We start from the raw sequence: 112,722 nt of genomic DNA on the forward strand, positions 1-112,722 counted from the left end.
TAAGTTTTACCATCAATTAATAGTGTTGCGGACGGAATTATATTTCCTCCTGTAAGTGCATCGTACCAGATAACACCGGTTCCGGAAATTGCTAAGTCTGCTACCGTAGCGTTTGTTGCTGTACAGAATTGTTGTGTAGCAGCACCCGTTGGTGTTTTAGGATCACTGATGCTAACGGTTACAGCTAAACGATTTGTACTTTCACATGTACTTGTCTTTGCTGCTGCATAATAGGTTTTACCATCAATTAATAGTGTTGTGGATGAAATTATATTTCCAGCTATAGCTGCATCATACCAGACAACATCAGTTTCAGAGGTGATTAAATCAGCTACTGTAGCTTTAGCAGCAGTACAGAATTGCTGGGCAGCGTTTCCCGTTGGGGTTGACAAACCTCCAAGTGTAATGTTGACAGATTCTGTAAAATAACATCCTCCGAAAGAATTAATTTCTACTTTGTAAGTGCCAATTTGGGCAGCCGTTATATTATTGATATTTAATTCAGGGGCACTAATTTGCGTACCATCTGGCAAGGTCCATTTTATCGAATTTACCGGTCCCATTTGTATTATAGACAATTTGATATCACTTCCGATACAAACAGCTCTGTCTCCACCATTTATTAATTGTGAAAAGGAACTTCTTAAAATCAGAGGCTGTAAAACTTCATAGCAGACTGTTTTTGCTTTTACGATATAATTTCCTGCTGTCAGTCCTTTAAATACAGGACTTGATTGTCCTGTTGTTGGGAAATCGGAATCTGTTTCTTTTTTTATAAAGTAAGTAATACTTTCTGAAACATTGTTTACTTTGGTATGAAGATCCCCTGTTGTATCTCCTGAACAGACAATTCCGCCGGATTCTGATAAATCAAACGTGGGGAAATTAGGTTGAACATCTACAAAAGCAGTTTGAGTGTTTTCAATTAACTCGCTTTGCAAGAGAGGTCTTCCACCAATAAATTTTCTGGCTATCCCTATTTCATATTTTCCTGCTATATCCTGAAAAAAAGAAAAATTACTGATTCCTTCTTTTAAAGAATTAGAACCTAAAATGGCATTAAAAGTTCCCATGCCTGCAGGTCCACTGACAATCCCGGGGAAAATTTGGTTATTTCCATAAAAACTGGCCAATGTACTGTTTATTGCGCCTGTACCGACAGCTGATACTTTTATAGTTACATTTTTGTTATAACGATCACATCTTGAGGCGTCCGGATTAAAACTAACGTTGGTGATTTCAATTTTTGTAAAATAACTGTCTAAAACCACTTGAAATTCTTCATCAAAACAAGCCGAATCTTTTATTCTTATGGTATAAGTTCCTGGAAGTAATTCATTTCCTAATCCGAAAATAGGTTCTTTGTAGGTTACTGCCAATGGTGACGGACCGTTTACAAGGCTTACGGTAACTTTACCTTGCAAGCCTACATAACCGGGAGTGGCCATAGGAGGATATACCGCCAGTGCACATTTACCAAAAAACGTAGCACTTGGTCCTGTGAAAAATTGTATTTTGCCTTTGATGTCTTTATCGGGAGCAAAATAATTGGGATCAATAAAAACATTTTTAGGATCAGTAATAACAGGTTTTTTAGAAAAAGTGTTTGAGGTATTGTTCGTAAAAGAGTAAGTTGTTATTTCGATTCCTGTATTATCTGTTACTTTTATAGTGTAGCTTTTACCAATATTTAGTTTACAAATTTCTAAATTGTTTATGCCTGTAATAGTATAAGTGTTTTTGATACCTGTACTGTTGTCTGTTACTTCTACGGTGTAAGGCAGACAGCCACCCTGATCTTTAGGTACGTTTTTTAGCAGAACTTGTCCCGTGTCATTGCAATTGGTATTCAAAGGGTCATCTTCGATACTGAATTCAAAATCAGTAAATGGTCTCACAATCCCTATAGCTGATGCTCCATAATCCAGTTCAACAGTTTTTGTTATGTTGCAATAGGTTGCGCTCAAACGGACAATACCCCATTTGGAACGATCTGAAGGCATCGCATATTTCTTCTTTACATCAGTAAGAGTCAGATTGTCATAAACATCCCAACCTGATCCGTTCTGAATCTCTAATTTGTAAATAAAATTCGGAACCCCATAAAGAGCAGGAAGAGTATTAAAATAAGCGCCGCCAGTACTTACCGCTAATAATCCGTTTGGAAGGGTAGCACTGCTAATACCGGAACAGACATCATTTGGAGTATTATAAATTAAATCAACAGCATTAATGGTTCCTTTATCAAGGTTAAAATTCTTAAGAACTTCATTTGGCGGAAGATTCAATACGGTTACAGGTGAAATTAAAGTACCGCAATGATCTATAGCCGAAACTTTATATTGACCACTTGGCATACCATTAAGTTTGACGATACCGGTTGCTGTTTGTACACTTCTTACAACGGTACCATCTGAAGCATTTAGCAAGTTAACAGTATAGGGAGGGTTTCCTTTTTCGACGTTAATAGCAATATCCCCCAGAGGATTAGGATCTGATGCACAGTAAGTATAATTTTTTGCGGTAAAAAGTCCAATAGTTGGAGAAATAGACGAGTAGGTACTGCCTACCTTTATGGTAGTTGCAGCTTTTATAAAAGTATTGTTTTCGTAATACCCATAGAAATAATCTCCCGCCTCTAAGTGCGTAATTAGAGAAGTTGAAGACGCAATAATATTTGCCGGATCATAAGGAGATTTTGCAACAGCATAGACTATAGGTTCAGAAACATTTTTAACTGTGATCGTAATTGTACCATCAGCTCTACCATCACCAGTACAGGAAGCATCTGTTGCAACGGCAGAAATTTCCTTTTGGGCAACTGCAGCTAAAGGCAGTAAATAGAAAAGTACATTTAGTAATTTTAAAAATTTCATAGTAAGTCCGTTAAATTGTGTTTTTGGAATTTGGGTGTAGTTAAGTTTAGAAGGATGACAATTCAGAAGAAAGCACTAAAAATTTCTTTTAACTCAATAATGAAATAGGTAGTGCCTTCAAAGCTGAATTGATGGGTGTCATCTTCTATCTTCATCTTAACTTAATGCAAAGGTATTTTGGACAATTGAGATAAATAATTCAGATTTAATAATCGGATTATTAATGATATAACTGGTTGTTTCAAGTAACACTTGATTGGCTAAAAGTGCCCGTGTTTTAGATTTTGGCAGGAACAAAAAACCAGATATAAGTTAAAGATTACAAATATTTGATCTACAGATAGTAAGTGTGAAATTTTTGGATGAAGATTGAAATCGTATACAGAGCATAAGTCCTAAAAGAGCATTAAAATCCAAAATAAAAGACGATTCGCTTTTGAGAAATTAGCTTTAAGAAGTGGCACATCAATGAATCTGAAGAAAAAACCTTACCCAAATAGGGGGCATTTTTGAAAAAAAGAAGTAATTTGGTTTAATAAATGGATAGAATGCAAAATTTAGTAAAGAGAATAATAGTTTTAGGTGTAGCTGTACTTGTCATAGTGCTGGCTTTCAAATATTGTGAATTCAAAAAAGACGACGATTCAACTATTGATTATAATACCAATCTTATTCAGCAGCAAATTTTAAATGTTGGTAAACTGGTAGTTACCGAAGGTCATTTTTCGGAAGTTATTACTTATAAAAACCAGCAGAAGTATTTAATGGACATGGTTTCTTTTGAGAAAAAAGCACTTGTAGTGGTAAACGCAAATGTTACTGTAGCCTACGATTTGCACAAAGTGAAATATGATATCGATGAAAAAAACAAAACGATTACCATTTTAAATATTCCAAAAGAAGAAATCACCATTAACCCTGATATACAGTTTTATGATGTTGAACAAAGTAAACTGAATCCATTTACGGGTGACGATTACAACAAGATCAACAAATCGGTAAAAGCAAATCTGGCCAAAAAGATAGAGGGCTCTACTTTGAAAACAAACGCTCAAAACCGATTGATCAGCGAATTATCAAAGATTTTAATTCTTACCAACTCCATGGGTTGGAAACTGCAATACAACGGAAAAACAATCCAGTCTGAAAAAGAGTTTAGCGAGGACTTGAAGCTTTGATTTTTTTTAGAGGTACTAAAGGGCTAAGACGTTAAGGTTCTGAGGTTTTTTCAATATTGTCATTTCGGACGGAAGGAGAAATCTTCGTAAGAAGCTTGACAAAGGTTGGATTTCTCCCTTCGCTCTAAATATTATAAAAGCACAAAATCCGACAGGTTTTTAAAACCTGTCGGATTTAATATAATTGTTTTAAAAACTTAGCACCTTAGTATCTCAGAACCTTAGCAACTTAGAATAACTTCTAAACTAAACCGCTTCTTTATCAAAAATCAGATCTAGGCCTCCAGAAATCAAATGTGCCACTTCAGGGCGTTTTTCTTTTAATTGATCCAGATGAACCAGAACTTCCTGTAAAAGTTGTTTCTCATTTGAACGCTCCAAAAGCTCGACGATTTCCACAGCCAATAACCAATCATTAGGATGAGATTCTTTCAGTTTATGAAATACAGTGATTAACTCAGTTGTAGCACTTTTATTTTCTCTGGTCAGGCGAACGGTTTGATAAAGGATTTCCAGATCGTCACGTTCGGCAGTATGTTGTGCTTTTATAGTAGTTGTTTTGGGTACAGTATCGATCAGGTCAAAGCTATTCACATCAGCCGGACCGGAAAAAGCCGAAACGACTTTTTTACCAATTGCCATATCATAATTTCCCCATTCAGGCTGAAACAAAATGGTTTCGCCATGAGTTACAGTACAATTTCTGAAACTAATTAAAATGATTTCGCCGTGTAAATTTCTTGAACCGGTAATGATTTCACCTTCTACAATAATATCACCTTCAAATTCTAATCTTACAGTTTCATTTTCTACGATAGAGTAAGCCTGTAAATCTTTAGGGCTCATGTCTTCGATTGCTAAATTGAAGCCTTTTAGTTTTCCAATCGGACTTCCAAATCCATGAGGATGCGTTAGCGTTCCGTGACCAACTAATTCTTTTTCACGGTAGGATAAAGCTATTTTTCCAGTAGTCTGAATGTAGATAGGTTTTCCTTCATCTTCCAGAACATTGGTAAAAACACCTGAAATCTGTAAACCGGTACTCAACTCAATTGTTCCTAAAGCATTGGAATGAATTAGTTTTTGTATACCGGAAAGGCCTCCTGTTCTCAAAGCCATTTTATTGGCAAATTCTTCTAAAACCAAACTCAAATAGGAAAAATTTGGTGTTACAAAAAGTTGAGGTTGTAATTGAGTAATATCAAAGTTTTGATTGGCCGCAGAGATGTTATAAGGGATTTTCTTTACATTATCCGTCATGCACCAAGCGCTCTCCCCAATAGAGGATAGTAAGCCCGCGCCATATATTTTCGGATTTTCAACGGTTCCGATTAAACCATACTCTACTGTCCACCAATGCAGGTTTCGAATTTGTGCCATTTCAGACAATTCGCCCATATTGTTTTGTAAATCGGCAACTGCTTTCTCCGCTTCGTCTATTTTTTCCTGAGGCGTATCTTCCGCTTCTTTCAAAATAGAAAGTAGTCGAATCGCTTCATACATCTGGTAATCTTTATGAGATGAAATAGCTTTACAGCCAATTTCTCCAAAACGTCTTAAGTACTCCGCATATTCAGGATTAGCGATAATAGGGGCGTGTCCTGCACCTTCATGAATAATATCCGGTGCCGGAGTATATTCGATATGTTCCAGTTGACGAATATCTGAAGCAATAACCAAAACGTTATAAGCCTGAAATTCCATAAAAGCGTTTGGAGGAATAAAACCGTCCACCGCAACAGCTGCCCAACCAATTTCAGTCAGAATTCGATTCATTCCGTACATACTTGGAATAGAGTCAATTTCGATTCCGGTTTTTTTCAAACCATCCAGATAAGAATGATGCGCAACTTTTGAAAGATAATCTACATTTTTACGCATTACATAGCGCCAAACAGCTTGATTAATTGGTGTATAATCACCATAATCCTGAGGTTTAATAAATTGCTTTAAATGTTTAGGCAATCGCTCTAGTAACGGGTTTGTTTCAATACTTGCATTCATTTCGAAAACGTTGTAGATTAGAATGTAAAATTACGGATTTACAGTGCTAATTTTTGCTATTTATATCAATTTTTTTATCCGAAATGTTTTTTAATTGCATTTTTCGTGACTTTTCCCAATAAGAAAAGAAAGCTTATCTTTTAGCAATCATTGTTTTCGTAATTAACTTTCTCCAGTTTTTTTTCGTACGATTCAATATCTTTTTTAGACATACTGGCTTCTTTTAGTACCACTTTTAATTGTTTTTTAGTGTCAGGACTTATCCATAAGCCACTAAAATTGGTGCCTTCTTTCGTTAAAATCATCATACCTGAGAATCCATGCTCTACAAGGGCGAACTGATTTTCGTTTTTTGTGTTTTGCGTAATATTCAGCTGAATCCAACCTCCTGATTTGTCATAACGATAGATTGAAGTGTACATGAGGTCGGCTGTACAGGGATTTTCTTCCGCTTTTATATAAAAAGTGACATTTATTTTTCCGTCAATTGTTCCTTTGTATAAAGTGTTTTTTGAGGATTGTGCCTTAGTAAAATTTAAAAATAAAAGAGAGAACAAAAAAGAAAGTAATATTTTTTTCATGTGTAAACGCAATAGTAGGTTGGTTAGGATGATTTTATTTGGATTTAAAAGTACGGTATATTTTAGTTAAGGCAAACCGTAAAATCAGCTTATTATCAATTAAAAAATTAATGATTTTCAGGATTTCTGAAATAGTCAATTTTATAATTGAACATATATGCCATGTTGGCTGCTCTCATTTTTGCTTCTTCGGTAATAGTTCCTGAGAAAAGTCCATCGATAGAAGTGTTAAAAAGTAGTACCCAACGATCGAAATGGGTTTTATCTACCGGTAGTTGTTTGTGTGGAGGAAAAGGGCTTCCTGAATAGGCGCGTACATCAAATAAAATAGTTTGCCAGAAACCGTACATTTTTTCTAAATGCTCCGGCCAGCGATCCTGGAGTTTCTCATTGAAAATCGGTCCCAGTAAATCGTCTTTTCGCACTTTACCATAAAAGGTGTCCACCATTAATTTTATATCTTCTATGTTTGAAATGTCTTTAAGCGTTGCCATGTTTTTTACTATAAATGAAAGACAAAAGTACGATTAACTAATTTGTGATCGCTGATATTTATCATTTCAGATTGTTTGTGAGTTCGATTGAAAAGGTTTTATTGTAAAAATAGACAGTTTTAAATCACACCCTTTTTTACATTATCCGATCATTTGTGTAAATAGATCCTGACGGTCATTTAAATATTGAAACTCAAATCCGTTTTTGGTCATATTCATTTTAATCGCCAGTATGTCTTTCTTGTTTTTTAGTTCTAAACCTACGACTACTGAACCTACCTCACGGCTGTTTTTCTTGGCAAATTGGAAATAAGTAATATCATCATCAGGGCCTAAGATGTTGTTTACAAATTCTTTTAAAGCACCCGGACGCTGTGGAAACTGAATCATAAAATAATGCATCAGACCTTCGTATAATAAAGAACGTTCTTTTATTTCGGCTGTTCTTTCAATGTCATTGTTGCTGCCACTCACCACGCACACTACTTTTTTGCCTTTTATTTTATCCTTATAAAAATCTAAAGCGGCAATAGTCAGAGCTCCTGCAGGCTCTACGACCATGGCTTCTTCGTTATACAAACGCAAAATCGTTGTACAGACTTTTCCTTCCGGTACCAGAATAATATCGTCTAAATTTGTTCGGCAGATCTCGAAGGTTTTGTCGCCCACTTGTTTAACAGCAGCACCATCCACAAATTTGTCAATTGTTTTTAAAGCCGTATTTTTATTTGCTTCGATAGAGTTTTTCATTGAAGGGGCTCCTTTGGGTTCTACTCCAATGATTTTTGTATTCGGACTTAGTTGCTTAAAAACTTCAGACAAACCTGAAGCCAGCCCACCGCCGCCAATGGGAACAAAAACATAATCAATAGGTTCATTGTAACTGTCCAGAATTTCTAATGCTACAGTTCCCTGACCCGCAATAACTTTGTCATCGTCAAAAGGATGGATGAACGTTTTTTGATTTTCGGTTGCATCTGCTGTAGCGGAAGCATAGGCATCATCGAAAGTATCTCCGGTAAGTACAATTTCAACAAATGATTTTCCGAACAATTGTACCTGTTTGACTTTTTGTTTTGGAGTGGTTTTAGGCATGTAGATTTTACCTTTTATTTGCAAAAGATGACAGGAGTAAGCTACGCCCTGTGCATGATTTCCCGCGCTGGCACACACAATTCCGCTTGCTTTTTCGGTTTCGGTTAACGAAGAAATCTTGTTGTAAGCTCCTCTGATTTTATACGATCGAACAATTTGTAAATCTTCTCTTTTTAATAAAATAGTTGATTTAAACTCGTCAGAAAGATTTAAATTTTGGGTGAGTGGAGTAGCGGCAACCACATTTTCAAGTTGCTTTTGAGCAGCAAGTACTTCGTTAAATAAATTCATAAAGATTAAATTGTTTTTTGCCAAAGATTAAAGGATTTAAAAAGATTTTTAATCTGTGAGAATCTGTGAAATCTGTGGCAAAATGTTTTGTACTATATTTTTTTAAATAAAAAAAACCTCCCGTTTTGGGAGGTTTTATAAATTGTATTTTGTTTACTTATTTATACATTACCTCGCCATTATTGCTGAATTGCAATAATAGTAATAGCGATAATAATGTTATTTAAGTTTTTCATTTCAGATAATTGAATCGCAAATGTATTAATTATTTTGAGAAGATTTCAATAACTTTTTTTAGTTTTTGTAAAAAACTGAAAACAGAGACTGAAAACTACTTTTTAACCGGAGGGTATTGTGCCAGAATTTTAGATACAAACTCGGCAACCTTTTCGTCTTTTTTAGCAACGTTTTTGGTTAGCGTTCCAACACCTTCTCCTTGCCAGATCATTTCTTTTTTCTTAGCATCAATCAAATCAATGAATAAAGTTCCTTCGGTAGAAGTAGAAACGGTAGTTTGATTTCCTCCGTACATCATGTAAGGATTCCATCCCCATCCCCAACCGTAACCCCAGCCGGCACTAAATTGATTTACATTGACTTGTTCTCTTGCTTTAGTGAAAATATTAACTAATAAATCGGGGTTTTCGCTTTTGGTAAAACCTTTGGCCTGCATTTGATCATCGATGGCACGTAAAATACGTCTTTTATCCAAATCAGATATTTCAACCTTGTCAATTCCGGGCTTGAAGAAAGCATACGTTTTGTAAGAGGCAAAATTTACGTTTTTGTCGTAATCAGAGTAGACGCTGACTGTGCTGCATGACGCTAGTATTAAAAGCAAAAAAACGGGTACTAATTTGAATGTTTTCATATGTTAAAAATTTAATGTTCTCTTTGATCTGCCTGACTGAGCGCAGTCCATCAGATGGAGCATAGCTCTGTCAGACTGAGCGGAGTCGAAGTCTCTTTTTTTCAACTCCGCTCAGCTTGACATTACTATCTAAAATAGATTTTCATCTACTATATTAGGTAAAGTCACTTTTAATAGAGGCTGAACTTCCATTGCTCTTTTTATTGCAAAAATAGCTTCGTCATTTCTGGCCCAGCTTCTTCTTGAAATTCCGTTGTTAACATCCCAAAAAAGCATTGAGGCTAAACGTTTTGAAGCCTCTTTAGATCCATCAAGAACCATACCAAAGCCACCATTTATAACCTCTCCCCAGCCAACTCCGCCGCCATTATGTATAGAAACCCAGGTTGCCCCTCTAAAGCTGTCTCCAATCACGTTTTGGATGGCCATATCGGCTGTAAAGCGTGATCCGTCGTAGATGTTAGAGGTTTCTCTGTACGGAGAATCTGTTCCCGAAACGTCATGATGATCGCGTCCTAAAACAACGGCTCCAATTTCACCTTTGGCAATCGCCTGATTGAAAGCCTCGGCAATTTTAATTCGGCCTTCAGCATCGGCATATAAAATTCTGGCTTGTGAACCCACAACCAGTTTGTTCTCCTGCGCGCCTTTGATCCATTTAATGTTGTCCTGCATTTGCTGCTGGATCTCATTTGGAGCTGTTTGAGCCATTTCTTCTAAAACCTGGCTGGCAATAGCATCTGTTTTCTGCAAATCTTCCGGTTTTCCCGAAGTACACACCCATCTAAATGGACCAAAACCGTAATCAAAACACATTGGTCCCATGATGTCCTGAACATAACTTGGGTATTTAAAATCAATATTATTTTCGGCCATTACATCGGCACCTGCGCGTGAAGCTTCTAATAAAAAGGCATTTCCGTAATCAAAAAAGTAAGTCCCTTTTGCAGTGTGTTGGTTAATCGCTTTCGCCTGACGACGTAATGATTCCTGTACTTTTTCTTTGAACAATTCAGGATTATTAGCCATCATTTCGTTAGCTTCTTCAAAAGAAATTCCAACTGGATAATAACCTCCTGCCCAAGGATTGTGAAGAGAAGTCTGGTCTGAACCCAAATCAATTTTGATGTTTTCTTTGTCGAAGCATTCCCAAACGTCTACTACATTTCCTAAGTAAGCGATGGATACCACTTCTTTATTCGCTTTTGCTGTAAGGACTCTTTTTACCAGTTCTTCTGTCGAAGTTACGATTTCATTGATCCAGCCCTGCTCGTGGCGAATCTTGGTGATTTTTGGATTTACTTCTGCACAAACCGTGATACAGCCAGCAATATTTCCGGCTTTTGGCTGTGCGCCCGACATTCCGCCAAGTCCTGAAGTTACAAAAAGATTTCCTTCCGGATTTTGTTTGATTTTTCTAAAACCGTTCAAAACCGTAATCGTTGTTCCGTGAACAATTCCTTGTGGTCCTATGTACATATAACTTCCCGCAGTCATTTGTCCGTATTGCGAAACACCTAAGGCATTCATTTTCTCCCAATCATCCGGTTTCGAATAATTTGGGATCACCATTCCGTTTGTTACAACAACTCTTGGAGCTTCCGCATGCGACGGGAACAATCCCATCGGGTGGCCTGAGTACATGGTCAAAGTTTGCTCGTCTGTCATTTCAGACAGGTATTGCATCGTTAGTAAATATTGTGCCCAGTTTTGAAAAACAGCTCCATTTCCACCATAAGTAATCAGTTCATGAGGATGTTGTGCTACAGCATAATCCAAATTGTTCTGAATCATGTGCATGATGGCTTTTGCCTGCAATGATTTTCCCGGATATTCATCAATTGGTCGGGCATACATTCTGTACTCCGGACGAAAACGGTACATGTAAATACGTCCGTAAGTTTCTAATTCTTCTGAAAACTCCTGAATTAATTCCGCATGGTGCTTGGCATCAAAATAACGCAGGGCATTTTTTAAAGCCAGCTTTTTTTCTTCTGCTGATAAGATTTCTTTTCGCTTTGGCGCATGGTTAATCGCTAAATCGTATGTTGCCTTTGGGGGTAATATGGTAGGTATTCCTTGTTGTATTTGTTCTTTGAAAGTCATTTTTTTTATAAGGTACTTAGTTGCTAAGATTTAAAGTTGCTAAGATAATTTAGCAAGATTAGCAACAGATTAATTTTTTTGTTTTTTTTAGATTATATCGCCCCGCTGGGGCTGAATTTCTGATCGCTAATTTTATTTTTATAAATATAGCACTCCTTTGGAGTTGCTCTAAGCCTTGGAAAGGCACTATGTTTATAGAAAACAATACGATCATTTGGTAAAAGCTCCGGAGGAGCGAAATATTGCCAAAGAATATTCGATTCAAAAAATAATGATCTCATTTTCAAATTGGCACATTTTCGAACTAAAAAAAACTAAGGATAACGGATATCCGACCTGTGATAGGATTTGTGGATGGTAATCCTAAATTTTCGAAACAGAATATCCATTTATAGATTTTTAGATTGTTAGACTTGCTTAGATTGTTAGATTTTTTTAAAGTGAATCTAAGTCTTGTAATTTTTACAATTGTTATTTATTTTATTGGCTTCTTGTCATTCTTAGATGAAGATGATTAGGATAATCTAAGTAGTCTAAAAATCTAACGATCTAAGAAGTCTAAAAGAATTATTTTCTTATTTCCCCTGTTCGTTTGTCAAACCCATACGGACAATGACGACAGCCGCTTTTACAGCAATAACCACGTTTTAGGTGGTGTTTTTCAGTAAAGCATTTATAACCTTCGGGGGTATAGTAAAAATCTTCCCCTTCGATTAATTTATTTTCATTACTTTGCTCCTTCATAAATCTGCATTGCGTTGGTGTTCTCCATTTTTTAAAATCAAAAATAATTAATAGATTGTGACTTTAATGAAATTGAACAATTTTCATCTACAAATTTATAAATTTTACAGCTAATGTTTCTGATTGTTGCTAAATATTTAATTCCAAAAGGGTATCGGGGAATGGCTGTGTTTCCGTTTGTGATTTTAAAATATGATGCAGATAAAGCAAATGCTGTTTTTGTCAATCATGAAAAAATTCATCTTCGGCAGCAATTGGAATTATTGATTCTTCCGTTTTATATTTTGTATGTTTTTGAATATGCAATTCGGCTGCTACAATACAAAGACAAAGAGCTGGCCTATCGGAATATAAGCTTTGAGAGAGAAGCTTACGCCAATGAAACTCATCTTAATTATTTGAAAAGCCGATCTTTTTTTTGGCTTTTTGAATTACTTAACTTTAAAACATCATTAGATTTTGAATCAGGAAATCCAAATCGCTTTTCCAAAGGGTATTAGGCTGACTATAAAACGGGAAGATTTAATTCATCCCTTTGTTTCAGGAAATAAATTCAGGAAATTGAAATACAATTTGCTTCAGGCGAAAACCGAACATCAAGAGACTCTGTTGACTTTTGGTGGAGCTTTTTCCAATCACATTGCTGCAGTTGCTTATGCCGGAAAAGAGCAGGGATTCAGAACGATAGGGATTATTAGGGGAGAGGAACTTTTTGATAAAATTGAAGAAAATCCGACATTAAAATTTGCTCAGGAAAACGGAATGCAGTTTGAGTTTGTGACGCGAGAGGAGTACCGGGATAAAAATGAAGATTCCTTTATAGAAAAACTTAAAGATAAATTTGGTGATTTCTATTTAGTACCCGAAGGCGGGACAAATGAACTGGCTGTAAAAGGATGCGAAGAGATTTTAACTGAAGAAGACGCCATTTTTGATTTCGTTTGTTGCGCGGTAGGAACGGGCGGAACGATATCGGGATTGATTAATAGTGCGTTGCCGCATCAGAAAATTTTAGGATTTCCGGCATTAAAAGGTGACTTTTTAACCGATGAAATTCGTATTTTTGCAAAGAAAGATAACTGGGATTTAATTTCTGACTATCATTTTGGAGGTTATGGGAAGGTAAATTTGGAATTAATTGAATTTATCAATACTTTTTTTGAAGAAACTAAAGTGCCTTTAGATCCAATTTATACGGGAAAGATGGTTTTTGGCGTTATAGACTTAATACATAAAAATTACTTTCCTGAACATTCAAGAATTTTACTCATTCACACCGGCGGATTGCAGGGAATTGAAGGGATGAATATTAAATTGAAGCGGAAAAAATTACCAATACTTAAAAGCAATGGTTAAAAAAATATTAGCACTTTTAATTCTGGCAACTGTAGTGGGCTGCTCCTCAAGTAAACCTACTATCGCGACGACCAAAAAAGCGGCGGCGGTCCAGAGGCCCAGAGTGGCAACAACCAAAAAGCCAACTTACACCAAACCAATTGGCAAAAAATACCCTTCTACAAATAATACAACTGAGGTTATTCAGTCTACTTCAAAAACAGTTGTAACCAGCGATTTAATCAATAATTATATTTTACAGTACAAAGATATTGCAATAGGCAATATGCAGAAGTATGGCATTCCTGCAAGTATCATTCTGGCACAGGGGATTTTAGAATCCGGTGCAGGAAAAGGAGATTTAGCCCTGGAAGCCAACAATCATTTTGGAATTAAGTGCCATAAAGACTGGCTGGGAGCAAGTGTTCGTCATGATGATGATTCTGCTCAGGAATGTTTCCGAAAATATACAGAAGCTGCAGAATCTTATAGAGATCATGCTTTATTTTTGGTTGGTAAAAATAGATATGCGACTCTGTTTACTTACGAAAAAGACGATTATAAAGCATGGGCAAAAGGATTAAGGGCTGCAGGTTATGCTACAGATCCCAACTATCCGGATAAATTAATTAGCTATATCGAACGATACAATTTGCATCAATACGATTGTCAGGTTACCGGAAAAAGCTATAAACCTTTTGAAAAATCAACTCCGGTAAGAAGTTCTTCTGTTTCTCCTAACACTCCTTCCTCTTCTAATTCAAATGATCCGAATCTATATGAAGTGCAGAAAGGAGATACCTTGTATTCGATTTCAAAAAAATTCAATGTATTGGTTGATGATTTAAAACAAAAAAACAATCTTTCGGATAACGCGATTTCGATCGGACAGAAGCTGAGAGTGAAATAATTATCAATTGTCAATTGTTAATTATTAATTTTCTATAAAGTTGTTTATGAAAAAGAAAGTCAAAATTGGAATTTTTACTTTTGCTATAATTTTAAGCACGAGACTTTTTTGTGGGGTTTATGATCATGATGAATTTACAGAAAGTCATTTTTTTATAAAACACCGCCCAATTTGGAAATGGAACTTTTATTCGCCAATTGGAATGTCTGATAAAAAAAATGAAGAACTTGCCCAAGAGGAACAAATCGAACAAAAATATTTTAATACGTTTATTAAAGAACAGGGCTTAAGCCGATAAATAAATCTAAAATCTAAAATCATAATGATTTATAAAAGAAGTAGTCAGCTTTTTGCTGAAGCAGAAAAAGTAATTCCGGGAGGAGTAAATTCACCGGTAAGAGCATTTAAAGCGGTTGGTGGAACGCCAATTTTTGTAAAGAGTGCCAAGGGTGCTTATTTGTATGACGAAGACGGAAATAAATTAATCGATTATATCAATTCATGGGGGCCAATGGTCTTAGGGCATGCTTTTCAGCCAGTTGTGGATGCGGTAATCGAAAAAGCAAAACTGGGAACTTCATTTGGAATGCCAACGGAATTAGAAACGGAGATTGCTGCTTTAGCGGTTTCTATGGTTCCGAATATTGATAAAATAAGATTTGTAAATTCAGGTACAGAGGCTTGTATGAGTGCCATTCGTCTGGCTCGCGGATTTACAAAAAGAGATAAAATCATAAAATTTGCAGGCTGTTACCACGGACATTCTGATTCATTTTTGATTCAGGCGGGAAGTGGTGCCGTGACATTCGGATCACCAAACAGCCCCGGAGTTACGGAAGGAACTGCAAAAGATACTTTATTGGCAAAATACAATGATTTAGAGAATGTAAAAACTTTAATCGAAGCTAATAAAGGCGAAATCGCTGCTATTATTATCGAAGCTGTTGCCGGAAATATGGGTTGTATCCCACCTCAAAAAGGTTTTCTGGAAGGCTTAAGAGAATTGTGTACGGCAAACGGAATTTTACTGATTTTTGATGAGGTAATGACAGGCTTCCGTCTGGCTCGCGGAGGAGTTCAGGAATTGTACAACATCAATGCAGATATCGTGACTTTCGGAAAAGTAATTGGTGGAGGTTTACCTGTAGGTGCTTTTGCAGCCCGTGAAGAAATCATGAATTATCTGGCACCGCTTGGTCCGGTATATCAGGCAGGAACATTATCAGGTAATCCGCTGGCAATGGCTGCAGGTTTGGCAATGTTACAGGCACTAAATAATGATCCGGCAATCTTTACTCGTTTAGAAGAAAAAACAGCTTATTTAGAAGCTGGAATCGACAGGGTTTTAAAAGCCAATAATGTTGTTTTTACCATCAATAGAGTAGGATCGATGATTTCTGTTCACTTTGATGCAGATCCGGTTGTTGATTTTCAAACTGCTGCGAAAGGCGATAATGAAACGTTTAAGAAATTCTTCCATGGCTTGTTGCAAGAAGGTGTTTATATTGCCCCATCGGCTTATGAAACCTGGTTTATCACCGATGCGCTAACTTATGAAGACCTGGATTTTACAATCAATGCGATCGATAAAGTTTCGAAGACTTTTTAAATCTTAGAAATTTAAAGTATATATTTTTTTTCAATCGAAGGCTCAGTTTTTTAGTAAAGCTGGGTCTTTTTTTTATTGTAGTATTCAGTCACGGTTTTCAGTCGCATTTCACATTTTACATTTCACAATATTCGGTCTCGTTTTGCAGCTTAAATTTTAAAATCACAAAGTAGTTAATGAAAAGTTAATAAAAAGGTTTTCCGTCGTATATTCAGGATAAAAATTATTTTTGTTTATTAAATAACCATTAAACCTGCAGTAAATGAAGAAATTTCTCATTTTAACTACAATAGCGGCATTTGTGCTATTTCCCACTTCTCAATTTGCACAATCAAATAAGAAAAAATCTAAAAAAGACGAGTCGGCAGCTGCCCCGCCGGAGAAAAAACCGGAGTCAGCAATTAAAGACTACAGCAAGGTAATCACCAAAGACGCTATTTCTGATGACGGACTTTTTAAAGTACATAAAGTCGATAAAAAATACTATTTCGAGATTCCGAATAAATACCTGAACAAAGACATGCTTTTAGTGAGCAGGTTATCCAAACTGCCTTCTAATTTGGGTGGTGGTTATGTAAATGCAGGATCAGAAACTAATGAGCAACTAATTGTTTGGCAGCGTTTTCAGGATAAAATTCTCATCAAGTCAAAATCATACAACGCCGTTGCCAATGATACCTTACCAATCAGTATTTCGGTAAAAGCAAATAACTACGAACCTACTTTATTTGCTTTTGATATTGTAGCTTTTAGTAAAGATTCGGCCAACACTGTTGTGGATGTTACCAAATTTTACAGTACTGATGTTAAAGCTATCAGCGGAATATCGGCAGAAATGCGTGAAATGTATAAAGTAAAAGGACTTGATGATTCGAGAAGTTTTATTAACACCATCAAGAGTTTTCCGATGAATATCGAGGTAATTCAGGATATGACCTATAATGCTTCAAAACCATCGATGCTGGAAGATACGGAATCGATTAGTATTCAGATGAACCAGTCGATGATTTTATTGCCTGAAGTGCCAATGAAGCCGAGGCTGGCAGATCCAAGAGTAGGTTGGTTTACCGTAAGTCAGTACGATTATGGAAGTAATGAATTAAAATCTGATCTTAAAACCTACATTCGTCGTTGGAGATTGGAACCAAAAGATCCGGAAGCCTATGCAAGAGGAGAACTGGTTGAACCGGTAAAACCTATCGTTTACTATTTGGATCCTGCGACTCCTGAAAAATTACGAAAGTATATCAAACAAGGAATAGAAGAATGGCAGAAACCTTTTGAAGCAGCAGGATTTAAGAATGCAATTATCGCAAAAGATGCTCCGACAAAAGAAGAAGATCCTGATTTTAGTCCGGAAGATGTTCGATATTCTGTTGTTCGTTATGTTGCAAGTACCACGCGAAATGCAGTTGGTCCGAGTGTTTCAGATCCTAGAAGCGGTGAAATAATCGAAAGTGATGTGATTTGGTACCACAATCATTTACGTTCGTACAGAAACCGATATTTACTAGAAACCGGAGCAGCAAACCCAGCAGCCAGAACTTTACAAACCGGCGACGAAGAAATGGGAGAGATGATGCGTATGGTAATCGCTCACGAAGTGGGTCATGCTTTAGGTTTTCCGCATAATATGGGTGCAAGCTGCGCCTATGACGTAGAAAGTTACCGAAATGGTGATTTTACTCAGCAAAACGGAATTTCTGCCAGTATAATGGACTATGCGAGATACAATTATATCGCACAGCCGGGAGATAAAAATATTCGTTTTATTCGTAAAATGGGGGCTTACGATCACTATGCTTTAAACTGGGGATACAGAGTAATTCCAAATGCAAAATCTCCTCAGGACGAAAAAGCAACTTTGGACAAATGGATTTTGGACAAAGCTGGAAATCCTTTGTATAAATTTGGAAAACAAAGTAGTGCTTTTGACCCTACTTCGCAAACCGAAGATATTGGAAATAATTCAATGAAAGCGAGTACATATGGACTTAAAAATCTGGAATATGTGGCAGCCCATTTAAACGAATGGACGAGTAACGTGACCAATAATTATGAAGATCTGGACGAACTGTATAAAGAAATGCTGGACGTTTGGAGCCGATATGTAGGTCATGTGGTGACGAATGTTGGCGGAGTTTATGAAAATACTAAAAATCCAAATCAGGCAGGAAGTGTTTATGAAGTAGTACCAAAAGCGAAACAAATTGAAGCAATGAACTGGCTTCAGACCAATGCTTTTGCATCTCCAACATGGATTGTAAATGTGACAACTTTAAAGAATACGGATTTTGCAGGTTATGCAGAGAAATTCAGAAGCTTACAGGTGAGACAGTTAAATAGTTTGCTTAGTATTGGACGTATCGGCAGATTGGTTGATAATGAAATTCTTGGAGGGGATACATACAAGGCACTGGATTTATTAAGAGATACGCGAAAAGGAATCTGGAAAGAAGCCGCAACACCAGGAAATGTTACGATTTATAGAAGAAACCTGCAACGCGGCTATATTGATCGAATGGGAGCCTTAATGACAGAAGAAATAAAGCCATCTGACAGATCAACGGTGTATTATAATGTGGGACAATCTGATGTTAGAGCGCTGGTTCGCGGAGAATTGAATGCATTAAGAAGCACACTTTTAGCAGCAAAAGCAAGACCTGTAAATGTAGAAACCAAATACCATTACGAGGATTGCATTAAGAGAATTGACTTAATTCTTAATCCAAAATAAGAACTAAAAAAAGAGGCTTTTAAGCCTCTTTTTTTGTGAATAAGATTAGTTATTATCTTTTCTGTCTTTCATTTTTTCTTTTGCTTTCTCTCTTTTTTCGTCTTGTATAGAGGTCCATTTTTTGTACTGGTCAGCATTCAGTATTGATTTCATTTTGGCATCATTAGCCGTTTTTTCATCCGCCATTTGTTGTTTAAAAGCTGCTTTCTGCTCTGTAGTTAGTTTTGTACCATTATCTTTTCTGTTTTTACGGTCTTCTCTAAACTTTTCAGCGTTAGCACTTCTGTCAGCCAGAAGCTGTTTTATCTGAGTCTGCTGATTGGCATCTAAATTTAGTTCAGAAGTAAGTTTTTTTAACTGTCTGTCGTTGCGTTGTTCCGGAGTTAGTCGCTCTCTTTGTGGTTGAACAGACTGATCCGCTTCTTGTGCAAAACTCGCTATTCCAACGAATAAGAAAGCTGCGATAATTAATTTTTTCATGAGGTACGTTTTTTAATTGTTTATAGCATTTAGACTTTATAGGATAAAAGAGGTTTAACGAGATTGTTGTAATTATAGTTTATTTAACAAAACTAGCCGTGAAAAAGGTTTACGGTTTGGTCTTTAGTGTTTTAATAAAGGTTTTGTCAGTCTATGTTTTTTATCATGTTTTTGTAAGAAAAGGTTAATTAAATTTGTTTTCATAATAGAAAGAAGAGACACTTATCATCAGAATCAAAAAATGGAAGAATTATTTAGCAAAAAAAATAAAAACCGGGTTTTAAAAGCGGTAAACGGAGAGATGTCCTATCAGAAGTTAACTGCAGCAGAATGGCATCAGTTTGTTCAAAACTGGAATTATGATGATGGGATCGAACCTTTTGAGTGGATTGTCAAACAAAAAACACTTGATAAGGGAACAGTTCTTTGTTTGTATTGGCTGTTGCAGCCCGATTATTTTAGCAGGTTTAAAAGTGAAGATGAGGCAAGAGAAGATTTGTATTTCGAGCAATATAAATTGTTGAAGGAAATTGAAAGAAGGTATACAACAGGTTTTTATCAGGATGAGAATTTTTCCTTTGATCCCAAAGAAAGTTTTGTGGATGAAAATTCCAATCTCGAAGGTATTCCGTCTGAAATGTTGACTAAGACAAAAGGAGTAGCTTTCGAACGATTAGATATTGAGTTTGCTTTTTTAAGAAATCCAAACGAAAAAGAGCTGAAAACGATTACCAACCGTATAGCAGATGCCATAAAGATTATTCAGCTTTCAAAAACCGATTTTGTTTACGATAATACAGATGTAGCAGTAAGCGTCATTGTTGAAAGTGTCGAATACTGGAAAAACAATGAACTAGGGAAGATCAAAATTAAAAATTTGTCTTATTTATGGATGGATTGTATGCATAAAAAACACAATTGGGAGTGGATTGTCTGGGATTGGGAAACCGGAAATAATCTGGGCGTCACAAATAGTACAAAAGAGTTGACCTGTTTGGCAGATACGATTATCAATCATACCATAGACGGATTTCAACCTGCTTCGATCATTTCTGATTTGTACAAAGAGATGAAGGGAGTAAATAATTTTTATGATTTAAAGAGAGATCCTTACAGCGGAATTGGATTATTGTTTAGCACCGATCATTTGAAGTTTAGAGGATGACAAGCAGGAAGGATTTTTTTGCTAAAAAAGAGAGACGAATAGATCGTTTGGTTTTTCAAAGAGTAACATTTTACACGTATGGGATTAAGAAAAATTACAGTTGAAGAGAATGTTTATTGGTACAAAAGCGTTACTAAATATGCACTTGATACAGAAGCGGCAACATTTGAAATAACGATATTCTTGGAAGGACATAAACAAACTCCATTGAAAATCAGTTTTGTTACATGGGAAGATTTGTATGCTGGAAACCCTTTAAATACCGGAGTAGTGTTAACCAGAGTATTTGATAAAGAAACCGAAAGCGTCAATTTAAACAGGCCAAAATATATCAGAGAATGCATTTTATACGGATTGAAAAAGGGATGGAATGGTGGCAATAAAGTAGCAGTTATAGATGGTTTAGAGATTCTTAAAAGTTTAGGTTATGATGTTTTGGGTCTTTGCCCAAAAGACGGATTGGTTGTTGCACATGGAAAAGAATATTTAAAGTAAGTTGATTTTTCAGGATCAGAAGTTACTTCAGAAGAATTGTTTAATTTAGTAGAACAGGAGGTTAAAAATCTCAAAAATAGTAATCAAGATGAGTTTAAAGGATATAGTAAATACGAATAAAATAGCTTTTTTTTCCACACAGCCCTACGATAAAACGTTCTTCAATAAATATAATGAGTCGTTTGGTTTTGAATTGGATTTCTTTGAAACACAATTGAATCCTCAAACGGCTGCATTGATTGAAAAAGCATTGATTGTTTGTGTTTTTGTGAATGATATTGTCAACGAGGCTGTATTGAAGCAATTGGCAGAAAAAGGAGTGAAAATTATTGCTTTGCGTTGTGCGGGGTTTAATAATGTTGATTTGAATGCCGCTAAAAAGTACAATTTAAAAGTTTGCCGCGTTCCGGCTTATTCGCCTCAGGCTGTTGCGGAACATGCAATGGCGATGATTTTAACGCTGAACAGAAAAACACATAAAGCTTACAATAGAGTTCGGGAACAAAATTTTTCACTAAATGGTTTATTAGGATTTGATTTGTTTGGGAAGACAGTCGGAATCATTGGAACAGGGAATATCGGGAAAGCTTTTGCAAAGATTGCGATAGGATTTGGTTGTAAAGTTCTGGCGTATGATATCGTAACAAGCGCAGAAATGGAAAAAGACGGTGTTCGGTTTGTTTCGTTGGAAGAAATTTTCAAATCCAGTGATATTATCTCCTTACATTGTCCTTTAAACGATCAGACGAAACATATTGTTAACAAGGAGTCTATTATTTTAATGAAAGACAGCGTGATGATCATCAATACCAGCCGTGGAGCTTTGATTGAAACAGCGGCTGTTATCGAAGGTTTGAAAGAAGGTAAAATAGGCTATTTAGGAATTGATGTTTACGAACAGGAGGAGAAATTATTCTTTAGGGATCTTTCGGATGATATTATTCAGGACGATGCGATTCAGCGTTTGATGAGTTTTCCAAATGTATTGGTGACGGCACATCAGGCGTTTTTTACCAATGAAGCCCTAACACAGATCGCTTTGGTTACCTTTAACAATATAAAGTCTTTATTGACAGAGAATGATATTGAAAATAAAACTGCCTTGTTAGTTTAAATTGACAGACCCGACAGGTTTTCAAACCGAATCGTAAAAATTAAAAAAAGAGAAAACATGAAAAGAAAAATTTTAATGGCATTTGTAATTTTAGGAATGATTTCGTGCCAGAATAAAGAAAAAACAGAAAAAGAGAATGTTGTGGAGGCTATTGCAACTGACACCATAACAAAAACAGTAACCGGAACAGCAGCTGTGAGTGAGGCTCCTGTAAAAGACGATAAAACGGTAGAGTTAATCAGAAAGCAGCTTCTGGTGTTGCTGAAGAAAGATTTGCCAGCACTGACAAAAGAGGATAGGTTTTTTTATTATGATGCATTTGATTTGAATAATGATCAGAAAGAGGAGTATTTTGTAGGCTTCTCTAATTCCTATTTTTGTGGAAGTGGTGGCTGCTCAGGATACATTTTAAATAATGACGGAAGTCTGATTAATTCTTTTACAGTAACTGATTTTCCAATTTATGTAACCTCTTCAGTATCTGAAAAATTTTATAATCTAATAGCTGTAAGTGGAGGGAAATTTCATCTTCTAAAACTGAAAAACGGAAAATATCCGTCAAATCCATCTGTTCAGGAAGTTGTCAAAGAGGAGGCTACAAGAGAAAATGCAAAGGTTTTGGATATTGATGGAAAGAAATTGGAAAAGTATTCTTTTTAAAATCTTGTTAAACTAATTACTAATTTGTTAGTTGAAGTCCAAATAAAGCATATATTTGAATAATATTTACAAATAAACCCCTTAAGTGATGTTGTTAAACTTTAGAGTGTCAAATTTTCGTTCCATTAATGAAATGGTTGAATTGTCAATGATTCCTAGTGATTTAAAAAATCCAGTAAACGTAATCAAGAAGTCAAATCCAAATGCCATTAAAAATAAAAATTACTATGCTTTAACGTCTGCCGCTATTTATGGGCCAAATGCTAGTGGTAAGAGTAACATTATTAAAGCTTTATTCGATTTTAAATCTTTTGTAAAAAATTCAACAGACAAGAAACCAAATGAGTTCATAGAGTTATTTAATCCGTTTAAGTTAAATGACGTAAGTTTAAAAAAAGCATCTTTTTTTTCAATTGATTTACTAATCGAAAATACTTTATATGTTTATTCAGTTGAAGTCTTTAGAAATGAAGTTTTTAAAGAATCACTTTTTAGTTATCCAAAAGGATTGAAAGTTAAGGTGTTTGAAAGAAATCGCCAAGAATTTATAAAAGGAAATGGATATGAAGGAATTTTTGAAAATATAAAACAACGTACAAATGAGAATCAATTATTTTTAGGGAAGGCGGCATTAGAGAATGTTGATGTAGCAAAAGATTTTTATCAAAATTTCAGCAATATAATTGTTCTGACAACAGATAAATTACATTCCGATCAATTTAATGAAGTTTTTAGTAAAATTATGTTTGAAGATTTAGATGTTTGGGGCGGGATATTAAATTTATCCAAGTCATTGATTCAGAAAATTGACACACAAGTTGTAGATTTTGAAGAAAAAGAAGGTCGTATTAAAACATTTCATTTAAATAATCTAAGGGAAAAAATTGAATTTAATTTAGAAGATGAGTCTTCTGGAACACAGAGATTTATGGCGTTTGTGCCACTTATATTAAATGCTTTGATTGATGGTCATGTTTTAATTCTTGATGAATTTGAAAGAAGCTTGCATCCAGAAATTGCACAATATATATTAAGTTTATTTAATGATCCAGATGTTAATAAAAATGGAGCACAATTTATTTTTGCTACACATGATACTACTTTATTGAGTCCGGAAAATAATTTACGAAGAGATCAAATTAATTTAGTAGAGAAAAATTCAAAAGGAGAAACAGAATTATACAGTGTTTCAGATATTAAAGGAATCAGAGGAGAAGGGAATTTTGAAAAATGGTATATTGAAGGTCGATTTGGTGCAGTTCCCAATATTTCGAAGGAAACTTTTAGAGATGAATTGATTGATTCTATAAATTCAAACAATGGCTAAAAGATCTACTAATAGTTTTAAATTAAGAACGTTTAAATCTAAAATGTTAATTCTTTGCGAAGGATTGACGGAGAAAAATTATTTCAATGCTTTAAAAGAAGATTTGGGATTACCTAAAACTATTGCGGTTAATGTCTTTCAAAGTAATAAAGTTGATTGTAAAGGAGTTGTTGAAGAAGCAATAAAAAAAGCTAAAAGAGAAGGTTTTGAGGAGATTTTTGTGGTGTTTGATCATGATAATCAAGCAAAAAGAGATGAAGCTTTTAAATTAGCAACTGATAAAAATATAACAGTAATTTTCTCAAGTATTTGTTTTGAATTATGGTTCATATTTCATTATAAAAATTCAACAAAAGCTTTTAGTTCTGAAGCTGAGCTAGAAAAAGAACTAAAGAAATGTATAGGCATGGAAAATTATGAAAAAAATAATTTTAAACATTATTCGATTCTAAAAGATAAATTAGTTACTGCGAAGTCAAATGCAGAAAAAATTAGATCATCTGTAATTGATAATAATGAAGGTGTTGAGGTTTTTAATTTAAATCCTTTTACCAATGTTGATGAATTGGTTATCTATTTAGAAAATCAAATATAATAAAAAAAGAGCTTCAAATTGAGGCTCTTTTTTTATGCGCGTGAGAAGGGATTCGAACCCCTAACTTTGAAGCCACCCATTCGACATTTTGTAATAAAAATTGTGCTCACGCGGTCAAAGTTTTAAACACGCCGTTTTTTATTTTTTCCATAAGCTTTGATTTATTAAAGTAACAAGTTATACAATCATACAAAATGCCTAAACCCAATTTTACGTACAAAGTAATGTCATAACCTGTTATCAATGTAATTATCCAACAGATTAAATGAATATCTTAATATTTTTATCCTACCAATTCCACAAATTTAAATTCACCTTCAACAGCGACTTTAGTCAAACCGTGTTTTGATAAGTTTTTCATGGAAGCGTCCCATTTTTTACCGCTTAAATTAGCAGTAATTTTTAGTTGTTGAAGATCCATTTTATTTTCATTTCCTTTCAATAAATCAACGATAAATTTCTCTTCGTCTGATAATTCCACAGTCTGTTTTTTCTCTGGACGCATTTGCGGGAATAATAAAACTTCCTGGATTGACGCGTTATTGGTTAAATACATAATCAAACGGTCCATTCCAATACCCATTCCTGAAGTTGGAGGCATACCATATTCTAAAGCTCTTAAGAAATCCTCGTCGATGATACCGTTTGCTTCATCATCACCTTTTGCAGCCAGACGCATTTGGTCTTCAAAACGCTCGCGCTGATCAATTGGGTCGTTTAATTCAGAATAAGCATTCGCAATTTCTTTACCACAAACCATTAGTTCAAAACGTTCGGTTAAGTCTGGATTGTCGCGGTGTTCTTTACATAACGGAGACATTTCTTTTGGGTAATCCGTAATGAAAGTAGGCTGAATGTAATTTCCTTCACATTTTGCACCAAAGATTTCATCGATCAATTTTCCTTTCCCCATTGTTTTGTCAACTTCGATTCCCATTCCTTTTGCAGCTTCAAACAGTTCTTCTTCTGTTTTTCCTGAGATATCAAAACCGGTAAAATGTTTGATCGAATCCGTCATCGTAACACGGGCGTAAGGCGCTTTAAAGTTAATTTGGTGCTCACCAAAAGTAACTTCGCTTGTTCCGTTTACGGCAATCGCACAATGTTCCAGCAGGCCTTCTGCAAATTCCATCATCCAGTTGTAGTCTTTGTAGGCTACATATATTTCCATTGCGGTAAACTCAGGGTTATGTGTTCTGTCCATTCCTTCATTACGGAAGTTTCGGGAAAACTCATAAACACCTTCAAATCCACCAACAATTAATCTTTTTAAATACAATTCGTTTGCAATACGCATGTAAAGCGGAATATCAAGCGAATTATGGTGCGTGATAAAAGGTCTTGCCGAAGCACCACCGGGAATTGATTGTAAAACCGGTGTGTCAACCTCAAGATATCCAGCATCGTTAAAATAACCACGCATAGCGGTAAACAACTTGGTACGTTTGATAAACGTTTCTTTAACATGCTGGTTCACCGTTAGATCTACATAACGCATTCTGTAACGCAATTCAGCATCATTAAAAGCATCGTGTACATTTCCGTCCTCATCAACTTTTGGTAAAGGAAGCGGACGTAATGTTTTACTCAAAAAAGTAAACCCGCTCACACGAATACATTTTGCTCCAACTTGAGTCGTGAACAATTCGCCTTCGATACCAATAAAGTCTCCTAAATCGGTTAATTTTTTAAAAACCTGATTGTATAACGTTTTATCGTCACCTTCGCACAAAACATCGCGATTCACGTACAATTGAATACGCCCTTCGCTATCCTGCAATTCAGCAAAACAAGCTTTTCCCTGATCTCTCACACTCATCAAACGTCCCGCAACGATCACCTTCTTACCTTCTTCAAATGACTCCTTTATCTGCTTTGAAGTATGATTTACAGGAAAAAGATTAGCCGGATAAGGATTGATTCCTAAGTTGCGTAAGTTTTGAAGTTTTTCTCTTCGGATGATTTCTTGTTCTGATAATGCCATTTTGTGCTCTTTTTTAAGTGTGCAAAGATAAAGAAAAGAATGTAGATTTCAGAATGCTGATTTTAGATTTTTTGAAGCAGTAATTTTCAGGTTTTGAAGGTAGTTTTGTCCCGCTATCCACTTGTATCTTTTCTAAGGTTCTAAGATTCCAAGGTTCTAAGGTTCTAACAATCTAACAATCCAAGAATCCGATTAAACAATTCACGAAACTTCGTATCTTTGAGAAAAAATTAACCACAATGAAATTATATAAGTTACTCAGTTTTTCTTTTTTATTCGCTACTCTGGCAAGCTGTACTTTTACCGAAAATATTTATGTAAGTGATAACGGAACCGGAAAATTTTCTTTAGATATGGACGGCTCTGCTTTAATGGCAATGGCAGGAGATCAGATTGGAGATCAATTGGGAGCGAATAACAAAAAAAATATGGATTCTACTTTTACCTTCAAACAGCTGTTGGCGGATAAAGGGGAAAGTATTTCAAAATTATCTCCGGAAGTTCAAAGTGAAATAAAAAAAATAGAAGACCTTGTGGTTAATATTAAAGTGAATGAGGAGAAGAAAGAATTTCTGATGACATTTTCGGAAGACTTTAAAAAAGTAAATGACTTACATGACATATTACAATCGGTGAATACACTTCAAAAGCTGGTTGGAGGAGCAGATGCTTCAACACCCTTTGTAGGAGGTTTGGGAAACAACAACAGTAAAGTAAGTTTTAATTACGACGGAAAGAAGTTTACCCGTAAAGCGACAGTCGACAAACAAAAACAAGCCGAGAAAGTGAAAGATACGACAGCCGAAATGTCAAAAATGGTTTTTGCATCTTCTACTTATGTTTTAAAATACCATTTTCCAAAACGCATTAAAAAAGTATCAAATCCGACCGCTTTGTTTAGTGAAGACCGAAAAACAATTACAATTCAATACCCTTTCACGGATTATATGGAGAATCCTGACAAACTTAACTTTGATGTTGAGTTTGAAAAATAATTAAGATGAATAAAAAAATCCAACTTCAGGATTTAGGAAGCAGAGACTATAAATCGACCTGGGAATATCAGGAAGAACTGTTCAAAGATATAGTCGACCTAAAAATCAGAAACAGAAGAGAAGAGCTCGATCTGGAAACTCCCAATTATTTGTTGTTTGTAGAGCATCCGCACGTCTACACATTAGGCAAAAGCGGGGATTTTGAAAATTTACTCTTGAACGAAAAGCAGCTTGAGGCCAAAGGAGCTACCTTCTATAAAATCAATCGTGGTGGTGATATTACCTATCACGGACCGGGACAAATTGTAGGGTATCCAATTTTGGATTTGGAGAATTTCTTTACCGATATTCATAAGTACTTACGTTTTCTGGAAGAATCTATTATCCTCACTTTAGAAGAATATGGTCTAAAGTCCGGACGAAGTGACGGCGAAACAGGAGTCTGGCTAGACGTTGGAACTCCGTTTGCCAGAAAAATTTGTGCGCTTGGTGTTCGTGCGTCACGCTGGGTAACCATGCATGGATTTGCTTTAAATGTAAATGTCGATTTGGGTTACTTTGATAACATTATCCCATGCGGAATCCGTGGTAAAGGAGTTACTTCCTTACAGGTAGAGCTTGGTGTCGAAAAAGTTGATGAAGAAGAAGTAAAAGCGAAAATTATCAAACATTTAACCCATTTGTTTGAAGCGGAGTTTGTTTAAAAAAAGAGCTTTTGAAATATAAAATAGTATGATACATGCTGAAGAAAATAACAATTATAGAATTGCTGTTCCTTCAGCATTCGATACTGTTTTTTCACATTTTTATTTTGCAGAGAATAAAGGCAATATTCCTGTAACGAAAACATTATTGCCTACTTTTCAGACCATTCTGGTTTTTGTTTTTGGAGAAGGTGCTTCTTTAAAATCACAGCAAAATACAACTCTTGAAGTGCAGAAATCTGTTGTTTTAGGACCAATAAAACAAGCTTTTGAATACACTTTAAATCCTGATTCGGAGATTTTAGTTGCCAATTTTAAAGAAGATGCATTTTATAGATTTTTTGGAAATGCACTTCTTACTCATTCTTTACCTGTTGATCCCGACACTTTGATTGCCGAAAATTGTTTTGCCCTTTTATGGGAAGAACTTAACGAACGCTCTGATCCAAACGAACGTGTTGACCATATTTTAGAATTTTGCAAACCTTATTTGCGAGAACAACATGCCATGACTTCTCTTTTAACCGATTTTAGAGAAAAAAACATAGACCCTATAAAAGCAGTCGCATCAGAAACAAATCAATCAGAGCGAAATGTTCAGTTGAATCAAAAGAAGTTTTTTGGCTATACAATTAAAGAAATTAGTCGGTACGAGCGTTTTTTAAAAGCCGTTGAAGTAATTCAGAAAGATATTTTACGGGATTCTAAAACAGACTGGCTTGCTGTTGTAGAGCAATGCGGTTATTACGATCAGAGTCAGTTGATACATGATTTTAAACATTACATGAATATCTCTCCAACCAAATTTCTGAAATTTCAAAGCGATATCTGTAGTTCAAAGAAGCTTTAGAAGTCTGCTTTTCGTTTTCTTACAATTGTGATGAGGCCCTTGGATTTACATTTGTCATGTTCAATCTTAAAAAACAGAAAACATGAAAAATTTAATCGTTTACGCACATCCAAACACAGGAAGTTTAAATCACTTTTTCAAACAAATTATCACGGAAAATCTTGAAAAATCAGGGCAGGAAGTTATCGTGAGAGATTTAAACGCAATCAACTTTAATCCGGTTTTATCTTTGGCAGATATGAAGGGTCAGAGGGTAGGGGAAATTGCCGGGGAGGTTAAAATCGAACAGGATTTTATCGCATGGGCTGATCGCATTGTTTTTATATACCCAATTTGGTGGACAGGAATGCCCGCGATTATGAAAGGTTATATTGACCGCGTTTTTAGTTATGGATTTGCTTATCGATACGATCAGGGAATTCAGAAAGGTTTATTGACAGGGAAAAAGGCAATCATAATCAATTCGCACGGGAAATCAAATGCAGAATACGAATCAATAGGAATGGATAAAGCTTTAGCACTAACATCAGATATCGGAATTTTTAATTATTGCGGACTGGAGGTTCAGAAGCATTTTTATTTTGATAAAGCAGACAGAGTTTCTGACGAGAATGTTTCTGGATGGAGCAATCAGATTAAAGAAGTGTTTCAGGAAAAGATTTTATGCGTCTAATTTGTTATATTTCTGTTTTATAGCTGTTTAAGGCAATTTTTTGGAATTGTTGAAGTTATTTATAAAACCACTTTTTTCTAAAAACTAACCAATCATGCAAAATGTAATAACAGACCTGTCGCGATTTATGCAATTTAATGAAGCGGAAAGTATGGCCTTTAAAAACATACTAAAGCTAAAGAAAATCAAAAAAAATGAGCACCTTTTAGTCGAAGGAGAGGTGTGTAATTTCGGAGTTTTTATTGCGGAAGGTTGTATTCGTTACTATTACTCGCTTGATGGAGTAGAGTCTACCGGAAACTTCTTCTTTGAAAATGACTGGTATTCTGATTTTGAGAGTTTTCTTTACGGAAAGCCTTCATTGCTCAATATAGAAGCTCTGGAAGATTGTGTGTTGTATCTGGCGTACAAACATGATTTTGAAAAACTGGTTGCTGAATATCCTGTATTCAATTCCTTTTTGCGAATTATGATGGAAAGAACCATAAAAGGTCTAACCGGCAGAAATATGGCAATGTCTTTATTGTCACATGAAGAACGCTATTTACGATTTTTAAAGTACTGTCCCAAAGTGGTGGAGAGGGTTTCGTTAAAATACATTGCTAGTTATCTGGGAATTCAACCCGAAAGTTTAAGCCGAATCCGAACCAGAATTACATTGAACAGTAAATCTTAACTCAAGTCAATTTTTAAGAAAATTCCGCTCTTTATTTTTGCTTCTATAACTGTAAAGCAAAATAAAAATGAAAAGAATATTCTTGATTATTATAAGTCTTTTTGGGTGGATTACCTATGCTCAAACGGGGACCGTAAAAGGAAAAATAATTGACAAACAATCTGAAAAACCACTTATCGGAGTTGCTATAGTATTAATTGGCGATGAGAAAAAAAATGCCATTTCAGATGCTGAGGGTAATTTTAAATTAGCAAATATTCCGGTTGGCCGACAGAGTTTGAGTTTTAGCTTTGAGGGTTATGAAAATACTTCTGTTTCTGACCTGGATGTTACGACAGGAAAAGACAATCTGCTGACGGTTTCGATGATGGAGAAGTTTAATACACTGGATGAAATTGTAGTGACTTCGGGTTTAAGTAAAGCCAAACCCATTAATAAAATGGCGTTGGTATCGACTAAACAATTTACGACAGAAGAAGTCAATCGATATGCAGGAGGAAGGAGCGATGTGGCACGTTTGGTTTCTAATTTTGCGGGAGTTTCTACCGGAGATGACAGTCGGAACGATATTGTGGTACGTGGAAATTCACCATCAGGAATGTTGTGGAGAATAGAAGGAATGCCGGTTCCGAGTCCCAATCATTTTTCGACATTGGGAACGACAGGAGGCCCAATTTCGGCTCTGAATCCTAATCTTCTGGCTAATTCTGACTTTTTAACATCTGCTTTTCCAGCGGAATATGGAAATGCAATTGGAGGTGTTTTTGATCTGAGTTTCCGAAAAGGAAATCCCGATGATTATGAGTATATGATTAGTGCCGGAGCTTATCCGGGTGTCGAATTTATGGCCGAAGGTCCGCTTGGCAAAAAAGGAGGTTCCTTTGTAGCATCGGCAAGATACGGTTTTGTCGGGGTTTTAGGTTTAGCGGGTACAGATGCACAGCCTAATTACAGAGACATTAGTTTTAATGTAGATTTAGGAAAAAGTAAAATGGGTAATTTCTCGCTTTTTGGGATCTACGGAACATCGGATATCGATTTTTTAGGAGATAAAATAGATAAGGAAGATCCTTTTGCCGCGCAGGATGAAGATGCCTATGTTAAATCGGGGTTTGCTTCTTTTGGATTAAAACACAATTTGGAAATTGGAACAAAATCATATTTGAAAACAATTGTCGGTTTTTCAAATTCGAGCAACTCCTATGAGAATTTCCGCTATTATAATTTCAATACGCCCGCAGTAAATCGTTTGCCTTTTACGGATATTAGTAACAATGAAAATAGAGTTACTTTCTCGACTTTGTTCAATTCTAAAATTAATAAGAAGACAACTTTCAGAGCAGGTTTGCTTTTTGAGAATTATACGCTCGATGCTAAAATGGCTACCCGTGACAGACAACAGGACAATAACGGAGATGGTTATCCGGACTTTGTACAGCTCATAAACAATAATGGGAATTACAATATTATTCAGCCCTTTGCCCAGGGACAATTTCGTCTGACCGAAAAACTAACATTTAATGCAGGGATACACGGACAGTATTTTTCGATAAACAAACAGTTTGCTTTCGAACCCAGAGCCGCTTTGGCTTATGCAGTAAATCAAAGGAATACCATTAGTTTTGGTTATGGATTGCATCATCAAAGCGTTGCGGCTCCAATATTATTTCTGAATGAATGGGTAAATGGAAATCAGGTTCAGACTAACAAGAATCTCGATTTAGTTCAAAGTCAGCATTATGTTTTGGGTTATGATGTACGATTGGCCAGAAAGTGGAGAGGAAAAGTAGAAATTTATTATCAGGATATTAGTAAGGCAGGAGTTCAGTCCTTTCCAAGCAGTTATTCTACCTTAACAGAAGGTGCTGATTTTGGTTATTCAATTGATAAAACGTCTTTAGTAAGTAAGGGAAGCGGATACAATCAGGGGATTGAATTTACAGTTGAGAAATTCTTTAGTGAAGGATATTATGCTTTGTTTACTACTTCGCTTTTTGAAAGTAAGTATAAAGGGAGCGACGGTGTAGAACGTAATTCACCTTTTAATAATGGATATGTCATCAATCTGTTAGGAGGTAAAGAATTTAGAATAGGAAAAGCAAAGAAAAATGTCTTTTCTATTGATACCAAATTTACAACTGCGGGAGGGCGTTATTACACACCGGTTGATCTGGCTGCTTCCAACAATGCGGGTTATGAAATTAGGGATGATGCGAATGCCTTTAGCAAACAGTATGATCCTTATTTAAGGTTGGATGTGAAGTTTGGAATTAAATTTAACAGTAAAACAAAAAAGAGGTTTCATCAGTTTTATATCGATTTCCAGAATGTAACCAACCATACCAATATCTTTACGAAGGAGTATAATCGTTTAACGAATAGTGTAAATCAGAAGGATCAGATTGGATTCTCTCCTGATTTTGGATATAAATTTCAGTTTTAAAATTATTAAGAGTTTAGTTTACAGAACAAATGCAGACAAAAGATCACCTATTGTCTGCATTTTTCGTAGTTTAATATTCATTCCGGGTCTAATCGGGGATCAGTATTATAATTTTACAATTTCTACCCTGCGATTTTTTGCTTTATTTTCCTCGCTTGTATTCTCAACAATTGGTTTGTCAGAACCCCAGCCTTTTGTTTGTAGTCTTGAGGAATCTATTCCTTTAGAAGTTAGTGCCGCTTTTACAGTATTTGCTCTTTGTTCTGAAAGTTTTTTATTGTGGACTGCGTCGCCACTATTGTCGGTATGACCTTCAATAGCGATTTTAAGATTGGGGTTAGCCGTTAGCAATTTCTGAATCTCATCAATTATAGGTGCAGATTCTGTTTTTATAGTAGCCTTATCGGTATCGAAATTAATATACAAGGCGATGTGTCCTTTAGTATCAAGTTCTTTTTTTATGGCATCCGCTTTGATAAGAGAGGCGGTCATCTTAAAAGGTTTTGTTTCCAAAACCATCCATCCTGCCGAAACTGCATCGTCATACGGAGTAAGCTGAATCCAGATATTTCTGTCTGCACGTCGAATCAAATAGGTGGTGGTAATGGCATTTGCCATGAATCCGTAACCATTCATATATTTTACCCGATTGTTGTCTGGAATTGTATGTGAAGAATCTGCAGGAACTTTCATTTCAGAGATTTTTACTCCGTCCACACTTTTAATCAATTCATCTAAATTTCGTGCTACTTCGAGATCGCTATAAGATTTTCCTTCTTTTGCTTTAATTCTGGAATAGAAAATTTTTCCTTCCGGTTTTTCGAAATGATCTTTTACCCAAAAATAAGCAACGTCGTAATCAGCAATAGTGTTCTTTGAAGTGTCTTCGTAATTGTCAGGCAGATTAAAATATGGGAATGCACCGAGGCTTTTGTCTGAAATCGGAATCGAATTGATGTCAAATTTTTTAGCCGACGACGGTCCGGAAGTGGTTTCGGTAGCTGGGGGCGTTACAAGAGAATCTGTGGTATCCGTCACATCATTCTGCTTTTTGTTGGAATTACAGGCTACAATCATGCATGTAATTAGAAGTAATGTTAAAGCTTTGATTTTCATTTGGTTAGTTTTTAGAGAATCAAAGATAACAAAGCAAAGAGATTTTAACAAAGAAAAAGACTCCGTTTAATCGATTTTTTTTGAATGTAATGTTTTGAAAAAGTGATGGTTAATGTTGTTTCGGTTCTGTGTTTTGTGACAGATTGTTTGCCTTACATTTTATATGAAAGCAATTGGTCAGTCGCTATTTTATTTTTTAGAAAAGCTCTAATTGAGTAGGAAGTAGCTTAAAAGACATTCGATGGTATTTTGTTGTGCCGTATTTTTTAATGGCTTCGCGGTGTTCCGTTGTTGGATAACCTTTGTTTTTTTCCAATTATACATTGGGAACTCTTCATGAATTTTATCCATGTATTCATCGCGATACGTTTTAGCAAGAACCGAAGCTGCTGCAATACTTAAAAATTTTGCATCTCCTTTTATGATACTTTGATTAGGGATTGATTTTAGTAATTCGATTTCAGCTGTAGAAAATTGTTTTCCCACAGTATTCCTTAATCCCAGTTTTGCATTCAGGGATCGGTTTCCGTCAACAATAATAAATTCAGGTAGGGTGGTTAACTTTAAAACGCATTCCTGCATACCCTTCATCGAAGCATTCAGGATGTTTATTTCGTCAATTTCATCAGGCAGTAAATGTGTAACGGCAAAACTGATGGCCTGCTCTTCTATAATAGGTTTTAATAAGAATCGTGCTTTTTCAGACAATTGTTTACTGTCGTTTAAAATTTGGTTTTCAAAATTGGCAGGGAGAATTACGGCTGCTGCAGTTACCGGACCAGCCAGACATCCTCGGCCTGCTTCATCAGTTCCGGTTTCTAAAAGGTATCCTGAGAAGTTTTTTTGAAGCATTTTCTGAGTTTTTATATTCAAGGTCACAAATATTGTGATTTTTTTTAAGAGTGCTGAAAAACTTTTTTAAATAATAGCTTGGATTTGCGAAAAAGAAAATAAAAGATTCAATTTTTAAAGGGTTCATAAAAGGGTCCGTTGTTTTTTAAGAGGCTTGCTTTTTCGTGGGTTCAAGTGTTAAAACTCTGTTAAGTGTTAAATTTACATAAATTGATGTTTTTAGCATAAATTAAGGAATATTGCTACTAAAAAGTATATAATCTAAATAAATTGTGATAGATCTTAGTAGATGTTTAGGAATTTAGGCTAAAAATAAGTTAAAAAATTTTGGTGTTTTAAGAAATAATTAAGATGTTTGCGCCATACTAATTCAAAATAAATTAAAATGAAATTAAAATTTAAATGGATTTTTACGCTTGTTGTGGCGTTGTCTATGCAGTTTTCTTTTGCTCAGGAGAGAACTGTTACTGGAAAAGTCTCTGATAAAACAGGGGTGATTCCGGGAGTAAATGTTCTTGTGAAAGGATCTAAAGTAAGTACTCAAACTGATTTTGACGGAAGTTATTCCATAAAGGCAAAGACAGGTGATGTTTTAGTTTATTCATATGTTGGTATGAATAACAAACAAGTAACTGTTGGTTCTTCAAATTCAGTAAATGTAGTGCTGGAGTCAGAAGCTCAATTAATGAATGAAGTTGTAGTCGTAGGTTACGGTGTACAAAAGAGAAAGGAAGTAACTGGTTCGATCTCTAAAATTGCCGGAAGTGAGATTTCTAATCTTGTAACTCCGAGTTTCGAGGGAGTATTAGCAGGTAGAGCAACTGGAGTTCAGGTTGTAACTAACTCTGGTATTATTGGGGTAGCTCCAAAAATCAGAATTAGAGGTATTGCTTCTATTTCAAGTGGAACTGATCCATTAATTGTTGTAGATGGTATGCCTATTCTTTCTGGAGATATTGGGGGTTCAGCTAATACAAATGGATTAGCGGATATTAATCCGGATGATATTGAATCTTTCGATATCTTAAAAGATGGTGCTGCAACTGCAATTTATGGTTCCAGAGCTGCAAATGGAGTTATTTTGATTACTACAAAAAGTGGTAAAAAAGGAAGTTTAAAAGTAACGTACTCAACTACTTTTGGTGTAGCTAGTGCTGCTAAAAAATACGATGTACTACAAACTCCTGATTTCTTAGTTATTGCTAACGAAAAAAGAACGAATAGAGGACAAGCTCCTTGGGCTGTTGGAAGTACTTATAATACAGACTGGCAAAGTGCAGTTTTAAGAAACGCACCTCAAATGACTCACAATCTTTCTTTTAGTGGAGGTTCTGATAAAACTAAATACTACTTATCTCTTGGATATACAGATCAGGAAGGTATCAACTTGGCGAATGGTATGAAGAGATATTCTGTTAGAGCAAATATCGATCAGGATGTTAATAGATGGTTAAGTGTAGGTACAAATTTAAGTGTAACCAGAACAGAGTACAATGGTTTGAATACTAGTGCAAGTGGACTTTCTGGAAACATTTTCAACACGATCAGACAGTTACCTAACGTTCCAATTTATGATGCAGCTAATCCAACTGGATATAACATAACTTTACCATTATCTACTAACACAGTTGGAAAATGGGATAATACGGATCCGGTAGGAGATAACATTACTAATATCGTGTATGCTTTAGATCACAATAAATATTACTCTAAAGTAAACAGAACATTATTGAATGTTTTTGCAAATGCTAAAATTACTTCAGACTTAAGTTATAAACTTCAGGTAAGTGCCGATAATTCAATCACTGGTGGATTCCAATACTGGAACCCGGTTCATGGTGATGGTCGTTCAAGAAATGGTTATTTAATCAATGATAATACAGAGTATTTAAGATGGAACTGGCAAAATATCTTAAACTATAAAAAGACTTTTGCAGAAAATCATAATATTGGTATTACTGCTGTAGCGGAGTATCAAAAACAAAGATATCAATACTTCTTTGGACAGGGAAGTGATATCATCAGTGATTTTTATGACAAAAACCTTGTTACTAACTCATATATAACTAAAGATTCTGGAGGGTCTATTACTGAGAATGGTATTATGTCTTACTTAGGACGTTTCACTTATAACTATAAAGAAAAATACTTCCTTCAGGGATCGATCAGAAGAGACGGTATTTCTAAATTAGGTAAAGATAAAAGATGGACTAATTTCCCTGGAGTTTCTGCAGGTTGGACAGTTTCTAAAGAAGATTTCATGCAGCCTATAAGCAATACACTTTCTGATTTTAAACTTAGAGCTTCTTATTCTAAAGTTGGAAATACTGAAATTGGAAATTACCCGTACATGGATTTAACAGCTCCGTCACCTTACGGTCCTACAAATGGTATTGGTTACTTTCAGTTTGGAAACCCAACACTTCAGTGGGAATCTAGTGAGAAAATCGATTTTGGTGCTGATTTAGGTTTGTTTAATAACAGATTGACAATTGGATTTGATTACTACAGAAATAATATTGACAAGTTAATTTTAGCCGTACCGGTTTCTCCTTCTTTGGGTATTCCTTTTAATACAACAAATAAGAATATTGGTAAATTGTACAATGAAGGATATGAGTTTGCTGTAAGCTTTAAAGCGATCAATAATGAGAATTTTAAATGGGATGTATCTTCTAATTTAACATTGTCTAAAAACGTTGTAACTAATTTAGTAGACGGTCAGGATATTATTGGAGGTACTTCTGGAGACACTAATATTGCTCCTAACTTAATTCTTAGAGAAGGAGAGTCTATGAACTCATTGTACGGATTTAGATATTGGGGAGTTAACAAAGCAAATGGTAACCCAGTGTACTACAAAGCTGATGGAAGTTTAGTACAAGGAAATTTACCAGGTTCTACTTACTCAGTTTTTGATCCAAGTAATCCTGCAGCAGCTGGTGCAGCGGCAACATTAGTAACGGCTGATAAAACTATTTTAGGAAACACGCTTCCTAAATATTACGGATCAGTTAGTTCAAGCATGAAATATAAAAATATTGATTTTGGTTTCATGTTCAGATTTAGTGGAGGAAATAAAATCTTTAACTCTACCAGAAGAGAATTAATGAATACAAACTTTAATAATAACGGAACAGAAATTTTAGGAAGATGGCAAAGTGTTGATAATCCTGGAGACGGATGGACGCCAAGATTATATGCTAGTTCTAATACTTCATCAAATCTTTCGGGAAGTGCTACTACTCGTTTCGTTGAAAAAGGTGATTTTATTTCCCTTGATAACATTAGTTTTGGATATACATTGCCAAAATTATTGTTAGACAAAATCAAAGTGGACAACTTTAGAATCTTTGTTCAGGCACAAAACATTTGGTTGATCTCTGATTATAAAGGTATTAACCCGGAGATGGAAACGTCAGGAGTTGATGTTAATGGTACTCCTCGTTCAAAAGTGATATCAGTGGGTCTTAATGTAAGTTTATAAAATAAAAAATATGAAAAATATAATAAAATCAATTTTACTAACTGTAGCGGTCTTAGGACTGAACTCATGCTCAGAAGATAAGATATTAGATCTTGTTCCTGTAAATAACGTTCCTACAGATGTTGCTTTTTCAACGCCTACTTATATTGAAACATATATGAATGGTGTTTACAATGCAGCTGCAATCGGTACTTATAACAGTGGAACTTCAAACGGTGGTAGAGGTTATGTTTGGGGTGCTGCTTTTGTGGAGCAAGGAGAATGTATGGGAGAAGATGTTGTAAACAATGCAACTTTTTATCAACTTACATATACTCAGACTTATGATCCTACATCAGCTAACAATGTGTATTACTGGGTTGATGGTTACAGACTAATCAATAGATGTAATTTAATGATTGAAGGTACAACTGAAGCTGTTGCGAAAGGTATCATTACGAAAGCAGTTGGTGATGATTATATCGGACAAGCTAAGTTTTTAAGAGCAATCACACATTTCGAGTTGTTGAACTACTTTGCTAGACCTTATTACTTTACTGCTGGTGGTACTCATCCAGGTATTCCTTACAGAGAAGTTGGTGTTAATACTCAGGCAGAAATTGATTCAGAAAATGCAAAGCCTAGAAATACAGTTGCTCAATGTTACGACAAAGTAATTGCAGATTTAAATGATGCTGAAAGCTTAATTGTATCAAATGGATTTAATAATGGTCTTAGAGTTGTAGCGAAAGCAACTAAATCTGCTGCTATTGCTTTCAAAACGAGAGTATATCTTCAAAAAAGAGACTGGGCGAATGTAATTACTGAAGGTGTTAAGCTTAATGGTTTGTATACTTTGACTGCTAAACCTAATGATGTATTTGTTCCAGCGAGTAACCTTTCTAATACAGAATCTATTTTCTCTATTCAGCATTCAGCTACTGCTAACCCAGGAGTTAATGCAGGATTAGCTAGTATTCTTAATGCTAGAGCTTTAGTAAATATTAGCCCGATTATTTGGAGAAATACTAAATGGTTAGCTGATGATAAAAGAAGAGAAGAGGGAGTTATGATTAAAACCGTAGCCGGAAGAAAATATACCAATAAATATTCAGATGTTACAAACTTAACTGATGCCGCTCCGGTTATTAGATATGCTGAGGTAGTATTGAATATGGCTGAGGCTCAGGCTCGTTTGTCAAACACTACAGTAGCTCTTAATTTATTGAATTCTGTAAGAAACAGAGCGTTGGCTAATCCGGTAGCAACTCCGGCCAATCCAGTTGGACAGGCTTATACTGCTGCTTCTTTTGCTACACCTGCTGATTTGGTTGCTGGTATTCTTGTTGAAAGAAGAATCGAATTTTTAGTAGAAGGACGCAGATGGTCTGATATTCACAGATTACAAGGAGATCCAATAGCAAGTGTTGCAATTAATGGTATCCCTGCGAAATTGGCTAATGCTGCACCTGCTGCTGCTTTATATACTTTAGGAACACCTTATACAGGTCCTTATGGAGTTCCGGCTCTTCCTTATGCAGATTATAAATTTATCTGGCCAATACCACAAATTGAAATGAATACAAACCCAGGTTTAGGACAAAATCCAGACTGGTAGGATTACGATAAATATTTTGATTTTTTTTGAAAGCCCCCAATCATTTTTTTGATTGGGGGTTTTTGTTTTAATAATTTGGTTTGAAAAAGAATCCAGATAACAATGATTTGTTTTTTTATACGTTTTTATCTTTTACCTTTGCTTGATAAATTTTATCCAAATAATTACCTATAAAACAATCAAATGAGAATATTCATTTTTCTATATCTTTTAGTTGTACCAACTTTATTATTTTCTCAGGAAAAAACGACTTCTAAAAATAGTTTAGACATGAATACTAAATATTCGAGTATAACGGATACGGTAAAAAAGAAAAAAGCTAAGATCGCTACCATAGATCAATATCAAATTATCACATTGGAACACGATACGACATATGTAGATACTTCGTTAACCTTAAAAAGTGCTTATAAACAAAATCATCTTAGAAAAGACGATTTCGGACTTTTGGCTTTCTCGAACATCGGACAAACATTTAATACATTACAATACAGTCTGACCAGTTTTTCTCCTTATCCTGAAATTGGTTTTAGTGGTAAACATTTTAACTATATGCAGGCCGATCAGATTAATTATTATTCGGCAGCTACTCCTTTAACAGAATTGTTCTTTAATACTACCATTAATAAAGGGCAAAATGTTGACTCCTTTATTACCTTAAACACCTCAAAAAACCTTAATTTTTCTATAGCTTATAAAGGGCTGCGTTCAGAAGGAGATTATATCAATCAGCTGGTAAGTGCCGGAAATTTTAGGTTTACAACGAGTTATGCTACAACGGATAAAAGATATGCTATAAACGCACATTATACGTATCAGGATATTTCTAATCAAGAGAATGGCGGGATTACGACACCCACAGATTTTGAAAGTGACAATAAGGATTATAAAAACCGTCAGAGATTACAAGTGTATCTTACAGATGCAAAATCCTTTTTAAAAGGAAGACGCCTGTTTTTTGATCATGCTTTCAGAGTAAATCCAAAAAACGGAAACAATAATTTATATGTAACACATCAGTTTAATTACGAAAATAAACTTTTTGAATACACTCAGGCAACACTAGCTTCAAATATTGGTAATGGGACGGCATTTCAACGCTTTGGAGATTCGTATGTTACAAGTGGTATTAACGATAAAACGAAATACGAAAGACTCTACAATAAGGCAGGACTTACTTACGAAAACTCCCTTTTAGGAAAATTTAATTTTTTTGTAGACGATTACCGATCCAATTACGAGTACGGAAGAATTATTATTAGAAAAGACAAAACAGTTGTACCGGATAATTTATTTGTACAAATTAATAATTTCGGAGGTCAGTACGAATACCAAAAAAATAAATGGAACGGTCGTTTTCTGTATTCCAGATCGATTACAAACCAGTCACTTTCTAACTTAGATGCGAAACTAAGATACGATATGAATGATAAAATTCAGTTTGATTTCAGATATCGTAACATCAATAAATTACCAAACAACAACTTCAATTTATACCAAAGCAGTTACACAGAGTACAACTGGTCGCATAATTTTAAAAATGAAAAAATTAACTCGCTTACTGCTAATGTGTCAACACCTTGGTTAAATGCAGAAGTTCAATATACCGTTTTAAACGATCATCTTTATTTTAGAGATAAATCTACTGATGCTCAGGCAGCTGCACATATTCAGATTATTGAGCCGGCTCAATATGGGAATGCGATTAATTATCTGGAAATTAAAGCAAGCCGTGAGTTTAAATTTGGCCGATTTGCCTTAGACAACACACTTTTATACCAAAAGGTAGGTCAGTCAGATTTGATTCTTAATGTACCTGATTTTGTGACCAGAAATACCTTCTATTATTCAGGTTACTTTTTTAAGAAAGCATTGTACATGCAATCCGGAGTTGTATTCAATTATTTTACAAAATATTACGGAAATGACTATAATCCGGTTGTAGGAGAGTTTTTTGTTCAGAATGATAAAAAGATTGGCGGTTATCCGTTATTCGATCTTTTTTTAAATGCCAGAATTCGTCAGACCCGCTTTTATTTTAAAGCAGAACACATAAACGCATTATTCTCAAAAAGCGATTATTATTCAGCACCTAATAATCCCTATCGTGATTTTGTAATCCGATTTGGTTTGGTTTGGAATTTCTTCCAATAAGATTAGGCGCTTCATAGATTAAAAACCAAATATTAAAATTCAAATAGAAATGGACTTTTCAAAAAACATTTTAGAAACAATAGGTAATACACCATTGGTAAAACTCAACAAAATTGTTGCTGAAATAGATGCACTGGTATTGGCAAAAGTCGAAACATTTAATCCCGGAAATTCTGTTAAAGACAGAATGGCTGTGAAAATGATTGAAGATGCAGAGGCAGATGGCCGATTAAAACCGGGAGGAACTATTATTGAAGGGACTTCAGGAAATACAGGAATGGGATTAGCACTTGTAGCGATCATTAAAGGCTACAAATTGATCTGTGTAATGTCTGACAAACAGTCGAAAGAAAAAATGGATATCTTACGTGCAGTAGGAGCTAAGGTCGTAGTTTGTCCTACTGATGTTGAGCCTACCGATCCACGTTCTTACTACTCGGTTTCAAAACGTCTGGCTAGTGAAACGCCAAATTCATGGTACGTAAATCAATACGATAACATGTCTAATGCATTGGCGCATTATGAGCAAACCGGACCGGAAATCTGGAAACAAACTGATGGAAAGATTACTCATTTTGTAGTGGGAGTAGGAACAGGAGGAACTATTTCGGGAGTTGGGAAATATTTAAAAGAACAAAATCCAAATATTAAAATCTGGGGAATTGATACCTATGGCTCTGTTTTTAAAAAATACCATGAAACCGGAATTTTCGACGAGAATGAAATCTATTCTTATATCACAGAAGGAATCGGGGAAGATATTTTACCTAAAAATGTCGACTTCTCTTTAATTGACGGATTCACCAAAGTAACAGACAAAGATGCGGCAGTTTACACCAGAAAAATTGCTTTGGAAGAAGCTATTTTTGTTGGGAATTCAGCAGGAGCCTGTATAAAAGGGTTGTTACAGTTAAAAGAGCATTTCAAACCGGACGATGTTGTAGTAGTGTTATTTCATGACTCAGGAAGCCGTTATGTAGGTAAAATGTTTAATGACGACTGGATGCGCGAACGTGGTTTTCTGGAAGAAAATGTAACAAAAGCAGAAGACGTTATTAAGGATCATATCGATAAACAATTAATTGTTGTTCGTACCGAAGAATTAGTTTCTCATGCCATCGAACGTATGCGTAAGTATAAAATTTCACAAATTCCGGTGGTAGATATCAATGGATTTGTTGGATCTGTCGACGAAACGGATTTATTCAGAAGTTACGTTGCCGATAAAAACGTTGCCGAAAAACCGATTAAAGAAGTAATGGGGAAACCTTTTCCAATCGTAAAATTAGGAACACCAATTGAAGAAGTTTCTAAGCTGTTTACAAAAGAAAATGATGCCGTTTTAGTAGATCTTGGAAACGGAAGCCATCATATTATTACAAAATATGATATCATTGGATCAATAAAATAAGACAATTTTTAATAAATTTATAAATCCATAAATCTAATTTGAAACATTAGATTTATGGATTTTTTGAATAAATAGATTTGAATATGAACTTTACCGCCATAGATTTTGAAACCGCAACCAGTTATCATCCGTGTTCTGTTGGGATAGTAACTGTAGAAAACGGAATAATTGTAGACGAATTTGTTACTTTGATAAAACCACCAAACAATCAATACAATCCATTTACAATTCAGGTTCATGGGATATATCCACGAGATACTGTTAATGCAAAATCATTTAAACAAATCTATCCGGAAATAGAAAAGAGATTAAAAAATAGGGTTATTGTGGCACATAATGAAAGTTTTGATCGCAATGTACTAATGAAATCAATGGCGCTTTACGACCTAAATTATGACGATTTAAATATTGCTGCTAAATGGGAGTGCACGGTCAAAATTTATAAGGCAAAAGGCCTCAAACCTACTAAACTTAGCGACTGTTGCCGCGAGATGAAAATTCAGTTGAATCATCATGAGGCATTATCGGATGCACGTGCTTGCGCCAGATTGTATCTGCTAAAATAAAAAAAACACATAATTTGTAAGATTATTACTTCTTTTTTAATTAATTTAGGGCTTTGCAAATCATTACTATAAGCCTAAATATGAAAGAAGATTTTCTTCATTATCTCTGGAGATTCAAAAAGTTTGAAACTCTGGATCTTAGAACTACTCAGAATGAACCGCTCATCATTATTAAAACGGGTGATTATCTGGAGCTTTCCGGGCCGGATTTCTTCAATGCTCAAATTAAAATAGGAAATCAAAAATGGGCAGGTAATATCGAAATACATCTCAAGTCTTCAGATTGGTACGTACACGCTCACGAAAAAGATAGCGCCTATGACAATGTAATTCTACATGTGGTCTGGGAACACGATACAGAGATTTTTAGAAAGGATAATACAGAGATTCCTGTTCTGGTTTTAAAAGAGTATACTTCTAAAGAAATACTCACTAATTATAACGCTCTTATAGCACCCAAATCATGGATATTCTGCGAAAAAAACATCACTGAAATTGAGGAGTTTGTTTTTAAAAACTGGCAGGAAAGACTATTCTTCGAGCGTTTAGAGCGTAAAGCAATATTTATTTATGATTTACTGGAGGAATATCAGCAGGACTGGGAAGCGGTTTTGTTCTCATTATTTGCAAGGAATTTTGGATTGAATACCAATGGGAATTCTTTTCTGCAAATGGCAAAATCCCTTCCGTTTTCAATGGTTAGAAAGGAAAGCTTTGAAGTCGAAAATCTCGAGGCGTTGTTTTTCGGCACCATTGGGTTGTTAGACGCTGATAAAGAAGATGTGTATTTTACCGACTTAAAAATTAGGTATTATTATCTGTTGAACAAGTACCAGCTAAAAAAGTACCATATAGATCCAATTCAGTTTTATAAGCATCGTCCGGATAATTTTCCAACCATTCGGCTTTCACAACTTGCTAATTTATATCAAAAACAAAACCTGTTTTCAAAAATAATTGCTGCAAAATCAGTTGACGAAGTACGTAAACTGTTAATAGTATCGGCAAATCCATATTGGCAGAACCACTATCAGTTTGATAAAGAAAGTTCCAGGAAACCAAAGGTTTTATCACGCGCATTTATAGATTTACTCATTATAAATACGATTATTCCGCTGCAGTTTGCCTATGCGGCTACAAGAGATGAATCAATTGCTGAAGAGTTAATTTCTTTTATGAATCAGGTAGCACCAGAGAGCAATGCGATTATTAGTAAATTTGAGTTCTTTGGAGTAAAGGCTGAAAATGCTTTTGAAACTCAAGCGCTTTTAGAACTTAAAAAAGAATATTGCAATCAGAAAGCCTGTTTAAGATGCGCATTGGGCATTGAGCTGCTTAAGAATAATTAGAAAATTAGATAATGAGGTAATGTGATAATTTTTTATTTTAGGGAAATGTTCATTTCAAAAATATACAATCTGTAATTAGAAAACGAGACAATGTGATAATTTTGTATTTTTGTAGAAATTGACAAATCAAAAATCTACAATCAAAAATCAATAAAATGTCGGCTATTTTAAAACTTAAATTCTTTTTTGAAAAATATGGTTTTCACGTATCTTCAAGATTAGCTGATAAACTTGGAATGCGCGTGACAAGTGTGAGATTGTTTTTTATTTACATTTCATTTGTTACCGTCGGGCTTGGATTCGGAATTTACCTTACTCTGGCTTTTTGGATTCGTTTAAAAGATCTGATTCGCGCCAAACGAACTTCGGTATTTGATTTATAAAAAAAGCTCCAAATTTTATTTGGAGCTTTTTTAGTTTTTTATTCTTCGATTTCGTTATTGTTAAGTCTTGATCTCTTCTTACTGTATCCAAAATAAACCAGAATACCAACTGCCAGCCAACCAAGTGAAAGTAATTGAGCATCATGGCTTAAATTAATCATTAAATACGTGTTGATTGCAATACCTAGAACGGCAATAACTGGTAGCGCAGGAACCTTGAAAGTTCTCGTTAATCCAGGTTGTTTTACCCTTAAAATCCAAACTGCAATACAAACCATTGTAAAGGCAAACAAAGTTCCAAAACTGGTCATATCGGCTAATTTGTTGATTGGTGTAAAAGCAGCAACCGTTGCAATAATGCCACCTAAGATGATTAGATTCGTTTTCGGAGTTCCTGAAAGTGGATTTACTTTAGAGAATACAGCAGGAATTAATCCATCTTTCGACATACCAAGGAAAATTCTGGATTGCCCCATGATCATTACCATTAATACAGAAACAAGACCTATTGTTGCAGCAATTGTAATAATAAAACCAGCCCATCCTTGTCCGGCAATATCAAATGCATACGCAACAGGAGCTTTAATAGCATCAGGATATTTTCCTAGTGGATTAAAATCTTTATAGTTCATCATACCAGTTAGTACTAAAGAAACAAGTATGTATAAGGTAGTACAAATTAATAAGGAAGCAATGATCGCAAACGGAACATCTTTTTTAGGGTTTACCGCTTCTCCAGCCTGAGTCGAAACAGCATCGAAACCAACATAAGCAAAGAAAATAGCAGCAGCACCGGAAACAATTCCTCCAATACCGTAAGCATTGTGAGTAGTCTCTTTTTCAATAATTTGAGTAGCTGCCGGAATAAACGGACTCCAGTTTGCAGTATTGATAAAGAAAAGACCAGCGATAATTACAAATATTACAGCTGAAACTTTAAGGATAACAATGAAATTGTTTGCTTTTGCAGCACTTTTAGTTCCTTTAATAAGTAAAGAAATAACCAAAACAACAATTAAAAAAGCCGGAAGATTCATAGAAAAACCCTCTCCCGAGTAACTGGCAGGGTCTGTTGTGAGCCATTCGGGCAAATGGATGTGAAACATTTTAAGCAATTTGTTAAAATATCCGGACCAGGAAACGGCGACGGTCATCGATCCCATTGCATATTCGAGGATAAGTCCCCAACCGATAATCCAGGCAAAAATTTCTCCAATTGTTCCATATGCGTAGGCATAAGCAGAACCTTCAACAGGCAAAATAGAGGCAAACTCAGAATAACAAAGAGCTGCGAAAACACAGGCAATCCCTGCAATGATGAAGGAAACAGCTAAGGCCGGACCAGCGTGGTAATAGGCTCCGGTACCTGTAAGTACAAAAATTCCTCCTCCAATAATGGCACCAACACCAATGGCTGTAAGGCTCCATTTTCCTAAAACTCTTTTTAAATCACTTTTTTTCATATCGGCCTCAAAGGCTGATATAGGTTTAACTCTCCAAATTGACATATATTATATTGGTTTATTTGTTACTAAGCTCCAAATGTATCGTTTTTTGTAAAAAATAAAAACAATTATCTCATTTTTAGTTGTAAAATATTAAATATTTTGACAAAACCTCCGTTTATCAATCTTTCCGGGCTGAGATTCATTAAATTAATTAGTCATAAATAATGAAAAATGTAATTTTTTAAAACGCAATATTTTTGCTAATTTTCTTAATAAAGCTTTAAGATTTTCTTATTTTAGCAATTTACAGAATGAAAGAAAATTTTTAATAAAATGAAATTAAAGCGTTTTGAAGTTCTTTTGAAGTTTACACAAGAACAACGTAAAGGAGTTATTTTGCTCTTTATTATTATAGTTGTACTACAGGCGGTTTACTTTCTTGTTGATTTCGATATTTCGGAGAAGATTGTTCCTCAAGAAAAGCAGTGGTTGACTTTGCAATCCGAAATAGATTCTTTAAAACTTTTAAAATTTGGAGAGAAAAGAAAGGTCTATGCTTTTAATCCAAATTTCATCACCGATTACAAAGGGTACAAATTAGGAATGTCTGTTCAGGAGATCGATCGTCTGCTGGCTTTCCGAAAAGAGAACAAATATGTAAATTCAGCAAAAGAATTTCAGGAGGTCACAAAAATCTCAGATTCTTTACTCAGAGTGATTTCTCCGCTTTTTAAATTTCCGGACTGGGTTAAGAATAAATCAAGTCATAAGATGGAAAGAAATGAGTTCGTAAAAGAACCTGTTTATAAAAAAGAGAAAATTATAGTGCTGGATATTAATAATGCTACACAGGAAGATTTAGTTAAGATATATGGTATAGGGGAAGCTTTATCGTTAAGGATATTGAAGCAAAGAGAAGTTTTGGGAGGTTTTGTTTCGATGGAACAAATGAATGAGGTTTGGGGGCTTTCACCAGAGGTTGTAAAAGAATTGACGGCGCATTTTAAGGTGATAATTCCTTCCTCTTTAAAAAAAATCTCCATAAACGAAGCCTCTTTAAAAGAGTTGACAAAGTTTCCTTACTTCCGATATGCATTGGCCAAAGAAATTGTAACGTATCGAAGTATGAATGGAAATATTAATAATATTGAGGATTTGTCAAAAATTAAAGGTTTTCCTATTGAAAAAGCAAAAATAATTAGTTTATATTTGGAGTTCTAAAAAAAAACAGAATTACAATGGATTTTCAATATAATGAAACGCAGTTGATGATTGCGCAATCAATAAAAGATTTTGCTGAGAAAAATATCCGACCAAATATCATGGAATGGGATGAATCTCAAATTTTTCCAGTTTCCCTGTTCAAGCAATTGGGAGAAATGGGGTTTATGGGAGTTTTGGTTCCTGAAGAGTATGGTGGTTCCGGTTTAGGGTATCACGAATATATCACTGTTGTAGAAGAGATTGCAAAAGTAGATCCTTCAATTGGTTTATCTGTTGCGGCTCATAATTCATTATGCACCAATCATATTTTGACTTTCGGTAACGAAGAACAAAAGAAAAAATGGCTGCCAAAACTGGCAACGGCCGAACATATTGGAGCCTGGGGATTAACCGAGCACAATACCGGTTCAGATGCGGGAGGAATGAATACGACCGCAGTTAAAGAGGGAGATGAATGGATTATAAACGGAGCGAAGAACTTCATTACACATGCTATTTCCGGAGATATTGCGGTAGTAATTGTTCGTACCGGTGAAAAAGGAGATTCGAAAGGAATGACGGCTTTTGTTTTGGAGAAAGGAATGAAAGGATTTAGCTCAGGAAAGAAAGAAAATAAATTGGGAATGCGTGCCAGTGAAACTGCCGAGTTGGTTTTTGATGGCTGTCGTGTTCCGGATGCAAACAGATTGGGAGAAGTAGGACAAGGATTTGTTCAGGCGATGAAAATATTAGACGGGGGACGAATTTCAATCGGAGCTTTATCTTTGGGAATTTCAAAAGGAGCTTATGAAGCAGCTTTGAAATATTCAAAAGAGAGATACCAATTTGGTCAGCCTATCAGTAATTTTCAGGGTATATCTTTCAAATTAGCAGATATGGCTACCGAAATAGAAGCTTCGGAGTTGTTATTGCATAAGGCGGCCTATTTAAAACAACAACATAAGCCGGTGACAACATTAGGAGCTATGGCTAAAATGTATGCTTCCGAAGCTTGCGTGAAAATTGCCAACGAGGCGGTTCAGATTCATGGAGGTTACGGTTATACAAAAGATTTTCCGGTAGAGAAATTCTACAGAGATTCTAAATTGTGTACCATTGGAGAAGGAACAACCGAAATTCAAAAAGTAGTTATTTCCAGGAATTTGTTGAAAGAGTAAAGAAAATAGAGCAAAGAAAATAGAGCAAAGAATAAAGAGTAAAGAGTAAAGAGTAAAGAGTAAAGAGTAAAGAATGCAGGGTACATAGTATTGAAGTCTTTATTCTTTGCTCTATATTCTATTTTCTAAAAAAAAATAACAGGATGAAGAATGCAGGATATGCAGTATTGAAGTCTTTATTCTTTGCTCTTTATTCTATTCTCTAAAAAAAAATAACAGGATGAAGAATGCAGGATACTTAGTATTGAAGTCTTTATTCTTTGCTCTTTATTCTATTCTCTAAAAAAAATAACAGGATGAAGAATGCAGGATACTTAGTATTGAAGTCTTTATTCTTTGCTCTATATTCTATTTTCTGAAAAAAAAGCATAATTTATAACTCATAATTCATAATTAATACATACTTTTGCAGCCTTAACGAGAGGAGGTGTCAATATTATGTTAATTATACCAATTAAAGACGGAGAAAATATCGATAGAGCATTAAAGCGCTATAAAAGAAAATTTGATAAAACAGGAACTGTTCGTCAATTAAGAGCACGTACTGCTTTTATTAAGCCTTCTGTTATCAAAAGAGCTCAAATTCAAAAAGCGGCTTACATCCAAACATTGAGAGATAGTTTAGAGAGTTAGTAGTAGCTTTTTTTAAAATAATTACCGTTAGTTATCAAAAAGAATTAATTTTGATACTAACGGTTTTTTTTGTGTTTAATTTTAAGCTGAGTTGGTTTTCTTTTATTGGGTCAACAGATGTTGTAAGAATTGTGTTTTTATGAAATCAAATGTAGAGGCGTTTCGTGATTATCTGGAGTTGGAGAAGAAGTATTCGGTTCATACGGTTACGGCTTATTTGAATGATGTCTTTTCTTTTAAAGAATTTAATAGGGTTAATTTTGAGCAAGAGGGAATTGAGGGGGTGAATTATGGTCAAATTAGAAGTTGGATTGTTTCTTTAGTGGATGAGGGTGTTTCGAATGTTTCTGTTAATCGAAAAATGTCATCTTTGAAAGCATTTTATCGGTTTCTTTTGAAAACAAAGCAAATTGAAGTGAGTCCGATGTTAAAGCATAAAGCGTTGAAAACACCTAAGATTATTCAGATTCCTTTTTCTGAAAAAGAGCTGACTGATTTGTTGTTGGAGGTTGGTGATCCTTGTGGGTTCGAGGAGGTTCGTGACAGGCTTATTGTGGATTTGTTTTATGCGACGGGGATAAGAAGGGCTGAGTTGATTCATTTAATGAAACGTGATGTTGATTTGTCTTCTGGTTTGTTGAAGGTTTTAGGGAAGAGGAATAAAGAGCGTATTGTTCCGATATTGCCAATAATTGCGGGTCAGATGAAATTGTATTTGCAGGAAAGGGCTTTGGTTGAAAAGGTAGTGGATGAAGAATATTTTTTTATTTCAGGCAAAGGGTTAAAATTGAGTGAATCTTTTGTGTATCGATTAATAAATTCTTACTTTAGTAAAGTCTCTGAAAAGGTAAAAAAGAGTCCGCATGTGCTTCGGCATACTTTTGCGACTCATTTATTAAATAACGGAGCAGATTTAAATTCAGTTAAGGAATTATTGGGGCATTCGAGTTTAGCGTCTACACAGGTTTATACTCACAATAGTTTAGCGGAGCTTAAAAAAGTGTATGCAAATGCGCATCCTAGGAATAAACAATAGTTCTGAAATGTTTAACCCTAAAATTTGTATTATGAAGGTAGATGTTCATGCAGTTAACTTTACTGTTGACAGAAAATTGGTAGATTTTATTCAGGAGAGAATGGATAAATTGGAGAAATATTATGATCGTGTTGTTTCGGCGGATGTTTTTTTAAAGGTTGAAAGAACAAGTGATAAAGAGAATAAAGCAGTAGAGATTAAGATTAATGTACCGGGGGATGATTTTTTGGTTAAAAAGCAATGCAAGACATTCGAAGAGGCGGTTGAGCTTTCAGCAGAATCTTTGGAAAGATTACTTGTCAAAAGGAAAGAAAAAATAAGAGCACATATATAATTGAAATTTTTTTTAAAAAATGTTTTGATTCAAAGATAAAATAGCTACATTTGCAGTCCGTTAGAAATAGCGGACTTTTTTAATGCAATTGCCGATGTAGCTCAGCTGGCTAGAGCAGCTGATTTGTAATCAGCAGGTCGTGGGTTCGAGTCCCTCTATCGGCTCAAAAATATTTCAAATGCGATTTGAAATTAGTTCTTAAAAAATATTGAAAAAGGTTTGTGGTTAGCAGGGTGAAGTTTTTGGATTAAATCTAAAATCAGAATTCTGAAATCATAAATTATTAAGGGGAGATACTCAAGCGGCCAACGAGGGCAGACTGTAAATCTGCTGTGTGAACTTCGCAGGTTCGAATCCTGCTCTCCCCACAAATAAAGAAGTAGTTAAGGTTTTGGGCTATCGGTTTCGGATTTTTAAAATCTGAGATCTAAATCTAAAAGTCAGAACTCTCTGCCGACTTAGCTCAGGGGTAGAGTGCTTCCTTGGTAAGGAAGAGGTCACGGGTTCAATTCCCGTAGTTGGCTCAAGTAAGTAGGAAATTGAAAATTAATATATAACTAAGATTAAAAATTAAGTAAAATGGCAAAGGAGAATTTTAATCGTTCCAAACCGCACTTAAACATAGGTACAATTGGACACGTGGATCACGGAAAAACTACATTAACTGCAGCAATTACAAAAGTATTGTCTGATGCTGGTTACTGTCAAGCAAAATCGTTTGATCAAATCGATAACGCTCCAGAGGAGAAAGAAAGAGGTATTACTATTAATACATCACACGTAGAGTATGAAACAGCTAACCGTCACTACGCTCACGTTGACTGTCCAGGTCACGCGGATTACGTAAAGAACATGGTTACTGGAGCAGCTCAAATGGACGGAGCTATCTTAGTAGTTGCTGCTACAGATGGTCCAATGCCACAAACTCGTGAGCACATCCTTTTAGGTCGTCAGGTTGGTATTCCAAGAATCGTTGTTTTCATGAACAAAGTGGATATGGTTGATGATGCTGAGTTGTTAGAGCTTGTTGAGATGGAAATTAGAGATTTATTATCTTTCTACGAATATGATGGAGATAATGGTCCTGTAGTTCAAGGTTCTGCTTTAGGAGGATTGAATAATGATCCTGCTTGGGTACCAAAAATCATTGAATTAATGGATGCTGTTGATGCTTGGATCGAAGAGCCAGTGCGTGACGTAGCAAAACCATTCTTGATGCCGGTTGAAGACGTATTTACAATTACTGGTCGTGGAACTGTTGCTACAGGTCGTATCGAAACAGGTATTGCTAATACAGGAGATCCAGTTGAAATCATTGGTATGGGAGCTGATAAATTAACTTCTACTATTACAGGAGTTGAGATGTTCCGTAAAATCCTTGATAGAGGTGAAGCTGGAGATAACGTAGGTTTATTGTTAAGAGGTATTGATAAAGAATCTATCAAAAGAGGAATGGTTATCATTAAGCCAGGATCAGTAAAACCACACGCTACTTTCAAAGCAGAGGTTTATATCTTGAAAAAAGAAGAAGGTGGACGTCATACTCCATTCCACAATAACTACCGTCCACAGTTCTACGTACGTACAACTGACGTAACAGGAGTTATTACTTTACCAGAAGGAGTAGAGATGGTAATGCCAGGAGATAACTTGACTATCAATGTTGCTTTATTAAGCCCAATCGCTATGAGTGTTGGTTTACGTTTCGCTATCCGTGAAGGTGGTAGAACTGTAGGAGCAGGTCAGGTAACTGAAATCGTAGGATAATCCTATAAAAAATAAAAAAAAAGCCAGCTGATTTTCTTAATTGAAATCACTGGCTTTTAATTACGGGCGTAGTTCAAGGGTAGAATAGCGGTCTCCAAAACCGTTGATGGGGGTTCGAATCCCTCCGCCCGTGCAATAAAAAAATATATCAAATGACAAAAGTTACTAATTATTTATCAGAGGCTTTCGAAGAGTTAAAGTCAAATGTTACTTGGCCAGCTTGGGCTGAGGTTCAAAAATTGACAATTGTTGTAGCTGTATTTTCGATTCTGTTCGCTTTGGCAACATGGGGAGTAGACGAATTTTTTGCAAAAGCTTTGGCTGGATTTTTTAACTGGTTAAAAGGATAATTTTTTTGTGATGGCAGATAATAATGTGAAAAAATGGTATGTGGTTAGAGCTGTAAGCGGACAAGAAAACAAAGTCAAAGCTTACATCGAAACTGAGATTGCCAGATTAGGTATGGGCGATTATGTTTCCCAAGTTTTAGTACCTACAGAAAAAGTAGTTACTGTAAAAGAAGGAAAGAAAATGTCTAAGGATAAAGTTTATTTCCCTGGATATGTTATGATCGAAGCCAATTTAGTTGGTGAGATACCTCATATTATTAAGTCAATTACTAGTGTAATTGGGTTTTTAGGTGAGATCAAAGGCGGGGAGCCGGTTCCTTTGAGACTTTCTGAAGTAAATAGAATGTTAGGTAAAGTGGATGAGTTGGCTGTTAATACAGATACTCGTGCTATTCCTTTCAGCCTGGGTGAAACGGTAAAAGTGATCGATGGTCCTTTTAACGGCTTTAACGGTTCGGTTGAAAAAATCAATGAAGAAAAGCGTAAACTTGAAGTTATGGTTAAGATTTTCGGAAGAAAAACACCATTAGAATTGAGCTTTATGCAAGTTGAAAAAGTATAATTTTTTGTTACACTATAATAAACCATTGTAATCGCTTCCATTGATTACAGTGATAAATTTTTTAAAAATGGCTAAAGAAATTAGTAAGGTAGTTAAACTACAAGTTAAGGGAGGTGCTGCGAACCCGTCGCCACCGGTTGGACCTGCTTTAGGAGCTGCTGGGGTTAACATCATGGAGTTCTGTAAGCAATTTAATGCTAGAACTCAGGATAAACCTGGCAAAATTTGCCCAGTGCAAATCACTGTGTATAAAGACAAATCATTTGATTTTGTCGTTAAGACTCCTCCAGCAGCAGTTCAGTTAATGGAAGCTGCAAAGCTAAAATCTGGTTCTGGTGAGCCTAATCGTAAAAAAGTAGCTAGCGTTACTTGGGAACAAATTAGAACTATTGCTGAAGACAAAATGCCGGACTTAAACGCTTTCACAATTGAGAAAGCTATGAGTATGGTTGCTGGAACAGCTAGATCTATGGGTATAACTGTATCAGGAGATGCTCCTTTTTAATTAAGAAAAAGACATGGCAAAATTAACAAAAAAGCAAAAAGAGGCTGCTTCAAAAATTGAAAAGAACAAATTATACTCTCTAAAAGATGCTGCGGCATTATTGAAAGTTGTTGCTTCTGCAAAATTTGATGAGTCTGTTGATATCGCAGTTCGTTTGGGTGTAGATCCTAGAAAAGCGAATCAAATGGTAAGAGGTGTGGTTACATTACCTCACGGAACAGGTAAAGATGTTAAAGTATTAGCATTAGTTACTCCAGATAAAGAAGCGGAAGCTAAAGAAGCTGGTGCAGACTATGTTGGTCTTGATGACTATTTACAAAAAATTAAAGACGGTTGGACAGATGTTGATGTAATCATCACTATGCCAGCTGTTATGGGTAAATTAGGTCCATTAGGTCGTATTTTAGGACCTAGAGGTTTAATGCCAAACCCTAAAACAGGTACTGTAACTATGGATGTTGCAAAAGCTGTTGCAGAGGTTAAAGCTGGTAAAATTGACTTTAAAGTTGATAAAACTGGTATCGTTCACGCAGGAATTGGTAAAGTTTCTTTTGGAGCTGAGCAAATTGTTGACAACGCACACGAAATTATTCAAACATTAATAAAACTTAAACCAACTGCTGCTAAAGGTACCTACATTAAAGGTATTCACCTTACAAGCACTATGAGTCCTGCTATCGCATTAGACCCAAAAGCAGTATAATTGGTAGTTAAAAATTTTTAGTATGACTAGAGAAGAAAAATCAATCGCGATTGAAAATTTAACTGCGCAGTTAGCTGGTACAAATATCATTTATGTATCTGATATTTCTGGTTTAAACGCAGAGACAACTTCAAACTTACGTAGAGCTTGTTTTAAAGCTGGAATCAAATTAGAAGTTGTAAAGAACACTTTGCTTGCAAAAGCAATGGAAGCTTCTGCTAATGATTATGGTGATTTACCAACAGTTTTAACTGGTAACAGTGCTATATTTATTTCTGATGTAGCTAATGCTCCTGGAAAAATTATCAAAGATTTCCGTAAGAAATCTGATAAACCAGTTTTAAAAGGTGCTTTCATTAACAATGAAATTTACATTGGAGACAATCAATTAGATGCATTAGCAACTATTAAGTCTAAAGAAGAACTTCTTGGAGAACTTATTGGATTGTTACAATCACCAGCTCAAAGAATTATTTCTGCTTTACAAAACAAATTCGCAGGTAGCGAAGAAGAAACTGAAGCATAATAATTACCGCAGGGAGTTTATTCTCCTTGCTGCTTAAATAGCGCACAATAAACAAAATATAATTTTACAAATCATTTTAAACGATAGAAAAAATGGCAGATTTGAAACAATTCGCAGAACAATTAGTTAACCTAACAGTTAAAGAAGTTAACGAATTAGCAACAATATTAAAAGACGAGTATGGTATCGAGCCTGCTGCTGCAGCTGTAGTAGTTGCTGCTGGTGGTGGAGAAGGTGCTGCTGAAGAAGCACAAACTGAATTTACAGTTGTATTGAAAGAAGCTGGAGCTTCTAAATTAGCAGTTGTGAAATTAGTAAAAGAACTTACAGGTTTAGGTCTTAAAGAAGCTAAAGATGTAGTTGACGGTGCTCCAAGTAACGTTAAAGAAGGTGTTTCTAAAGAAGAGGCTGAAGGTCTTAAAAAATCATTAGAAGAAGCTGGAGCTGTAGTTGAGCTTAAATAATTTAACTCAGTTTTAAGAACTAGGTTTAGGTCCTGAGTTAACACTCAAAGGCCTAAACCATTTTTCGTATAATAAAATACATTAAATTTTATTATCAAATAGTTTAAAATACGGAAGAGTTTTTGATCAATACGAAGAAAAAAAATGGAACCTGGTTTGTCCGGTTTATTTTTAAAGATGTATTGATTCTAAAAAGAAAGTATAAACTAAACAATGTGTTTTACACAAAAAACTACTTTTTTTTAATCAAAATTTTGTTCATTGATGATAACAAATCAGACTGAAAGATTGAATTTTGCCTCTACAAAAAATATTCCTGACTATCCGGATTTTCTAGATGTTCAGGTTAAATCTTTTAAAGATTTTTTTCAATTAGAAACTAAATCTGACGAAAGAGGCAACGAAGGTCTATACAACACCTTCATGGAAAACTTTCCAATTACAGATACAAGAAACAACTTTGTATTGGAGTTCCTGGATTATTTTGTAGACCCACCACGTTATACAATTCAAGAATGTATAGAGAGAGGACTTACCTATAGTGTGCCTTTAAAAGCCAGGTTAAAACTATACTGTACAGACCCAGAACACGAAGATTTTGAAACTATTGTACAAGATGTTTATCTTGGAACAATTCCTTACATGACACCAAGTGGTACCTTTGTAATTAATGGTGCCGAGCGTGTAGTAGTATCTCAGCTACACCGTTCTCCTGGGGTTTTCTTTGGACAATCATTCCACGCAAATGGAACAAAATTATATTCTGCCAGAGTAATTCCTTTTAAAGGATCCTGGATAGAATTTTCTACAGATATTAACAGCGTTATGTACGCGTATATCGATAGAAAGAAAAAATTACCGGTAACCACTTTATTCCGTGCTATTGGTTTCGAAAGAGATAAGGACATCCTTGAAATTTTCGACTTAGCTGAAGAAATTAAAGTTTCTAAAACAGGTATCAAAAAGTATATTGGAAGAAGACTTGCTGCACGTGTATTGAACACTTGGCACGAGGATTTCGTGGATGAAGATACCGGAGAGGTAGTTTCTATCGAACGTAACGAAATCATCCTTGATCGTGATACGATTATCGACAAAGATAATGTGGAAGAGATCATCGATTCTAACGTTAAATCTATTTTGTTACACAAAGAGGATAATAACCAAGCTGATTATGCTATTATCCACAACACGTTACAAAAAGATCCAACAAACTCTGAAAAAGAAGCTGTTGAGCACATCTACAGACAATTGCGTAATGCAGAACCGCCTGATGAAGAAACTGCTCGTGGTATTATTGATAAATTGTTCTTCTCTGATCAACGTTATAACTTAGGTGAAGTTGGTCGTTACAGAATGAACAAAAAGTTAGATTTAGATATCCCTATGGACAAGCAAGTGCTTACCAAAGAAGATATCATTACAATCGTGAAATATTTGATCGAATTGATCAACTCAAAAGCTGAGATTGATGATATTGATCACTTATCAAACCGTCGTGTTAGAACAGTTGGAGAACAATTGTCTCAGCAATTCGGTGTTGGTTTAGCACGTATGGCGAGAACTATTCGTGAGAGAATGAACGTTAGAGATAACGAGGTGTTTACACCAATTGATTTGATCAATGCTAAAACATTATCATCAGTTATCAACTCTTTCTTTGGTACAAACCAGTTGTCTCAATTTATGGATCAAACGAATCCATTAGCTGAGATTACACACAAGAGAAGACTTTCTGCACTTGGACCAGGTGGACTTTCGAGAGAAAGAGCTGGTTTCGAGGTTCGTGACGTTCACTATACACACTATGGTCGTTTATGTCCGATTGAAACTCCTGAGGGACCAAACATTGGTTTGATTTCATCTCTTGGGGTTTATGCAAAAGTAAACGGAATGGGATTCATCGAAACTCCATACCGTAAAGTAACTAATGGTGTAGTTGATTTAGAAAGCACTCCAATTTACTTAAGCGCTGAAGAAGAAGAAGGAAAAATGATTGCTCAGGCAAACATTGAAATGGACGAGACTGGTAAAATTACGGCAACTAATGTTATTGCTCGTGAGGAAGGTGACTTCCCGGTTGTTGAACCTTCAGTTGTACATTATACAGACGTTGCACCTAACCAGATTGCTTCGATTTCGGCTTCGTTAATTCCTTTCTTGGAACATGATGATGCGAACCGTGCGTTGATGGGATCAAACATGATGCGTCAGGCGGTTCCTTTGATCCGCCCGGAAGCACCAATCGTTGGTACAGGTTTAGAGCGTCAGGTAGCTTCAGATTCCAGAGTATTAATTAATGCTGAAGGAGATGGAACTGTAGAATATGTTGATGCAAATATCATTACTATCAAATACGACCGTACTGAAGATGAAAGAATGGTTAGTTTTGATGCTGATGAGAAAACATACAACTTAATTAAATTTAGAAAAACCAATCAGGGAACAAGTATCAACCTGAAACCAATCGTAAGAAAAGGTGACAGAGTGGTTCTTGGACAAGTATTATCAGAAGGATATGCTACTCAAAATGGTGAATTAGCTTTAGGTAGAAACTTAAAAGTTGCGTTCATGCCATGGAAAGGGTATAACTTTGAGGATGCGATTGTAATTTCTGAAAAAGTAGTTCGTGATGATATTTTTACCTCTATCCACGTTGATGATTATTCATTAGAGGTTAGAGATACTAAGTTAGGAAACGAAGAGTTAACAAACGATATTCCTAACGTTTCTGAAGAAGCTACTAAAGATTTAGATGAAAACGGTATGATCAGAATTGGAGCAGAGGTTAAGCCTGGCGACATTTTGATTGGAAAAATTACACCAAAAGGAGAATCAGATCCTACTCCGGAAGAGAAATTGCTTCGTGCAATCTTCGGGGATAAAGCAGGTGATGTAAAAGATGCTTCATTGAAAGCTTCACCATCTTTACACGGTGTAGTTCTTGACAAAAAATTATTTGCAAGAGCCGTTAAAGATAAACGTAAACGTACTCAGGATAAAGATGCTTTAGGCGCTTTAGAAATGGAGTTCGAAACTAAGTTTGTTGAATTAAAAGACAGATTAGTAGAGAAATTATTCCTGATCGTTAACGGAAAAACATCTCAGGGTGTAATGAACGATTTGGGTGAGGAAGTTTTACCAAAAGGTAAAAAATATACTCAAAAAATGCTTTACGCAGTAGAGGATTTTGCTCACTTAAGCAAAGGTCAATGGGTTGCTGATGACGCTACAAATAAAATGGTTAATGATTTAATTCATAACTATAAAATTAAGCTGAACGACTTACAAGGATCTTTAAGAAGAGAGAAATTCACTATTACAGTTGGAGATGAATTGCCATCTGGAATCTTGAAATTGGCTAAAATCTATATCGCTAAAAAACGTAAGTTAAAAGTAGGTGATAAAATGGCGGGACGTCACGGTAACAAAGGTATTGTTGCAAGAATCGTTCGTCATGAGGATATGCCATTCTTAGAGGATGGAACACCAGTAGATATCGTATTGAATCCACTTGGGGTACCTTCTCGTATGAACATTGGTCAGATTTATGAGACTGTTCTTGGATGGGCCGGGATGAACTTGGGTAGAAAATTTGCTACTCCAATTTTTGACGGTGCTTCTTTAGATCAAATCAATGCTTTGACTGATGAGGCTAACGTACCACGTTTCGGACATACTTACCTTTATGATGGTGGTACTGGAGAGCGTTTTGCACAAAAAGCGACTGTGGGTGTAATTTACATGCTTAAATTAGGACACATGGTTGATGATAAGATGCACGCACGTTCTATCGGACCATACTCATTGATTACGCAACAGCCACTTGGAGGTAAAGCTCAATTTGGAGGTCAGCGTTTCGGAGAGATGGAGGTTTGGGCACTTGAGGCTTATGGAGCTTCTAGTACACTACGTGAAATCTTAACTGTTAAGTCTGATGACGTTATTGGTAGAGCTAAAACTTACGAGGCTATCGTTAAGGGTGAAACTATGCCAGAACCAGGTTTACCAGAATCATTCAATGTATTAATGCACGAATTGAAAGGTCTAGGTTTAGATCTTCGTTTGGAAGAATAATAAATGTTTTCAGTTACAGTCTCAGTATTCAGTTTAACACTGAATTCTGGGACTTTAGCTGTTTACTAAATGTTAGAAGTTTTTAAAGATTTATACCCGTAACCCGTTCCGATTTTTTATAGTAATGCTAGGCATTCTATAACTAGCGCTTCAAATTAAATTTTGAAGTTTAGAGAAGTAACCCGAGGTAGTGTTTTAAGTCGAAAGTTTAAAAGTCCAAAGTCTAAGGTCAGCAATGACTCTAAAACTGTATGACATTTGACTTTAGACTAGACTAAGAATCAATTTTTTTAATTGCAAAATAAATCAATAGTAAAAACTATGATGAATAACAGAAACAATAAAGACAAAAATCCAGTAAAAAGATTTAACAAAATTTCTATTGGATTGGCTTCACCAGAATCTATCCTGAAAGAATCAAGAGGAGAGGTTTTAAAGCCGGAAACAATTAACTACAGAACTCACAAACCAGAGCGTGACGGACTTTTCTGCGAAAGAATCTTCGGACCAGTAAAAGATTTCGAATGTGCTTGTGGTAAGTATAAAAGAATTCGTTACAAAGGTATTATTTGCGACCGTTGTGGTGTTGAAGTTACAGAGAAAAAAGTACGTCGTGACAGAGTAGGACACATCAACCTTGTTGTGCCAATTGCTCACATCTGGTATTTCCGTTCTCTTCCAAACAAAATTGGTTATATCCTTGGTCTTCCATCTAAAAAGTTAGATATGATCATTTACTACGAAAGATACGTAGTAATTCAAGCGGGTATTGCTAAAAATGCAGATGGAGAATCTTTACAAAGATTAGATTTCTTAACTGAAGAAGAATACTTAAACATTTTAGATACTCTTCCGCAAGAGAATCAATATTTAGATGATTTAGATCCAAACAAATTCGTTGCTAAAATGGGAGCGGAATGTATTATGGATTTATTAGCTCGTATCGATCTGGATGCTTTATCTTATGAATTAAGACACAGCGCTAACAACGAGACTTCTAAACAAAGAAAAACTGAAGCTTTAAAAAGATTACAAGTTGTGGAGTCTTTCCGTGAGTCTAACGAAAACCGCGAAAACCGTCCGGAATGGATGATCATGAAAGTGGTTCCAGTTATTCCGCCGGAATTACGTCCGCTTGTGCCACTTGACGGAGGTCGTTTTGCAACTTCAGATTTGAACGATTTATATCGTCGTGTAATCATCCGTAACAACCGTTTGAAGAGATTAATGGAGATTAAAGCTCCTGAAGTGATCTTGAGAAACGAGAAACGTATGTTACAGGAATCTGTAGATTCATTATTCGATAATACTCGTAAAGCTTCTGCTGTTAAAACAGAATCAAACAGACCATTAAAATCATTATCTGACTCTTTAAAAGGTAAACAAGGACGTTTCCGCCAAAACCTTTTAGGAAAACGTGTGGATTATTCTGCTCGTTCGGTAATCGTCGTTGGTCCGGAGTTAAAATTATACGAATGCGGATTGCCAAAAGATATGGCTTCTGAATTATACAAACCTTTCGTTATCCGTAAATTGATCGAAAGAGGTATTGTTAAGACAGTAAAATCTGCTAAGAAAATAATCGACAAAAAAGAGCCGGTAGTTTGGGATATCCTTGAAAACGTAATTAAAGGACACCCGGTATTACTAAACCGTGCTCCTACTTTGCACAGATTAGGTATTCAGGCATTCCAGCCAAAATTAATTGAAGGAAAAGCGATCCAGTTACACCCATTAGTATGTACAGCGTTTAACGCGGATTTTGATGGTGACCAGATGGCGGTTCACTTACCATTAGGACCAGAGGCTATTTTAGAGGCACAATTATTAATGTTGGCTTCTCACAATATCTTGAATCCTGCAAATGGTGCTCCAATTACTGTACCTTCTCAGGACATGGTCTTGGGTCTATACTATATGACCAAAGAGCGTATTTCTACGGAAGATCACAAAATTATTGGTCAGGATTTGACTTTCTATTCTGCTGAAGAAGTAAACATTGCATTAAACGAAGGAAGATTAGAATTGAATGCTCGTGTGAAAATTAGAGCTAAAGATTTTAATGACGCCGGAGAATTAGTGTACCAAATTATTCAAACAACTGCAGGACGTGTATTATTTAACGAAGTAGTACCTGAAGCAGCCGGATATATCAACGACGTATTGACTAAGAAAAACCTTAGAGATATTATCGGACACATTTTAAGTGTGACTGATGTACCTACAACGGCAGCTTTCTTGGATAATATGAAAGATATGGGTTATAAATTCGCATTTAGAGGAGGTTTATCATTCTCTTTAGGTGATATTAGAATCCCGGAACAAAAAACGAAGTTAATTGCAGATGCCAGAGAGCAAGTTGAAGGTATCTCAACTAACTATAACATGGGTCTTATCACCAATAACGAGCGTTACAACCAGGTTATTGACGTATGGACTTCTGCGAATGCTCAGTTAACAGAATTAGCAATGAAAAATATTAGAGAAGACCAGCAAGGTTTCAACTCTGTATATATGATGCTTGACTCTGGTGCGAGGGGTTCTAAGGAGCAGATTCGTCAGTTAACAGGTATGCGTGGTTTGATGGCTAAGCCTAAAAAATCTACTGCCGGTGGTGGTGAGATTATTGAAAACCCGATTCTTTCTAACTTTAAGGAAGGTCTTTCGATCCTTGAGTACTTCATTTCTACTCACGGTGCTCGTAAAGGTCTTGCGGATACCGCTCTTAAAACGGCGGATGCTGGTTACTTAACAAGAAGGCTTCATGACGTTTCTCAGGATGTTATTGTTAACATCGAGGATTGTGGAACTTTAAGAGGTGTTGAAGTTTCTGCATTGAAGAAAAATGAGGAAATCGTTGAATCATTAGGAGAAAGAATTTTAGGACGTGTTGCATTGCAAGATGTTATTAATCCTTTAACTAATGAAGTATTAGTTCAATCAGGTCACCAAATTACGGAGGCTATTATGAAGACTATCGAAGCTTCTCCTATTGAAAGAGTAGAAGTTAGATCTCCATTAACTTGTGAAGCTTTAAAAGGTATTTGTGCTAAATGTTACGGTAGAAACTTAGCTACCGGAAAAATGACACAAAGAGGTGAAGCTGTCGGAGTTATTGCAGCTCAGTCTATTGGAGAGCCAGGTACACAGTTAACACTTCGTACGTTCCACGTTGGAGGGGTTGCAGGAGGTATCTCTGAAGAGTCTAGTATTGTTACAAGATTCGCGGGTAGACTTGAGATTGAAGATTTAAAAACTGTTAAAGGTGAGGACAGTGAAGGTAATGCGGTAGATATCGTAGTATCACGTTCAACTGAGTTAAAATTAGTTGATGAGAAAACTGGAATCGTTTTAAATACACATAATATTCCTTACGGTTCTAGTATCTTTGTTAAAGATGGTGAAGCTGTAGCTAAAGGAACTGTAATCTGTAAGTGGGATCCATATAACGGTGTAATTGTTTCTGAATTTACTGGTAAAATTGCTTACGAAGATTTAGAGCAAGGACAATCGTACATGGTTGAAATTGATGAGCAAACCGGATTTCAGGAGAAAGTAATTTCTGAGGCGAGAAACAAAAAATTAATCCCAACTTTATTGGTTTACGGTAAAGAAGGTGAATTGATTCGTTCGTACAACTTACCGGTAGGTGCACACTTAATGGTTGAGAATGGTGAGAAAATTAAAGCAGGTAAAGTATTAGTGAAAATCCCTCGTCGTTCTTCTAAAGCGGGCGATATTACAGGAGGTCTTCCAAGAATTACCGAGTTGCTTGAGGCTCGTAACCCTTCAAACCCGGCAGTTGTTTCTGAGATCGACGGTGTTGTTTCTTTCGGTAAAATCAAAAGAGGTAACCGTGAGATCGTTATCGAATCTAAATTTGGTGAGATTAAAAAGTATTTAGTTAAACTTTCAAGCCAGATCTTAGTTCAGGAAAATGACTTCGTAAGAGCAGGAGTACCATTGTCTGACGGTGCAATTACACCAGATGACATCTTAAGAATTCAAGGACCGGCTGCTGTTCAACAGTACTTGGTAAATGAAATTCAAGAGGTATACCGTCTTCAAGGGGTAAAAATTAATGACAAACACTTTGAGGTAGTTATTCGTCAAATGATGCGTAAAGTAAGAGTTCAGGATCCGGGTGATACTTTATTCTTAGAGGATCAATTAATTCATACTAAAGATTTCATCGTTCAAAATGATAAATTATACGGTATGAAAGTAGTTGAAGATGCTGGTGATTCTGCGGTATTGAAACCAGGTCAGATCATTACTCCTCGTGAATTACGTGATGAAAACTCATTGTTGAAACGAAATGATAAAAATCTGGTTGTAGCCAGAGATGTAATTACTGCAACTGCAACGCCAGTTTTACAAGGTATTACAAGAGCTTCGCTACAAACTAAATCATTCATTTCTGCGGCTTCATTCCAGGAGACAACGAAAGTACTTAACGAAGCTGCTGTAGCTGGTAAAGTAGATGATTTAGAAGGATTGAAAGAAAATGTAATTGTTGGACACAGAATTCCTGCGGGAACTGGTATGAGAGAATACGATAACACTATCGTAGGATCTAAAGACGATTACAATGAAATGATGGCTAATAAAGAAGAATACATTTATTAATATTAGGAACCTATGAGTAATCCGAACCAACAACAAGAACAGATTAATATCGAGTTAGATGAAACTATTGCAGAAGGAATTTATTCTAATCTGGCGATTATCAATCACTCATCATCAGAATTTGTTTTAGATTTTGTGAGTATTATGCCTGGTATTCCTAAAGCCAAAGTAAAGTCAAGAATTGTCTTGACACCACAACATGCTAAAAGATTATTAAAAGCAATTGGTGAAAATATTCATCGTTTTGAAGTCGCTCATGGCGAAATCAAAGAGACAGAACAAGCTCCAATACCGCTTAATTTTGGTCCTGCGGGACAAGCATAAACTTTAAAAGCCCCAGTAATGGGGCTTTTTTTATAAGTAGGGTGAAAATCTGTGATAGTTTTTAAAGTTACACAATGAAGATTTATATCATTTTTGCAAACGTTGGTAAGTTTGTTTTGAAGTAAGTATGAAATGCTGTTCAACGGATTTATTTTTACTTTCGTCGACAAAATTTCTTGATTTAAATGAATTGTGTTAGCTTGCGACTGCTTATATAAAAAGAGATTAATTTTTGAAGTATAAAAACTAATTAAGGTTGGATTAATTCAAAATTAAAAAAAAGCGCTAATTGTAAAAAATTAAGCGCTTTTTTTATAGCTGAAACTTTGAAATTTCTTAGTCAAATTCCGAAGTGAAGAACAGTTTCACACTTGGGTATTTGCTTTGTGTCATTTGTATCGTGAAGTCAGAATCGGCAAGGAATACCAACTGACCGTATTTATCATGTGCAAGGAATTTTTGTTTAATACGCTTAAATTCTTTGAATTCATCATTTTTAGCATCATCAGGTTTTACCCAGCAAGCTTTGTGAACCGGAAAGTTTTCATAAGTGCATTTTGCACCATATTCGTGCTCTAAACGATACTGAATTACCTCGTATTGAAGCGCTCCAACAGTACCAATTACTTTACGGTTGTTCATTTCTAAGGTAAACAACTGCGCCACACCTTCATCCATTAACTGGTCCACACCTTTGTCTAATTGCTTAGCTTTCATCGGATCGGCATTGTTAATGTATCGGAAATGTTCAGGAGAGAAACTTGGAATTCCTTTGAAACTCATTATTTCACCTTCCGTTAAGGTATCCCCAATTTTGAAATTTCCAGTATCGTGTAGTCCAACAATATCTCCCGGATAAGAAATATCTACAATTTCTTTTTTCTCTGCAAAGAAGGCATTCGGACTCGAGAATTTTAAATTTTTCTTTTGACGAACGTGGTAATAAGGTTTGTTTCTTTCAAAAGTTCCTGAAACAATTTTAATAAAAGCCAAACGGTCTCTGTGCTTAGGATCCATATTCGCGTGAATTTTGAACACAAAACCGGACATTTTTTCTTCTTTCGGGTCAACCAAACGGGTTTCAGAATCTTTTGGTCTTGGTGACGGAGCAATGGTAACGAAACAATCTAACAATTCACGAACTCCAAAATTGTTCAATGCTGAACCAAAAAAGACAGGTTGCAGTTTACCATCTAGATAATCCTGACGATCAAATTTTGGATACACTTCGTCAATCAGTTCTAATTCTTCACGAAGTTTTTCAGCAGCTTTTTGACCCACAATTTTATCTAATTCCGGATTGTTCTGAACATCAGAGAAAGCGATTGTTTCTTCGATATTTTTACGACTGTCTCCGCTGAAAAGATTGATGTTTTCTTCCCAAAGATTGTAGATTCCCTGAAAATCGTAACCCATACCAATTGGAAAACTTAAAGGCGTAACCGTAAGTCCAAGCTTTTGTTCTACTTCGTCCATCAAATCAAAAGCATCTTTTCCCTCACGGTCTAATTTGTTGATGAAAACAATCATAGGAATGTTACGCATTCTACAAACTGCGACTAACTTCTCCGTTTGTTCCTCGACCCCTTTAGCAACGTCAATTACAACAATAACACTATCTACAGCAGTTAAAGTTCTAAAAGTATCTTCAGCAAAATCCTTGTGTCCCGGAGTATCAAGAATATTGATTTTTTTGTCTTTATAATTAAAAGCAAGTACAGAGGTTGAAACCGAAATACCTCTTTGGCGTTCGATTTCCATGAAATCACTCGTTGCTCCTTTTTTAATTTTATTGTTTTTTACAGCTCCCGCTTCCTGAATAGCCCCTCCAAACAACAATAATTTTTCAGTTAAAGTTGTTTTTCCGGCATCAGGATGCGATATAATTCCAAATGTTCTTCTGCGTTGTATTTCTTTTAAAAAGCTCATATTTCGTATAAATAGGTTGCAAAAGTACTATTAATTACGGCTTAATAAAAATATTCACTTCTTAAATTGGGAAGACTTGCGTTTATTGAAGTTATGTAGTTAAAAAAAATAAGGCTGTTTTTATAGAACAGCCTTAGAATTACAAGTTTTTAAATTATTGATTAATAGACCAAATGGAATATCCTTTTGGAGGGCATTGTATTTTTACCCATTTATCCGCTTGAGTAGTAGGATACCAGGTCGAATTTCCGGTAAAATCTTTAATTTGAGTGTTGGCCCAATTCGTCTGAATCCATCTTTCCTGCCAGGTATCAGAGTTGTTAATGTAAACAACCAATCCGGGATTTCCGTTGTAACCGTTTCTTCTGGCGATATACTCGTCATTGTCGGCGTATAAAATAGAAGTGGTTCCGGTCGCTTTATTGTTGTGTATCCAGATCAGATTGTTTAGTTTGTTCTTGTCCAGCCATTCTTCATAATCTCTGTAGAAAATGGTAGGATAGCCTTCATGGGTCAGGATGTAAGAATAAGCAAGTAATTTACTCCAGATTTCATCAGTATCATGATTGGTTACGAAGGTTACGGCTTTGTACGGATTTCTTTTCCACATCATGTCATCATTCAAAAGCGCCAAATTATTTCCGTCAAAAGCATCATTCATTTTATAGTAACAAGCGAAATCGAATACTGAGCTGTTGGCATTGTTTGCCCAGTCGTTCAGAGTATTTACATTAGAATCCCATAATTCACCAACAGAAAACCCACCTACATTTGCATTCCATGAGTTTACCACCCAAGCACCAAAACCTTTTACATAATCGAATCTCCAGCCGTCAAATTTCATGGTATTTTTATAATATTTTCCCACTCCGTCAGCTCTCAGCCATAGCCAATCTTGTACATGTGGGTTGGCGTGGCATAAATCAGGAAAACCGCCAAATGCGCCTTCATCATTGTTACCATAGCTGTTTTTGTAAAAATCGTTATAATTACGAGTGAATTTTCCCGAAGCAACTCCGCTAAAATTAGTCCAGGTGTTTGTTCCGGTAAAAGGATTTGCTTCCGACTGTCCACCGCTATTGTGATTGATCACAATGTCTGCGTATACTTTTAAATTCTCGGCATGTGCGTTAGTAATTAAGTTAACCAGTTCGGTTTTTGAACCAAAACGGGTTTCGACAGAGCCATTTTGGTTGTAATCTCCAAAATCAAAATAATCTGTAGGGTCATATCCCATAGAGAAGGCGCCGTTTTGTGCTTTAGAAGCAGGAGGAAGCCATATCGAACCAATCCCTGCGTTAGACCAGGCAGTTACTTTACTGCTCACCGTATTCCACCAGGTCCCTCCCGAAGGAACATCCCAGTAAAAGGCCTGCATCATAACACCGCCTCCGGGATTGTCTACGTATTTTCCGGTTGATGTTGAATTAGAAGTTCCGGTACTAAAGGGTCTTCCGTCATGATGCGTAACATTAATAATTTCGAATTGTTCGCTCTGAGCTTTAGAATCCTTCTCAGTGGTTTCATTTTGCGAACACGAACCAAAAAATGCAGTAATTGCTGCAATCAGGTAAAGTTGTAGAATTGGTTTTTTCATGATTTTCGGTTTGGTTTAAAAAGTTAATAAAGTTTGTAATTACAGCTTTAAGAGGTAAAAAGAGTTGTTATTCGTAATTTATCCCTCTTTAAATTATCAATTACATATCTAAAGTATGTGTTTTTTGATTTCATTTGATTTTACGGGAAATTAGTTATCCAACGAAAACGTTGTAGTATGGATAACTTTTTTTATAGTAGGGGAGTTTAATAGCTTGGAATGTAATAGAGTATAGCTGTACAACCCATTTTTTCAGAGTTTAAAGATGATTTTCGCTGGTTTTTCGAAACCATTGAACGAGACTTAGAAGTTAGTTCCTTTGAAAATTGAGATACATCTCTATAATTTTTTGTTAATAGTATAGCCGATAGTTGTATTATGTAATTGAATTGTTATTTTTGTTCGTTATAAGTCAAAAGGAACTAGATCATAATTGTTTAATATTTCAGGAATTATACGACTGAAATATTTTTAAAATGATTTTAGTTTATGACAAATTCTAAAGCAGGATCTTTACATTCAAATTAAATTTTAAATAATGTTATTAAAAAAATTAGCGCTAAAAACAATTGATTTCCGATACGTGTTGACAATGTGTTTTTTATTTTTTTTCAACTCAATTATTTCGGCACAAGAAGTTATTAAGGATACAGTAGTCAGCAAACCTGCCATTACGATGACATCCGGACAGAAGTTGAAAGTTGATGGTATTATTGCTACAGTTGGAGATTATATTGTTTTAGATTCAGATATTGATAAAGCATTTTTAGAAATTTCAGCACAGGGCGGATCTACAAAAGATATTACAAGATGTCAGATGTTAGGGAAGCTTTTAGAAGATAAACTTTATGCACATCAGGCAATTCAGGATAGTATCGTAGTGAGTGATGCCGAAGTAAGAAGCATGATGGACGAGCGATTGAATTATATGATACAGCAAGTGGGTGATATTAATAAAGTGGTAGCCTATTATAAAAAGAATTCTGTAGAGGAATTTAAGACCTATTTTGCAGATATCTTAAAAGAACAAAAATTGGCGTCAGAAATGACAAAGAAAATTGTTGATGCTGTAGAGATAACTCCTGAGGAAGTTCGTAACTTCTTTAAAAAGATTCCTAAAGAGGAATTACCGACTTTTGGAGCTGAGATGGAAGTAGCACAGATTGTTGTGGAGCCAAAGGTTTCCAAAGAGGACGAGCAGAAGGTAATTGACAGACTGAATGCGATAAGGAAAGATGTTCTCGAGGGATCCAGTTTTGCGACAAAAGCAGTATTGTATTCACAAGATCCGGGATCTGCACCGACGGGTGGTTTTTATAAAATGACCCGAAAGACTCCTTTTGTGAAAGAATTTAAAGATGTAGCTTTTAGTTTAGCACAGGGAGAGATTTCCGAACCTTTTAAAACTACTTTCGGATACCATATTATCATGGTTGAAAAAATTAAGGGACAGGAAATTGAATTACGACATATTTTGATTCCGCCAACAGTTTCTGAAAATGCATTGAAAGAAGCAAAAGAAAGGATCACCAATGTTAGAAATAAGATTATAAATAAAGAGATTACTTTCGCAGAAGCTGCAAGAACAGAATCTGATGAAAAAGAGACAAGAGCAAACGGAGGAACACTGGTAAATCCAAATACTCAGGATACCCGTTTTGAACTGACTAAAATGGATCCGACTTTATACGGTCAGGTTTCAAATTTGAAAGACGACGAAATTTCACAGCCACTTTTAAATACAGACGATAAAGGGAAAAAAACATATAAGATAATCACAGTTACCAATAGAATTGAGCAGCACGTGGCAGATTATGCTAAGGATTATACCAAAATTAAAGAATTGGCATTAAAAGAAAAGCAGATCACGACAATTTCAAAATGGTTTGATACTAAAATTAAAGATACCTATATCAAAATTATTGGAGAGTACAGAGATTGTAAGTTTGTTTACAATTGGCTAAAAAAATAATTTTTATTAAATAAAGAAAAAGAGTTAGTTTTATGAATTCATAATACTAACTCTTTTTAATTTTAAAAACATATCTAAATGTCTGACGTAACAGCAATTCATAATTTAGTTCAGAAACGAAACGAATTAAAAAACGAAATAGCAAAAATTATTGTTGGCCAGGATGCCGTAGTTGACCAAATTTTACTGTGTATATTTTCAGGTGGTCATGCTCTTTTGATTGGTGTACCGGGTTTGGCAAAAACTTTAATGATTAATACTTTGTCTCAGGCTTTAGGTTTAGATTTTAAAAGAATTCAGTTTACGCCGGATTTAATGCCTTCAGATATTCTGGGAAGTGAAATTCTGGATGAAAACAGACATTTTAAATTCATTAAAGGGCCTATTTTTTCCAATATCATTTTGGCTGACGAGATCAACAGAACTCCGCCAAAAACACAAGCTGCTTTACTGGAGGCCATGCAGGAGCGTTCTGTTACCATTGCGGGGCAAAACTATAAGTTAGATTTACCTTATTTTGTATTAGCTACTCAAAACCCAATTGAGCAGGAAGGAACTTATCCGTTACCGGAAGCACAGTTAGACCGTTTTATGTTTGCCATAAAGCTGGAATATCCAACCTTCGAAGAAGAAGTTCAGGTAGTGAAACGTACGACTTCTGATGCTAAGACAGTCATTAACCCATTATTCAGTGCGCAGGAAATTATTGATTTTCAACATTTGATTCGCAGAATTCCCGTAGCCGATAATGTAATCGAATATGCGGTAACTTTAGTGAGTAAAACACGCCCTGATAATGCTTTGTCGAATGATTTTGTTAAGAATTATTTAGATTGGGGAGCAGGACCAAGAGCTTCACAGAATTTAATTTTGGCAGCAAAAGCGCATGCCGCTTTCAATGGGAAATTCTCGCCGGATATTGAAGATGTAAAAGCAGTGGCAACTGGAATTTTAAGACACAGAATTATTAAAAATTATAAAGCAGATGCTGAAGGGATAACAGAAGAAGTTATTATTAAAAAACTGATGTAACAGATTCAATAAAAATAGCAGAAACCCAAACTAGAATTCATTACTAGTTTGGGTTTTCTATTTAATTTGATTTTGAGGTTTCGTTTATTAAAAAAATCGGTTGGCCATAAATCAATTTTATAAGTAAAACTTCAATAAGAGAGCTGTACTTTTTGCCATTAGATTCGTACCACCAATACGATGTATAATTTTGGTTGTCTTTCTCCATTTTATTAAACCATATTTCTTCTTTGTTTATCAGGACTTTCTTGGATTCAATAATTTTGTATCCGGAGCCTGTCCAGCAAACCATCGGATTATGAGAGGGTGTTTTTATATAAGTCAATTTCTCGGCAGTTTCAATTTTAAAAACCTCCTTGTTTACCCAGGAGCCTTTTTTTGTATGATACTCAGAGCTAACTTCCTGATGAAAATTAGTTTCTGTTTCATTTTTGATTTTTATACTGGTTGCTAAAAGGACTGTAAATGATGCAAGTACAATAAGGATTTTAGGTTTGATTTTGTTTGCATCATTGTTTTTTATTTTTGGCTTTATATACTTAATAATGAATAGCATTGGTACAATTTGATAAACAGTAAAACAGATTAAACCAATGGCGTGATGTAAAAAGTTTTCCTGAGTGCAATTGAAAAAAATTAAGGTTACGATTCTAAAATAATTAGAGGTAATATTGAGCGCTATTATAAGTAAGCAGAAAGAGAGTATCTGAAAAACACCGTAATATTGTTTGAGCCTTCTTTCTTCCAGAGTCATTAAAATGGCGCCAAATAACAATCCCGTCTTAAACATAGACAACCCCATGCAAGCAGTGTCGATGGTAATTTTAGCATTATTGATGTAAAAATTGACACCTTCGATTTTATTTATAGGTATAAAATTCTTTAGTGTCAGATAAACGATATAACAAAGACCCTGTTTTATTTCTGAGGTTAAGTGTGCAAAAAAAGCACTAAAAAGGGTCGAGAATAAAACAAGGCAAATAAAAGCAATAAAGGAAAATTTCCCTGTAAAATAATGGAAAACGAAACACAGAAATAATAGTATAGAAAGAAAATGAACCGATTTTGTGTTTAAACGCCAGCTGATGAATTCTAATAATAGAATACTTAGAACTAAAAAATAATTAATTCTGAAATTTGTTTTTCTCCCACCAACGATAAAAAGACAAAGAGAACCTAGAATTCCAAGGAAATCGTTGTTTAGATTTAAAACCAATATCTTGCTGTTTATTGCAAAAAGCAATAAGATTGCAAAAACAGCAAGTATTGGTTTTTTATGTAGAATTAAATCCTTCATTAATTCGTTAATTTTTGCTTTCTGTAATAGAATAAAATGGCCGATGAAACGATGAATAATAGTGCCCATTCGTGCGGTTCAGGTACAGCTCCGTCATTGTTGATAGATGCATTTCCTAAGGTATTAACGTTTTTCTCAATCCCATTGTTTTCGTAATCTTCATCAGTCTCCAGTACGATTAAAGAAGAAATAGGAGTTACAATATTGGCATCTTTTGCGAGGTCAACATATTTGTTTTGTTTTAAAGTGTCAGCCTGGATTTCGACCTGATCGTTTAAAACTTTTCCAAAACAGAACATTCTGTATAAATGATTTGAACCTGTATGAGCTGTTTGCTGAATTGCTGAATTTTCATGGATTGAGATTCCGGCAGTTTCTAAATTAATACTGTTTTCATTAGTTTGAAATTTTATGAAATGCTTTTTGCTGATAAGGTCTGTACAAGTATTAAGATTTGTTTGTATAAAATTCACATATTTCTGCTCCTTTGCGGTCTGCCAAAACGGATTTATTTCGTTCGAGATATTGATAACTTTTAAACCTTTGTCTTTTGTTCCTTTTCTTATTTTTTCTAAATATTTTGAAGATTCTAATTCTTCGAAATTGGAAGAAAATGTACCGCATTTTGTGATAACCAAAGTATTTTCCTGCAAATCAAAAAGTGGCAGAAGGGAATAATTCAATTCATCAAATTGGTTCCAGATATTTTCGTAATTAGAGGCATTGATTTCTTGTTTTGCATTATTTATAAGTACAAAATATTTGTTTTTCGAGAGATTGAGTATCGATTCAAGTTCTTCTATTTTCCAGTTGTTGTTAAGATCAAGAATAATTTCGCTTGGTGTAAAAGAGATTCTTTCTTTAATAAGCGGTTTTACTTCATAACTTTTGTTTTTCCATACAAATGCACTGTTGGAAGGTTTTTTGTTTAAAGGAAATTCGGCTTCCCATTTGTCCAGACCTTTAGATTCATTTATGTGGTAATTATCCGCAAAGTCAAAATCTTTTGAAGTCTTAAATTCGTTATTTCCTTTAACCTGAAATCTCGAAATAGTCGCAGCATTATTGATGTTTGGACCTTTTATGCTTAAACTTTGATAGATCAGTTTGTCGTCTGCAACTTTTAAAGGTGTTGTAAAGCCACATTTAAAAGTTCGGGGTAATTCGCTTGTAATTGGAAATACGCGAACTGTAACTCTGTTTCCTTCTTTCCATTGCATCAATGAAGGGTCTCTTGCCTCAATACCCACAACCTGATTATACGCTTCTTTTGCTTTTTCTTTGGTAGTCAAAACACCTTTTCTTTCTATTCCGTTAACCCACAATGACAAAGAAGTGGCAACAGAGCCTTCAGGCAACTGGAAGGAATAAATAGCTTCTTTCTGACCCCTGCTTTCTTCTTCGCAGACCACATCCATTGTAATCTCGGTATAAGCGAGTCTGTCATTTGGATAAATTTTTACATCTTCCTTAATGTTTTTGGTAATAAGATCTCGTCCGCTCCATAATTGCTCTTCGGATTCAAGTCTTTTATTAAAATTAGATTTCAGAATATTGACTTTATCATCATCGCTTAAATTGATGTTTTCTGCAAAATGATAAGCGATATTTAAAAAAGGATTGTGAGTCTTTCTTTCGTGATACTGAACATTGTTATTAAATCTGCCAAAACCATCTAGTTCAAAGAAGTCTTCCGATGCAATGTATACAATGTTTTTCTTTAGCAGAATTTCATTCAAAAAATTAGGTTTAAGATTCTGAGAAACTTTAATGTAAGTGGGTAAATCGTTATTTTCTTCAAATGTTTTGGTAATGCCATATTGATTTATTTTTTGACTTTCTCTATTTAATAAAAAAGTAAATACAATCAGGCTGGTTAAAATGATTCCGATGCCTGAGAGGAACGCATAAGTGTTGTTTTTTTCTTCAAAAAGAACCTTAGACAGGATGTAAGTATGAATTGCAAGTACAATCCCGGGCACTAATCCATAAAAACCTAGCCCTAAGGCAAGAATTCCTATAATAGAAAACATGCTTATTGGTATCAGGAATACAGTATAATATACGATTAAGAGATAAGAACAGCCGTTGATGAAATAAGAGATAAAGTTAATGTTGCGATTTGTTATTTCGCGATTGTAAATTACAAAGTTTGAAAAGCAAAACAGAAACGTTGTGCAATACACCCAAAGGGGTAAATTTTCGAAAACATTTACATAAACATTGGTAGAGAAACATCCGATAAACCAATTGAGAAATAAGAAAGGAAGTAAATGAAGGTAGTTCTTTTTGTTTCTTAATAGGTTGTAAGTAAGGATCGCACCGTACGGGAGCAGAATAATGATGTTGAGTACAGAAAGCATTTCAAAGCTTTCGTAATCTGATTTACTTCCCAATAAAGAAAGTGCCAGCATCGTTGTGCTGAATAGCGTAATAATAAGGCTGATTTTTACTCCAATTTGATCGTTTAAAAAAGAGTTTATTTTGGTTGTACTCATGGAAAGTGTTTTTTAATTGAAAGAACTTTGAACTACAAAGTTATAATAATAATTGAAAAATAAACTTTTTGTTTCGTTTTTTTGACTTAAAGATTTCTTTAAATATTCTTAATGATTTTTTGGTTTTGAAAGAGGCAGATTGGAGAAGATAAATCGGTTACTATAACGTTATAATCGCTTATTTAGAAAGGTTCTTCGTTAAAGTTGGGGTAAAATCTCACTTCATTTATACTGTTAAATTTCGACTTTGCTAAAGAAAGGATTTTAAAATGGCAATAATTCATTTTTTTAATATAAAATTGAAATTTTGGCAAAAATAAGTAATGAAAATTGTTTTTTAGCAATAATAATGTTTGAAAAGGCGAGTTCTGTTATATTTTTTTTAATTCTCGGCTTTAATAGCTAAATTTGCAAACAAAAAATAAAAAGACTTCTATAATATTATGAATACTTATCAAGATTACATTAAAGAAATCGAGGAAAGAAAAGGCCAAGGTCTTCATCCAAAGCCAATCGATGGTGCAGAATTAGCAAGCGAAATCATTTCACAGATTAAGGATGTTAACAATCCGTATAGAGAAGATTCTCTTAAATTTTTTATTTATAATACTTTGCCGGGTACTACAAGTGCTGCAGGTGAAAAAGCTGAGTTTTTAAAGGAGATTATTCTTGGAGAAGCTGTAGTAAGTGAAATTACTCCTGCTTTTGCGTTTGAATTATTATCTCACATGAAAGGTGGTCCTTCTATCAAGGTGCTGCTTGATTTAGCTTTGGGTAATGATGTTGCCATTGCAAAAGATGCAGCAAAAGTTCTTAAAACACAGGTTTTCCTTTACGAAGCAGATACAGATCGTTTAGTAGAGGCATTCAAAAATAATAATGAAGTTGCGAAAGAAATTCTGGAAAGTTATGCGCAAGCAGAATTCTTCACGAAACTTCCGGAAGTAGCAGACGAAATTAAAGTAGTTACTTTTATCGCCGGTGAAGGAGATATCTCGACAGATTTACTTTCTCCGGGTAATCAGGCACATTCGCGTTCAGATCGTGAACTTCACGGACAGTGTATGATTACACCACAAGCACAGCAGGAAATTAGAGCTTTACAGGCACAACATCCTGATAAAAGCATAATGTTAATTGCTGAAAAAGGAACAATGGGAGTTGGTTCTTCAAGAATGTCAGGTGTGAATAACGTAGCACTTTGGACAGGAAAACAATCAAGTCCATACATTCCATTCGTAAATATTGCTCCAATTGTTGGAGGTACAAATGGTATCTCTCCAATTTTCTTAACTACAGTTGATGTTACCGGTGGTATTGGTCTTGACCTTAAAAACTGGGTTAAAAAGGTGGATGCAGCAGGTAATGTTGTGCGTAATGAAAATGACGAACCAATTTTAGAGCAAACTTATTCTGTAGCTACAGGAACTGTTTTAACAATTAATATTAAAGAGAGAAAACTTTACAATGGAGATCAGGAACTGATCGATATTTCTAAAGCATTTACTCCTCAAAAAATGGAATTTATCAAAGCAGGTGGTTCATATGCTATCGTATTTGGTAAAAAACTTCAAACATTCGCAGCAAAAACTTTAGGGGTTACGGCTCCGGTTGTATTTGCTCCTTCAAAAGAAATTTCTCATGACGGACAAGGTCTTACAGCAGTAGAAAAAATCTTTAACAGAAATGCTGTAGGTTCGACACCTGGAAAAGTATTACACGCTGGTTCTGATGTTCGTGTTGAAGTAAATATTGTAGGTTCTCAGGATACGACTGGTCTTATGACAGCTCAGGAATTAGAATCTATGGCGGCAACTGTAATTTCACCAATCGTTGATGGTGCTTATCAGTCAGGATGTCACACTGCTTCAGTTTGGGATAAAAAAGCGCAGGCAAATATTCCTAAGTTGATGAAGTTTATGAATGATTTCGGTTTAATCACAGCTCGTGATCCGAAAGGTGTTTACCATTCAATGACAGACGTAATCCACAAAGTATTAAACGATATCACTATTGATGAGTGGGCTATTATTATTGGTGGTGACTCTCATACGAGAATGTCAAAAGGGGTTGCTTTTGGTGCGGATTCAGGAACAGTTGCTCTTGCATTAGCGACAGGAGAGGCTTCTATGCCAATCCCGGAATCTGTAAAAGTAACTTTCAAAGGAGATATGAAAGGATATATGGATTTCCGTGATGTGGTTCACGCTACACAAGCTCAGATGTTGCATCAGTTTGGTGGGGAGAACGTATTCCAGGGTAGAATTATTGAGGTTCATATCGGTACGTTAAATGCAGATCAGGCGTTTACATTTACAGACTGGACAGCAGAGATGAAAGCAAAAGCTTCTATCTGTATTTCGGAGGATGATACTTTGATTGAATCATTGGAGATTGCTAAAGGCAGAATCCAGATTATGATCGACAAAGGAATGGATAATGACAAACACGTTCTTCAGGGATTGATCAATAAAGCGAATAAGAGAATTGAAGAAGTGAGAACTTCTGAGAAACCAGCTTTAACACCAGATTCAAATGCTAAATACTATGCTGAAGTTATCGTTGATTTAGATCAGATTGCTGAACCAATGATTGCCGATCCGGACGTAAACAATGCTGATGTTTCTAAACGATACACTCACGATACGATCAGACCGTTATCTTTTTATGGAGGAGAGAAAAAAGTAGATCTTGGATTTATCGGATCTTGTATGGTTCACAAAGGCGATATGAAAATCCTTGCTCAAATGTTGAAAAACGTAGAAGCGCAAAAAGGAAAAGTTGAATTTAAAGCGCCTTTAGTTGTTGCTCCGCCTACCTACAATATCGTAGACGAATTAAAAGCAGAAGGTGACTGGGAAGTTTTACAAAAATACTCTGGTTTTGAGTTTAACGATAGCGCTCCAAAAGGTGCAGCACGTACAGAATACGAAAACATGTTGTACTTAGAGCGTCCGGGATGTAACCTTTGTATGGGGAACCAGGAAAAAGCAGCAAAAGGAGATACCGTAATGGCAACTTCTACACGTCTTTTCCAGGGAAGAGTTGTAGAGGATACTGAAGGTAAAAAAGGAGAGTCTTTACTTTCTTCTACACCGGTTGTGGTATTGTCTACAATCTTGGGTAGAACTCCAACGCTAGAGGAGTATACCACTGCAGTTGAAGGAATCAATTTAACTAAGTTTGCACCTTCAAACAAACAGTTAGTGATGTAATCTACGATTAGTTATAATCATTATATATAGAGAGCCCGAGTGATAAACTCGGGCTTTTTCTTTAATAACTCCTCTATTTTTTGTAACTTGGGATGTTCAAAAAAAAACACAAAAACAATTATACTTATGGCTTTTGATATTGAAATGATTAAAAAAGTGTATGAGAACATGCCCGGTCGTGTTGATAAAGCACGAGAGCTTGTTGGTCGCCCACTTACGTTAACAGAGAAAATTTTATACAATCACCTTTGGGACGGAGTACCGTCTCAGGTGTTTAAAAGAGGAGTAGATTATGTTGATTTTGCCCCGGATCGTGTAGCCTGTCAGGATGCAACAGCACAGATGGCATTATTGCAGTTTATGCATGCTGGAAAATCTAAAGTAGCAGTACCTACAACAGTACATTGCGATCACCTGATTCAGGCAAAAGTAGATGCTGCAACCGATTTGGCAAGAGCAAAAACACAAAGTAACGAGGTTTTTGACTTCCTTTCATCGGTTTCAAATAAATACGGAATTGGCTTCTGGAAACCGGGAGCAGGAATTATTCATCAGGTTGTACTTGAAAATTACGCTTTTCCCGGCGGAATGATGATCGGTACCGATTCTCACACCGTAAATGCAGGTGGTTTAGGAATGGTTGCGATTGGTGTTGGTGGAGCTGATGCTGTAGACGTGATGTCAGGTATGGCTTGGGAGCTGAAGTTTCCAAAGCTAATAGGAGTAAAGCTAACCGGTAAGTTGTCAGGTTGGACAGCTCCTAAGGATGTTATTCTTAAAGTAGCCGGTATACTTACGGTAAAAGGTGGTACAGGAGCTATTGTTGAGTATTTTGGTGAAGGAGCAACTTCTATGTCTTGTACCGGAAAAGGTACTATTTGTAACATGGGTGCCGAAATTGGAGCTACCACTTCAACTTTTGGATATGATGCTTCTATGGGGCGTTACCTGCGCTCTACAAACAGAGCCGATGTTGCCGATGCTGCGGATAAAGTGGCTTCTTATCTAACAGGAGATCCGGAAGTATATGCTAACCCGGAACAATATTTTGATCAGGTGATCGAAATTAATTTATCTGAATTAGAACCGCATTTAAACGGCCCTTTCACTCCGGACTTAGCGACTCCAATATCTAAAATGAAAGAGGAAGCTATTAAAAATAACTGGCCTTTACAAATTCAGGTAGGGTTAATAGGTTCTTGTACCAATTCGTCTTACGAAGATATTTCCCGAGCGGCTTCTTTAGCCCGACAGGTAAGTGCGAAAAACTTAAAAACAAAATCTCAATTTACAATTACGCCGGGTTCTGAAGTAGTTCGTTATACCATCGAGCGTGATGGTTTTATTGATACCTTTCATAAAATTGGAGCGACTGTTTTTGCTAATGCCTGCGGACCTTGTATTGGTATGTGGGACAGAGACGGAGCAGAGAAAGAAGAAAGAAACACTATCGTTCATTCTTTCAATCGTAACTTTTCTAAACGTGCAGATGGTAACCCAAATACTTTAGCATTCGTTGGTTCTCCGGAATTAGTAACGGCTATGGCTATTGCAGGAGATTTAAGTTTTAATCCGTTAACAGATACTTTAATCAATGAAGACGGAGAAGAAGTAATGTTAGAGGAACCTACAGGAGACGAATTGCCTCCAAAAGGATTTGATGTTAAAGATCCGGGATTCCAGTCCCCGGCTGAAGACGGTTCAGGAGTTCAGGTAGTGGTAAGTCCAACATCTGAGCGTTTGCAATTATTAGCGCCTTTTGATGCCTGGGACGGTAAAAATATTACGGGTGCTAAATTGTTGATCAAAGCATTCGGAAAATGTACTACCGACCACATTTCTATGGCAGGACCATGGTTGCGTTTCCGTGGACATTTGGATAATATTTCGAACAATATGCTGATTGGCGCCGTAAATGCCTTCAATCAAAAAACAAATTCGGTTAAAAATCAATTAACAGGGCAATACGATGCTGTTCCTGCTGTAGCACGTGCCTACAAAGCTGCCGGAGTTCCATCTATTGTTGTGGGAGATCATAACTACGGAGAAGGTTCTTCGCGTGAGCATGCCGCTATGGAGCCTCGCTTTTTAGGAGTTAAAGCGGTGTTGGTAAAATCTTTTGCCCGTATCCACGAAACCAACCTTAAAAAACAAGGTCTTTTAGGATTGACTTTTGCTAATGAAGCCGATTATGATAAAATCAAAGAGGATGATACCATCAATTTCACTGATTTAACCCAGTTTGCTCCCGGAAAACCATTAACATTGGAGTTTGTTCACGCTGATGGTACCAAAGATATTATTCTGGCGAACCATACATACAACCAAGGTCAGATTGGCTGGTTTGTTGCAGGTTCAGCTTTAAATTTAATTGCTGCAGGAAAAGCCTAATCATTAAGATTCATTCCTATTAAAAAAGCTCTGTGAAAACAGAGCTTTTTTTTATAATTGAAATAAGCAAGCTTTTGTGCTTACTCAATAGGTTTAGCGGAACTCACTTCTTGTGATAAAGTCTTAATTCTATTCGGTTTTGTGGTTTCAAACTCATTGATGTCAACGCTGTATACTTTAGGCGATGGTACTTGTGAATAACTATTGTCGATACGTCCTCCAATAATGTATAATTTATTGTCGTAGTAATACATTGCAGCACGTTTTGACTCCAGCTCAATTTCAAATTCCTTTAACTGCTTTGTTTTTAATTCATAAGTGTATATTTTTCGATCCTCAAAAAAGTAAATTATATTGTTGTTGTAGGCAATAGCAGGCCTTTCTAAAGGAGTGAATAATTCACCGGGAAATCCCCATTTTTCTGTTGTCAAATCAAAAGTTTCGATTTGCGACAAAGGTTTTCCATTGTATCCGCCAATGAAATAAATTTTGTTGTCAATCAATATTCCGGTAGTTTCTTTAGCGGTTAGCATACTGGGAAGTTCGTACCAGTATCCGGATGTAATATTGTACAAATGCATCTTATTAGTAAAATCTTTTTTACCGTTTTCGTCCATCTTTACCGATCCTCCCGCTACAATGATATTGTCGTTATAACTAAAGGAAGCGAAATCAGCAGCCTGATGCGGATTTGTCTTATCTGTTTTAATGTTTTTTTTGTCAAGATCTACAACTTCAATTTTATCCTGCAAGTATTCCCAACTGCTGATCTTGTTGACCAATATTTTTTTTCCGCCCAAAACATAGATCAGATTGTTGTAGAAATGAATGTTATGATAAGCTCTGGGCAGGAGTTTTATATCCTGAACTTCCCAGGTGTCATTCTTTATGTCATAAACAGAAAGGTGTTTTTTATAATGACGTTTTCCTGTATTTTGAGCTTCATCCAGAAAATCCTGAAAGTTTGGGTCGGCTTTTTTGGCCCGTACTTTTGCCAGCTGATCTATTTCGGAATAAGCATCTCCGCCGCTAACATAAATTTTGTCGTCTTTTAAAAATGACCCAAACGAAAAAATAGGATATTTTAAAGGTGCTAAGCTGTTGAGTGAAATCTTAGTTTTTAATTTTGAATTGGTGGCGATCGTGACTCCGGATAAATTTTCGACGTTTTCTTCGAGTACAACGGTAAAGTTTTGCTTTGTTAAATAGCTCAATGGTATTCTTATCGTTTTGTACCCCAGATGAGAGAACTCTATAGTCTCTTCATTTTTAAATTCGGGAAGAAGTTTTAAAGAAAATTTACCGTTTTCATCCGTTATGGTCCTTGTCTTACTTGATAGTGCCAATATATTGGTGTTTTCAAGCGGAAGGCTGTCTTTTTGAGAAACTACTATGCCTCTGATATTTTGGGCGACGCATAATAAGGGACAGAAAATAAAAAGTAAAAGTAATTTTTTCACGCTGTTCAGATTAAGATTGTTTTTTTTGGTTGGTATAAAGTAAATTAGTTTCGAATACTGAAAAGCTTTTTTTAATTGGCTTTGGCCAGGTTCATTTCTCTCTTTAGGGTTTTAGTTCGGGCAGGTTTCGTATTTTTGAAATCTTTAATGTCAATTGTAAAAATATTGGAGGAAGGAGCTTTCTCGTATTTACTTTCAGTGCGTCCTCCTAAAATATACAGTTTATTATCGGCAAAATACATAGTAGAATACTTCAGGGCTAACTCTGTTTCGTATTCTTTAAGTTGTTTGGTTTTTAGATCGTAAGCATACATTATGCGGTCTTCATAAATATAAATCATGTTGTCGTGATAGGCTATGGCTGGTTTTTCCAGTCCAAAAAATAAATCGCCTTCTGTTTGCCATGCCTGGGTATTTAAGTCAAAGGTTTCTATTTTTGATACGGGTTTTCCGTCATCTCCACCAATAAGATAAATGGTATTGTCTATTACAATTCCAGATGTTTCTTTTGCTGTTGGCATAGGATCAAGTTCATACCAATATCCTGAAGTAATGTTGTACAAATGTACCTTGTTGGTGAAATCTTTTGTACCGTTTTCGGTCATTTTTACAGAACCTCCCATTACAATAATATTATCCTTGTAGGTAAAGGATGCAAAATCAGCTGCTTGATGCGGATTCGTATAGTCAACTTTAATCGTTCGATTGTTTAAGTCCAGAACTTCATTTTCATTTTGAAGGTATTCCCAATTGCTTTTTTGATTGACCTTAACGGATTTGCCTCCTAAAACATAAATCGAATTGTCGTAATAATGAATGTTATGGTGGGCTCTTTTCTTTAATTTTGATTCTAATTCAGGGTATTCCCAGGTATTGGTTTTGATGTCATAAATAGAAAAATCCCTTCTAAAATAAGAGAGAACAGAGTTTTGTTGGGACGCTTCCAGATAAGTTGTTAAAGTAAAATCGGCTCTTTTGGATCGTATTAATTCCAGTCGGTCCATCTCATAAGAAGCATCGCCGCCAATCATGTAAATTTTATCGTCCTTCAAAAAAGATCCAAAAGAATAAACACTATGTTTCATTGAAGTTAATTTGCTGTACGGAAGTTTTAAATTCAATTTGGGATTGGCTTTAATAGTTACACCCGATAAATTTTGAACTTCATCTTCAAGAAAAACTTTAAAGTTTTGCTTTCTCAGGTAACTTAGAGAGAATTGTGCGGTAACATAACCTATATGTGAGAATTCTACTATTTCGTCATCTTTAAATTTTGAAAGAAGTTTTAAAGAGAATTTACCCTCTTCATCCGTTATGGTTCCCACTTTGCTTGATAGGGCAAATACATTAGTATTTTCAAGCGGAAGTTTGGTTTCCTGAGAAACTATAGAGCCATTTATATTCTGAGCTGTTGAAAATAAAGGAAATATAAAGAAAAGTAAAAGTAGTTTTTTCACGCGATTATCTGCTAAAATTGGTTTTTTATGGTCAGAAAGAATCTATTTTATAAAGAGTATTCTTTCAAACTGTTGAATCAATTTTTATGCCGAGTTTGTTAATTTCAATAAAATAAATTGTTAAAAAAGATGCTTTTTTTACTTTAAAAAGTTAAATTCGCTTTTCGGGTAAAACAATTACTTTTTTTGGGCCTATAATTCAGAAAAGTAATTGCATTCAGAGCGTATAATAATAGATGTAAATGTAACAGATAATGGTTTTCAGGTTAATAGCAATTTTGTTTTTTTTCAGTGTTGGTGCTTTCTCACAAGAAAAGTTTATTAAGCATAAAATCTCACAAGGAGAAAATCTTACTGTAATTGCTAAAAAGTACGGAGTAAAACCAAAAGATATTGCAGCAGCAAATCCTAATGCACCCAAAGTTCTAAAGTTAAATTCGGTTCTGTTAATCCCAAATCGCAATAAAACAGTTGCTAAAACAGCAGCCAAAAAGCCTGAAGAAATTATAGCAAATGCTACTCCGGAAACTATTCCAGGCTCCCATGAAGTTGCTGCCAAAGAAACGCTTTGGGGAATTTCCAAAAAATACAATGTTTCAGTTGATGACTTAAAGAAAGCCAATCCGCTTCTGGAAAGTGAAGGTTTAAAAATCGGACAGCAAATTAATATTCCGTCTAATACAACTACAACAACTGTAGCAACAGTTCCGGTAATCGAGAAAGTTCAGGAACCTGCAATGGTTGAGGTAACCAGGGAAGTTTTGTCAAAAGAAACGAAATATGCGATTGCAAAGGAGTTTGGAATAACCGTTAAAGAACTGGAAAAACAAAATCCTGCAATTAAAAAGAGGTTAAAAGTGGGGTATCTGCTTAAGATTAATGTTTCTCCGGAAAAAGCGGCAGCCTTACAAGAAGTAAAACCTATCGAAACCACGATATCGACACCATCTATACAAATTGCTGAGGAAACTGTTGTGAAAAAAGATTCCACATTTGTTAGAGGGATAAACAATAATTCGGAACTTATTGAGCAATTGATTGTAAACGCAACGGAAAATATCGGGACGCGTTACCGGTCAGGTGGAACCACAAAAGCTGGTTTTGATTGCTCAGGATTAATGATTTGTACCTTTAATAATTTTGACATTAAACTGCCTAGAAGTTCGATCGAACAATCCAGAATTGGAGTTAGAGTTGACACTGATGCCGCACAAAAAGGAGATTTGATTTTCTTTAAAACTAACGGAAGACGCCGTATCAATCATGTTGGAATGGTTGTAGAAGTGACCGAAGGAGAGATTAAGTTTGTGCATTCTTCTACACACGGCGGGGTAATGATTTCGTCCACAAAAGAACCTTATTACCAAAGAAGTTTTTCTCAGGTAAACCGTGTTCTTCAATAGTTTTTAATAGTTAAGCAGTATTGTTTTAAATTCATCTATTGGAAACGGCTTGTTTAAAAAAGCACTTACATACTTATTTGCTGTAATTGCAGCAATTTCGTCAGGATCTAAAGTCGATGAAAGTATGTAAATTTGAATTCCTTTTTTTATTCCTTTTTTTAATTTATGAAATTCCTCTAAGAATTCAAAACCATTCATAATTGGCATTTGAATATCCAGTAAAATGATAAGTGGGTGGTCATTGTTTTTAGTAACAAGCCACTGAATTCCTTCTCTGCCATTATTCGCAATGATGATCTGATCGATATCAAGGACTTTTGTCAGTAGTTGTTTGATGACAAGCTGATCAATCAAATTGTCTTCGATAACCAGGAATATGGGCTTAATTTCCATGATAATTTGGAATTGCTACAATAAATTTACTTCCGATAGTGTTTTCCGAGAAAACAGAAATACTTCCTTTGATGTTTTCTACAGCTTCCTTTACAATGTAAAGACCCAATCCCGAACCTTTGTTTTTGTTCGTACCAAAATACATTTCAAAAATATTGTTTTTAAATTCATCTTTAATTCCAATACCGTTATCTGTTATTTCAATTTTGTTGTAACCCTCTTCCGTATAAGTTTTAATCGAAATAAACATTTCTTCCTTATTAATGTCGGCATATTTTATAGCATTCGAGAGCAAATTCGAGATAATGATTCTCAAACGCAAGTCGTCGCTTTGAATGGTATCGATTAATAGTTCTTTTGTAAATTTTATTTTATTGGCATTTTCAATATGCATCAACTGCGAAATGGATTCGTCTAATAATTCTTTTAAACTGACAGGTTCTATAATAACTTGTTTTCGTTTGTTTTTGGAATAATCTATAATATCAACTATGAACTGATCTTGTCTGACAAGGCTTTTGTGCATGAGTGTTAAATAGTCTCTTACTTGTTCAATATCATCCTCTAGTTGAGTAATTTCGATCAATCCTTTTAGAGATGTTATAGGTGACCTTAAATCGTGTGATGCGCTATAGACAAATCGGTCCAGTTCATGATTTACATGGATTAGATTTTCGTTTTTTTCTTCAATTTCTTTTTTGGAGATGACCAAACGTTTGACCATAATCGAATAGTAGGTGCACACGCTTATTACGATGATCAGAATAAAAATAATATTGGTGATGATCAGAAGACTTTTGATTTTTCGTGTTCCTTCTCCCAGAGTATTCAGGAAGTTACGTTCGTTAATAGTGAGTTTATCGCTGATCGTACTAATTTCGTTAAGAAATTTTTGCTGACTGGCCGGAGTCAGTAGATTTTGTTTGATCTGCGCATCGACTTGCTGACCCAACTTAGATAATTTAGCGATTAATTCATCACCCTGACCCCATTCGTGAATCGCTTTTGCCAAAAAAGATACATCTTTGAAGTTTACAAACAGCCAGACAATGTCATCCAGGTCATCTTTATGATTTCGTCCTGTTAGAAACCCTCTTCGGGCAATTTCGTTGTCTCCATATTTCAAAAGCGATCTCCTGGCAATACCATCACCCTGAGGGACTTTTAACTCCTGAGAAAAGAGCTTCCATTGGTTTGTGTCTTTAGTGAAAAGGTACATAATGAGATATCGTGCAGCATCCTTTTGTCCTTTTGAATAATGTGATTCCCCATGAACATAAGCCCTGTTTGCGGAGAGTATTTTTATGGTAAAAAAGTTGATACAGATAAGTAAAGCGCAGGAAATAAATACAATTATCAATAGAATGAAAACATTCGGGAAGCGTATATTTTTAAAAAACGGACTCTTAGACATAGTTTTCAGATTTGGAGGTTAATACTGCTTTTTCTGTTAAGAGCGCTTATTGTTGAAGGAGTCCTTTAAAAAAAATCAGGTTACTGAGAGTGTTGTCTTTTGACGGTTTTAAAATAAACAATTGTTAATAAAAGATTGATTTTTCAAAATTGTTTTATGCATGCATAAATTTAGTAAAAAAAGAACAGAATTTTAGAATTAGTGTTTTTTTTCTTACGGGATAATTAATTTTTGTTCCAATTTTGTTGTAAATAAATAAAATGTATTCTGTGAAGGCTCTTATTTTAAATTAGTAAGACTAAGAAAAGGAAAACAATTTTAAAATTTAATACATAAGAACAAACTGAAAAGGGTTAAACAGAAAAGTTTTTGTTTAACAATTCTCTGATGAATTAAAAAGAAGTTCTTCTCGCTTAGTGAATAGGATTACTCCGTCTAAGGACTATAAATAAGAATCTAAAATCAACACTCTAAAATCTTAAATTTCAGAAAAAAGTATATCTTTAACCAACCGAAAAACTAAAATTATGCAAGAAAACGACCAGGAACATTTTAAAAGAGAACTTGGATTATTAGACGGAACCATGCTTGTGGTAGGTTCTATGATTGGATCAGGAATATTTATTGTGAGTGCCGATATCGCCAGACAAGTAGGTTCGGCAGGATGGTTAACTTTAATTTGGCTGCTCTCCGGACTGATTACGGTTATAGCCGCAGTAAGTTATGGTGAACTTAGCGCGATGTTTCCAAAAGCAGGAGGACAGTATGTGTATTTAAAGGAAGCTTACAATAAACTAATTGCCTTTTTGTACGGATGGAGCTTTTTTGCTGTAATTCAGACCGGAACAATTGCTGCGGTAGGAGTTGCTTTTTCAAAATTTGCAGCTTATTTGTACGAACCATTGAGCGATGAAAATATACTTTATGAATTAGGTTTCTTTAAACTCAACGCCGCTCAGTTGGTTTCGATTTTTACAATTATTGTATTAACGTTCATTAATAGTAGAGGGGTGAAAAACGGAAAAATTCTGCAAACCGTTTTAACCATCATCAAAATTTTGTCATTGTTGGGATTAATTGTTTTTGGTCTAACCTTAGGTGCTAAAGCTTCAATCTGGGATGCCAATTGGACTGATGGCTGGGTGACACGTAGCTATAATGCCGAAAGCGGTTCATGGCTGCCTATTAGTGGAACCACTTTGATTACCGGAATTTCTGCCGCAATGGTGGGGTCCTTATTTTCCAGTGATGCCTGGAATGGAGTTACCTTTATTGCAGGAGAAATAAAAAATCCAAAACGAAATGTAGGTCTAAGTTTGTTTTTAGGAACTTTTATAGTAACGATTATCTATGTGCTGACCAATTTGATGTATTTGGCGGTAGTTCCGTTTGAGGAGATTGCTACAGCTAAATCAGACCGAGTAGCGGTAGTGGCTTCACATTACATTTTTGGCAATATGGGTACATTGATTATAGCAATAATGATTATGATTTCGACTTTTGCCTGCAACAACGGATTAATTATGGCAGGTGCGAGAGTGTATTATACGATGGCAAAAGACGGTGTTTTCTTTAAAAAAGCAGCTGTTTTAAACGAGTCGAGTGTTCCTGGATGGGCTTTGTGGGCACAGTGTTTCTGGGCTTCGGCTTTGTGTTTGACAGGAAAGTATGGAGATCTGCTGGATTTTGTAATCATCATTGTATTGATTTTCTATATTTTAACGATTTACGGTATTTTTATTTTGAGAAAAAAGATGCCGAATATTGAAAGACCTTACAAAGCTTTTGGATATCCGTTTTTACCTATGTTGTATATTGTAATCGCAAGCGCAATCTGTATTTCGCTATTAATTACCAAATTCTCAACTTGTGGATGGGGAGTTTTAATTATGTTGACCGGAATACCAGTGTACTACCTGAATAAACCGAAAGAAGAATAATATAAGGTTGTAAAGATTCAGAGAGGCAAAGGTTTAAAGGTTAAGTTTGTTTACAAGTTTTATGTACCAAATGGGTGCCTGCAATTTTTTTAACTTTGATGTTTACTTCAAAATATAAATGCCTTGTCTTTGACAAGGCATTTTTTTAGCCATAAAATTTAGTGTCTCCGGAAATTTGCCAGATCTGCATGCAAAAAAAAGAGATTTTTTTATGTGGTCAGTCTGGCTGAGTGAAGTCGAAGCTCCTTTTTTATATGAAATTTTTCTTAAAAGAGACTACAGATAGGTGTGTTCTGAAATTGTTCCAGGGGAGCAAAATATTTATAAAGCATGTGATTTCGCAAGATCAAAAGCTCCAACGGAGCGCAACAGAAATCTTTGAGAGAGTTCTTTTTTGATGCTCTGTCCTGAGTAAAAAAAAACACTACTTATGCGCAAAAGCAAAAAGTAGTGTTTTAAATGTAAATAATCCTGGAAGCGGGCTTGTGTAAATTAAGCGATTTCGGCTTCAACAGTTGATTCTATCGTTGAATTAATAATAGATAAAGTAAGAGGATCTGTTTCTCCTGAAAAGAAAGCATCCAAAATTTCCTGAAACACAGGATTTGTATTTTCTACCAAAGCGAAAAGCGTCATAGACGAACGTAATTTACGGGCGTCTAAATCTCCTAAAATTCCATCGGCTGATTTTCTTTTAAAAGTTAAAAACAGTTCAGAAATTTCGATAAGATGTTTCCCTAAAATAGGGTGTTCTAAAAACTCGGTTGCTTCTTTTAGATCGTTAATGGCGTAATAATTTGCTGTATCGCTCTTACCCAATCCTTTTATCTGAGGAAAAATGAACCACATCCAGTGTGTCTCCTTTTTTCCTTTTTTGATTTCGGAAAGAGCAGTAAGATAAAGTTTGTTTTGTGCATCTAAAAAACGCATTAAATCATTGTTTGAATAAGCCATTGTGGTAATGTATATGTAAAAAAAGGTTGCAAAAGTAGTAAAAAAGATAGGGTTTTCCTAGTAAAAGGTTCATACACTGAGGATTTTAACTTTTTGAGGAGGAATTTTCTACACTATTTTAGAATAGAAATAACGCCTTTTCAGTTATTATATTTCAGTACAAGTTTTAGAAAATCAGCTTTTTCTGTTCGTTCTTCTAAAGGTTAAGTTGATTCTTGGTAAAACATCTCGTGCCGTTTTTGGAACCTGATGTTGCCAAAAACTATTGGTCGTTCCTGACATTAACAGAAAGGAACCATGATGAAGCGGAATCTCCACCTGTGGGATTTCTTTCCGGAATTTATGACGCAATCGGAACATTCGGGTTTCTCCAAAAGTGACCGAAGCAATAATGGGGTCTGGGCCGGAGTTATGTTCTTTGTCACTGTGCCAGGAAACACCATCATTGCCATTTCGATATAAATTAAGCAGGAGGCTATTAAATTCAAGCTGGGTTTCTCTTTCGACACGGCCTCTGATAGTTAATAATTCATAAGTCCAGTCAGGACCATTTGGATCTGCTCCAACATTATCTTTATCTTCGTACCATGAAATCATTCGGGGAGCTGTAACAATTTTATCATACATTTCCATTTCATATTCTCTCCATTTCGTTTGATGAAGTATTTTTTCATAAAAACGATCGGATTCTTCTTTGGTAAAAAAGTTGTCGATCAAAATAAGTTCTGCATCAGGCAAATCAAATATCTTTTTTCCTTTCAAACCTGTGGCAAATAATTCGGTATCGCTAAATAGTGTCATAAGTCAATACGTTAAGTTTATAGCTCTATTTTTAAAATTAGATTCGTTTTATATTCTTGATATCAGCAAATTTTTGTTGAAAAAAACTTTTCGGGGATTCTTCTCTGCATAAGCAAAAATCAACTGTTCAATGTATTGATTGCTTTTATAAGGCGTTGCATAATTTTTTACTTCTGAAGGATCCGTAATCGCAACATCTAACGGAATATATCCCATACCATAAAAATGACCGTTTTCTATCCAAATGCAACTGCGTTCGTGCGCTGTTCTTCCTTTTTCTATAATGGCAAAAGTGGGTCTGTTATTTTGTAAAAAATCAATAGCATTGTCGACTTGCTCATTGTGGAGGAAGGTATCCGGCAAATCTGTGATATCATTATTTTGAAATAGCTCTCCTTCTTCAGCTTTTGAATATTTGCAAAATCTATAATCAATTTCAAATCGTTCTGCTAAACCCCGCAGTATATTTGTGGCTTCGTGTAAACTACTGAAGTGCTCAATACACGACTGAAATTTATTGAGTTTCCCGATAGCCAGATACTTATATCCATTGCGGGCTTCATATTGATACAATCCAAATTTTGGTTCAAATCGCTTTAAAGCTCTATTGTAAGTAGGCCAAAGATGTTTGATTTCAGTACATTCCAACAGAAGTGCCATCAACTCGTTGCCACAAACTTCATAGGAAATGGAATAAATATCCCGTAAGAAATGTTGTCTTTGCGGATTGATATTATGGCCGCTGAAATGAGAAGCAACACGTTTTTTTATATTAACCGCTTTTCCCACGTAGATTACTTTTTTTACCTCATTGTAAAAATAATATACACCTGGTTTTTCCGGTAAATTATTAAAATCTTCCGGCGGAAGGTTAGGAGGTAAGCGCTGATCTTGTGCCGTGTTTTTGATCATTTGTTCGATATGACCTTCGTCGTCCCATTCGAGTAATCGCGAAAACAATATAGCAGTAGCTTCTGCATCGCCTCCGGCACGATGCCTGTTTTCTAAAGGAATGTCGAGCGAATTGCAAAGTTTTCCTAAACTATAGGAGGCAAAACCCGGTCTGATTTTTCTGGCTGCGCGAACGGTACATAACTTTCTGGCTGTCCATTTGAATCCGGATGCCTCAAGCTGGTGTCGAACAAACGAATAATCGAAATTGACATTATGAGCAACAAAGATCCGGTCGTTTAGCAATTCCATTACTTTTTCGGCAATATCATCAAAAATAGGAGCATTGGCTACCATTTCATTATTAATACCCGTTAAGGCAAAAATGGGAAGCGGTATTTCCTTCTGCGGATTTACGAGTGTCTCAAAGCGTTCTATTACTTTTTTGCCGTCGTGAATGACAATGGCAATTTCTGTAATGCAGCTGCCACTGGCGTTACCACCTGTGGTTTCAATATCGACTATGGCATATTCCTGCTTTTTCATCTTATTTGTATAACGTCTAACTTATTTCTTTTTAGTTTTCAGTCTCAGTGTACACTTTTTTAAGGACTGTTTATTTGGCTGAAAACGGTGTCGACTGCGATTGAAAACTAAAATTTCATTCGGTGTCGGGGTAAATTAATTTCATGTCTTTGCGGATAAGGCTCCCGATGTGTTGGACTGACATCTTCCTTAATCTGGCGCTGTGTTTTAAACTGATCTTTAGCATCCATATAACGAGGATCGGGAATAAAAGGCATTTTGGCCATTTTGGTTATGGTAATGGTTGGAAAATGATAATCGACTTCGACATTTCCTAGCAAAAGATAGCAGCCACCACCCTGAAAAGGATAGTTTGCGAGACTGTCCGGAAAATGTGCGGTGTCAAAATAAGTACCTTCATGATCGATCCAGGTGCCAAAATACATGGTTCCTTTTTTGGTTGGAACCTGTTTTCTTGAAATCAGATAAGCAAGCATACGAACCTGTTTTTTATGACAGGCTGTTAAATCCCGGGCCATAATATCACCACGATATTTGGTTTGCAAAAGATCAAAAACAGTACAGGAAACAGGAAAACTCAAGAGCTCAATCTCATCAAAGGCATCTTCATATAAAGAACGTTCTAAAGTTGGGAGTTTGTATTCTTTTACCGGTTCCTGTATCAGCCTCAGATTTCTGTTTTCGGGTTTGAAATTATTCAAAAGCAAACTGGCAACAACTAAAAGCTGATTTTTGGTTTTTCCTGTAAATCGAAAAGCATCTATAAAAATTAGAATTTTCATGTTTTCAATCCCGATAGGAATTCTGTTGATAAAATCCTCCAATGAAAGAAAAGCACCATTTTTCTCCCGCTCTGATTCGATCAAATGAGCTGTTTTGGATTCCAGACTCTGCACATGCATAAAGCCCAGATAAATGTCTGTACCGTATAAAGTAGTCTGATATTCGCTTTTATTCACACAAGGGTTGTGTATGCTTCCGCCTGACATACGCGCTTCGTGTACATAAACCTCGGTTCGGTAAAATCCGCCCTGATTGTTGATTACCGCCGTCATAAATTCTACAGGATAATAAACTTTCAGGAACAAGCTCTGATAACTTTCTACAGCATAAGAAGCCGAGTGTGCCTTGCAGAAAGAATATCCCGCAAAAGATTCAATCTGACGGTAGATCTCCTGACTCAGTATTTCGGGATGTCCTTTTTGAGCACAGCTGGCAAAAAAGTTGTCTTTTACTTTTTGCAAGGCTTCAAGGGATCTTCCTTTTCCGGACATCGCTCTACGCAGGATATCGCCATCTGCAGCGGGTAGTCCTCCATAATGTTGTGCAATTTTGATCACATCTTCCTGATAGACCATAATGCCGTAAGTTTCACCAAGCTGTTCCTTAAAAACGTCATGGAAATACTGAAACTGATTGGGGTTATTATGGCGAAAAATATATTCTTTCATCATTCCGGATTGTGCTACACCAGGGCGAATGATAGAGGAAGCGGCTACCAGAATTTTATAATTGTCGCAATTCAGTCGGCGTAGTAAACCGCGCATGGCAGGGCTTTCGATATAAAAACAGCCAATAGTGCGACCCTGAGCCAGATAAATGTTGCATAAAGCTTCGTCTTTAGAAATCGAAGTATTGCGAATATCAACTTTTATCCCTCTGTTTTTCTCGATGAGTTTTACACTGTCATCAATATGACCAATACCACGCTGACTTAAAATATCGAATTTTTCAAAACCGATCTCTTCGGCAATGTGCATGTCGAAAAGCACGATAGGAAAGCCTTTTGGAGGCATTTCTAATGGTGTATAATTTGTAATGGGTTCTTCGGAAATCAAAATACCACAGGCGTGCATACTGCGTTGATTGGGGTATTTGCTGAGCATCTGACCATAATACTGAACCTGTTTTACAATTTTATTGGTTTCATGAAGCTCCTCGGGATTTTTAGCCAGCATATCCAGTTCTTCTTTCGGAAGACCAAATACTTTTCCCACTTCTCTATAAATAGAACGGTATTTAAATTCGACATTGGTACCGCAAAAAGCCACATGATCTTTGCCGTATTTTCCGAAGATATATTCCAGAATTATATTGCGTTCCTGCCAGCTCCAATCAATATCAAAATCGGGAGGAGTTTTGCGGTTGAGGTTTAAAAAACGTTCAAAATATAAATCCAGTTCAATAGGGCAGATATCGGTGATTCCGAGACAATAGGCAATAATGCTGTTGGCACCGCTTCCGCGGCCAATATGCATAAAACCCTGACTGTTGCTGTACTGAATAATGTCCCAGGTGATTAAGAAATATCCGCTGAATTCTAATTCATCAATAACTTTTAGCTCTTTTTCGACGCGTTTTTTGGCTTCCTGATTCTCGTCTTCATAACGGTTTTTGAATCCTTTCCAAGCTAAATCAGTCAGTTTTTCTAAATCTTCCTGACGGCTATTAGTATAGAATTTTTTGTTTTTCGGAACTCCAAAATCATATTCAAAATTACAGGAATCAATAATTTTCTGAGTGTTGGATATAATTTCAGGATATTTTTCATAAAAAGGCAAAAGAGATTCCAAGGATTGCAGAATTTCAGAAGCTTTACAATAATCAGATTCAGTTAGTTTAGATAGAATAACATTAGTATCAATTGCCCGTAGAATTTTATGCAGATTGTGTTCTGTTTTAGTTCTAAAAGTAACAGGTTGAAAAACAACCATCTGATTCATTTTATTTTTGTGTTCGGATGTAAGAAGTCTGGAAACTTCTTCAGGACGAATACCGATGAATTCATTTTCGCGAAGAACTTCCGGAGCATTTTCTAAAGTATAAATCACGAAAACTGATTTAAATTCAGGTGCAATTGAAGGCAAAACTTCTCCGCTGAAATTATGATGGGTTAAGAAGCGGTTCATTTCGCCCAAACCTTCTGTATTTTGTGCCAGACCAATATATCTGAATTGATGACGGCATCGAAATTCCATTCCCACTAAGGGTTTAATTCCTTTTTCCTGACAGGCTTTTATAAAATCATAAATTCCGGTAACGGTATTAATATCTGTAAGTGCCATTGCTTTTATCCCACAAGAAACAGCCTGGCTAATCAATTCTTTAAGCGGAATTGTGCCATAACGTAATGAATGGAAGGAATGACAATTAAGATGCATTATTTGATACGTTTTAAAATTTCGTCTTTAGTATTGGGTTTAAAATGGGCTCCTGCGCAACGCATTACAGCATCATAGCCATAACGGTTTTTTATTCGGTCCATAGCGGCGTAGAGTGATAGCATTTCCTGAGTATCTTCAAAAAGATCAATTTGATAAGTTCCGCGTACGAGTCCGCTAAAGCGAATACCAATTAAGCGAAGCCGCATTCGGCGTTGGTAGACTTTATCAAATAATTCTGTTACATTTTTGGTCAGAATATGATCTGCTGAGGTATAGGCAATTTTAGATTGTTTGGTCTCGGTATCAAAATTGGCGTAACGTATTTTGACCGTAATGGTTGAGGTCAGCCATTGTTCGGCGCGAAGCTGGAAAGCCAGTTTTTCGACCATTCCTAAAAGTATTCTTTTGAGTTTTGCAATGTCAATCGTATCCTGAGAAAAAGTGGTTTCGGTAGATATTGATTTTCTTTCCGTATAAGGTTCAACAGGAGTGTGGTCGATTCCGTGTGCTTTTTTCCAGAGCTCCAGACCGTTTTTACCAATCATTTGCTGTAGCACCTCGGCAGGCATTTCGGCCAGCGTCTGAATTTTGCGAACGCCAATTCTGGACAAAAGCTGAAAAGTAACTGCTCCGACCATTGGAATTTTCTGAATCGATAAAGGATTTAAAAAGTCCTGTACATGCTGTTCCTGAATTTCAAGATTTCCTACCGGTTTGCCTTCTCCGGTTGCAATTTTAGAAACCGTTTTATTAATCGATAATGAAAAACTAATAGGCAGTCCGGTTTCTTTCATTACAGATTGGGCTAGCTCATTAGTCCATTTATAACTGCCGTGAAATTTATCCATTCCTGTAATGTCGAGATAAAATTCATCGATACTTGCTTTTTCTAAAACAGGTGCTTTTTCCTGAAGAATTTGTGTAACATCATGCGATAATTGCGAATACAACTCCATATCGCCTTTCATTACTTTTGCATCAGGACAGAGTTTTAATGCCATACGAATGGGCATAGCAGAACGGACTCCAAATTTACGGGCTTCATAAGAACAAGAGGCAACAACGCCACGATCACCACCTCCAATAATTAGAGGTAATCCTTGTAATTGTGAGTTGGTTAACCTTTCACAGGATACAAAAAAAGTATCCAGATCCATGTGTACAATTGCCCTTGCCATTTTCTTGTTTTTTGGAATAAACAAAATTAGTACAGATAATAACATTTTTCATATATTTGCTGTTCCAAATTATAACAAATTAATTATGTCCTTATTTTCAGACAACATCAGAGCATTAAGGGTTAAGCATAAAATATCGCAGGAGAAATTAGCTGAAAACCTGAGTATTACAAGAGGAAGATACGTGAAATACGAAGACGGAACTTCGGAAGCACCGTATGATATTTTAAAGAAAATCGCCTTGTATTTTCATACCAGTATCGATTTATTATTGTCAGTCGATATTCGGAAAATAAACATCGAAAATTTGATAAAACTCGAAGGGAATCGGCTTATTCTGCCTATTCAGGTTGATAATTTTGGAGAGAATTATATCGAAATTGTATCTCAAAGAGCAAAAGCCGGTTATCTGAATGGATATGCCGATCCGGAATATATTGAAAGTCTACAGCAGGTTTCTCTTCCGTTTTTAGGTCCTGGGAAACATCGCGGATTTCCGGTAGAAGGTGATTCGATGCCGCCACACGAAGACGGATCGATTATTATTGGTCGTTATGTGGAAAGGCTGGGAGAGGTGATGGACGGTAAAACGTATATCCTGATTACCAAAAATGAAGGAATGGTGTACAAGCGTTTGAACAAAAACAAAAAAAATAGTCTGGTTTTAGAATCAGATAATAGTTTTTACCCCAATTATGAAGTGAAAGCTTCTGATATTTTGGAGATTTGGGAATATGAGTGCAACATTGGCCGTTCGGACAAAAAGCAGCAATTGTCTGAAACGGAAAGCATGAAAGAACTGCTTCTTCAGGTTAAAAGAGAGGTGATGGAGATTAAGAATAACACTTCGAATACATAAGATTTCAGAATGAAGATTAACGATTTTTGATCTAAACCCAATTTATAATTGATAGCCGTTTGTCGGTCTGAGCGGAGTCGAAGACCTTTTGCGCCAGGAAGCCCTTCGACTCCGCTCAGGGAGACCATGATCAATAGGCATTTTTTTTAGCCACAGATTACACAGATTAGAAGGATTTTTTTTCGCCACGACCCGAGCGATAGCGAACGGATGAAGTAATTCACGAATTTTATTTAAGATCTAAACCCGATTTATAATTGATAGCCGTCTGTCGGTCTGAGCGGAGTCGAAGACCCTTTTGTGCCAGGAAGCCCTTCGACTCCGCTCAGGGAGACTATAGTCAATAAAAAAAACTAAAAAACCTTCACAAAACCCAATCCATATTGTTTACCATTATAAAAAGGCATTACCATAGAAGTGGATTTGTTTTCGGAAGAGGAATTAAATAATTTTTTGGTAATGTAGGGATTAATCCAATAGGCAATTTTAGTACTCAAAATCCCAATTCCGGCTCCGGCAGCAACATCCGTTAACCAATGACGGTTGTTGTATATTCTGAAAAGGCCCGTTCCGGTGGCTACGGCATAACCCGCAATTCCGTACCAAATTGATTTGTCTTTGTATTCCTGCCATAAAAATTCCGCTCCGGCAAAAGCAGTTGCGGTATGTCCTGAAGGGAAAGAGTTTTTTGAACTTCCGTCAGGTCTTTCTACATGTGAAATCGATTTTAAACCCAAGACAGTTGAAGCCATAATAACGTATGAAGTTACAAAAATGACAGAGCGATCACGCATATTATTTTTCCCCTTTACACCAAAAGCATTCAGGGCATAAACTGAGGCTGCAGGCGCGTATTGCGAGAAATCATCAATAGTGATTTTTTTATCAATGTCTTCAGTAACTTCATTTTTGATTTGATGATTAAAACTTAAGAGTTGGTCGCTTTCAAGTCCAATTACTCCATAACCAATTAAAACGCCCGGAATGATGAGCTGCTTGTAATTGAATTTTAATTGTTGTGAAGTACTGTCAACTTTCGTAATCGAATCATTTTGCTGTGCCTGAGCACCCAAAAAAACAAATAAAAATACCAGAGAAATCGTTTTGTAAAACATCTTTCGTTATTGTTAAAAGTTGCAATATTAACGTATGTATGCACGAAGTATTTTTGGTTTAACTGAACCTTAAGCGAATATTAACCTGCTGGCTTTAAAATAAATAATTGAATTAAGATTGACTAAATATTATGCCGATTTGGATGGTCACCCTGAGCGAAGTCGAAGGACCTTGTAGTAGAAAAGGTCTTCGACTTCGCTCAGACTGACGAATGTCGTAAAATTGAATTTGGCTGTTAACTAGGCGGATTAATAACGCAGATAAGATGGATTATTTTCACCGTATAAATAAAAAAATCCGTTTTTATCGGTTTAAATCTGTGTCATCCGCGTGCCATTCCAAAATGAGTACAAGTAATGGATCGTTATAAAATTGAATTTATCTAAACCTTGAGTGAAAACCAAAACGTACTTCCCAGGCCTAAATTACTCTCAACACCAATCGTTCCGTTTTGAGCTTCAATAAATTCTTTACTGATGGCGAGCCCCAATCCGGTTCCTGATTTCTGACTTCCCGGAATCTGAAAATATTTATCAAAAACTTTGTCTTTGTAGCGTGCATCAATTCCTTTTCCGGTATCAATAACCTGAAACGTAATCTGATCGTTTTCTTCTTTTAAGCGGATGATAATTGTGCTTTTTTCAGACGAGTAGGTGATTGCATTCGACAAATAATTAATCAAAACCCATCCTGTTTTTTCACTGTCGGCTTTTACATTTTGCAGATGTTCATTGGTCTCAACGATGAGTTTAATTTGCTTTTGCTCTGCCTGAATTTTTACCGCTTCGGTTGCATAATTTACAATGGCGTATGGATTGCTTTTTTCGATGTTTAACTGGATATTCCCGGTTTCTAATTGAGATAAATTAAGCAATTCACCCGTGATTTTCAATAAACGCTGACTGTCTTCTTTAATGCTTTCAACGAGTTGTTTCTGATCGTCGTTCATCTCGCCCGTTTTATTATTCTGAAGCAATTGAAGGCTCAGTTTTATAGACGCAATCGGTGTTTTTAATTCGTGTGAAACGGTTGCAATAAAATTAGTTTTTGCAAAATCGAGTTCTTTAAATAAGGTAATATTTCGAAGGATGATAACATCTCCAATATTAATTTCCTTTTCTTCGCCTGTTGGAGTTATGGTAATATTGATCGTTTCTTTATCAAAATAGCTTTCTTTTCCGTGGGCAAAAATCTTCATCGGCTGTTTTTTCTGAGAATCATTTGCCGTTTCTTTCAGAATCAAAGAGCGAATCAAATCATTGGAAACTGCCAAAGCAGAAGCGGATTGACCGATAACATATTCCAGTTTCATTCCGATAATTTTCAGGGCTTCATCATTCACAAACAAAATAACACCTTCATGGTCTAAGCCAATAATGGGATCGTGCATGTTATTGATGAGGGTTTCCAGTCGTTTTTTCTCGAAGAATAATTTGTACAAACTACTATTGTTGTATTCCTGGAGTTTTTGCGCCATGGTATTAAAGGATTTTGCCAGATCACCGTATTCGTTGTGATTGGTAAAATGCACCCGTTCGGAATAATTTTTATTGGCAATTTCTTTAATACTCTGCGTTAATTCTTTAATTGGATTGGCAATATTATTGGGCAGATTTACCAGTAAATTGAAGGCGATTAAAAAGCAGAGCGTTCCCACAATGGCAATCCATAAATTAGCATTTTCGGCGGTATGTTTGGCAATATCGCTTTTTTGTTTGATGGCATCCAGATTGAGTTTCATAATCGAAAAAATATCCTGTCTGATTTGCGCCTTCACCGTTTCGTTAGAACCGTTTTTTTCTAAAAGGGCAAAGTCATTTTCCAGTTTAGCAGTGGCTTCTTTTTCTCCGGGTTCTGTAACATTGCGGGTTTGTTTCTCCAGATATTCCTTAAAAGTATGAATCGTACTATCACTATTCACTTTGATTTCATCTAGTGACAAAATCATATTTCTGGAATATTCCAGCGTATTGTAATTTGCTTTCAGAATATTTTCAGTATCTGCTTTTATCAAAAACACAGCATATCCGCTCACTAATGAGAGTATAATAATCATTAAAAATAACAATCCGACTCCCAGATTCAATTTGGTTTTAATTCTCATATTTTATTTTTTCTAGTAAAAAGGTAGTTGTGAAATGTAAAATGTATTTCACAAAAACATCTCACATCTCACATTTTACATAAAACATTTCACGATAATATAACAAGATCCACATTTGATAAAGACAGACTATTTAACAAACGTCTGAAAATGGTTGTAGACAAAATTACTTTAAATAAATTTAAATGTGGTTTTCCAATACAAACCGTTGTAATATGTTTTTCTTCAACAGTCATTAAAATGGCGTCGGCAATATTTTGGTTCTCTGTTTTAATAACTTCGGCACCCAGCTGAACAGCCAGTTTAAAATTATTAATCAAATGCCGTTGTTTGTCTAACGCAATTTTGGTGCTGCTTTCTTTGGGAGTTTCTACATACAAAACATACCAGGATCCGTTGTAATAACTAGCCAGACGTGCCGCTTTTCTGATTACAATTTTGGCTGTTTTATCGTTGCTGCTAATACAGGCCAGTAATTTTTCATGCCTTAAAGCATGCAGTTGAGGTACTTCGTTCTCTACTTTTCGCACTACCTGACTGGCTACTTCTTTCAAAGCCAATTCGCGCAGTTGTAAAATTTGTTCCGATTTGAAAAAATTAGCCAAAGCGGTCTGAATTTTATCTGCCGTATAAATTTTTCCTTCTTTCAGACGGGCAATCAAATCTTCAGAGGTTAAATCGATGTTTACAACTTCGTCGGCCAATCGTAAAACATTGTCTGGAATACGTTCCTGAACATCAATGCTTGTGATGCGTTTAACGTCTTCATTTAAACTTTCAATATGTTGAATATTTACTGCCGATATCACATTGATTCCGGCTTCCAGAATTTCCAAAACATCCTGCCAGCGTTTTTCATTTTTGCTTCCTTCAACGTTGGTGTGTGCGAGTTCATCGACAATTACAACTTCGGGTCTAAGGTTGATAATCGCCTGTACATCCAGTTCTTCCAGCTCTTTCCCTTTATAGAAAATGGTTCGCCGTGGAATCACAGGCAAACCAGATAAAAGCTCATGCGTTTCTTTTCGCATATGCGTTTCGATGTAACCAATTTTTACATCAATTCCATTTCTTAAGAGTGAATGTGCTTCCTGCAGCATCCGATAGGTTTTACCCACACCGGCACTCATTCCGATGTAGATTTTGAATTTTCCCTTTCGTGATTTCTGAATTAAATCGAGAAAGTGCTGTGCATTATTTTCTTTTTCCATATTTTTTGCTTTAAGCAATAAGCAGTAGGCAATAAGCAGTAGCACGAAAGCTTACTGCTTAAAGCCTATAGCCTAAAGCTAAAAAGAAATCGCCAGCGAAGTCGTTACAAACGCGTTCGTATTCGTTGGGAGATTGTTTTTTGTAAATATTTCATCTTTACTGGAAAGATTTCTTGCTTCTAATCTAAACATTACATTATCAGTCACTAAGTAATCAAAGTTAGCTGAAAATCCGTAAGTTTTAAAACCATTTGGAGTTTCTGTGGCAATAATTACTCCTTTTTCATCACTGTAATATTCGCCACGGGCTGCCAGCTGAATTTTATCAGTAGGTTTGTATTGGACAATCAAAATCGGAGAAAACCAGGTGTCGTATTTGTTACTGTTTTTAGCCGACTGTTGTGTTCCAATATCAAAACCAGCTGTAATATTTGTTTTATCCGTTACTTTAAATTGTCCGTAGAAATTATTAAAGTAACGCCATTTTTTGTCGATATCCGGTTGTTCATTTCCAACATAAGTGCTCCAGTTTAAAACCACTTTGTCTGTTGGTTTGTAGGTAACCTGAGTTCCAAAAGCCGGAGTTTGATTGCCTTCTACTTTTTGGATACGCTGCCAGCCGTTTAAATACATACCGGCTAAATACCATTCTCCGGACTCCGAAGTGTAGCCAATTTTAACTCCAGTTTCATAATAAGGAGAGTTTTCAGCCAGAATACTTCTGGTTAGATTTTGACAATCTTTTCCGATAGCACTTTCAAAACCAAGATGCGAAGGCATGATTCCCGCATCGACCCATAAGTTATGAGAAGAGGAAATCTTCACCCCCACATTTGCTTCATATACATTTTTTAACAAACCCTGTTCGGCAGCCAGGTTGTACTCGGCGTAAGTCCCGGCCATCAGGGCAAAATTCCCACGAACATTGCCTTTGCTGTAGTTCACTTTTGCTAATCCTAAATTGATATTCATTTCATTACTTCTATTGTAGTTGTAAATAAATCCCGGACGAGTATGATTATCCGGTTTTGCGAAATCATAGCTGTAATAAACGTCTACATATCCTGAAAATGTAAACGGACTTTTAGATTCTTCCTGAGCGTGTAAATTGCTAAAACCAAAAGCGATTAAAGCAGTAAGTATTGTTTTTTTCATTTCTGTGGTATTCAATTATTTATTTAGTAGATTTTTTTTAGGAGCTAATCCCGCTATCCACTGCAATCTTTTGTGTCCGCCGCCGCGGACACAAAAGGATTTCCGTTTCTATCGGGGCTAGGGTATTTGGGGCAAAAAGGGGGGGTATTATAATCGATTTTATATCCTAACAGGTTTCCAAAAACTGTTCGAAGAAAAACCTTAGAACCTTAGTATCTCAGTACCTTTATTTCAATTGATCAAGAGCAATGTTAAGTTCCAGAACATTAACCGTTGATGGTCCTACAACAGCGGTATTGATTTTAGATGCTACCAAAGCTTTCACTTTAGCTTCGTCTAATTTTCTTTCTTTGGCAATACGTTTTACCTGAATCAAAGCACCTTGTGGTGAAACATTCGGATCTAAACCGCTTCCTGAAGCTGTAACCATATCTGCAGGAATCTCAGATTTTTTCAAATATGGATGAACGATTAAAAATGTATCCACTCTTTTTTGAACCAAAGCAAGATATTCCGCATTGCTTGGTCCTTTATTGCTTCCGGCACTTCCGGCGGCATTATAATCTACAGCCGAAGGTCTTCCCCAGAAATAATTGGATTTATCGAATTTCTGACCAATTTTTTGGTACCCTACCACTTTTCCGTTAACCGAAATGGTTTCTCCTTTTCCTTGATTTGGAGCAAATTGAGCGATTCCGTAGATTGCCAGAGGATAAATAACGGCAAATAGAATTACGGTGATCAGTGTAAGTTTTAATAGTGAAAGTATATTTTTCATTTTTTTATTTTTTAAGTTTCTGAGACGCTAAGTCTCTAAGATGCTAAGGAAAAAACTCAGAATCTTAGCAGCTTAGTTTCTTAGTAACTTCATGTTTACATAAATAGAGCAACAACTATATCAATTAACTTAATTCCGATAAAAGGCACAAGCAAACCGCCTAAACCATAGATCAATAAGTTTCTTTTTAAGATCGCACTTGCTCCGATTGGTTTATAATCAACACCTCTTAAGGCTAATGGAATCAATATTGGAATAATGATAGCATTAAAAATTACGGCCGATAAAATAGCACTTTCCGGACTGTGCAGACGCATGATATTTAAACCTTCCAATGCCGGGATTGCCGTGATGAAAAGAGCAGGAACAATAGCAAAATATTTCGCTACGTCATTGGCAATGGAGAAAGTGGTTAAAGTTCCTCGAGTCATTAATAGCTGTTTTCCAATTTCGATGATCTCGATTAATTTCGTTGGATCATTGTCAAGATCCACCATGTTTCCGGCTTCTTTAGCGGCCTGTGTTCCGCTGTTCATGGCAACACCCACGTTAGCTTGTGCAAGAGCAGGAGCATCGTTGGTTCCGTCACCCATCATGGCTACCAGTTTACCCAGATTTTGTTCGTTTTTAATGTAGTTCATTTTATCCTCAGGTTTTGCTTCGGCGATAAAATCATCAACACCGGCAGCCTCGGCAATAAACTTCGCAGTAAGCGGATTATCTCCGGTTACCATTACCGTTTTAACTCCCATTTTTCTCAAACGGTCAAAACGTTCTTTCATTCCCGTTTTAATAATATCCTGTAATTCGATAACCCCTTGAACCTGATTGTCTTTAATAACTACCAGTGGTGTTCCTCCTTTAGAAGAAATATCAATTACTTTTTGAGCAATATCTTCCGGGAAAGAGTTTCCGGCCTGAAGTGCAATGTTTTTTGCAGCATCCTGAGCTCCTTTTCTAATATTGGTACCGTCTTTTAAAACAACTCCGGAAGTTCTGGTTTCTGCGGTAAACTTAATTAAAGTAGCACCTTCAATAGATAATTTATTGGCAAGTTCGGCTCCAGCCAATTCCACGATACTTTTTCCTTCCGGAGTGTCATCTGCCAATGAACTTAGCACGGCAGATTTTATAAAATCTTCTTCTGAAACACCTTTCGCAGGATAAAAATTCGTTGCTTTTCTGTTTCCTATGGTGATGGTTCCGGTTTTATCCAAAAGTAAAACGTCAATATCTCCGGCAGTTTCAACTGCTTTTCCTGATTTTGTAATAACGTTAGCACGCAACGCTCTGTCCATACCCGCGATACCAATAGCTGAAAGCAAACCACCAATTGTAGTTGGAATTAAACAGACAAATAAAGAGATGAAAGCAGCAATTGTGATAGGTGCATTTGCATAATCTGCGAATGGTTTTAAAGTCACACAAACAATTACGAAGATCAAAGTAAAGGCAGCCAGTAAAATCGTCAAAGCAATTTCATTTGGTGTTTTCTGACGGCTTGCACCTTCTACCAGAGCAATCATTTTGTCCAAAAAGCTTTCGCCGGGTTCAGACGTTACAATTACTTTTATTTTGTCTGATAATACTTTTGTTCCACCGGTTACAGAGGATTTATCACCACCGGCTTCTCTAATTACAGGGGCACTTTCTCCTGTAATGGCACTTTCGTCTATAGTAGCCAATCCTTCGATAATTTCACCGTCAGTGGCAATTAAATCACCCGCTTCGCAAATGAAGATGTCTCCTTTTTTCAATTCAGAAGAACTGATGTTTTTGATTTCTCCATTAGGTAAAATTTGTCGGGCCGGAGTTTCTTCACGTGTTTTTCTTAAACTGTCGGCTTGTGCTTTTCCTCTGGCTTCAGCAATAGCTTCAGCAAAATTGGCAAACAATAAAGTGGCCAGTAAAATTAAAAATACAATTAAGTTGTAAATGAAACTACCCTGATCTGCAGCTCCCATTAAAATGGAAACACAAACAGCAAACATAATGGCAGTTCCTATTTCTACGGTAAACATTACCGGATTTTTGATCATCAATTTTGGATTAAGCTTTACAAAAGACTGCACCAAGGCTTCTTTTACCTGTTTGCTTTCAAACAATGATGTGGATTTATTATGAGTCATTTTTCTTTGTGTAAAATGTTATTTGTGAAATGTTATTTGTGAGATGTAAGATGTAAAATGTTAATTGTGAATACGATTTCATTTTACACCTCATATTTCACATTTTTTACATTGTAAAGTATTCTGCTAATGGACCTAGAGCCAACGCCGGGAAGAATGATAAAGCAGCGATAATTGCGATTACGGCAAAAACCATTATTCCAAAAATTGTAGTATCCGTTTTTAAAGTTCCTGCACTTTCCGGGATGTATTTTTTACCTGCCAGTAAACCTGCGATAGCCAATGGTCCAACGATTGGAATAAAACGGCTTAACAATAAAACAATTCCTGTAGTGATATTCCAAAACGGATTATTATCTCCTAAACCTTCAAAGCCTGAGCCATTGTTGGCTGCACTTGAAGTATACTCGTATAACATTTCTGAGAATCCGTGATTTCCGGGATTGTTAAGCCAGCCTGTTGCGTTTCCGCTAAACCACCATCCCATTGCCGTATCGTTTGCCGCAAAATAAGAAGCTAAAGCAGTTCCGGATAAGATCAATAGTGGGTGAAGGATAGCAATAAAAGCGGCAATCTTAACTTCACGGGCTTCGATTTTCTTTCCTAAAAATTCAGGTGTTCGTCCTACCATCAATCCTGAAATAAATACAGCAAGAATAATGAAGATATAGAAGTTCAGAATACCAACACCACAACCACCGTAGAAGGCATTTACCATCATGGCAAGCAATTCCATAGCTCCTGAAACCGGCATTGAACTGTCGTGCATGCTATTTACAGAACCTGTAGAAATTACCGTTGTAGCAATACTCCAGAAGCCTGAAATGGCAGGTCCTAAACGAACCTCTTTTCCTTCCATTGCTCCGGTTGTCTGAGCAATTCCCATTTTCTCAATAGCTGGATTTCCGTTCATCTCGCTTATTACCGTGGGGATAACAAGCAAGAGGAATCCAACCGTCATAACGCCAAAAATAACATAAGATAATTTTCTTTTTTTCAGATAAAAACCTAAAGCGAAAATCATGGCAAACGGAACAATCAATTGTGCCCATAATTCAACCGCATTACTAAAATAGGTTGGGTTTTCCAGCGGATGTGATGAATTGGCTCCAAAAAAACCACCACCGTTTGTACCAATATGTTTAATAGCAATAAAGGCAGCAGCAGGTCCGCGGGAAACTTCTACCTTATCACCTTGTAAAGTTGTAATAGCATCTTTTCCTTCAAACGTCATAGGAGTTCCGCTAAACAATAGAGCAACTGCTACAATAGCCGAAAGAGGTAATAAAATACGTGTACAGCTTTTGATGAAATAATTGTAAAAGTTACCCAGTTTTTCAGTTGTTCTTTCCTTCATTGCAGTGAAAACCATTGCAGCTGCGGCCAGTCCTACACCCGCAGAGACAAATTGAAGAAACATTAGGAACATTTGTGACAGATAAGAAACACCGCTCTCTCCTGAATAATGCTGTAAATTACAATTGACAACAAATGAAATGGCAGTATTAAAAGCCAGATCCGGACTCATAGACGGGTTGTTATCGGGATTTAAAAACAATGATCCCTGGAACAATAAAATAAAGAAGCAAAGAAAGAACCAAATCATGTTAATACCTAAAAGAGCTTTTAAGTGTTGTTTCCAGTTCATTTCTTCAGTGGAATTGATACCACTGATTTTAAAGATAATTTTTTCAATTGGATTGAAAATTGGGTCAAAAAGTGTTTTGTCACCTAAATAAACTTTAGCAATATATTTTCCTATTGGAATGGCTAAAACTATCGTGATGATAAAAATACCAATGACACCTAGTAACTCTGTATTCATATTTTGTTTGTTAGAAATTAAATAAAGTTTAAGCTTTTACAAATACATGATAAGTATGATAAAGGCTAATGTCCAAGCCATGTAAACAGATACCAGAAATATTTTTTTGGATTGTGACTTTTTCATTTTTTTAGAATTTTTCGGGTTTGATTAATACGTAAACCAAATAGCCAAAAACGGCGATCGAAATAATAAATAGTGCTGTCATGATTTAGATTTTTTCAAAAAATTCAACAGATTTGAAACAGATGCCAAAGAGCAGGGCTCCCAGTGCAAGTAAAAGAAAGGTGATTAACATAGATTATTGGATTATTAGATTTGTTATTTGTGAGATGTTAGTTGCAAGTATGATTTCATTTTACAGTTCACATCTTATTTTTTGCATTTTGCCGAAATCAGACTCCTGAAGTATTAATTTGTCTGATATATTCTGCTCTAAGCGTTTGTGGAAAAAGATGTGAGATATTGCAGTGACGCATTTCCATAAAAGAAGAAACAGAGAAAACATATACATTTGAAATAGCGTTCTTAGTTTCTATACTTCCGTTGATGAATAGGCGTTCAGCAAGAGCCAGACATTTTTTTGCCCGAACAATATTGCCGGATATAATTGATTTTTTAGTTATCTCAGCAAAGCGTTCTGCTTGTTTGTAGATTGAAGTGACTTGATTTTTCATCAGAATGAATTTTTGTGTTCTTCCCTCTTATGCCAAAAGTCAGACCTAAATTGTAAAGGAATAGGTAAGGCGTTGCTGATAAACGAATTACGGGTTTGTGCCAAAAATGAGGCATAAAAAAAGCCTATCAAAATGATAAGCTTTTATTGAAATGATAAGGAAATTTTAAGTTGCTTGTGAAGCGTGAAAAGTAAAAAGTGAGGTGTAAAAGGTAAAATAGGATATTTAAAGAGTAAAAGGTCAGAATTTCACAAATCGCATTTCACATTATCACATTACTACTGGATCCCATACTCGTCTAATTTTCGGTACAAAGTTGCAATGCCAATTTCGAGTAAACGGGCGGTTTCGGCTTTATTTCCTTTGGTATAATTTAATACCTTCTGAATGTGTAGTTTTTCAATACTCTGCATCGAAAAGGCCGACATTTGCTTAGTGTTTTTCTCTGTTTCCTGTTGCATTTCGTATGGTAAAACAGCTGAGGTCAGCGTATCGTCACTGCTTAAAATAACCGACCTTTCGATAATGTTCTTAAGTTCACGAATATTTCCCGGCCAGGAATAATGTTCTAATTTTTGGATAAAATCATCACTTATTTGTAATGTCTTTTTATTCGTTTTCTCAGAGAATTGTTTGACAAAAGTATGTGTTAAAAGCGCAATATCTTTTATTCTTTCACGTAAAGGCGGAAGTGTAATCTCAAAAATGTTTAGACGGAAATACAAATCCGAACGAAAACGATGTTCTTCGCTTTCTGCTTTTAAATCTCTGTTTGTTGCGGCAATCAGTCTGAAATTTGATTTCTTTGGAGTGGTATCTCCAAGCGGAATGTACTCGCTGGTTTCTAAAACACGCAATAATTTGGCCTGCAGTTCAATAGGCATTTCCCCAATCTCATCCAGAAATAAGGTACCGCCATTGGCCTCTTCAATAAAACCTTTTTTATCTTTTAAAGCTCCCGTAAAAGCACCTTGTTTATGTCCGAAGAGCTCACTTTCGAGAATTTCTTTGCTGAAAGTACTGCAGTTTAAAGCGACAAAAGATTTACCTGTACGATTACTGTTTTCGTGAATAGCTTGTGCAAAAACCTCTTTTCCGGTGCCGGTTTCTCCGGTTAGTAAAACAGTCGAGTCCGTTTTAGCTACTTTTTTGGCTAAATCGATCACCTGTTCAATCCCTTTTGATTTTCCGATGATGGTACTGAAAGAGTATTTATCCCCGATGCGTTTTTCAAGCTGTTTTACCTTTTTTTGCAAATGCACTTTTTCGACAGCTTTATAGAGTAGTGGAATAATTTTATCATTATCGTCACCCTTTACAATATAGTCGAAAGCACCATTTTTCATAGCCTGAACGCCATCCGGAATATTCCCGAAAGCGGTAAGTAAAATCACTTCAATTAAAGGGAAGCTGGTTTTTATATTCTGCAAAAAGTCAACGCCATTTCCGTCAGGCAATTTTACATCACATAAAACGACATCAATATCAGTTTGTTCGAGTTTTTTAAAACCCGATTTCAAATCTTTGGCCTCAATAACTTCAAATCCTTCCGATTTAATAATGCGTGCGAGCAGACTTCTTAGTTTTTCTTCGTCGTCTATAATTAAAATTTTATGTGTCATTTGGGGATATTGTTAAAGCGGGGAGTTAATTTCGAGATACAAATTTACTCTTTAAATCTTTTGACTTACGTATTGTGGGATAAATTTGAAGAAAAAAAGGAGGGATGAATTCAGGTTTAAAAAGTAAAGCTTCCTGTTTTTTCTGAAATTGCTCCAGCGGAGTAAAATGTTTCTGGGAAATGTAATTTTCAGGTATCAAAAAAGCTCCAGAGGAGCGAAATATAAATTTTTTGTGATGTTCCTGAATGAAGTGAAATATTTTTATAGATATAGAATCGATGTCTCTATTAGTTAAAAGCAATTATGCTAAGAGATTATTGAAAATTGTATTTATTATAGTGTTCTGTTCTTACGAAAGAAATATTATAAATCTATTAACAACAGAAAGCAAAAGGTATCCATGTAAATGAAGTAGTTTTGTATTCTAGCATTTTTTTATATGAAAAACCCAATTTCAGTCTCATTATTAGAGCTCGCTATCATCACTCAGGATAGCAATGCCAAAGAAACATTTCAAAAAACAAAAGAAATAGCGCAACTAGCAGATAATTTAGGATACAAGCGATTTTGGCTTGCAGAACATCACAATATGGCACATGTTGCCAGTTCGGCTACGGTGGTGTTAATTGGTTATATTGCCAGTCAGACTCAAAATATTCGCGTAGGTTCCGGCGGAATCATGCTGCCCAATCATTCTCCTTTAATAGTAGCAGAGCAATTCGGAACCTTGGAAATACTTTATCCGGGCAGAATCGATTTAGGTTTAGGAAGAGCGCCCGGTACAGATCAACCAACGGCTGAAGCTATTCGAAAAGATTTCTTTGAACAGGCACAGCGGTTTCCGCAAAACGTAACCAAACTTCAGGATTACTTCTCGGAAGAAAATGCAACAGCAAAAGTACGAGCATTCCCGGCCGAAGGAACAAATGTTCCTATCTGGATTTTAGGTTCAAGTATGGATAGTGCTGCCCTTGCTGCTGCTTATGGATTGCCTTATGCATTTGCAGGACATTTTGCACCGCGACAAATGATACAGGCGTTTGAATTCTATCGTGAAAATTTTCAGGCATCAGATACATTGGATAAGCCTAAAACCATGGCGTGTGTCAATATAGTTGCCGCAGATACCAACGAAGAAGCGGAAAGATTGTCTACAAGTCTCTATCAGATGTTTTTAAATTTAATCCGAAACGACCGCAAAGGATTACAACCACCTGTAGATTCCCTTGATGATATTATGAGTGAAGAAGAACGCTTCCATGTGAATCAAATGACAGCCTGTACTTTTACCGGAGATAAAATACAGCTGGAGGCAGATCTTAAAAAGTTTATCAATTATGCACAGATCGACGAGTTAATGGTAACCAGTCCAATATTCGATCGTCAGGCTAAGCTTAAAAGTATTCAAATTACAAAAGAAGTAATCGATAGCCTAAATAAATAACTACATATATATAATAGTAGATTTTTTTATTGTACTTATATATTTACAACCCGACAGGTTTTCAAAACCTGTCGGGTTTGTTTTTTTTACTACCTACATATAAGGAGTGCTTCTGTCCAGCTGAGCGAAAATGCAAGAAAAGTAGTTTCTGTCCATCTGAGCGAAGTCGAAGCTTGGTATTTGAGGTTCTATACTATATATAAGGAGTGATTCTGTCCAGCTGAATATTAAGATTAGTTTCTGTCCAGCTGAGCGAAGTCGAAGCTTTATCCCGCTATCCGCTGCAATCTTTTGCTTTTTAAAGAAAAAAGCAAAAGGATTTCCACTACTATCGGGGCTAGGGTATGGGTTTTCAAAAGAAATAAGACAAGAAAAACAAAAACTTCGCGCCTTTGCGTCTTTGCGAGATTAAAAGAAGCCAGTAAAAATGGGGCTTTGTATCTAAGAGTTTTATTTGAACGAAGAAAAATCTTTCAAAACTAAAAACAGAACAAAACGTAAAAGAAGAGTTATCAGGGTGTTAAGATAAAGTTTTGAAAAAGATTAAAAATAAGTTTAAAAAAAGCTTGTAAAAGCGGATAAAGTGACTACTTTTGCACCCGCAACAGCGATAAACGTTCACTG

General features: G+C 35.8%; 85 protein-coding genes and 4 tRNA genes. 53 read left to right on the forward strand and 36 right to left on the reverse strand.

The window, feature by feature from the left end:
• Positions 1-2,876 (reverse strand): hypothetical protein (locus tag C245_RS22945; protein WP_035746549.1); only part of this gene is annotated, 2,876 nt, incomplete at its 3' end.
• Between the two features lie 548 nt (positions 2,877-3,424).
• Here C245_RS22945 and C245_RS0111160 point away from each other — a divergent pair.
• Positions 3,425-4,054: a DUF4230 domain-containing protein gene (locus C245_RS0111160; RefSeq protein WP_026110011.1), complete on the forward strand. Its 630-nt coding sequence runs from the start codon at positions 3,425-3,427 to the stop codon at positions 4,052-4,054.
• Positions 4,055-4,300: 246 nt separating this feature from the next.
• On the opposite strand, the gene C245_RS0111165 is transcribed toward C245_RS0111160, so the two are convergent.
• The 7 genes from C245_RS0111165 to C245_RS24390 all read right to left on the reverse strand — a co-directional run bounded on the left by C245_RS0111165 (position 4,301) and on the right by C245_RS24390 (position 12,240).
• Entirely contained in the window at positions 4,301-6,058 is a 1,758-nt protein-coding gene (locus tag C245_RS0111165) for an aromatic amino acid hydroxylase (protein WP_017496683.1), read from the reverse strand.
• A 140-nt stretch (positions 6,059-6,198) separates the two neighbouring features.
• Positions 6,199-6,639, reverse strand: coding sequence for a hypothetical protein (locus C245_RS0111170; protein ID WP_017496684.1), 441 nt, complete (start codon positions 6,637-6,639; stop codon positions 6,199-6,201).
• A 107-nt stretch (positions 6,640-6,746) separates the two neighbouring features.
• On the reverse strand, positions 6,747-7,133 hold the full coding sequence (locus C245_RS0111175) for a group III truncated hemoglobin (protein WP_017496685.1): 387 nt from the start codon (positions 7,131-7,133) through the stop codon (positions 6,747-6,749).
• 141 nt (positions 7,134-7,274) lie between these two features.
• On the reverse strand, positions 7,275-8,519 hold the full coding sequence (gene ilvA / locus C245_RS0111180; protein WP_026110012.1) for a threonine ammonia-lyase IlvA: 1,245 nt from the start codon (positions 8,517-8,519) through the stop codon (positions 7,275-7,277).
• Between the two features lie 331 nt (positions 8,520-8,850).
• Positions 8,851-9,390, reverse strand: coding sequence for a DUF4136 domain-containing protein (locus tag C245_RS0111185; protein ID WP_017496687.1), 540 nt, complete (start codon positions 9,388-9,390; stop codon positions 8,851-8,853).
• A gap of 129 nt (positions 9,391-9,519) precedes the next feature.
• Complete coding sequence (locus C245_RS0111190) at positions 9,520-11,496, reverse strand: urocanate hydratase (RefSeq protein WP_017496688.1); 1,977 nt, start codon at positions 11,494-11,496, stop codon at positions 9,520-9,522.
• A 567-nt stretch (positions 11,497-12,063) separates the two neighbouring features.
• Positions 12,064-12,240, reverse strand: coding sequence for a DUF5522 domain-containing protein (locus C245_RS24390; protein WP_165830187.1), 177 nt, complete (start codon positions 12,238-12,240; stop codon positions 12,064-12,066).
• 113 nt (positions 12,241-12,353) lie between these two features.
• Here C245_RS24390 and C245_RS0111195 point away from each other — a divergent pair, with 113 nt between their 5' ends.
• From C245_RS0111195 to C245_RS0111220, 6 genes are all read left to right on the forward strand, one after another.
• Positions 12,354-12,740 carry a hypothetical protein gene (locus tag C245_RS0111195; protein ID WP_017496689.1) on the forward strand — a complete coding sequence of 129 codons (387 nt, stop codon included), beginning with the start codon at positions 12,354-12,356 and terminating at the stop codon, positions 12,738-12,740.
• On the forward strand, positions 12,700-13,596 hold the full coding sequence (locus C245_RS0111200; RefSeq protein WP_017496690.1) for a 1-aminocyclopropane-1-carboxylate deaminase/D-cysteine desulfhydrase: 897 nt from the start codon (positions 12,700-12,702) through the stop codon (positions 13,594-13,596). Before C245_RS0111195 ends, C245_RS0111200 begins: the two co-directional genes overlap by 41 nt.
• Positions 13,589-14,485, forward strand: a complete 897-nt coding sequence (locus tag C245_RS0111205; protein ID WP_017496691.1) for a glucosaminidase domain-containing protein — start codon at positions 13,589-13,591, stop codon at positions 14,483-14,485. Before C245_RS0111200 ends, C245_RS0111205 begins: the two co-directional genes overlap by 8 nt.
• 46 nt (positions 14,486-14,531) lie before the next feature.
• On the forward strand, positions 14,532-14,783 hold the full coding sequence (locus tag C245_RS0111210) for a hypothetical protein (RefSeq protein ID WP_017496692.1): 252 nt from the start codon (positions 14,532-14,534) through the stop codon (positions 14,781-14,783).
• 24 nt (positions 14,784-14,807) lie between these two features.
• Positions 14,808-16,094, forward strand: coding sequence for a glutamate-1-semialdehyde 2,1-aminomutase (gene hemL / locus C245_RS0111215; RefSeq protein WP_017496693.1), 1,287 nt, complete (start codon positions 14,808-14,810; stop codon positions 16,092-16,094).
• A gap of 262 nt (positions 16,095-16,356) precedes the next feature.
• Complete coding sequence (locus C245_RS0111220) at positions 16,357-18,831, forward strand: zinc-dependent metalloprotease (RefSeq protein WP_017496694.1); 2,475 nt, start codon at positions 16,357-16,359, stop codon at positions 18,829-18,831.
• Positions 18,832-18,876: 45 nt separating this feature from the next.
• Here C245_RS0111220 and C245_RS0111225 read toward each other — a convergent pair whose 3' ends face one another.
• The gene (locus C245_RS0111225; protein WP_017496695.1) at positions 18,877-19,311 is read right to left on the reverse strand and encodes a hypothetical protein; all 435 of its coding nucleotides are present in this window, start codon (positions 19,309-19,311) and stop codon (positions 18,877-18,879) included.
• Positions 19,312-19,552: 241 nt separating this feature from the next.
• Here C245_RS0111225 and C245_RS0111230 point away from each other — a divergent pair, with 241 nt between their 5' ends.
• The 6 genes from C245_RS0111230 (at position 19,553) to C245_RS0111255 (ending at position 24,667) form a co-directional block, all read left to right on the forward strand.
• Complete coding sequence (locus C245_RS0111230) at positions 19,553-20,476, forward strand: DUF4274 domain-containing protein (protein WP_017496696.1); 924 nt, start codon at positions 19,553-19,555, stop codon at positions 20,474-20,476.
• 78 nt (positions 20,477-20,554) lie between these two features.
• Positions 20,555-20,971, forward strand: a complete 417-nt coding sequence (locus tag C245_RS23690) for a hypothetical protein (protein WP_017496697.1) — start codon at positions 20,555-20,557, stop codon at positions 20,969-20,971.
• Between the two features lie 88 nt (positions 20,972-21,059).
• Positions 21,060-22,085: a 2-hydroxyacid dehydrogenase gene (locus C245_RS0111240; protein WP_017496698.1), complete on the forward strand. Its 1,026-nt coding sequence runs from the start codon at positions 21,060-21,062 to the stop codon at positions 22,083-22,085.
• 57 nt (positions 22,086-22,142) lie between these two features.
• Positions 22,143-22,745: a hypothetical protein gene (locus tag C245_RS0111245; protein WP_017496699.1), complete on the forward strand. Its 603-nt coding sequence runs from the start codon at positions 22,143-22,145 to the stop codon at positions 22,743-22,745.
• A 148-nt stretch (positions 22,746-22,893) separates the two neighbouring features.
• Complete coding sequence (locus tag C245_RS0111250) at positions 22,894-24,072, forward strand: ATP/GTP-binding protein (protein WP_232424354.1); 1,179 nt, start codon at positions 22,894-22,896, stop codon at positions 24,070-24,072.
• Positions 24,065-24,667 carry an RloB family protein gene (locus tag C245_RS0111255; protein WP_017496701.1) on the forward strand — a complete coding sequence of 201 codons (603 nt, stop codon included), beginning with the start codon at positions 24,065-24,067 and terminating at the stop codon, positions 24,665-24,667. The genes C245_RS0111250 and C245_RS0111255 overlap by 8 nt, the downstream gene beginning before the upstream one ends.
• A gap of 283 nt (positions 24,668-24,950) precedes the next feature.
• Here the strand turns inward: C245_RS0111255 and lysS are convergent, their stop codons facing one another.
• Complete coding sequence (gene lysS, locus C245_RS0111260) at positions 24,951-26,651, reverse strand: lysine--tRNA ligase (RefSeq protein ID WP_017496702.1); 1,701 nt, start codon at positions 26,649-26,651, stop codon at positions 24,951-24,953.
• A gap of 239 nt (positions 26,652-26,890) precedes the next feature.
• Between lysS and C245_RS0111265 the strand changes: the two genes are divergently transcribed.
• The 6 genes from C245_RS0111265 to C245_RS0111290 all read left to right on the forward strand — a co-directional run bounded on the left by C245_RS0111265 (position 26,891) and on the right by C245_RS0111290 (position 32,992).
• The gene (locus C245_RS0111265; protein ID WP_017496703.1) at positions 26,891-27,646 is read left to right on the forward strand and encodes a hypothetical protein; all 756 of its coding nucleotides are present in this window, start codon (positions 26,891-26,893) and stop codon (positions 27,644-27,646) included.
• Between the two features lie 5 nt (positions 27,647-27,651).
• Positions 27,652-28,350, forward strand: a complete 699-nt coding sequence (lipB, locus tag C245_RS0111270) for a lipoyl(octanoyl) transferase LipB (protein ID WP_017496704.1) — start codon at positions 27,652-27,654, stop codon at positions 28,348-28,350.
• 28 nt (positions 28,351-28,378) lie between these two features.
• The gene (locus tag C245_RS0111275; RefSeq protein ID WP_017496705.1) at positions 28,379-29,200 is read left to right on the forward strand and encodes an AraC family transcriptional regulator; all 822 of its coding nucleotides are present in this window, start codon (positions 28,379-28,381) and stop codon (positions 29,198-29,200) included.
• 82 nt (positions 29,201-29,282) lie between these two features.
• Positions 29,283-29,873 carry an NAD(P)H-dependent oxidoreductase gene (locus C245_RS0111280; protein ID WP_017496706.1) on the forward strand — a complete coding sequence of 197 codons (591 nt, stop codon included), beginning with the start codon at positions 29,283-29,285 and terminating at the stop codon, positions 29,871-29,873.
• 94 nt (positions 29,874-29,967) lie between these two features.
• Entirely contained in the window at positions 29,968-30,549 is a 582-nt protein-coding gene (locus C245_RS0111285; protein ID WP_017496707.1) for a Crp/Fnr family transcriptional regulator, read from the forward strand.
• A gap of 67 nt (positions 30,550-30,616) precedes the next feature.
• Positions 30,617-32,992 carry a TonB-dependent receptor gene (locus C245_RS0111290; protein ID WP_017496708.1) on the forward strand — a complete coding sequence of 792 codons (2,376 nt, stop codon included), beginning with the start codon at positions 30,617-30,619 and terminating at the stop codon, positions 32,990-32,992.
• A 105-nt stretch (positions 32,993-33,097) separates the two neighbouring features.
• Here the strand turns inward: C245_RS0111290 and C245_RS0111295 are convergent, their stop codons facing one another.
• Together C245_RS0111295 and C245_RS22955 are read right to left on the reverse strand one after the other, a co-directional pair.
• A complete protein-coding gene (locus tag C245_RS0111295) occupies positions 33,098-34,108 on the reverse strand; it encodes an OmpA family protein (protein WP_017496709.1) in 1,011 nt (336 codons plus the stop codon).
• A gap of 207 nt (positions 34,109-34,315) precedes the next feature.
• Positions 34,316-34,960 carry a ribonuclease HII gene (locus C245_RS22955; RefSeq protein WP_369770054.1) on the reverse strand — a complete coding sequence of 215 codons (645 nt, stop codon included), beginning with the start codon at positions 34,958-34,960 and terminating at the stop codon, positions 34,316-34,318.
• Positions 34,961-35,345: 385 nt separating this feature from the next.
• Here C245_RS22955 and C245_RS0111305 point away from each other — a divergent pair, with 385 nt between their 5' ends.
• From C245_RS0111305 to C245_RS0111335, 7 genes are all read left to right on the forward strand, one after another.
• Complete coding sequence (locus C245_RS0111305; RefSeq protein ID WP_017496710.1) at positions 35,346-38,447, forward strand: TonB-dependent receptor; 3,102 nt, start codon at positions 35,346-35,348, stop codon at positions 38,445-38,447.
• A gap of 10 nt (positions 38,448-38,457) precedes the next feature.
• Entirely contained in the window at positions 38,458-40,044 is a 1,587-nt protein-coding gene (locus tag C245_RS0111310) for a RagB/SusD family nutrient uptake outer membrane protein (protein ID WP_017496711.1), read from the forward strand.
• Between the two features lie 183 nt (positions 40,045-40,227).
• On the forward strand, positions 40,228-42,198 hold the full coding sequence (locus C245_RS0111315; RefSeq protein ID WP_017496712.1) for a putative porin: 1,971 nt from the start codon (positions 40,228-40,230) through the stop codon (positions 42,196-42,198).
• Positions 42,199-42,247: 49 nt separating this feature from the next.
• Positions 42,248-43,609 (forward strand): pyridoxal-phosphate dependent enzyme, encoded by a 1,362-nt coding sequence (locus C245_RS0111320; protein WP_017496713.1) that lies wholly within the window; start codon positions 42,248-42,250, stop codon positions 43,607-43,609.
• An 83-nt stretch (positions 43,610-43,692) separates the two neighbouring features.
• Complete coding sequence (locus C245_RS0111325) at positions 43,693-44,175, forward strand: 3'-5' exonuclease (RefSeq protein WP_017496714.1); 483 nt, start codon at positions 43,693-43,695, stop codon at positions 44,173-44,175.
• A gap of 80 nt (positions 44,176-44,255) precedes the next feature.
• Positions 44,256-45,524 carry a DUF2851 family protein gene (locus C245_RS0111330; protein ID WP_017496715.1) on the forward strand — a complete coding sequence of 423 codons (1,269 nt, stop codon included), beginning with the start codon at positions 44,256-44,258 and terminating at the stop codon, positions 45,522-45,524.
• Between the two features lie 155 nt (positions 45,525-45,679).
• Positions 45,680-45,907: a PspC family transcriptional regulator gene (locus C245_RS0111335; protein WP_017496716.1), complete on the forward strand. Its 228-nt coding sequence runs from the start codon at positions 45,680-45,682 to the stop codon at positions 45,905-45,907.
• Positions 45,908-45,945: 38 nt separating this feature from the next.
• On the opposite strand, the gene C245_RS0111340 is transcribed toward C245_RS0111335, so the two are convergent.
• On the reverse strand, positions 45,946-47,415 hold the full coding sequence (locus C245_RS0111340; protein WP_017496717.1) for an APC family permease: 1,470 nt from the start codon (positions 47,413-47,415) through the stop codon (positions 45,946-45,948).
• Positions 47,416-47,688: 273 nt separating this feature from the next.
• On the opposite strand from C245_RS0111340, the gene C245_RS0111345 reads away from it, so the two are divergent.
• The 19 genes from C245_RS0111345 to C245_RS0111440 all read left to right on the forward strand — a co-directional run bounded on the left by C245_RS0111345 (position 47,689) and on the right by C245_RS0111440 (position 65,646).
• On the forward strand, positions 47,689-48,576 hold the full coding sequence (locus C245_RS0111345) for a helix-hairpin-helix domain-containing protein (protein WP_017496718.1): 888 nt from the start codon (positions 47,689-47,691) through the stop codon (positions 48,574-48,576).
• 17 nt (positions 48,577-48,593) lie between these two features.
• Positions 48,594-49,736: an acyl-CoA dehydrogenase family protein gene (locus C245_RS0111350; RefSeq protein WP_017496719.1), complete on the forward strand. Its 1,143-nt coding sequence runs from the start codon at positions 48,594-48,596 to the stop codon at positions 49,734-49,736.
• A gap of 438 nt (positions 49,737-50,174) precedes the next feature.
• Positions 50,175-50,369: a 30S ribosomal protein S21 gene (gene rpsU / locus C245_RS0111355; protein ID WP_017496720.1), complete on the forward strand. Its 195-nt coding sequence runs from the start codon at positions 50,175-50,177 to the stop codon at positions 50,367-50,369.
• A gap of 139 nt (positions 50,370-50,508) precedes the next feature.
• On the forward strand, positions 50,509-51,405 hold the full coding sequence (locus tag C245_RS0111360) for a tyrosine-type recombinase/integrase (protein ID WP_017496721.1): 897 nt from the start codon (positions 50,509-50,511) through the stop codon (positions 51,403-51,405).
• Positions 51,406-51,436: 31 nt separating this feature from the next.
• On the forward strand, positions 51,437-51,739 hold the full coding sequence (hpf, locus tag C245_RS0111365; RefSeq protein ID WP_017496722.1) for a ribosome hibernation-promoting factor, HPF/YfiA family: 303 nt from the start codon (positions 51,437-51,439) through the stop codon (positions 51,737-51,739).
• A 90-nt stretch (positions 51,740-51,829) separates the two neighbouring features.
• Positions 51,830-51,903: transfer RNA gene (locus tag C245_RS0111370), tRNA-Thr, on the forward strand.
• A gap of 123 nt (positions 51,904-52,026) precedes the next feature.
• A tRNA-Tyr gene (locus tag C245_RS0111375) sits at positions 52,027-52,107 on the forward strand.
• An 84-nt stretch (positions 52,108-52,191) separates the two neighbouring features.
• Positions 52,192-52,263 (forward strand) — tRNA-Thr (locus tag C245_RS0111380).
• A 55-nt stretch (positions 52,264-52,318) separates the two neighbouring features.
• On the forward strand, positions 52,319-53,506 hold the full coding sequence (tuf, locus tag C245_RS0111385; protein ID WP_017496723.1) for an elongation factor Tu: 1,188 nt from the start codon (positions 52,319-52,321) through the stop codon (positions 53,504-53,506).
• A 62-nt stretch (positions 53,507-53,568) separates the two neighbouring features.
• Positions 53,569-53,639: transfer RNA gene (locus tag C245_RS0111390), tRNA-Trp, on the forward strand.
• 19 nt (positions 53,640-53,658) lie between these two features.
• Positions 53,659-53,856, forward strand: a complete 198-nt coding sequence (gene secE / locus C245_RS0111395; protein WP_008466927.1) for a preprotein translocase subunit SecE — start codon at positions 53,659-53,661, stop codon at positions 53,854-53,856.
• 10 nt (positions 53,857-53,866) lie between these two features.
• Entirely contained in the window at positions 53,867-54,418 is a 552-nt protein-coding gene (gene nusG, locus C245_RS0111400; protein WP_017496724.1) for a transcription termination/antitermination protein NusG, read from the forward strand.
• Between the two features lie 67 nt (positions 54,419-54,485).
• Entirely contained in the window at positions 54,486-54,923 is a 438-nt protein-coding gene (gene rplK / locus C245_RS0111405; protein ID WP_008466923.1) for a 50S ribosomal protein L11, read from the forward strand.
• A 13-nt stretch (positions 54,924-54,936) separates the two neighbouring features.
• Positions 54,937-55,626, forward strand: a complete 690-nt coding sequence (rplA, locus tag C245_RS0111410) for a 50S ribosomal protein L1 (protein ID WP_017496725.1) — start codon at positions 54,937-54,939, stop codon at positions 55,624-55,626.
• A gap of 22 nt (positions 55,627-55,648) precedes the next feature.
• On the forward strand, positions 55,649-56,152 hold the full coding sequence (gene rplJ / locus C245_RS0111415) for a 50S ribosomal protein L10 (protein ID WP_017496726.1): 504 nt from the start codon (positions 55,649-55,651) through the stop codon (positions 56,150-56,152).
• Between the two features lie 92 nt (positions 56,153-56,244).
• Positions 56,245-56,616: a 50S ribosomal protein L7/L12 gene (gene rplL / locus C245_RS0111420; protein ID WP_007807437.1), complete on the forward strand. Its 372-nt coding sequence runs from the start codon at positions 56,245-56,247 to the stop codon at positions 56,614-56,616.
• A gap of 264 nt (positions 56,617-56,880) precedes the next feature.
• Entirely contained in the window at positions 56,881-60,693 is a 3,813-nt protein-coding gene (gene rpoB, locus C245_RS0111430) for a DNA-directed RNA polymerase subunit beta (protein WP_017496728.1), read from the forward strand.
• 321 nt (positions 60,694-61,014) lie between these two features.
• Positions 61,015-65,322, forward strand: a complete 4,308-nt coding sequence (gene rpoC, locus C245_RS0111435; protein WP_026110014.1) for a DNA-directed RNA polymerase subunit beta' — start codon at positions 61,015-61,017, stop codon at positions 65,320-65,322.
• A 12-nt stretch (positions 65,323-65,334) separates the two neighbouring features.
• The gene (locus tag C245_RS0111440; RefSeq protein ID WP_017496730.1) at positions 65,335-65,646 is read left to right on the forward strand and encodes a DUF3467 domain-containing protein; all 312 of its coding nucleotides are present in this window, start codon (positions 65,335-65,337) and stop codon (positions 65,644-65,646) included.
• A gap of 336 nt (positions 65,647-65,982) precedes the next feature.
• Here C245_RS0111440 and C245_RS0111445 read toward each other — a convergent pair whose 3' ends face one another.
• On the reverse strand, positions 65,983-67,575 hold the full coding sequence (locus C245_RS0111445) for a peptide chain release factor 3 (RefSeq protein ID WP_017496731.1): 1,593 nt from the start codon (positions 67,573-67,575) through the stop codon (positions 65,983-65,985).
• Between the two features lie 154 nt (positions 67,576-67,729).
• Positions 67,730-69,172, reverse strand: a complete 1,443-nt coding sequence (locus tag C245_RS0111450) for an alpha-amylase (RefSeq protein WP_017496732.1) — start codon at positions 69,170-69,172, stop codon at positions 67,730-67,732.
• Positions 69,173-69,710: 538 nt separating this feature from the next.
• On the opposite strand from C245_RS0111450, the gene C245_RS0111455 reads away from it, so the two are divergent.
• Positions 69,711-71,144: a peptidylprolyl isomerase gene (locus C245_RS0111455; RefSeq protein ID WP_017496733.1), complete on the forward strand. Its 1,434-nt coding sequence runs from the start codon at positions 69,711-69,713 to the stop codon at positions 71,142-71,144.
• 78 nt (positions 71,145-71,222) lie between these two features.
• The gene (locus C245_RS0111460) at positions 71,223-72,176 is read left to right on the forward strand and encodes a MoxR family ATPase (RefSeq protein WP_017496734.1); all 954 of its coding nucleotides are present in this window, start codon (positions 71,223-71,225) and stop codon (positions 72,174-72,176) included.
• 61 nt (positions 72,177-72,237) lie between these two features.
• Here C245_RS0111460 and xrtN read toward each other — a convergent pair whose 3' ends face one another.
• Positions 72,238-73,473, reverse strand: coding sequence for an exosortase N (gene xrtN / locus C245_RS0111465; RefSeq protein WP_017496735.1), 1,236 nt, complete (start codon positions 73,471-73,473; stop codon positions 72,238-72,240).
• Positions 73,473-75,971: an XrtN system VIT domain-containing protein gene (locus C245_RS0111470; protein ID WP_017496736.1), complete on the reverse strand. Its 2,499-nt coding sequence runs from the start codon at positions 75,969-75,971 to the stop codon at positions 73,473-73,475. The genes xrtN and C245_RS0111470 overlap by 1 nt, the downstream gene beginning before the upstream one ends.
• Positions 75,972-76,414: 443 nt before the next feature.
• Here C245_RS0111470 and C245_RS0111475 point away from each other — a divergent pair, with 443 nt between their 5' ends.
• Together C245_RS0111475 and C245_RS0111480 are read left to right on the forward strand one after the other, a co-directional pair.
• Positions 76,415-79,186: a bifunctional aconitate hydratase 2/2-methylisocitrate dehydratase gene (locus C245_RS0111475; protein WP_017496737.1), complete on the forward strand. Its 2,772-nt coding sequence runs from the start codon at positions 76,415-76,417 to the stop codon at positions 79,184-79,186.
• A 126-nt stretch (positions 79,187-79,312) separates the two neighbouring features.
• Positions 79,313-81,577 (forward strand): aconitate hydratase, encoded by a 2,265-nt coding sequence (locus C245_RS0111480; protein WP_026110015.1) that lies wholly within the window; start codon positions 79,313-79,315, stop codon positions 81,575-81,577.
• An 80-nt stretch (positions 81,578-81,657) separates the two neighbouring features.
• On the opposite strand, the gene C245_RS0111485 is transcribed toward C245_RS0111480, so the two are convergent.
• Together C245_RS0111485 and C245_RS0111490 are read right to left on the reverse strand one after the other, a co-directional pair.
• Positions 81,658-83,037: a carboxypeptidase-like regulatory domain-containing protein gene (locus C245_RS0111485; protein ID WP_017496739.1), complete on the reverse strand. Its 1,380-nt coding sequence runs from the start codon at positions 83,035-83,037 to the stop codon at positions 81,658-81,660.
• A 71-nt stretch (positions 83,038-83,108) separates the two neighbouring features.
• On the reverse strand, positions 83,109-84,494 hold the full coding sequence (locus C245_RS0111490) for a carboxypeptidase-like regulatory domain-containing protein (protein ID WP_017496740.1): 1,386 nt from the start codon (positions 84,492-84,494) through the stop codon (positions 83,109-83,111).
• Positions 84,495-84,748: 254 nt separating this feature from the next.
• Between C245_RS0111490 and C245_RS0111495 the strand changes: the two genes are divergently transcribed.
• Positions 84,749-85,897 carry a peptidoglycan endopeptidase gene (locus tag C245_RS0111495; RefSeq protein WP_026110016.1) on the forward strand — a complete coding sequence of 383 codons (1,149 nt, stop codon included), beginning with the start codon at positions 84,749-84,751 and terminating at the stop codon, positions 85,895-85,897.
• Between the two features lie 3 nt (positions 85,898-85,900).
• On the opposite strand, the gene C245_RS0111500 is transcribed toward C245_RS0111495, so the two are convergent.
• Together C245_RS0111500 and C245_RS0111505 are read right to left on the reverse strand one after the other, a co-directional pair.
• Positions 85,901-86,290, reverse strand: a complete 390-nt coding sequence (locus C245_RS0111500; protein ID WP_017496742.1) for a response regulator — start codon at positions 86,288-86,290, stop codon at positions 85,901-85,903.
• Positions 86,280-87,704, reverse strand: a complete 1,425-nt coding sequence (locus tag C245_RS0111505) for a HAMP domain-containing sensor histidine kinase (protein WP_035746558.1) — start codon at positions 87,702-87,704, stop codon at positions 86,280-86,282. Before C245_RS0111505 ends, C245_RS0111500 begins: the two co-directional genes overlap by 11 nt.
• 527 nt (positions 87,705-88,231) lie before the next feature.
• On the opposite strand from C245_RS0111505, the gene C245_RS0111510 reads away from it, so the two are divergent.
• Positions 88,232-89,644: an APC family permease gene (locus C245_RS0111510; RefSeq protein ID WP_017496745.1), complete on the forward strand. Its 1,413-nt coding sequence runs from the start codon at positions 88,232-88,234 to the stop codon at positions 89,642-89,644.
• Between the two features lie 492 nt (positions 89,645-90,136).
• On the opposite strand, the gene C245_RS0111520 is transcribed toward C245_RS0111510, so the two are convergent.
• The 5 genes from C245_RS0111520 to dinB form a co-directional block, all read right to left on the reverse strand.
• A complete protein-coding gene (locus C245_RS0111520; RefSeq protein WP_017496747.1) occupies positions 90,137-90,598 on the reverse strand; it encodes a DUF1810 domain-containing protein in 462 nt (153 codons plus the stop codon).
• A gap of 174 nt (positions 90,599-90,772) precedes the next feature.
• Entirely contained in the window at positions 90,773-91,399 is a 627-nt protein-coding gene (locus tag C245_RS0111525; protein ID WP_017496748.1) for an alpha-ketoglutarate-dependent dioxygenase AlkB, read from the reverse strand.
• A gap of 48 nt (positions 91,400-91,447) precedes the next feature.
• A complete protein-coding gene (locus tag C245_RS0111530) occupies positions 91,448-92,836 on the reverse strand; it encodes an exonuclease domain-containing protein (protein WP_017496749.1) in 1,389 nt (462 codons plus the stop codon).
• Positions 92,837-92,943: 107 nt separating this feature from the next.
• Entirely contained in the window at positions 92,944-95,997 is a 3,054-nt protein-coding gene (locus C245_RS0111535; protein WP_017496750.1) for a DNA polymerase III subunit alpha, read from the reverse strand.
• Positions 95,997-97,178, reverse strand: a complete 1,182-nt coding sequence (gene dinB / locus C245_RS0111540; protein ID WP_026110018.1) for a DNA polymerase IV — start codon at positions 97,176-97,178, stop codon at positions 95,997-95,999. Before dinB ends, C245_RS0111535 begins: the two co-directional genes overlap by 1 nt.
• An 85-nt stretch (positions 97,179-97,263) precedes the next feature.
• Between dinB and C245_RS0111545 the strand changes: the two genes are divergently transcribed.
• Positions 97,264-98,037, forward strand: coding sequence for a LexA family transcriptional regulator (locus tag C245_RS0111545; RefSeq protein ID WP_026110019.1), 774 nt, complete (start codon positions 97,264-97,266; stop codon positions 98,035-98,037).
• Positions 98,038-98,390: 353 nt separating this feature from the next.
• Here C245_RS0111545 and C245_RS0111550 read toward each other — a convergent pair whose 3' ends face one another.
• From C245_RS0111550 to C245_RS0111590, 10 genes are all read right to left on the reverse strand, one after another.
• Complete coding sequence (locus C245_RS0111550) at positions 98,391-99,152, reverse strand: phosphatase PAP2 family protein (RefSeq protein ID WP_017496753.1); 762 nt, start codon at positions 99,150-99,152, stop codon at positions 98,391-98,393.
• A gap of 383 nt (positions 99,153-99,535) precedes the next feature.
• On the reverse strand, positions 99,536-101,257 hold the full coding sequence (locus C245_RS0111555; protein WP_017496754.1) for an ATP-binding protein: 1,722 nt from the start codon (positions 101,255-101,257) through the stop codon (positions 99,536-99,538).
• Positions 101,258-101,346: 89 nt separating this feature from the next.
• Positions 101,347-102,468, reverse strand: a complete 1,122-nt coding sequence (locus C245_RS0111560) for a histidine kinase (protein ID WP_026110020.1) — start codon at positions 102,466-102,468, stop codon at positions 101,347-101,349.
• Positions 102,469-102,546: 78 nt separating this feature from the next.
• On the reverse strand, positions 102,547-103,623 hold the full coding sequence (locus tag C245_RS0111565; RefSeq protein ID WP_017496756.1) for a porin: 1,077 nt from the start codon (positions 103,621-103,623) through the stop codon (positions 102,547-102,549).
• Between the two features lie 226 nt (positions 103,624-103,849).
• On the reverse strand, positions 103,850-104,401 hold the full coding sequence (locus tag C245_RS0111570) for a K(+)-transporting ATPase subunit C (RefSeq protein ID WP_017496757.1): 552 nt from the start codon (positions 104,399-104,401) through the stop codon (positions 103,850-103,852).
• A gap of 95 nt (positions 104,402-104,496) precedes the next feature.
• Positions 104,497-106,530, reverse strand: a complete 2,034-nt coding sequence (gene kdpB, locus C245_RS0111575) for a potassium-transporting ATPase subunit KdpB (RefSeq protein ID WP_026110021.1) — start codon at positions 106,528-106,530, stop codon at positions 104,497-104,499.
• A gap of 106 nt (positions 106,531-106,636) precedes the next feature.
• Positions 106,637-108,355, reverse strand: coding sequence for a potassium-transporting ATPase subunit KdpA (gene kdpA, locus C245_RS0111580; protein ID WP_017496759.1), 1,719 nt, complete (start codon positions 108,353-108,355; stop codon positions 106,637-106,639).
• A 130-nt stretch (positions 108,356-108,485) separates the two neighbouring features.
• The gene (kdpF, locus tag C245_RS24020) at positions 108,486-108,563 is read right to left on the reverse strand and encodes a K(+)-transporting ATPase subunit F (RefSeq protein ID WP_072975519.1); all 78 of its coding nucleotides are present in this window, start codon (positions 108,561-108,563) and stop codon (positions 108,486-108,488) included.
• A 187-nt stretch (positions 108,564-108,750) separates the two neighbouring features.
• A complete protein-coding gene (locus tag C245_RS0111585) occupies positions 108,751-109,032 on the reverse strand; it encodes a hypothetical protein (RefSeq protein ID WP_017496760.1) in 282 nt (93 codons plus the stop codon).
• 278 nt (positions 109,033-109,310) lie between these two features.
• Complete coding sequence (locus C245_RS0111590; protein ID WP_017496761.1) at positions 109,311-110,654, reverse strand: sigma-54 dependent transcriptional regulator; 1,344 nt, start codon at positions 110,652-110,654, stop codon at positions 109,311-109,313.
• A gap of 439 nt (positions 110,655-111,093) precedes the next feature.
• On the opposite strand from C245_RS0111590, the gene C245_RS0111600 reads away from it, so the two are divergent.
• Complete coding sequence (locus C245_RS0111600) at positions 111,094-112,098, forward strand: LLM class flavin-dependent oxidoreductase (RefSeq protein ID WP_017496763.1); 1,005 nt, start codon at positions 111,094-111,096, stop codon at positions 112,096-112,098.
• Positions 112,099-112,722 lie beyond the last annotated feature (624 nt).

It is taken from the genome of Flavobacterium sp. WG21, assembly GCF_000335775.1.
In the GTDB taxonomy this organism is placed as follows: Bacteria; Bacteroidota; Bacteroidia; order Flavobacteriales; family Flavobacteriaceae; genus Flavobacterium; species Flavobacterium tructae.

Bases quoted from the DNA above. Each gene is read 5' to 3' on its own strand.
- C245_RS0111250 (WP_232424354.1), top strand. From the start codon at position 22,894: ATGATTCCTAGTGATTTAAAAAATCCAGTAAACGTAATCAAGAAGTCA.
- nusG (WP_017496724.1), top strand. From the start codon at position 53,867: ATGGCAGATAATAATGTGAAAAAATGGTATGTGGTTAGAGCTGTAAGC.
- C245_RS0111520 (WP_017496747.1), bottom strand. From the start codon at position 90,598: ATGGCTTATTCAAACAATGATTTAATGCGTTTTTTAGATGCACAAAAC.
- C245_RS0111205 (WP_017496691.1), top strand. From the start codon at position 13,589: ATGGTTAAAAAAATATTAGCACTTTTAATTCTGGCAACTGTAGTGGGC.
- C245_RS0111315 (WP_017496712.1), top strand. From the start codon at position 40,228: ATGAGAATATTCATTTTTCTATATCTTTTAGTTGTACCAACTTTATTA.
- rplK (WP_008466923.1), top strand. From the start codon at position 54,486: ATGGCTAAAGAAATTAGTAAGGTAGTTAAACTACAAGTTAAGGGAGGT.
- C245_RS0111525 (WP_017496748.1), bottom strand. From the start codon at position 91,399: ATGACACTATTTAGCGATACCGAATTATTTGCCACAGGTTTGAAAGGA.
- C245_RS0111590 (WP_017496761.1), bottom strand. From the start codon at position 110,654: ATGACACATAAAATTTTAATTATAGACGACGAAGAAAAACTAAGAAGT.
- C245_RS0111240 (WP_017496698.1), top strand. From the start codon at position 21,060: ATGAGTTTAAAGGATATAGTAAATACGAATAAAATAGCTTTTTTTTCC.
- C245_RS0111570 (WP_017496757.1), bottom strand. From the start codon at position 104,401: ATGAAAAATATACTTTCACTATTAAAACTTACACTGATCACCGTAATT.
- C245_RS0111230 (WP_017496696.1), top strand. From the start codon at position 19,553: ATGGAAGAATTATTTAGCAAAAAAAATAAAAACCGGGTTTTAAAAGCG.
- C245_RS23690 (WP_017496697.1), top strand. From the start codon at position 20,555: ATGGGATTAAGAAAAATTACAGTTGAAGAGAATGTTTATTGGTACAAA.
- C245_RS0111310 (WP_017496711.1), top strand. From the start codon at position 38,458: ATGAAAAATATAATAAAATCAATTTTACTAACTGTAGCGGTCTTAGGA.
- C245_RS0111285 (WP_017496707.1), top strand. From the start codon at position 29,968: ATGCAAAATGTAATAACAGACCTGTCGCGATTTATGCAATTTAATGAA.
- hpf (WP_017496722.1), top strand. From the start codon at position 51,437: ATGAAGGTAGATGTTCATGCAGTTAACTTTACTGTTGACAGAAAATTG.
- kdpF (WP_072975519.1), bottom strand. From the start codon at position 108,563: ATGACAGCACTATTTATTATTTCGATCGCCGTTTTTGGCTATTTGGTT.
- C245_RS0111325 (WP_017496714.1), top strand. From the start codon at position 43,693: ATGAACTTTACCGCCATAGATTTTGAAACCGCAACCAGTTATCATCCG.
- lipB (WP_017496704.1), top strand. From the start codon at position 27,652: ATGAATAAAAAAATCCAACTTCAGGATTTAGGAAGCAGAGACTATAAA.
- C245_RS0111510 (WP_017496745.1), top strand. From the start codon at position 88,232: ATGCAAGAAAACGACCAGGAACATTTTAAAAGAGAACTTGGATTATTA.
- kdpA (WP_017496759.1), bottom strand. From the start codon at position 108,355: ATGAATACAGAGTTACTAGGTGTCATTGGTATTTTTATCATCACGATA.
- xrtN (WP_017496735.1), bottom strand. From the start codon at position 73,473: ATGAAGGATTTAATTCTACATAAAAAACCAATACTTGCTGTTTTTGCA.
- C245_RS0111455 (WP_017496733.1), top strand. From the start codon at position 69,711: ATGTTATTAAAAAAATTAGCGCTAAAAACAATTGATTTCCGATACGTG.
- C245_RS0111190 (WP_017496688.1), bottom strand. From the start codon at position 11,496: ATGACTTTCAAAGAACAAATACAACAAGGAATACCTACCATATTACCC.
- C245_RS0111450 (WP_017496732.1), bottom strand. From the start codon at position 69,172: ATGAAAAAACCAATTCTACAACTTTACCTGATTGCAGCAATTACTGCA.
- C245_RS0111290 (WP_017496708.1), top strand. From the start codon at position 30,617: ATGAAAAGAATATTCTTGATTATTATAAGTCTTTTTGGGTGGATTACC.
- C245_RS0111560 (WP_026110020.1), bottom strand. From the start codon at position 102,468: ATGGAAAAAGAAAATAATGCACAGCACTTTCTCGATTTAATTCAGAAA.
- C245_RS0111585 (WP_017496760.1), bottom strand. From the start codon at position 109,032: ATGAAAAATCAAGTCACTTCAATCTACAAACAAGCAGAACGCTTTGCT.
- rplA (WP_017496725.1), top strand. From the start codon at position 54,937: ATGGCAAAATTAACAAAAAAGCAAAAAGAGGCTGCTTCAAAAATTGAA.
- C245_RS0111600 (WP_017496763.1), top strand. From the start codon at position 111,094: ATGAAAAACCCAATTTCAGTCTCATTATTAGAGCTCGCTATCATCACT.
- C245_RS0111475 (WP_017496737.1), top strand. From the start codon at position 76,415: ATGAATACTTATCAAGATTACATTAAAGAAATCGAGGAAAGAAAAGGC.
- C245_RS24390 (WP_165830187.1), bottom strand. From the start codon at position 12,240: ATGAAGGAGCAAAGTAATGAAAATAAATTAATCGAAGGGGAAGATTTT.
- rpoC (WP_026110014.1), top strand. From the start codon at position 61,015: ATGATGAATAACAGAAACAATAAAGACAAAAATCCAGTAAAAAGATTT.
- C245_RS0111335 (WP_017496716.1), top strand. From the start codon at position 45,680: ATGTCGGCTATTTTAAAACTTAAATTCTTTTTTGAAAAATATGGTTTT.
- rpoB (WP_017496728.1), top strand. From the start codon at position 56,881: ATGATAACAAATCAGACTGAAAGATTGAATTTTGCCTCTACAAAAAAT.
- C245_RS0111550 (WP_017496753.1), bottom strand. From the start codon at position 99,152: ATGTTTTACAAAACGATTTCTCTGGTATTTTTATTTGTTTTTTTGGGT.
- hemL (WP_017496693.1), top strand. From the start codon at position 14,808: ATGATTTATAAAAGAAGTAGTCAGCTTTTTGCTGAAGCAGAAAAAGTA.
- C245_RS0111495 (WP_026110016.1), top strand. From the start codon at position 84,749: ATGGTTTTCAGGTTAATAGCAATTTTGTTTTTTTTCAGTGTTGGTGCT.
- C245_RS0111470 (WP_017496736.1), bottom strand. From the start codon at position 75,971: ATGAGTACAACCAAAATAAACTCTTTTTTAAACGATCAAATTGGAGTA.
- C245_RS0111170 (WP_017496684.1), bottom strand. From the start codon at position 6,639: ATGAAAAAAATATTACTTTCTTTTTTGTTCTCTCTTTTATTTTTAAAT.
- C245_RS0111340 (WP_017496717.1), bottom strand. From the start codon at position 47,415: ATGTCAATTTGGAGAGTTAAACCTATATCAGCCTTTGAGGCCGATATG.
- C245_RS0111295 (WP_017496709.1), bottom strand. From the start codon at position 34,108: ATGAAAATCAAAGCTTTAACATTACTTCTAATTACATGCATGATTGTA.
- C245_RS0111480 (WP_026110015.1), top strand. From the start codon at position 79,313: ATGGCTTTTGATATTGAAATGATTAAAAAAGTGTATGAGAACATGCCC.
- C245_RS0111280 (WP_017496706.1), top strand. From the start codon at position 29,283: ATGAAAAATTTAATCGTTTACGCACATCCAAACACAGGAAGTTTAAAT.
- C245_RS0111505 (WP_035746558.1), bottom strand. From the start codon at position 87,704: ATGTCTAAGAGTCCGTTTTTTAAAAATATACGCTTCCCGAATGTTTTC.
- dinB (WP_026110018.1), bottom strand. From the start codon at position 97,178: ATGGCAAGGGCAATTGTACACATGGATCTGGATACTTTTTTTGTATCC.
- C245_RS0111225 (WP_017496695.1), bottom strand. From the start codon at position 19,311: ATGAAAAAATTAATTATCGCAGCTTTCTTATTCGTTGGAATAGCGAGT.
- C245_RS0111460 (WP_017496734.1), top strand. From the start codon at position 71,223: ATGTCTGACGTAACAGCAATTCATAATTTAGTTCAGAAACGAAACGAA.
- C245_RS0111330 (WP_017496715.1), top strand. From the start codon at position 44,256: ATGAAAGAAGATTTTCTTCATTATCTCTGGAGATTCAAAAAGTTTGAA.
- C245_RS0111220 (WP_017496694.1), top strand. From the start codon at position 16,357: ATGAAGAAATTTCTCATTTTAACTACAATAGCGGCATTTGTGCTATTT.
- C245_RS0111565 (WP_017496756.1), bottom strand. From the start codon at position 103,623: ATGAAAAAAACAATACTTACTGCTTTAATCGCTTTTGGTTTTAGCAAT.
- C245_RS0111160 (WP_026110011.1), top strand. From the start codon at position 3,425: ATGCAAAATTTAGTAAAGAGAATAATAGTTTTAGGTGTAGCTGTACTT.
- rplL (WP_007807437.1), top strand. From the start codon at position 56,245: ATGGCAGATTTGAAACAATTCGCAGAACAATTAGTTAACCTAACAGTT.
- C245_RS0111345 (WP_017496718.1), top strand. From the start codon at position 47,689: ATGAAATTAAAGCGTTTTGAAGTTCTTTTGAAGTTTACACAAGAACAA.
- C245_RS0111255 (WP_017496701.1), top strand. From the start codon at position 24,065: ATGGCTAAAAGATCTACTAATAGTTTTAAATTAAGAACGTTTAAATCT.
- C245_RS0111305 (WP_017496710.1), top strand. From the start codon at position 35,346: ATGAAATTAAAATTTAAATGGATTTTTACGCTTGTTGTGGCGTTGTCT.
- lysS (WP_017496702.1), bottom strand. From the start codon at position 26,651: ATGGCATTATCAGAACAAGAAATCATCCGAAGAGAAAAACTTCAAAAC.
- tuf (WP_017496723.1), top strand. From the start codon at position 52,319: ATGGCAAAGGAGAATTTTAATCGTTCCAAACCGCACTTAAACATAGGT.
- C245_RS0111245 (WP_017496699.1), top strand. From the start codon at position 22,143: ATGAAAAGAAAAATTTTAATGGCATTTGTAATTTTAGGAATGATTTCG.
- C245_RS0111545 (WP_026110019.1), top strand. From the start codon at position 97,264: ATGTCCTTATTTTCAGACAACATCAGAGCATTAAGGGTTAAGCATAAA.
- C245_RS0111500 (WP_017496742.1), bottom strand. From the start codon at position 86,290: ATGGAAATTAAGCCCATATTCCTGGTTATCGAAGACAATTTGATTGAT.
- C245_RS0111275 (WP_017496705.1), top strand. From the start codon at position 28,379: ATGATACATGCTGAAGAAAATAACAATTATAGAATTGCTGTTCCTTCA.
- C245_RS0111445 (WP_017496731.1), bottom strand. From the start codon at position 67,575: ATGAGCTTTTTAAAAGAAATACAACGCAGAAGAACATTTGGAATTATA.
- C245_RS0111555 (WP_017496754.1), bottom strand. From the start codon at position 101,257: ATGAGAATTAAAACCAAATTGAATCTGGGAGTCGGATTGTTATTTTTA.
- C245_RS0111320 (WP_017496713.1), top strand. From the start codon at position 42,248: ATGGACTTTTCAAAAAACATTTTAGAAACAATAGGTAATACACCATTG.
- kdpB (WP_026110021.1), bottom strand. From the start codon at position 106,530: ATGACTCATAATAAATCCACATCATTGTTTGAAAGCAAACAGGTAAAA.
- C245_RS0111175 (WP_017496685.1), bottom strand. From the start codon at position 7,133: ATGGCAACGCTTAAAGACATTTCAAACATAGAAGATATAAAATTAATG.
- C245_RS0111530 (WP_017496749.1), bottom strand. From the start codon at position 92,836: ATGAAAAAGCAGGAATATGCCATAGTCGATATTGAAACCACAGGTGGT.
- C245_RS0111265 (WP_017496703.1), top strand. From the start codon at position 26,891: ATGAAATTATATAAGTTACTCAGTTTTTCTTTTTTATTCGCTACTCTG.
- C245_RS0111165 (WP_017496683.1), bottom strand. From the start codon at position 6,058: ATGAATGCAAGTATTGAAACAAACCCGTTACTAGAGCGATTGCCTAAA.
- rpsU (WP_017496720.1), top strand. From the start codon at position 50,175: ATGTTAATTATACCAATTAAAGACGGAGAAAATATCGATAGAGCATTA.
- ilvA (WP_026110012.1), bottom strand. From the start codon at position 8,519: ATGAATTTATTTAACGAAGTACTTGCTGCTCAAAAGCAACTTGAAAAT.
- C245_RS0111185 (WP_017496687.1), bottom strand. From the start codon at position 9,390: ATGAAAACATTCAAATTAGTACCCGTTTTTTTGCTTTTAATACTAGCG.
- C245_RS22955 (WP_369770054.1), bottom strand. From the start codon at position 34,960: ATGCTTCAAAAAAACTTCTCAGGATACCTTTTAGAAACCGGAACTGAT.
- C245_RS0111350 (WP_017496719.1), top strand. From the start codon at position 48,594: ATGGATTTTCAATATAATGAAACGCAGTTGATGATTGCGCAATCAATA.
- C245_RS0111195 (WP_017496689.1), top strand. From the start codon at position 12,354: ATGTTTCTGATTGTTGCTAAATATTTAATTCCAAAAGGGTATCGGGGA.
- C245_RS0111535 (WP_017496750.1), bottom strand. From the start codon at position 95,997: ATGCATCTTAATTGTCATTCCTTCCATTCATTACGTTATGGCACAATT.
- C245_RS0111210 (WP_017496692.1), top strand. From the start codon at position 14,532: ATGAAAAAGAAAGTCAAAATTGGAATTTTTACTTTTGCTATAATTTTA.
- secE (WP_008466927.1), top strand. From the start codon at position 53,659: ATGACAAAAGTTACTAATTATTTATCAGAGGCTTTCGAAGAGTTAAAG.
- rplJ (WP_017496726.1), top strand. From the start codon at position 55,649: ATGACTAGAGAAGAAAAATCAATCGCGATTGAAAATTTAACTGCGCAG.
- C245_RS0111360 (WP_017496721.1), top strand. From the start codon at position 50,509: ATGAAATCAAATGTAGAGGCGTTTCGTGATTATCTGGAGTTGGAGAAG.
- C245_RS0111440 (WP_017496730.1), top strand. From the start codon at position 65,335: ATGAGTAATCCGAACCAACAACAAGAACAGATTAATATCGAGTTAGAT.